The organism is Micromonospora sp. CA-246542, from assembly GCF_050942905.1.
In the GTDB taxonomy this organism is placed as follows: domain Bacteria; phylum Actinomycetota; class Actinomycetes; order Mycobacteriales; family Micromonosporaceae; genus Micromonospora.
On record NZ_CP192040.1, the window covers coordinates 396,130 to 508,464 of the forward strand.

General features: G+C 70.1%; 110 protein-coding genes, 1 tRNA gene and 6 pseudogenes (2 of these 117 cut by a window edge). 59 read left to right on the top strand and 58 right to left on the bottom strand.

All coding sequences use genetic code 11. From position 1 onward, the window contains the following. A protein-coding gene (mycP, locus tag ACQP0N_RS01920) for a type VII secretion-associated serine protease mycosin (RefSeq protein ID WP_355049294.1) crosses the window boundary here: on the bottom strand, positions 1-44 show its start. It extends 1,174 nt beyond the left edge of the window; the window shows 44 of its 1,218 coding nt (coding positions 1-44); the start codon lies at positions 42-44; its stop codon lies off the left edge, out of view. A 152-nt stretch (positions 45-196) separates the two neighbouring features. Between mycP and ACQP0N_RS01925 the strand changes: the two genes are divergently transcribed. After that, entirely contained in the window at positions 197-3,142 is a 2,946-nt protein-coding gene (locus ACQP0N_RS01925; RefSeq protein WP_433117051.1) for an SseB family protein, read from the top strand. Then, entirely contained in the window at positions 3,139-3,504 is a 366-nt protein-coding gene (locus tag ACQP0N_RS01930; protein ID WP_030486287.1) for a hypothetical protein, read from the top strand. Before ACQP0N_RS01925 ends, ACQP0N_RS01930 begins: the two co-directional genes overlap by 4 nt. Positions 3,505-3,508: 4 nt before the next feature. On the opposite strand, the gene ACQP0N_RS01935 is transcribed toward ACQP0N_RS01930, so the two are convergent. From ACQP0N_RS01935 to acs, 5 genes are all read right to left on the bottom strand, one after another. Then, complete coding sequence (locus ACQP0N_RS01935; RefSeq protein WP_433117053.1) at positions 3,509-4,441, bottom strand: alpha/beta fold hydrolase; 933 nt, start codon at positions 4,439-4,441, stop codon at positions 3,509-3,511. Between the two features lie 67 nt (positions 4,442-4,508). Next, positions 4,509-4,907, bottom strand: coding sequence for a hypothetical protein (locus ACQP0N_RS01940; RefSeq protein ID WP_433117055.1), 399 nt, complete (start codon positions 4,905-4,907; stop codon positions 4,509-4,511). Positions 4,908-5,111: 204 nt separating this feature from the next. Beyond that, positions 5,112-7,547 (bottom strand): immune inhibitor A domain-containing protein, encoded by a 2,436-nt coding sequence (locus ACQP0N_RS01945; RefSeq protein WP_433121368.1) that lies wholly within the window; start codon positions 7,545-7,547, stop codon positions 5,112-5,114. A gap of 333 nt (positions 7,548-7,880) precedes the next feature. After that, positions 7,881-10,673: an immune inhibitor A domain-containing protein gene (locus ACQP0N_RS01950; RefSeq protein ID WP_433117057.1), complete on the bottom strand. Its 2,793-nt coding sequence runs from the start codon at positions 10,671-10,673 to the stop codon at positions 7,881-7,883. 243 nt (positions 10,674-10,916) lie between these two features. Further along, positions 10,917-12,881 carry an acetate--CoA ligase gene (gene acs / locus ACQP0N_RS01955; RefSeq protein WP_433117059.1) on the bottom strand — a complete coding sequence of 655 codons (1,965 nt, stop codon included), beginning with the start codon at positions 12,879-12,881 and terminating at the stop codon, positions 10,917-10,919. 321 nt (positions 12,882-13,202) lie between these two features. On the opposite strand from acs, the gene ACQP0N_RS01960 reads away from it, so the two are divergent. Further along, positions 13,203-13,949, top strand: coding sequence for an oxidoreductase (locus ACQP0N_RS01960; protein WP_433117061.1), 747 nt, complete (start codon positions 13,203-13,205; stop codon positions 13,947-13,949). Between the two features lie 8 nt (positions 13,950-13,957). Here ACQP0N_RS01960 and ACQP0N_RS01965 read toward each other — a convergent pair whose 3' ends face one another. The 4 genes from ACQP0N_RS01965 to ACQP0N_RS01980 form a co-directional block, all read right to left on the bottom strand. Next, positions 13,958-14,590: a TetR/AcrR family transcriptional regulator gene (locus ACQP0N_RS01965; RefSeq protein ID WP_433117063.1), complete on the bottom strand. Its 633-nt coding sequence runs from the start codon at positions 14,588-14,590 to the stop codon at positions 13,958-13,960. Beyond that, a complete protein-coding gene (locus ACQP0N_RS01970; RefSeq protein ID WP_433117065.1) occupies positions 14,485-15,849 on the bottom strand; it encodes a methyltransferase in 1,365 nt (454 codons plus the stop codon). Before ACQP0N_RS01970 ends, ACQP0N_RS01965 begins: the two co-directional genes overlap by 106 nt. Next, positions 15,846-16,742 carry a hypothetical protein gene (locus tag ACQP0N_RS01975; RefSeq protein ID WP_433117067.1) on the bottom strand — a complete coding sequence of 299 codons (897 nt, stop codon included), beginning with the start codon at positions 16,740-16,742 and terminating at the stop codon, positions 15,846-15,848. Before ACQP0N_RS01975 ends, ACQP0N_RS01970 begins: the two co-directional genes overlap by 4 nt. A gap of 219 nt (positions 16,743-16,961) precedes the next feature. After that, positions 16,962-17,765 (bottom strand): HAD family hydrolase, encoded by an 804-nt coding sequence (locus ACQP0N_RS01980; protein ID WP_433117069.1) that lies wholly within the window; start codon positions 17,763-17,765, stop codon positions 16,962-16,964. A gap of 888 nt (positions 17,766-18,653) precedes the next feature. On the opposite strand from ACQP0N_RS01980, the gene ACQP0N_RS01985 reads away from it, so the two are divergent. Together ACQP0N_RS01985 and ACQP0N_RS01990 are read left to right on the top strand one after the other, a co-directional pair. Next, the gene (locus ACQP0N_RS01985) at positions 18,654-18,794 is read left to right on the top strand and encodes a hypothetical protein (protein WP_357123619.1); all 141 of its coding nucleotides are present in this window, start codon (positions 18,654-18,656) and stop codon (positions 18,792-18,794) included. Then, positions 18,791-19,636, top strand: coding sequence for a hypothetical protein (locus tag ACQP0N_RS01990; protein WP_433117071.1), 846 nt, complete (start codon positions 18,791-18,793; stop codon positions 19,634-19,636). Before ACQP0N_RS01985 ends, ACQP0N_RS01990 begins: the two co-directional genes overlap by 4 nt. 181 nt (positions 19,637-19,817) lie before the next feature. Here the strand turns inward: ACQP0N_RS01990 and ACQP0N_RS01995 are convergent, their stop codons facing one another. Further along, complete coding sequence (locus tag ACQP0N_RS01995; protein ID WP_433117073.1) at positions 19,818-20,183, bottom strand: hypothetical protein; 366 nt, start codon at positions 20,181-20,183, stop codon at positions 19,818-19,820. 186 nt (positions 20,184-20,369) lie between these two features. On the opposite strand from ACQP0N_RS01995, the gene ACQP0N_RS02000 reads away from it, so the two are divergent. The 6 genes and pseudogenes from ACQP0N_RS02000 to ACQP0N_RS02025 all read left to right on the top strand — a co-directional run bounded on the left by ACQP0N_RS02000 (position 20,370) and on the right by ACQP0N_RS02025 (position 25,212). Next, complete coding sequence (locus ACQP0N_RS02000) at positions 20,370-20,921, top strand: RNA polymerase sigma factor (protein WP_433117075.1); 552 nt, start codon at positions 20,370-20,372, stop codon at positions 20,919-20,921. Next, entirely contained in the window at positions 20,921-21,922 is a 1,002-nt protein-coding gene (locus ACQP0N_RS02005) for a CU044_5270 family protein (protein WP_433117077.1), read from the top strand. Before ACQP0N_RS02000 ends, ACQP0N_RS02005 begins: the two co-directional genes overlap by 1 nt. A gap of 222 nt (positions 21,923-22,144) precedes the next feature. Further along, positions 22,145-23,107, top strand: a pseudogene (gene ssd / locus ACQP0N_RS02010) (septum site-determining protein Ssd); the annotation flags it as partial. A gap of 10 nt (positions 23,108-23,117) precedes the next feature. Beyond that, on the top strand, positions 23,118-24,587 hold the full coding sequence (locus tag ACQP0N_RS02015) for a recombinase family protein (protein ID WP_433117079.1): 1,470 nt from the start codon (positions 23,118-23,120) through the stop codon (positions 24,585-24,587). Between the two features lie 56 nt (positions 24,588-24,643). After that, positions 24,644-24,895: a hypothetical protein gene (locus tag ACQP0N_RS02020; RefSeq protein WP_433117080.1), complete on the top strand. Its 252-nt coding sequence runs from the start codon at positions 24,644-24,646 to the stop codon at positions 24,893-24,895. Between the two features lie 95 nt (positions 24,896-24,990). Further along, positions 24,991-25,212 carry a hypothetical protein gene (locus ACQP0N_RS02025; protein ID WP_433117082.1) on the top strand — a complete coding sequence of 74 codons (222 nt, stop codon included), beginning with the start codon at positions 24,991-24,993 and terminating at the stop codon, positions 25,210-25,212. Between the two features lie 28 nt (positions 25,213-25,240). Here the strand turns inward: ACQP0N_RS02025 and ACQP0N_RS02030 are convergent, their stop codons facing one another. Next, positions 25,241-25,507, bottom strand: coding sequence for a hypothetical protein (locus ACQP0N_RS02030; protein WP_433117084.1), 267 nt, complete (start codon positions 25,505-25,507; stop codon positions 25,241-25,243). Between the two features lie 495 nt (positions 25,508-26,002). On the opposite strand from ACQP0N_RS02030, the gene ACQP0N_RS02035 reads away from it, so the two are divergent. Next, complete coding sequence (locus ACQP0N_RS02035; protein ID WP_433117085.1) at positions 26,003-26,221, top strand: winged helix-turn-helix domain-containing protein; 219 nt, start codon at positions 26,003-26,005, stop codon at positions 26,219-26,221. Between the two features lie 33 nt (positions 26,222-26,254). Here ACQP0N_RS02035 and ACQP0N_RS02040 read toward each other — a convergent pair whose 3' ends face one another. The 13 genes from ACQP0N_RS02040 to ACQP0N_RS02100 are packed head-to-tail and all read right to left on the bottom strand — an operon-like array spanning position 26,255 to position 35,726. After that, positions 26,255-26,707: a hypothetical protein gene (locus ACQP0N_RS02040; protein ID WP_433117087.1), complete on the bottom strand. Its 453-nt coding sequence runs from the start codon at positions 26,705-26,707 to the stop codon at positions 26,255-26,257. Between the two features lies 1 nt (position 26,708). Beyond that, positions 26,709-28,784 (bottom strand): hypothetical protein, encoded by a 2,076-nt coding sequence (locus ACQP0N_RS02045; RefSeq protein ID WP_433117089.1) that lies wholly within the window; start codon positions 28,782-28,784, stop codon positions 26,709-26,711. Further along, positions 28,784-30,079, bottom strand: a complete 1,296-nt coding sequence (locus ACQP0N_RS02050) for a hypothetical protein (RefSeq protein WP_433117091.1) — start codon at positions 30,077-30,079, stop codon at positions 28,784-28,786. Before ACQP0N_RS02050 ends, ACQP0N_RS02045 begins: the two co-directional genes overlap by 1 nt. Beyond that, positions 30,079-30,489 (bottom strand): HK97 gp10 family phage protein, encoded by a 411-nt coding sequence (locus ACQP0N_RS02055; protein ID WP_433117093.1) that lies wholly within the window; start codon positions 30,487-30,489, stop codon positions 30,079-30,081. Before ACQP0N_RS02055 ends, ACQP0N_RS02050 begins: the two co-directional genes overlap by 1 nt. Positions 30,490-30,504: 15 nt before the next feature. Then, positions 30,505-30,666 carry a hypothetical protein gene (locus ACQP0N_RS02060; protein ID WP_433117095.1) on the bottom strand — a complete coding sequence of 54 codons (162 nt, stop codon included), beginning with the start codon at positions 30,664-30,666 and terminating at the stop codon, positions 30,505-30,507. Next, a complete protein-coding gene (locus ACQP0N_RS02065) occupies positions 30,650-30,988 on the bottom strand; it encodes a hypothetical protein (RefSeq protein WP_433117097.1) in 339 nt (112 codons plus the stop codon). Before ACQP0N_RS02065 ends, ACQP0N_RS02060 begins: the two co-directional genes overlap by 17 nt. A 21-nt stretch (positions 30,989-31,009) precedes the next feature. Further along, on the bottom strand, positions 31,010-31,417 hold the full coding sequence (locus ACQP0N_RS02070; protein WP_433117099.1) for a hypothetical protein: 408 nt from the start codon (positions 31,415-31,417) through the stop codon (positions 31,010-31,012). Next, positions 31,414-31,833: a hypothetical protein gene (locus tag ACQP0N_RS02075; protein ID WP_433117101.1), complete on the bottom strand. Its 420-nt coding sequence runs from the start codon at positions 31,831-31,833 to the stop codon at positions 31,414-31,416. Before ACQP0N_RS02075 ends, ACQP0N_RS02070 begins: the two co-directional genes overlap by 4 nt. Continuing rightward, entirely contained in the window at positions 31,830-32,405 is a 576-nt protein-coding gene (locus tag ACQP0N_RS02080) for a head-tail connector protein (protein WP_433117102.1), read from the bottom strand. Before ACQP0N_RS02080 ends, ACQP0N_RS02075 begins: the two co-directional genes overlap by 4 nt. A 16-nt stretch (positions 32,406-32,421) precedes the next feature. Then, entirely contained in the window at positions 32,422-32,547 is a 126-nt protein-coding gene (locus tag ACQP0N_RS02085) for a hypothetical protein (protein ID WP_433117104.1), read from the bottom strand. Between the two features lie 2 nt (positions 32,548-32,549). Then, positions 32,550-33,848, bottom strand: coding sequence for a hypothetical protein (locus ACQP0N_RS02090; RefSeq protein ID WP_433117106.1), 1,299 nt, complete (start codon positions 33,846-33,848; stop codon positions 32,550-32,552). Further along, positions 33,848-34,519, bottom strand: coding sequence for a head maturation protease, ClpP-related (locus ACQP0N_RS02095; RefSeq protein WP_433117108.1), 672 nt, complete (start codon positions 34,517-34,519; stop codon positions 33,848-33,850). The genes ACQP0N_RS02090 and ACQP0N_RS02095 overlap by 1 nt, the downstream gene beginning before the upstream one ends. Further along, complete coding sequence (locus ACQP0N_RS02100; protein WP_433117110.1) at positions 34,503-35,726, bottom strand: phage portal protein; 1,224 nt, start codon at positions 35,724-35,726, stop codon at positions 34,503-34,505. The genes ACQP0N_RS02095 and ACQP0N_RS02100 overlap by 17 nt, the downstream gene beginning before the upstream one ends. A gap of 45 nt (positions 35,727-35,771) precedes the next feature. On the opposite strand from ACQP0N_RS02100, the gene ACQP0N_RS02105 reads away from it, so the two are divergent. After that, entirely contained in the window at positions 35,772-36,095 is a 324-nt protein-coding gene (locus tag ACQP0N_RS02105) for a terminase small subunit (RefSeq protein ID WP_433117112.1), read from the top strand. 97 nt (positions 36,096-36,192) lie between these two features. Then, positions 36,193-37,545, top strand: coding sequence for a terminase (locus tag ACQP0N_RS02110; RefSeq protein WP_433117114.1), 1,353 nt, complete (start codon positions 36,193-36,195; stop codon positions 37,543-37,545). Positions 37,546-37,606: 61 nt separating this feature from the next. Here the strand turns inward: ACQP0N_RS02110 and ACQP0N_RS02115 are convergent, their stop codons facing one another. The 5 genes from ACQP0N_RS02115 to ACQP0N_RS02135 all read right to left on the bottom strand — a co-directional run bounded on the left by ACQP0N_RS02115 (position 37,607) and on the right by ACQP0N_RS02135 (position 40,403). After that, positions 37,607-37,909, bottom strand: a complete 303-nt coding sequence (locus tag ACQP0N_RS02115) for an HNH endonuclease (RefSeq protein WP_433117116.1) — start codon at positions 37,907-37,909, stop codon at positions 37,607-37,609. Positions 37,910-38,144: 235 nt separating this feature from the next. Continuing rightward, complete coding sequence (locus tag ACQP0N_RS02120) at positions 38,145-39,380, bottom strand: AAA family ATPase (protein ID WP_433117117.1); 1,236 nt, start codon at positions 39,378-39,380, stop codon at positions 38,145-38,147. Continuing rightward, positions 39,380-39,796 (bottom strand): hypothetical protein, encoded by a 417-nt coding sequence (locus ACQP0N_RS02125; protein WP_433117119.1) that lies wholly within the window; start codon positions 39,794-39,796, stop codon positions 39,380-39,382. Before ACQP0N_RS02125 ends, ACQP0N_RS02120 begins: the two co-directional genes overlap by 1 nt. An 89-nt stretch (positions 39,797-39,885) precedes the next feature. After that, positions 39,886-40,146, bottom strand: coding sequence for a hypothetical protein (locus ACQP0N_RS02130; protein ID WP_433117121.1), 261 nt, complete (start codon positions 40,144-40,146; stop codon positions 39,886-39,888). Continuing rightward, positions 40,143-40,403 carry a hypothetical protein gene (locus tag ACQP0N_RS02135; RefSeq protein WP_433117123.1) on the bottom strand — a complete coding sequence of 87 codons (261 nt, stop codon included), beginning with the start codon at positions 40,401-40,403 and terminating at the stop codon, positions 40,143-40,145. Before ACQP0N_RS02135 ends, ACQP0N_RS02130 begins: the two co-directional genes overlap by 4 nt. Before the next feature lie 188 nt (positions 40,404-40,591). On the opposite strand from ACQP0N_RS02135, the pseudogene ACQP0N_RS02140 reads away from it, so the two are divergent. Both ACQP0N_RS02140 and ACQP0N_RS02145 read left to right on the top strand, forming a co-directional pair. Further along, positions 40,592-40,762: pseudogene (locus ACQP0N_RS02140) on the top strand (septum site-determining protein Ssd); the annotation flags it as partial. Beyond that, on the top strand, positions 40,759-41,970 hold the full coding sequence (locus ACQP0N_RS02145; RefSeq protein WP_433117125.1) for a TadA family conjugal transfer-associated ATPase: 1,212 nt from the start codon (positions 40,759-40,761) through the stop codon (positions 41,968-41,970). The pseudogene ACQP0N_RS02140 and the gene ACQP0N_RS02145, both read left to right, overlap by 4 nt. Here ACQP0N_RS02145 and ACQP0N_RS02150 read toward each other — a convergent pair. After that, positions 41,933-42,559: a hypothetical protein gene (locus tag ACQP0N_RS02150; protein ID WP_433117127.1), complete on the bottom strand. Its 627-nt coding sequence runs from the start codon at positions 42,557-42,559 to the stop codon at positions 41,933-41,935. The genes ACQP0N_RS02145 and ACQP0N_RS02150 overlap by 38 nt on opposite strands. 330 nt (positions 42,560-42,889) lie before the next feature. On the opposite strand from ACQP0N_RS02150, the pseudogene ACQP0N_RS02155 reads away from it, so the two are divergent. From ACQP0N_RS02155 to ACQP0N_RS02175, 5 genes and pseudogenes are all read left to right on the top strand, one after another. Then, positions 42,890-43,216: pseudogene (locus ACQP0N_RS02155) on the top strand (hypothetical protein); the annotation flags it as partial. Then, positions 43,216-43,854, top strand: coding sequence for a type II secretion system F family protein (locus ACQP0N_RS02160; RefSeq protein ID WP_433117129.1), 639 nt, complete (start codon positions 43,216-43,218; stop codon positions 43,852-43,854). The pseudogene ACQP0N_RS02155 and the gene ACQP0N_RS02160, both read left to right, overlap by 1 nt. Before the next feature lie 22 nt (positions 43,855-43,876). Next, the gene (locus ACQP0N_RS02165; protein WP_234584142.1) at positions 43,877-44,044 is read left to right on the top strand and encodes a DUF4244 domain-containing protein; all 168 of its coding nucleotides are present in this window, start codon (positions 43,877-43,879) and stop codon (positions 44,042-44,044) included. Between the two features lie 23 nt (positions 44,045-44,067). Then, positions 44,068-44,472, top strand: coding sequence for a TadE family type IV pilus minor pilin (locus ACQP0N_RS02170; protein WP_433117131.1), 405 nt, complete (start codon positions 44,068-44,070; stop codon positions 44,470-44,472). After that, positions 44,472-44,933 (top strand): Rv3654c family TadE-like protein, encoded by a 462-nt coding sequence (locus ACQP0N_RS02175; protein WP_357392631.1) that lies wholly within the window; start codon positions 44,472-44,474, stop codon positions 44,931-44,933. The genes ACQP0N_RS02170 and ACQP0N_RS02175 overlap by 1 nt, the downstream gene beginning before the upstream one ends. 225 nt (positions 44,934-45,158) lie before the next feature. Here the strand turns inward: ACQP0N_RS02175 and ACQP0N_RS02180 are convergent, their stop codons facing one another. The 3 genes from ACQP0N_RS02180 to ACQP0N_RS02190 all read right to left on the bottom strand — a co-directional run bounded on the left by ACQP0N_RS02180 (position 45,159) and on the right by ACQP0N_RS02190 (position 48,761). Beyond that, positions 45,159-45,737: a hypothetical protein gene (locus ACQP0N_RS02180; RefSeq protein ID WP_433117134.1), complete on the bottom strand. Its 579-nt coding sequence runs from the start codon at positions 45,735-45,737 to the stop codon at positions 45,159-45,161. A gap of 378 nt (positions 45,738-46,115) precedes the next feature. Continuing rightward, entirely contained in the window at positions 46,116-46,319 is a 204-nt protein-coding gene (locus ACQP0N_RS02185; protein ID WP_357123660.1) for a hypothetical protein, read from the bottom strand. A 99-nt stretch (positions 46,320-46,418) separates the two neighbouring features. Next, positions 46,419-48,761, bottom strand: coding sequence for a DEAD/DEAH box helicase (locus ACQP0N_RS02190; protein WP_433117136.1), 2,343 nt, complete (start codon positions 48,759-48,761; stop codon positions 46,419-46,421). A gap of 131 nt (positions 48,762-48,892) precedes the next feature. Here ACQP0N_RS02190 and ACQP0N_RS02195 point away from each other — a divergent pair, with 131 nt between their 5' ends. From ACQP0N_RS02195 to ACQP0N_RS02235, 9 genes are all read left to right on the top strand, one after another. Further along, entirely contained in the window at positions 48,893-49,249 is a 357-nt protein-coding gene (locus tag ACQP0N_RS02195; RefSeq protein ID WP_355049272.1) for an STAS domain-containing protein, read from the top strand. Continuing rightward, entirely contained in the window at positions 49,246-49,683 is a 438-nt protein-coding gene (locus tag ACQP0N_RS02200; RefSeq protein ID WP_433117139.1) for an ATP-binding protein, read from the top strand. Before ACQP0N_RS02195 ends, ACQP0N_RS02200 begins: the two co-directional genes overlap by 4 nt. Positions 49,684-50,005: 322 nt before the next feature. Next, positions 50,006-52,354, top strand: coding sequence for a sodium-translocating pyrophosphatase (locus tag ACQP0N_RS02205; protein ID WP_433117141.1), 2,349 nt, complete (start codon positions 50,006-50,008; stop codon positions 52,352-52,354). A gap of 101 nt (positions 52,355-52,455) precedes the next feature. After that, on the top strand, positions 52,456-52,995 hold the full coding sequence (locus ACQP0N_RS02210; protein ID WP_355049269.1) for a hypothetical protein: 540 nt from the start codon (positions 52,456-52,458) through the stop codon (positions 52,993-52,995). Then, the gene (locus ACQP0N_RS02215) at positions 52,986-53,825 is read left to right on the top strand and encodes a hypothetical protein (RefSeq protein WP_433117143.1); all 840 of its coding nucleotides are present in this window, start codon (positions 52,986-52,988) and stop codon (positions 53,823-53,825) included. The genes ACQP0N_RS02210 and ACQP0N_RS02215 overlap by 10 nt, the downstream gene beginning before the upstream one ends. A 460-nt stretch (positions 53,826-54,285) precedes the next feature. Beyond that, positions 54,286-57,138 (top strand): type I DNA topoisomerase, encoded by a 2,853-nt coding sequence (gene topA / locus ACQP0N_RS02220; protein ID WP_433117145.1) that lies wholly within the window; start codon positions 54,286-54,288, stop codon positions 57,136-57,138. A gap of 79 nt (positions 57,139-57,217) precedes the next feature. Then, the gene (locus ACQP0N_RS02225) at positions 57,218-58,432 is read left to right on the top strand and encodes a CapA family protein (RefSeq protein WP_433117148.1); all 1,215 of its coding nucleotides are present in this window, start codon (positions 57,218-57,220) and stop codon (positions 58,430-58,432) included. 99 nt (positions 58,433-58,531) lie between these two features. Next, entirely contained in the window at positions 58,532-59,161 is a 630-nt protein-coding gene (locus ACQP0N_RS02230; RefSeq protein ID WP_433117150.1) for a TetR/AcrR family transcriptional regulator, read from the top strand. 5 nt (positions 59,162-59,166) lie between these two features. Further along, complete coding sequence (locus ACQP0N_RS02235) at positions 59,167-59,466, top strand: antibiotic biosynthesis monooxygenase family protein (RefSeq protein WP_433117152.1); 300 nt, start codon at positions 59,167-59,169, stop codon at positions 59,464-59,466. Positions 59,467-59,538: 72 nt separating this feature from the next. On the opposite strand, the gene ACQP0N_RS02240 is transcribed toward ACQP0N_RS02235, so the two are convergent. Next, positions 59,539-60,855, bottom strand: a complete 1,317-nt coding sequence (locus tag ACQP0N_RS02240) for a D-arabinono-1,4-lactone oxidase (RefSeq protein ID WP_433117154.1) — start codon at positions 60,853-60,855, stop codon at positions 59,539-59,541. 226 nt (positions 60,856-61,081) lie between these two features. Here ACQP0N_RS02240 and ACQP0N_RS02245 point away from each other — a divergent pair, with 226 nt between their 5' ends. Beyond that, complete coding sequence (locus ACQP0N_RS02245) at positions 61,082-61,672, top strand: TetR family transcriptional regulator (RefSeq protein WP_433121370.1); 591 nt, start codon at positions 61,082-61,084, stop codon at positions 61,670-61,672. Between the two features lie 17 nt (positions 61,673-61,689). On the opposite strand, the gene ACQP0N_RS02250 is transcribed toward ACQP0N_RS02245, so the two are convergent. After that, positions 61,690-62,895, bottom strand: a complete 1,206-nt coding sequence (locus tag ACQP0N_RS02250) for an amino acid deaminase/aldolase (protein WP_433117155.1) — start codon at positions 62,893-62,895, stop codon at positions 61,690-61,692. A gap of 344 nt (positions 62,896-63,239) precedes the next feature. Between ACQP0N_RS02250 and tmk the strand changes: the two genes are divergently transcribed. The 6 genes and pseudogenes from tmk (at position 63,240) to ACQP0N_RS02280 (ending at position 69,183) form a co-directional block, all read left to right on the top strand. Continuing rightward, on the top strand, positions 63,240-65,303 hold the full coding sequence (gene tmk / locus ACQP0N_RS02255) for a dTMP kinase (protein ID WP_433121372.1): 2,064 nt from the start codon (positions 63,240-63,242) through the stop codon (positions 65,301-65,303). After that, positions 65,303-66,550 (top strand): annotated as a pseudogene (locus ACQP0N_RS02260) (DNA polymerase III subunit delta'). Before tmk ends, ACQP0N_RS02260 begins: the two are co-directional and overlap by 1 nt. 122 nt (positions 66,551-66,672) lie before the next feature. Further along, positions 66,673-67,002, top strand: a complete 330-nt coding sequence (locus ACQP0N_RS02265) for a YbaB/EbfC family nucleoid-associated protein (protein ID WP_355049259.1) — start codon at positions 66,673-66,675, stop codon at positions 67,000-67,002. Between the two features lies 1 nt (position 67,003). Further along, complete coding sequence (locus tag ACQP0N_RS02270) at positions 67,004-67,309, top strand: hypothetical protein (protein WP_355049258.1); 306 nt, start codon at positions 67,004-67,006, stop codon at positions 67,307-67,309. Continuing rightward, complete coding sequence (locus ACQP0N_RS02275; protein ID WP_425728967.1) at positions 67,309-67,989, top strand: hypothetical protein; 681 nt, start codon at positions 67,309-67,311, stop codon at positions 67,987-67,989. The genes ACQP0N_RS02270 and ACQP0N_RS02275 overlap by 1 nt, the downstream gene beginning before the upstream one ends. 354 nt (positions 67,990-68,343) lie before the next feature. Beyond that, entirely contained in the window at positions 68,344-69,183 is an 840-nt protein-coding gene (locus ACQP0N_RS02280) for a PSP1 domain-containing protein (RefSeq protein WP_355049256.1), read from the top strand. Positions 69,184-69,288: 105 nt separating this feature from the next. Here the strand turns inward: ACQP0N_RS02280 and ACQP0N_RS02285 are convergent, their stop codons facing one another. Beyond that, entirely contained in the window at positions 69,289-71,025 is a 1,737-nt protein-coding gene (locus tag ACQP0N_RS02285) for a metallophosphoesterase family protein (RefSeq protein ID WP_433117159.1), read from the bottom strand. Positions 71,026-71,169: 144 nt separating this feature from the next. Here ACQP0N_RS02285 and ACQP0N_RS02290 point away from each other — a divergent pair. Beyond that, a tRNA-Thr gene (locus ACQP0N_RS02290) sits at positions 71,170-71,246 on the top strand. Between the two features lie 69 nt (positions 71,247-71,315). On the opposite strand, the gene ACQP0N_RS02295 is transcribed toward ACQP0N_RS02290, so the two are convergent. After that, positions 71,316-71,534 carry a hypothetical protein gene (locus ACQP0N_RS02295; RefSeq protein WP_433117161.1) on the bottom strand — a complete coding sequence of 73 codons (219 nt, stop codon included), beginning with the start codon at positions 71,532-71,534 and terminating at the stop codon, positions 71,316-71,318. A gap of 196 nt (positions 71,535-71,730) precedes the next feature. Here ACQP0N_RS02295 and ACQP0N_RS02300 point away from each other — a divergent pair, with 196 nt between their 5' ends. The 12 genes from ACQP0N_RS02300 (at position 71,731) to ACQP0N_RS02355 (ending at position 83,264) form a co-directional block, all read left to right on the top strand. Next, a complete protein-coding gene (locus tag ACQP0N_RS02300) occupies positions 71,731-74,502 on the top strand; it encodes a BTAD domain-containing putative transcriptional regulator (protein WP_433117163.1) in 2,772 nt (923 codons plus the stop codon). Between the two features lie 116 nt (positions 74,503-74,618). Beyond that, complete coding sequence (locus ACQP0N_RS02305) at positions 74,619-74,993, top strand: hypothetical protein (RefSeq protein ID WP_433117165.1); 375 nt, start codon at positions 74,619-74,621, stop codon at positions 74,991-74,993. Positions 74,994-75,139: 146 nt separating this feature from the next. After that, entirely contained in the window at positions 75,140-75,622 is a 483-nt protein-coding gene (locus tag ACQP0N_RS02310; RefSeq protein WP_433117167.1) for an RICIN domain-containing protein, read from the top strand. 759 nt (positions 75,623-76,381) lie between these two features. Further along, entirely contained in the window at positions 76,382-76,717 is a 336-nt protein-coding gene (locus tag ACQP0N_RS02315; protein ID WP_396800428.1) for a hypothetical protein, read from the top strand. A gap of 17 nt (positions 76,718-76,734) precedes the next feature. Continuing rightward, positions 76,735-77,037 carry a pore-forming ESAT-6 family protein gene (locus ACQP0N_RS02320; RefSeq protein ID WP_355049252.1) on the top strand — a complete coding sequence of 101 codons (303 nt, stop codon included), beginning with the start codon at positions 76,735-76,737 and terminating at the stop codon, positions 77,035-77,037. Between the two features lie 38 nt (positions 77,038-77,075). After that, complete coding sequence (locus ACQP0N_RS02325) at positions 77,076-77,435, top strand: DUF6507 family protein (RefSeq protein WP_355049251.1); 360 nt, start codon at positions 77,076-77,078, stop codon at positions 77,433-77,435. Further along, positions 77,432-79,774, top strand: a complete 2,343-nt coding sequence (locus ACQP0N_RS02330; RefSeq protein WP_433117170.1) for a hypothetical protein — start codon at positions 77,432-77,434, stop codon at positions 79,772-79,774. The genes ACQP0N_RS02325 and ACQP0N_RS02330 overlap by 4 nt, the downstream gene beginning before the upstream one ends. A gap of 80 nt (positions 79,775-79,854) precedes the next feature. Then, the gene (locus ACQP0N_RS02335) at positions 79,855-80,463 is read left to right on the top strand and encodes a hypothetical protein (RefSeq protein ID WP_433117172.1); all 609 of its coding nucleotides are present in this window, start codon (positions 79,855-79,857) and stop codon (positions 80,461-80,463) included. Positions 80,464-80,636: 173 nt separating this feature from the next. Continuing rightward, positions 80,637-81,332: a hypothetical protein gene (locus tag ACQP0N_RS02340; protein WP_433117174.1), complete on the top strand. Its 696-nt coding sequence runs from the start codon at positions 80,637-80,639 to the stop codon at positions 81,330-81,332. A gap of 18 nt (positions 81,333-81,350) precedes the next feature. Further along, positions 81,351-81,647 carry a hypothetical protein gene (locus ACQP0N_RS02345; protein ID WP_433117176.1) on the top strand — a complete coding sequence of 99 codons (297 nt, stop codon included), beginning with the start codon at positions 81,351-81,353 and terminating at the stop codon, positions 81,645-81,647. Positions 81,648-81,787: 140 nt separating this feature from the next. Continuing rightward, positions 81,788-82,618 (top strand): helix-turn-helix domain-containing protein, encoded by an 831-nt coding sequence (locus ACQP0N_RS02350; RefSeq protein WP_433117178.1) that lies wholly within the window; start codon positions 81,788-81,790, stop codon positions 82,616-82,618. Between the two features lie 64 nt (positions 82,619-82,682). Further along, a complete protein-coding gene (locus tag ACQP0N_RS02355) occupies positions 82,683-83,264 on the top strand; it encodes a dihydrofolate reductase family protein (protein ID WP_433117180.1) in 582 nt (193 codons plus the stop codon). A 25-nt stretch (positions 83,265-83,289) separates the two neighbouring features. Here ACQP0N_RS02355 and ACQP0N_RS02360 read toward each other — a convergent pair whose 3' ends face one another. The 10 genes from ACQP0N_RS02360 to ACQP0N_RS02405 all read right to left on the bottom strand — a co-directional run bounded on the left by ACQP0N_RS02360 (position 83,290) and on the right by ACQP0N_RS02405 (position 93,420). Continuing rightward, positions 83,290-84,249 carry a DUF6177 family protein gene (locus ACQP0N_RS02360; protein ID WP_433117182.1) on the bottom strand — a complete coding sequence of 320 codons (960 nt, stop codon included), beginning with the start codon at positions 84,247-84,249 and terminating at the stop codon, positions 83,290-83,292. Next, complete coding sequence (locus tag ACQP0N_RS02365) at positions 84,246-84,605, bottom strand: hypothetical protein (protein ID WP_433117184.1); 360 nt, start codon at positions 84,603-84,605, stop codon at positions 84,246-84,248. Before ACQP0N_RS02365 ends, ACQP0N_RS02360 begins: the two co-directional genes overlap by 4 nt. Further along, on the bottom strand, positions 84,605-88,561 hold the full coding sequence (gene eccCa / locus ACQP0N_RS02370) for a type VII secretion protein EccCa (protein WP_433117186.1): 3,957 nt from the start codon (positions 88,559-88,561) through the stop codon (positions 84,605-84,607). The genes ACQP0N_RS02365 and eccCa overlap by 1 nt, the downstream gene beginning before the upstream one ends. Before the next feature lie 12 nt (positions 88,562-88,573). Further along, a complete protein-coding gene (locus ACQP0N_RS02375) occupies positions 88,574-88,915 on the bottom strand; it encodes a hypothetical protein (protein WP_433117188.1) in 342 nt (113 codons plus the stop codon). Further along, positions 88,915-89,511, bottom strand: a complete 597-nt coding sequence (locus ACQP0N_RS02380) for a hypothetical protein (RefSeq protein ID WP_433117190.1) — start codon at positions 89,509-89,511, stop codon at positions 88,915-88,917. The genes ACQP0N_RS02375 and ACQP0N_RS02380 overlap by 1 nt, the downstream gene beginning before the upstream one ends. A 13-nt stretch (positions 89,512-89,524) precedes the next feature. Beyond that, on the bottom strand, positions 89,525-90,853 hold the full coding sequence (gene eccD, locus ACQP0N_RS02385; protein WP_433117192.1) for a type VII secretion integral membrane protein EccD: 1,329 nt from the start codon (positions 90,851-90,853) through the stop codon (positions 89,525-89,527). Continuing rightward, entirely contained in the window at positions 90,850-91,104 is a 255-nt protein-coding gene (locus ACQP0N_RS02390; protein WP_355049238.1) for a hypothetical protein, read from the bottom strand. Before ACQP0N_RS02390 ends, eccD begins: the two co-directional genes overlap by 4 nt. A 95-nt stretch (positions 91,105-91,199) precedes the next feature. Then, positions 91,200-92,057: a patatin-like phospholipase family protein gene (locus tag ACQP0N_RS02395; protein WP_433117194.1), complete on the bottom strand. Its 858-nt coding sequence runs from the start codon at positions 92,055-92,057 to the stop codon at positions 91,200-91,202. A gap of 91 nt (positions 92,058-92,148) precedes the next feature. Next, complete coding sequence (locus ACQP0N_RS02400; RefSeq protein ID WP_433117196.1) at positions 92,149-92,793, bottom strand: class I SAM-dependent methyltransferase; 645 nt, start codon at positions 92,791-92,793, stop codon at positions 92,149-92,151. A 9-nt stretch (positions 92,794-92,802) separates the two neighbouring features. Then, the gene (locus tag ACQP0N_RS02405) at positions 92,803-93,420 is read right to left on the bottom strand and encodes a pyridoxamine 5'-phosphate oxidase family protein (protein WP_433117198.1); all 618 of its coding nucleotides are present in this window, start codon (positions 93,418-93,420) and stop codon (positions 92,803-92,805) included. 165 nt (positions 93,421-93,585) lie between these two features. Between ACQP0N_RS02405 and ACQP0N_RS02410 the strand changes: the two genes are divergently transcribed. The 3 genes and pseudogenes from ACQP0N_RS02410 to ACQP0N_RS02420 all read left to right on the top strand — a co-directional run bounded on the left by ACQP0N_RS02410 (position 93,586) and on the right by ACQP0N_RS02420 (position 95,745). Beyond that, positions 93,586-94,086 (top strand): DUF2231 domain-containing protein, encoded by a 501-nt coding sequence (locus ACQP0N_RS02410; protein ID WP_425731377.1) that lies wholly within the window; start codon positions 93,586-93,588, stop codon positions 94,084-94,086. Beyond that, positions 94,083-94,630 (top strand): annotated as a pseudogene (locus tag ACQP0N_RS02415) (Hsp20/alpha crystallin family protein). The gene ACQP0N_RS02410 and the pseudogene ACQP0N_RS02415 overlap by 4 nt, the downstream one beginning before the upstream one ends. An 8-nt stretch (positions 94,631-94,638) precedes the next feature. Continuing rightward, positions 94,639-95,745 carry a glycosyltransferase family 9 protein gene (locus ACQP0N_RS02420; RefSeq protein ID WP_433117200.1) on the top strand — a complete coding sequence of 369 codons (1,107 nt, stop codon included), beginning with the start codon at positions 94,639-94,641 and terminating at the stop codon, positions 95,743-95,745. On the opposite strand, the gene ACQP0N_RS02425 is transcribed toward ACQP0N_RS02420, so the two are convergent. Then, positions 95,735-96,610, bottom strand: coding sequence for a glycosyltransferase (locus ACQP0N_RS02425; protein ID WP_433117202.1), 876 nt, complete (start codon positions 96,608-96,610; stop codon positions 95,735-95,737). The genes ACQP0N_RS02420 and ACQP0N_RS02425 overlap by 11 nt on opposite strands. Continuing rightward, entirely contained in the window at positions 96,607-98,403 is a 1,797-nt protein-coding gene (rfaE2, locus tag ACQP0N_RS02430; protein WP_433117204.1) for a D-glycero-beta-D-manno-heptose 1-phosphate adenylyltransferase, read from the bottom strand. The genes ACQP0N_RS02425 and rfaE2 overlap by 4 nt, the downstream gene beginning before the upstream one ends. Positions 98,404-98,527: 124 nt before the next feature. Here rfaE2 and ACQP0N_RS02435 point away from each other — a divergent pair, with 124 nt between their 5' ends. Both ACQP0N_RS02435 and ACQP0N_RS02440 read left to right on the top strand, forming a co-directional pair. Continuing rightward, positions 98,528-99,070, top strand: coding sequence for a type 1 glutamine amidotransferase domain-containing protein (locus tag ACQP0N_RS02435; RefSeq protein ID WP_433117206.1), 543 nt, complete (start codon positions 98,528-98,530; stop codon positions 99,068-99,070). Between the two features lie 132 nt (positions 99,071-99,202). Continuing rightward, on the top strand, positions 99,203-100,879 hold the full coding sequence (locus tag ACQP0N_RS02440) for an MDR family MFS transporter (protein ID WP_355049228.1): 1,677 nt from the start codon (positions 99,203-99,205) through the stop codon (positions 100,877-100,879). A 157-nt stretch (positions 100,880-101,036) separates the two neighbouring features. On the opposite strand, the gene ACQP0N_RS02445 is transcribed toward ACQP0N_RS02440, so the two are convergent. Next, a complete protein-coding gene (locus ACQP0N_RS02445; protein WP_433117208.1) occupies positions 101,037-101,669 on the bottom strand; it encodes a TetR/AcrR family transcriptional regulator in 633 nt (210 codons plus the stop codon). 125 nt (positions 101,670-101,794) lie between these two features. Here ACQP0N_RS02445 and ACQP0N_RS02450 point away from each other — a divergent pair, with 125 nt between their 5' ends. Then, positions 101,795-102,829: an aldo/keto reductase gene (locus tag ACQP0N_RS02450; protein WP_433117209.1), complete on the top strand. Its 1,035-nt coding sequence runs from the start codon at positions 101,795-101,797 to the stop codon at positions 102,827-102,829. Between the two features lie 3 nt (positions 102,830-102,832). On the opposite strand, the gene ACQP0N_RS02455 is transcribed toward ACQP0N_RS02450, so the two are convergent. Next, entirely contained in the window at positions 102,833-103,324 is a 492-nt protein-coding gene (locus ACQP0N_RS02455; RefSeq protein WP_433117211.1) for an NUDIX domain-containing protein, read from the bottom strand. A 71-nt stretch (positions 103,325-103,395) separates the two neighbouring features. Between ACQP0N_RS02455 and ACQP0N_RS02460 the strand changes: the two genes are divergently transcribed. Then, the gene (locus ACQP0N_RS02460) at positions 103,396-105,030 is read left to right on the top strand and encodes a fatty acid--CoA ligase (RefSeq protein ID WP_433121374.1); all 1,635 of its coding nucleotides are present in this window, start codon (positions 103,396-103,398) and stop codon (positions 105,028-105,030) included. A 186-nt stretch (positions 105,031-105,216) separates the two neighbouring features. On the opposite strand, the gene ACQP0N_RS02465 is transcribed toward ACQP0N_RS02460, so the two are convergent. The 6 genes and pseudogenes from ACQP0N_RS02465 to ACQP0N_RS02490 all read right to left on the bottom strand — a co-directional run bounded on the left by ACQP0N_RS02465 (position 105,217) and on the right by ACQP0N_RS02490 (position 110,571). Beyond that, on the bottom strand, positions 105,217-106,227 hold the full coding sequence (locus ACQP0N_RS02465) for an NADPH:quinone reductase (protein ID WP_433117213.1): 1,011 nt from the start codon (positions 106,225-106,227) through the stop codon (positions 105,217-105,219). 73 nt (positions 106,228-106,300) lie between these two features. Next, positions 106,301-106,954 (bottom strand): HAD family hydrolase, encoded by a 654-nt coding sequence (locus ACQP0N_RS02470; RefSeq protein ID WP_433117215.1) that lies wholly within the window; start codon positions 106,952-106,954, stop codon positions 106,301-106,303. A 32-nt stretch (positions 106,955-106,986) separates the two neighbouring features. Next, a pseudogene (locus ACQP0N_RS02475) lies at positions 106,987-107,810 on the bottom strand (SCO6745 family protein). Positions 107,811-107,999: 189 nt separating this feature from the next. Beyond that, positions 108,000-108,722, bottom strand: a complete 723-nt coding sequence (locus ACQP0N_RS02480) for an FKBP-type peptidyl-prolyl cis-trans isomerase (RefSeq protein ID WP_433121376.1) — start codon at positions 108,720-108,722, stop codon at positions 108,000-108,002. Between the two features lie 101 nt (positions 108,723-108,823). Further along, positions 108,824-109,462, bottom strand: a complete 639-nt coding sequence (locus ACQP0N_RS02485) for a DUF4241 domain-containing protein (protein ID WP_433117217.1) — start codon at positions 109,460-109,462, stop codon at positions 108,824-108,826. Positions 109,463-109,533: 71 nt separating this feature from the next. After that, complete coding sequence (locus ACQP0N_RS02490; RefSeq protein ID WP_433117219.1) at positions 109,534-110,571, bottom strand: Ku protein; 1,038 nt, start codon at positions 110,569-110,571, stop codon at positions 109,534-109,536. Positions 110,572-110,656: 85 nt separating this feature from the next. Between ACQP0N_RS02490 and ligD (ACQP0N_RS02495) the strand changes: the two genes are divergently transcribed. Continuing rightward, complete coding sequence (ligD, locus tag ACQP0N_RS02495; RefSeq protein WP_433117221.1) at positions 110,657-111,598, top strand: non-homologous end-joining DNA ligase; 942 nt, start codon at positions 110,657-110,659, stop codon at positions 111,596-111,598. Next, a protein-coding gene (gene ligD / locus ACQP0N_RS02500; RefSeq protein WP_433117223.1) for a non-homologous end-joining DNA ligase crosses the window boundary here: on the top strand, positions 111,588-112,335 show its 5' portion. Its footprint extends 167 nt past the window's final position; 748 of the gene's 915 nt are visible here — the first part of the coding sequence; it begins with the start codon at positions 111,588-111,590; the stop codon falls past the right edge of the window. The genes ligD (ACQP0N_RS02495) and ligD (ACQP0N_RS02500) overlap by 11 nt, the downstream gene beginning before the upstream one ends.

Sequence of the window (112,335 nt, forward strand, 5' to 3'; positions counted from 1 at the left end):
ACCGCCAGACCGGCCAGGACCGGGCGCGCAATCGACCGGGACATCGACAGCCTCCGTATCGTGTCGGCTCCGGAACGGGATGTTATCGCCTCGCCGTCGCCGGGGCGGACCGCCGCCGGCCAGCCATTGTGATCTTGATGCCACCTTGTAGGTTGTACGCGATACCTGTGGCCTGTTCTCGGGAGGAGAGGTGGCCGTGACCGAATGGGAGCCGGCCACGGAGGCCGAGGTGGCGATGCGGGACGCGCTGCGCGCCAACGACCAGGAGCTCTACTTCCGCCTCCTGTCCCGCACCGATCTGCTGTTGCCCGTCTCCGCACCGGCATCCTCCGGTCAGGCCGCCGGCTGGGGCACCTGGACGACCGGGGGCCGGACGCACGTACTGGCCTTCACCTCTACCACCGCGCTGCGGGCCTGCCTCGGCGAGCACGCGGGCACCCACCGGCGCGTCCCGTTCGCCGACCTCGCGCTGGGCTGGCCAAACCACGAGTGGTGGCTCGCGGTCAACCCCGGGCTGCCCGTCGAGGGATACCTGCCTTCCTGGTTCGTGTCGCAGCTCTCCCGTGGTGACGTCCGGCTGCCGGGCCGCGCCATGGGCGCCCGGGCCCGGCTGGAGCGGGCCGAGACCCTGTCCCGGTTCCGGGCGGGTACGACCGGTCGGGAGGCCCCTCCCGCAGCCGGGTCCGTACCGCCCTCGCCGATGGTCCCCGAGGCGACGCCGCCCGGACGACCCGGACCGAGGAGCGCGACGCCTCCGGTGTCTCCGCCCGCCGCCTCGGGCCATCCCACCCGCTCGCCCGGCCCGGGTGACCTGCCGCGCCGCTCCGGGGTGGAGGACATGCCCGCCGCCGGGCCACCGCAGCCCACCGAACCGCCCCGCACGGTCCGGCCGGGTGCCGGTGTCGGGCCGGGGGCGAGCCGCACCGCCGCCTCGCGGTACGTGCCGTTGGCCGCCGACCGCACCCGCACCGCCCCGGTCGACCAGCCGACTCCACGTGCCGGCCGGCCGTCCGCGACCCGTCCGCCCAGCGAGGGTGACGGTCCGGCCGTCGGTGGTGGCGTCAACGAGGAAGGCCGGCGTTCCTTCTTCGAACCGACGTCCGGTCGTAAGTCTGGCCTGCCCTCGGGTGACGGTCGGACGGGCGACCGGGCCGCGCCGCCGTCGCGGTTCGGGCGCGGCAGTCAGCCCTTTCCGCGCCGCCGCCCCGCCGACGCGCCCGGCGGCGACAGCGCGACCCAGGCCTTCGCGATGCCCGCGCCGGACGCCGGCCGCGGACCGTGGCCGCCCGCGGCTGACCTGGGCACCTCCCGGGTGGTACGAGCGCCGCTGACCGATGACGAGACCACGCAGCCGCTGCCGCCGCGACGGCCCGACCCGTTGGCCGAGGAGCCCACCCGCGCGTTCCGGGTGCCCGGTCCGGTCAACGGCGGACCGCCACCGGCCCGCCTCTCGGAGCCGGCGCCCGCCCCGGACGAGACCCAGGCGATCCCGCGTGGCCGTCCCGCTGAACGGCGGCGCTTCGAACCGGTGGAGGATCTGCCGCCGACGGTCGCGGAACCGGTCTCCGGCCCGCCCGCCCCCCGGCGCGGCTTCACGCCCATCGTCATCGAGGGCACCATCATCGAGTCCCGGGATCTCCTCGATCCGCCCGAGGTCGGCCCCTTCTTCGAGACCGCCCGGCGACCCGGCCCGACGACCACCGCCCCGCCACCGTTCAGCCCGGCCGTGCCCGACCCGGCCGCGCCGGACCCGTCCGGATTCAGCCCGGCCGTGTCCGACCCGGCCGCGCCCGGCCCGTCCGTGCCGGATCCGGCCGTGTCCGGCCCGTCCGTGTCCGGCCCGTCCGTGCCCGGCCCGTCCGTGCCCGGCCCGTTCGTGCCGGATCCCACTGCCTGGGCCGCGTCTGGTGGTGGAGCGAGCCTGTTCGAGCCATCCAGCGTCACCCCGGCCACCGACGCCGGGCTGGGCGGTACCGGCCCGGCCACCGACGCCGACCTTGGCGATGCCCGTTCAGCCGGTGACGCTGGCTTCGGCGCCGGCGGCGATACCGGTCGGTCGTCCCGATCCCCGGTGGGTTACGAACCCGAACCGGCACGCCCCGATTCCGACGCGGAGGCGACGATCGCGGACGCCGTCGAGCCTCCGACGGTCGACGAGCAGGCGTCGCCGCAGTTCCAGCCGGCGAACACCGTCGAGGAGGACCTACTCGGCGCGGCCGGGGCCGGGAGCACGGACACGTTCCTGTCCACCCTGCTGCTGGCCCGCGTGCTGCTGCCGGCGGCGGCGGACTCGAAGCGGGGCAGCCGTCCCGGCGACCCGGGGTTCGTCTGGCGCACCGCCCGCCTCGACGGCGAGACGTACGTGGTGGTCTACACGTCCCCGGAGCGCCTCGCCGACCACGTCGAGGGCGCCGTCGACACGGTCCGGGTGAAGTTCGCCCAGCTGATCCGGCGCTGGCCCGACGAGGACTGGTCGTTCGCCGTGAACCCGGGCACCCCGGTCGGCGCGAAGTTGCCCGGTGACCAGATCGTCGCGCTGGCCAACTGGGCCGCCGAGGTGGGACTCGGCGACGACCTGGAGGTCGACCCGGTGGAACCGGCGGCCGAGGCGGAACCCGCCGCGCGTCCCCGGTACGCCCCGGCGGCGGTGGACCCGGCCCGCCCGACGGTGATGCAGAAGGCGATCGCGCCCAGCCAGCTCGCGTACTACCTGGAGCGGGGGTACGACCGGGTCTCCGGTTTCGTGCACCGGGCCGGCGAGCTGGCCCACCTGGCCACGCCGGCCGAGCTGCACGACGCGTTGGGCCTGAACTACCCCGGTTCGCCGTTCGTGCGGGACGCCGAGGAAATCTACGTGCTGCGTTGGCCGGCGCACCGGCCCAGCCTCTACCGAATTCCGTACGGCGGACAGAACGAGGCGGCGATGCGTGCCATGGAGGGCTGGGTCATCGAACGCCCGCCGTTCCGGGGCAACGGCTTCGCCCCGGGCGAGAGCAGTGACGTGGTGGCGGAGTTCAAGGTGGACAGCGCCCGCCTTCCGCACGGCGCGCAGCTCTGGCGGATCGGTGGCGACGGTACCGAACGGGTGGTCGCGGTCCTCGACACGGACGCGGTCACCTGGCGGCGGGTTCCGGAGGAGTGATGCGCGACGGTTACGTGGCCCGCTGGCAGGGCCGGGAGTACCAGGCCAGCCCGGACGGCGACGACATCCGCCTGTACCAGCCCGAGCCGGGCGAGGGCTTCGAGGAGGTCCGCGCCGGCCGCTACGTGCGGGTGCTGCCGGCGAGCGAGATCGAGGATCTGGCGTACGTGCGGACCACCTGCACCTGGCAGGGCCAGCCGTTCATCGTGCTCGGCGAGCACGACGCGTGGCTGCGCGTCGAGTACACGGGTGGTCGTTGGCCGGTGGCCGAGGCGATGCGGTTGGAGGTCTTCGACTTCGGCGTCTACCAGGGCTGGGCGCCGGCCGCCGAGGTCACCGATCTACGCGAACAGCGGGTCTGACCAGTTACGACTTGGCCCACCGCAGGATCTCGCCGAGCACCACCTCGGGGGCTTCCAGGTGCGGGAAGTGCCCAACCCCGTCCAGCAGACGCCACTCGTACGGGGCGACGACATACCGGCCGGACCCGAGGGCGGTCCGTGGCAGGGCGGCGATGTCGGCCGCGCCGTGCAGTTGCAGGGTCGGGGTGACCAGCGGCTTCTGCATGAGGCGCACGAATCGGTAGCCGTGCAGCCGCAGCACCGAACGGAAGGCCCAGCGATAGCCTTCCAGCGCGCAGAAAGCGGCCTGCGGGATGCGCATCGCCTCCCGACACCGTTCGGCGTACGCCTCGAAGTCCGCGCTGGCGGCCCAGCTCGGGCCGGCCCAGCGGCGCAGGATCTCCTCGACGCCCGCCGCGCCGTCCCTGGTGAGCACGTGTTCGTAGCGGGGGAGCTGGAACTTCAACGCCGGGGTGGAGGCGGCGAACTGGCCGCGCGGGTCGGCGAAGATCGCGGCGCGCAGTCGTAGCGGGTGGGGTGCGCCCAGGACCACCAGCCGACGGACCAGGGACGCGTGGAACGACGCCACCGTCCAGGCGACCATGCCGCCGACGCCGCTGCCGACGAGTGTGGCCGAGCGCTCACCGAGGGCCCGGATGAGGCCGGCGATGTCGGCCGCGAGGGTGTAGCCGTCGTACCCCCGGGGTGGTTTGTCGCTGGCGCCGTAGCCGCGCAGGTCCACGGCGACCGCGCGGAAGCCGGCGTCGGCGACCGCGGGGAGCATCTGGTGCCAGGCCCACCAGTGCTCGGGGAAGCCGTGCAGGAAGAGCACCATCGGGCCGGTGCCGGCCTCGACCACGTGAAAACGGCTGCCGTTGGCGCCGACGAAACGGTGCGTCCACGGGCCCTCGGTGAGGACGCAGGACTCGTCGACGGCTTCGCCGCGCTGGTCGGTCATGGTTGACAGCCTAGGACCCCGTCGGGAGACGGCCGTTTCGCCGGCCCGACTGTGACCCTGCGGGGGATCAGACGACCGGGCTGATGTCGACGATGGTGGCCGGGATGCCCGGCCCACAGTCGGCGGCCGGGTCGGCGGGGCCGATGGTCACCCGGACCGTCGTACCGACGGTGAAGGTGCCCTTGTCGATGCCGTGCAGCGCGTACTGCCGGCCGTCGTCGGTGACGAGGCCGTAGCAGGGGCCGTCGCCGCCCCGGTTGATCCGGCCGGCCAGGGCGTTGGCCCGCCGGGCGTCGGTCGGCTTGCGCGGTGGTCCGGTCGGCGGGCGCAGGGTGGGCAGCGGGACGCGTGAGCGCGCCGGGCGGCCGGCGGGAGCCGACGGCGTGGCCCCGCTTCCGGTCGGCGCGGCGGAGGCCGGTGGTGGGCTGGTCGCCGGGGTGCCGGACGGGGTCGGTTCGGCGGACACGGTGCCTCCTTCGTTCCGCGTTCCGGCGCAGCCGGCCAGCGCAAACAGGACGGTCAGGCCGGCGCCGGTCAGGGTGGTGCGGGTTCGCGGTCGCACGGGTGATCGGACGCGCGCCACCCGGTCGGGGTTCCCAGGAACGGGCGATGCCCGGGCAGGTGACCTGCCCGGGCATCGCCGTGGTACGGGTGGTGCCGGATTGAGGGATCAGTTGAAGCGGACGGTGGTGTTGATTCCGTCCTGCGACAGAACCTGGATCGTCCGGCCGGTGGCCGGGAGCTTGACGCCGTGGTTCGGCAGCTCCGGGAACCAGTACTGCTGGGTGTCGTCGAACAGCGGCTGCGCCGCCTGGCCACGGACGTAGTTGGCCTGGCTGTTGATGTGCAGCGTGAACGAGTCCGCCTTCTTCAGGCTGAACGGCGCGTCGTAGACCTGGACGCGGGCCCGCCAGGGGGCGCCGGTCAGGTTGTACAGCGGCCGCGGGTGCGCGTCGATGATCATGTTCCGACCCTCACCCGGGTGCGCGAACGTGTCGTTGTCCGACCACCGCAGGTTCCAGTACGAGATCAGCAGACCCTCCTGGTACGCGTAGTGGTCCACGTAGTCCGGGCGGGTGTTCTGGTAGCCGAAGTAGTACGGGCCGGTCTTGAGGTACTTGTCGTACGAGGTGTACGACCGGGTGCCGGCGATGTAGAAGTTGTCGAACGCCTTGGTGTAGGTGGCCCCGGCGATCTCGAACTTCCCGGTGAAGGTCCAGCCGTTGGCACCGTTCTCGGCACCGTCGGTGAACACGGTCTGGCCGTCGGCGGTCACGGTGATCGCGTCACCGTAGAAGCCGCCCCGGGAGACGCCGCCGTCGGTCTGGTAACGCAGCCGGAACTGCACGACCTTGCCCGCCACCGAGTTCATCGGGATGTTGACGTCGACCCACTTGCCGCCGCTGGAGCCGTCCAGGGCGAAACGCCCGGGGGAGATCTCCTTCAACGCCTTGCCGTTGACGGTGCCGGGCAGGGTCGCCCAGGTCTTGCCACCGTCGGCCGACGCCTCGAAGAACAGGTAGTCGAAGTTGGATTCGATGTTGTAGCGGCCCTTCATGGTCAGGGCGGCCGACGACTTCCCGGTGAAGTCCAGGGTCCGGGTCATCGTGCTGTTGATGTTGTCGTCGTTGCCCGTGAAGAACTGCTTGCTGCCCTCGAACGGCGCGCCGTTCGAGAAGGTGTAGTCACGGTCGGGGAGTACGACGACGGCGGCCTGCGCCTGGGGCGAGTTGTACTCCTGTGGGCCGAGAACCACATCGCGTTTCTCGCCCAGCCCGAGCGTGTCGTAGTCGAGCCAGCCGAGCTGGAACTTGTTCCACGCGCCGAGGTCGCCACCGCGCTCGCCGATGCCGCCGTCGTTCTTGCCACCGAGCCGGCTCTGGGCCATCAGGGTCCAGTGCTCGTTGTTGTTGTCGCCACCGTTGACCACGTTGTAGTCGTCCGGCAGACCGAGGTCGTGGCCGTACTCGTGGTAGAAGACGCTCCGGCCACCGTTCTCCGGCTGGATGGTGTAGTCACCGATCCAGACGCCGGTGTCACCGATCTCGGTGCCGCCGCCGGGGAAGGTCTCCGGGCCGGTGTTGCCCTGGTCCGACGCGAACGCGTACCAGCGGTGGCTCCAGATCGCGTCCTCACCCTGGATCGGGTCACCGTCGGCCTGGTCGCCGCCGGAGTGGACGATCTGGAAGTGGTCGATGTAGCCGTCCGGCTCGTTGAAGTCGGCGTCGTTGTCGTAGTCGTACCGGTCGTACTGGTCCATCGACTTGACGTCGGCGGCGATCTGCGCGTCGGTGCGGCCGGCGGCCTTCTGGTCGGTGACCCACTGGTTGGCCGCGTCCCGGACCAGGTCCCAGGTGTTGTCGCAGACGTTGCTGTCGCAGACCGCCGGGTCGTTGGCCGGGTTGGTGGTGTCGTCGTCGGCGATCGGGTCGTCCGAGCGGCCGTACCGGGCCTCGTTGTACGGAACCTTGACCCAGTCGGTGACCTCACCCTCGACGCTGTAGCGACCCGAGGACTGGGCCTCGTAGTACTGCTTCAGCGACTCGTCACCGGGGTTGGTGCCGAAGTAGAGCTGCCGGTAGTGGTCGGCGTTGTAGTCCGGCTGCCAGACGGTGGAGTTGTCCACGGCCCGGTTGGGCGCCGGGATCTGGTTGTGCAGCGGCCCGTCGAACTTGGTCGGCCCCGCGGTGTCGGGGTCGATGCTCTTGTCCGGGAAGTCCGGGTGCCGCTCGTTGCCGAACTCGGCAAGGATCACGAAGATCTTGTCGGTCCGCTCGCGCGAGAGTTCGACGTACTGGTCCTCGGTCTGAGCCGTGCCCGCCCCGGTGGTGCGGGCGGCGGCCCCGTCGGCCTGGGTCTTGCCGACCTTGACGACCGTGCTGCCGTTGACCTTCTGTGCCTTGGCCTCGCCGGTGAGGACCTTGCTGAGGCCCTCCTGGCGCAGCGCTCGCCGCTTGTCCTCCAGCGGGTTCGGCAGGTCGTGGTCGGCAAGGGCGGGTTCGGCGACCGACGGAGCGGCCGTCGGCAACTTCGGCTGCGGCGCGGCACTGGCGGACGGTCCGAACGCCAGCCCCGTCGCCGTCAGTGAAAGCCCGAGCAGACCCACTGCGACTTTGCGCACGTGGTACCTCCGGTGTGAGGGAACCGACCCAACGGGGGTACGGGCCGGTGATAGATCGATCCCACTAGTGGGACCATTGGTGAACATAGACACTGCTGCGACGGGTGGGAAGACGCACGCGTCGATTTGTTGCAAGATTTTGTTGGGAATGCTTTTCACCGTCACACCCCCGTGCCTCATCTGCGATCGAGTCAGGGCGGACCGGACGGCGACATCCGCAACGATGAATTTCGATCAATAAGATCAGATGAAACGACAGTGGGGCCGGTGGCGTTCCCGCCACCGGCCCCACCATCAGTTGCCGAACCCGTTAAACCGTCACTTCGTCGCCGGGGTGACGTAGATCGTGGCGGACGAGTTGTCCTTCGCCGCCTTACGGATCGTCAACGAGACGCCGTTCTGCACGCCCGCGTCGGCCGGGTTGCCCGTGCCGAGCACGATCGCGCCGCCGCCCAGCGTCACGCCGTAGTAGTCCGGCGCCGGGCTACCGTCCGGGTTGGTCACCCGGGTGGTGTACGGCGCGTTGCCACGCGACGGGATCACGACGGAGGCGTCGTTGTCCCGGGCGTACGCGGCACCGTCGCGGATCTCGATGCCCGGGTACCAGCCCTTGGCGTCGGTGAAGCCCTTCACCGGCGGCAGGGCCTTGAACTTCGTGCAGTACGCGCTGTACGGCTCGCCCGCCGCCTCCAGGCACTCCGTGAAGGGGTACGTCTTCTGGAGCGTGAAGGCCGCGTTCGACGACTGCGGACGGCTGGGCAGGTTGTCCGTCACCGACGGGTCCTTCTCGGCCGCCGTGCCGGTACGCCGGTACGGCTCGTTGTGCGAGTCGACGATGAGCAGCCCGCCCTTGGCGCCGTAGCTCGGCAGCGAGGTCATCTGACCGGTGACGTGGTTGACGTCGCCCAGCGCGCTGTCCCGGTACCACACCAGCATGCCCGGCGCGTTGTAGGAGATCCGGTCGACCTTCCACGCGTCGCGCGAGTAGATGGTGTCGTAGGCGTACTTCAGGCCCTTGTCGAAGCCGTCGAAGTTGCGCCACTCGGCCAGGTAGTACTGCGCGTGCACCTCGGTGCCGCCGGAGACCTTCCAGCCCGCGCCGGTGGTGTCGACGAAGGTGCCGCCACTGGTCGTCCAGCCGTTGGCGCCGCCCTCGACGTCGTCACTCCATACGGTGGCGCCGCCGCCGGTGACCGAGAAGTCGTCGACGAACCAGTTGCGCTCCTCGAACGCCTCATCGGTGGCCAGGCGCAGTCGCACCTGCACGGTCTGGCCCGCGTACGCCGACAGGTCGACGTAGTCGTGACGCCAGCCGTCGGTGCTGCCGGTCAGGCCGTACTTCTTGCCACCGAAGTCGTTCATCCGGCCGTTCGGGTCACCGTAGTTGTCCGGCGTCGTGACGACCGTGCCGTCCTCTGCGTACACCTTCTGCTCGGACCAGGTGGTGCCACCGTCGGTCGACAGCTCGAGGAAGCCGTAGTCCCAGTCCTCTTCGATGATGTAGTTGTTCCACATCCAGAACTTGGAGTCCGCGGCGTTGGGCACGTCCACCGAGCGGCTCAGCTTGACGTCGGCCCAGCTCTGGTCGTTGTTGCTGTGCCACATCTTGGTGCCGCTGTGCGGGGTGGCCAGCACGGTCACCTTGTCCGGCAGGTCGACCTTGATGCCGTCCTCGGCGTCGATCGGCGTACGCGAGGTCTGCCCGAGCTTGACCTCGCGCGGGTTGGAGCCCGGACGGATGGTCAGCGGGTCGGCCCAGCCGAGCACCCACTTGTCCCAGATGCCCATGTGGGTCGGCAGCGCCTGGAAGATCTCACCCGAGTGCGATCCGGAGGCCATCAGGTCCCAGAAGTCCACGTCGGAGTCGGCGTTGCCGGAGGTGTCGTAGAGGTCCGGCAGACCGAGGTCGTGGCCGAACTCGTGGGCGAAGACGCCGACGCCGGCGTCCTCCGGCTGCACGATGTAGTTCGACACCTTCAGGTTGGTGCCCGGGATGGTGTAGCCACCCGGCACCGAGGAGGAGTGCGCCCAGACGGCGTACACGCCCTGGTCGCCGCCGCCGCTCGACTTGCCCTTGCCGGCGTGCACCAGCACGAGGTGGTCGATCACGCCGTCCGGCTCGAAGAGGTTGCCGTCACCGTCGCGGTCGGCCTGGTCTTCCTTGTCGTAGTCGGCCCACGGGAAGGTCGGGTCCTTGGCGGCGAGCGCCTCGATCGCGTCACCGGCCAGCCGGCTCGCGCCGGCCGGGTTGTCCGGGTGGCCGTTCATCGACTGCTCCCGGCCGGGCACCCAGTTGCCGTTCTCGTCCTGGGTGCAGCGGTTGGCCGCGTACCAGCCCTCGGAGTGCGGCACGGTGATCCACGGGCTGGCCTGCCCGTCGACCGTGTACGCGTTCTTGGACATCTCCAGGTACATGTTGTGCATCGTGCGACCGGAGATGTCGATGCCCTTCTTGCCGTCCGGGCCCTTGAGGTCCGTGCGGACCCGGTCGGTGATGCCCTTCTTGCTGTACAGCATCTTGTTGTAGTGCGACGGCGAGAAGTCCGGCACCCACATCGAGTTGTTGTCCTCGTGCGCGAGCCGCGACGGGTCCGGGATCTTGTTGTGCTTCGGCCCGTTCTGCACCGTGCCGGGAACGCAGGTCCGGTCCTCGAACACCGTCTTCGGGACCATCACGTTGGTGAAGTCGTCGTTGGCCTTGTCGTTGAACTCGACCAGCAGCGTCAGCAGCTTCGCCGTCTGCGTGTTGGGCGCCTGCTTGATCTGGCGCGGGCTCTTGCCCGTCTTGATCGACTTGGCCTCGATCTGCGCGAGCTGGCGGGCCGTCACCGGGTTGCCCCGCGCGTGCTTCTGGTCGAACGCGCGGGCGTCGTCGACCTTGGGGGTGTAGACGCCGTTCTTGCCCTTGACCTCACGGCCGGAAGTGTCCGGCTGGACCTCGGGCTCGGCGTAGTTGATGTAGTACTCGTCAGCCCCGATCACCGCCCGGGGGGTGGTGGACGGCTGTGCCGCCGCACTGCCACTCACGGTCAGTGACGTGGCCGCGAGGGCGATGACGGGCAGCGCGACGAGTAGTCGTCGACGCGACCCCGGTTGGGAGTTTCTGTTCATGCCGCTCCGTTTCTCGGGCATGGGCGAGGGAAGCCGGCGGACTCCGTGCACGCAGCGTCGCGTCGAGGGCCAGCCGGCCTTCGTGAAACTAAATGAGAATCCGGCCGAACGGCGGGAACGTGATGCAGGCGTTATCCGTCGGACCGTCGGCCGGCGGCACGCCGGACGGTCGAAGTCCACAAAAGACGACGGTGGGTGACGGTCCGCGCGGACCATCACCCACCGATCGGGGTACGCCTGTCGTCAGTCCTCGTCGGACTTCGCGCCACTCATTCCGGAGGAGATCAGCTCCATCACCGAGGAGTCCTGCAGGGTGGTGACGTCGCCGAGCGAACGGTTCTCGGCCACGTCCCGCAGCAGCCGACGCATGATCTTGCCGGAGCGGGTCTTCGGCAGCTCCGGCACCAGCATGATCTGCCGCGGCTTGGCGATCGGCCCGAGCGTCTTCGCCACGTGGTTGCGCAGGTCGGAGATGAGCTGCTCACCCGCCTCGCCGGCGACGTCCGTGCTGCCGCGCGGGATGGCGAACGCCACGATCGCCTGGCCGGTGGTCGGGTCGGTCGCGCCCACCACCGCCGCCTCGGCCACCGACGGGTGCGACACCAGCGCCGACTCGACCTCGGTCGTCGAGATGTTGTGCCCGGACACCAGCATCACGTCGTCCACCCGACCGAGCAGCCAGATGTGCCCGTCGTCGTCCTTCTTCGCCCCGTCGCCGGCGAAGTACATGCCCTCGAACCGCGACCAGTACGTCTCAAGGAACCGGTTGTCGTCACCCCAGATGGTGCGCAGCATCGACGGCCACGGCTCACGCAGCACCAGGTAGCCGCCACCACCGTTCGGCACCGACTGACCCTGGTCGTCCACCACGTCGGCGACGATTCCCGGCAGCGGGGCCATCGCCGAGCCCGGCTTCGTCGCCGTCACCCCCGGCAGTGGGGAGATCATGATGGCGCCGGTCTCGGTCTGCCACCAGGTGTCCACGATGGGCAGCTCACCCCGGCCGACGTGCTGCCTGTACCACATCCACGCCTCGGGGTTGATCGGCTCGCCGACGCTGCCGAGGAGCCGCAGCGACGACAGGTCGAACCCGGCGGGGATGTCCTCGCCCCACTTCATCATCGTCCGGATCAGCGTCGGCGCCGTGTACAGGATGCTCACCTGGTACTTGTCGACGATCTCCCAGAAGCGGCCCTTGTGCGGGGTGTCCGGGGTGCCCTCGTACATGACCTGCGTGGCACCGTTCGAGAGCGGGCCGTACACGATGTAGGAGTGGCCGGTGACCCAGCCGATGTCGGCGGTGCACCAGTAGACGTCCGTCTCCGGCTTCAGGTCGAACACCGCGTGCGTCGTGTACGACGCCTGCGTCAGGTAGCCGCCGGTGGTGTGCAGGATGCCCTTCGGGCGGGCCGTGGTGCCGCTGGTGTAGAGGATGAACAGCGGGTGCTCGGCGTCGAACGGTTGCGCGGTGTGCTCGGCCGACGCGGTCTCGACCGTCTCGTGCCACCAGTGGTCCTTCTCCGTCCAGGCCACGTCCTCGCCGGTGCGGCGGACCACGAGCACGTGCTCCACCGACGGGCAGCTCGCCACCGCCTCGTCCACGGTCGGCTTCAACGCCGACGGCTTGCCTCGCCGGTAACCACCGTCGGCGGTGATCACCACCTTGGCGCTGGCGTCCTGGATGCGGTTGCTCAACGAGTCGGCCGAGAAGCCGCCGAACACCACGCTGTGCGCCGCGCCGATCCGGGCGCAGGCCAGCATGGCCACCGCCGCCTCCGGGATCATCGGCAGGTAGATCGCCACCCGGTCGCCGGCGGTCACGCCCAGGTCGGTGAGCGCGTTCGCCGCGCGGCAGGTCAGCTCGTGCAGGTCGGCGTACGTGAGAGTCCGCGTGTCGCCCGGCTCGCCCTCCCAGTGGATCGCGACCTTGTCACCGCGGCCCGCCTCGACGTGCCGGTCCAGACAGTTGTACGCCACGTTGAGCTGCCCACCGACGAACCACTTCGCGAACGGCGGGTTCGACCAGTCGAGCACCTCGTCCCACTTCTTCGACCAGGCCAGCCGGTCGGCCTGCTTCGCCCAGAAGGCGAGCCGGTCGGCCTGCGCCTCGGCGTACGCGTCGACGGTGACGTTGGCGTGCGCGGCGAGCTCGGCCGGCGGGGGGAACTGGCGCGTCTCGTTCAGCAGATTGGCCAATGCCTCGCTCATGCCGTGACTCCTCGTCCTCGGGGTGACCTGCGTCTCGATGGGCACGAGGGTAGTCGCGGGTCCCCCGGCCGGCGACCGCTGCCCACCCCGTCGCGCCGAGCGGCCCCCGCCACGCGCCCGACGGCCCGGCGCAGCGGGTGCGCGCGCCGGCGCGGGTCACTTGATCGACACGAGATCGCCGAAGTAGGGGTGTTCGGGCCGCCTTGATAGCCCCACTTCGGTGCAGTGGTGTCGATCTGGCCGGCCGGCGGCCGGGTGGCCCGGGTCGCGTTGCGGGCGGGTGTGGGCCGATCAGCCGGGTGGGATCGCTAGCGTGGCGGGGTGACCACCGACCCGCTCGCCCCGCTGCTCGCGCTCGCCGACATCGCGCCCGCCGTCGACCGGGCCCGCGAACGCTTCGACCAGGCGCTCGGGCACCGCGCGCTGCGCCGCAACGGCGGCCAGGTCGCGGCCGAGGTCGGCCTCCGCTCGGCGGTGGCCAGCGCCGCGCTCGAAGGGGCCGTCCACGAGCGCGAGGAGGTACGCGCCGGGACCGTCACCGAGCCGGTGCTCCAGGGAGCGCTACGGGTCGCCGGTGCCCTGCCCGGTCTGAGTGAACTCTGGCCGAAGGCGCCCCGGCAGGCCCTCGCCCGGCTGCACGTCCTCGCCGCCCGGGACATCGTGCCGGAGGCCGAGCTGGGTCGTCCGGTCGCCGATCCGGTGGTCGCCGCCCGCCTCGACGGGCTTGCCGGTCTGGTGGCCGGCGGCACGAAGGTCTCCCCGCTGGTGCTCGCCGCCGTCGTACACGGAGAACTGCTCAACCTGCGTCCGTTCGCCGGACCGTCCGGCGTGGTGGCGCGCGGCGCCGCCCGGCTGGTGCTGCTCGCCAGCGGCCTCGACCCGCGCGGGCTGCTCGCCGTGGACGTCGGTCACGCCGAACGCGAGCCCGAGTACGTCGGCGCGGCCGGCGCGTTCGCCACCGGCACCCCGGATGGGCTGCGGTCCTGGCTGCGCCACTACATGGCGGCCGTCGAGGTCGGCGCCGACCAGCTCACCACCATCGGTGACGACATTCTCGCCGCCGCGTGAGGGGCGGCTCAGTCCCGCCGCGTCGCCCGGTTGACCTTGGCCTGTAGCGCGCGGCGGGCGATCGGCCCGAGATCGTCGACGATCTCCATGAGGAGCGCGAGCTGATCGAGCGCGGCCATCGCCCGGTCCGCGCCGGCCGGGTCCACCCCGTCGTAGAGTTCCAGCCCGATGAACGCCGCCGAGACCGCACGGGCCAGGCCGGGCACGTCGGCGACCTCGGCGAACGGTGACCCGGCGAGCAGCCTGCGCAGGACCTGCTCGATCTCGTCCACCCAGAGTTGGAGCGCTCCAGCGGTGGGGGCGGCCATCCGCTGGTCCGCCTGTGCGCCCGCCAACATCTGGGCCAGGAAGTTGACGTTGCCGAGTTGGCGCTCCTCCTCGTGCAGCGCCCGCCCGACGGCGAGCAGTTCGCGCAGCGAACCGGTCGAGGCCAGGCGTGCCGACCAGTGCTCGACCCGCTCGGCCGTGCTGGCCCGGCAGGCCGCCGCGAGCAGGTCGTCCACCGTGCCGAAGTGGTAGAAGACCAGCGCCTGGTTCACGCCCGCGGCGGCGGCGATGGTGCGGGCCGAGACGCCGGCGATGCCGTGCTCCAGGATGGCGGCGATGGCGCCGTCGAGGAGACGCTGCTTGGTGTCGGACATGGCTCTCCTCTCGGACGGGCCGGATGCGGCGGTGCGATCATCGCATCGGTGAGCAGTTGAGCCAGCCAGGTGACCCCGGGCAGCCGTAACGTCCAGCCGACCAGAGCCCAGCCGAGATGGATGTGTTCGAGCGATCGGGCGACGGCGGCCACCCCCCGTTCCGTGTGGCCGTCGCCGCCCACGTACTCCGCCCGCCACAGCACGCGCTCGTGCTCCCGGGCCGCCCGGATCCGCAGGCCGACCGGATGCCGCCGGGCCACCATCCGCCAGGTGGCCGCGCAGGGTCCGCAGTCGTCGTCCAGCCAGAGCACGGCCGGCTCTTGCGAGGGGTACGGCCGCCAGCGCGGCCACCAGTCGCGTACCTGCCGCCGGTAGGACCGCCAGGAGTCGCCGTACCGCGTGCGCAGGTCGTGTTGCTCGTGTGGCCCGGCCACCGCCGCGCCGAAGGCCGTCGCCGACACCGCCCCCAGCGCCAGGGCGACGCTCCCGGTGACCGCCGCCGTGAACAGCAGCAGCGCCACGGCGACGAGCTGCATCGGGTTGGCCAGGTACGCGTACGGGCCGGTGGTGACCAGCCGACGCGGCGGATCCCACGGGTAGGGCGTACCGCCGCCCCGGACGGCGAACTCCGCGACGGCGGCCAGCGCCGGCACGGCCATCAGCAGGGCCAACTGCGCGACGACCAGGATTCCGGTGCGGTCCAGCGCGATCAGGCCGGCCCATGACCCGTCGCCGACCTCGAACGCCAGGGTGGGGACGAACCAGAGCAGCAGGGCCGCGAAGACTCCCACCTGCAGGAGGGTCCGTGCGCCCAGGTACCGGCGGTCGGCGCAGAGGCGACCGAGCAGTTGAGCGGGCAGCGCCACCGCGAGCAGTCCGACGACCTCCCCGACGAGCCAGTGCGGGCCGAGGCTGACCAACGGGTGCAGCGCCGGCATCGCCACCGCGTCGACCCAGAGGAGCAGACCCAGCGCGACCGGCAGCGGCAGCGCCCGCCGGAGCAGCACCGGCAACGGGCCCCAGAGGGCCGCCCAGCCGATCCAGAGGTCCACCGGCATTCCCCGGTACGCGCCGTCGACCGGAGCGAAGGCGTACCAGCCGGTGCGGCGGGCGACCTCGTGCAGCGCGGCGATGCCGATCCCGGCGGCCAGGAACGCGAGCAGCCCAGCGGCCCGTACGGACCGGTCCCGCTCCCGAGCGCCGACGGCCAGCACGGCGGCCAGCGGCACGGCGAGGCTCAGCCAGCGGGCGACGGTCATTCGAGCGCCAGCATGTCGAGAAGGTGCCCCACCCCGGCGCCGAGCAGCACCTGCTGGATTGGACCGAAGTACCAGGACGGGTCGAGGCCCCGCGTGTAGTCGACCCGGACCCGGATCTCGGTGTGCCCGGGGTCGACCGCCCGCCAGCTCAGCTCCGCGTGCCGCCAGGTGAACCAGCGCGCGGTGATGGAGCTGTCCTCGACGAAGTCGAAGCCCACCTGCCCCGGCGCGGCGCTCTGCACCTCGGCGAGCAGGTGGCCGCCCGGTCCGTGCGCGCTGCCGTGGTAACCGAACATCCACCGGTCGCCGACGTCGAGCCCGTCGCCGGTGACCTGGCCGGGCGTCGGTACGCCCAGGAGCCGCAGCGGCACCGACCGAACGTCGGTCGGGCGGGGACCGGCAGTGAGACGTTCGGCCACCTGGTCCACCGGGAGCCCGACGACCCGGGTCACCTCGACCGTCTGGTCCGGAGCCACCCGGGGAGCGATGCCGGTGCCCTCCAGGCCGGGCAGGAGCAGCAGGGGTACGGCCACGACGACGTACGGGCGGTTCGCCTCCCGCAGGGCGCGGATCAGCGCGGTCGTCCCGTGCGCCACCGCGTAGACCAGCGGGGCGGCCAGCACGACGCAGATCGCGCCCTCGTGCAGGGCCACCGACGCCAGGAGCAGGGCCATCGTGGTGGCCGTGAAGACCCTCCCTTGAGCCGACCGACGGGGTGTGAGCGCGAGGGCGGCGGCGAGGAGCACCGGGAGCGCCACGAAGAGCACCGCGCTGTCGGCTCGGCCCTGCCGCACCACCACGACGAAGACGACCGCTCCGAAGAGGGTGATCAACCCAGCCAGGATCCAGTGCGCCCTCGTTCTGCGTGGTGTCGGTGCGCTGTCGTCGTTCATGCGATTCTCCCCGTGTTGAGCGGTCGCTCAAACGGAGGGTACGTCTTTTTGAGCGACCGCTCAATACGGCGTGGGACCGGGGACGATGAACTGTGTCGGATAGACGACTGTCGACGATGCCGCTGGCACCCTGAGGTTGAGCGCCGAGAGAGCGGATGCCTACCGAGAGTGGTGTCGTCGGCGAGTGTCGAGGCCGTGCGTTGCCCCGACGGGGCTCGGTCAGGCCGTGGCGGCGGCGCGCGTGCGGCGGTGCCGGCCGTACCAGGCGATGCCGATCGCCACTCCCACACCGACCCCCAGCGCGGCCGCCGCGACCGGGACGGCCGGCCGCTCCCGCCAACGGCGGCCCAGCGGAATCGGGTGCCGGAACTCCAGCACCGGCCAGGCGTTCTCCGAGGCCAGCTTGCGGAGCTGCCGGTCCGGGTTGACCACGCTCGGGTGCCCCACGCACTCCAGCAGGGGACGATCGCTGTACGAGTCGGAGTAGGCGTACGAGTCGGCCAGGTCGTAATCCCGGACGGCGGCCAACTCGGTGACCGCCTCGACCTTGCTCGGACCGGCCGCGTAGAACTCGACCTCACCGCTGTAACGGCCGTCCCGCACCGTCATCCGGGTGGCGATCACGTCGGTCACCCCGAGCAGCTCGCCGATCGGGCGGACCATCTCCTCGCCGGACGCCGACACCAGCACCACGTCCCGCCCGGCCGCCTGGTGTTCCTCGATCAGGGCGGCGGCTTCGGCGTACACATAGGGGTTGATCAGCTCGTGGAGTGTCTCCGCGACGATCTGGCGGACCTGTTCCACCTGCCAGCCCTTGCAGAGCGCGGCCAGGTAGTCCCGTGTTCGGGCCATGGTCTGCTCGTCGGTGCCGCCCAGCCGGAACATCAGCTGCGCGTACGCCGACTTGACCACGTCACGCCGAGTGATCAGCCCGTCCCGGTAGAACGGCCGACCGAACGCCAGGGCGCTCGACTTGGCGATGACGGTCTTGTCCAGATCGAAGAAAGCGGCACTTCGGCCCACGGCGCGAAAGTCTAGCCGGATGGTCTATCGTCGGCGGGTGCCCGGGGTCAGGCCACCCCTCGGACCTGCGGACGGGCACCCCCACCACCGCTCAGCGTGACCGTGCTCACATTCGGCGAGGAGCTTTTCGCGCTGAGTGGAGTGAACAACACTCGACGTGACGGGCCCGCTCAGGCAGACTTGTCCGCACGACGTGCTTTCACATACCCGCAACAGACAGGCCCTCGGCGGTTGCACCCCCCGTGACCGCTGAGTGGTTCGGCTCGACCCCCCCGGAGCCGAACCGTTGACGACCCCCGTCTCCCCCCGACGGGGGTCGTCCCTTTGCGGGGAGCGCTCCCGGCCTGGTGACGCCTTGGCCGAAGTTGCTCCGCCGTCGGCTCAGGGCGGATCGACGAAGGGCTGGTCAGTTGCAGCGCCGTCGGCCTCGCACCCAGTTGGGCCCTGCGCAGGCCCGACAGCTCATCGTCGAGCCCATCGGCGTAGGCCCCGGGGAAACGACCTCCTCGCCGTGGCCACACAACGCGCCCGCCAGTACGCCATGCTCGCCGCCGAAGCCACCTTCCCGGCGGCCATCGCCCAGCCGCCGAGGCCATTGCTCAGGAGAACTTGGTGTTCCACTAATCGCATTGAATGAAGCGGCGGGAGAGATCCACGCGGTGGGTAGATGGCCAATCTGAGCAGGCGTGGTCGCAACGTGTGAAGGCGGACGGAACATCGGTGTGGCGGAACCGAAGTCGACCGAACCGGATCGAGTAGGCCGTGGACGCCGGTGGCCAGGCTCGGGTTGGGGGATGCGGTCCGCGGGACCTGACGTGGGCGAGGTTGAGGCCAGCGAGAAGGCAGCAGGAGTGCCAACGCCTGAGGACACCACTGGTAGGTGCGGGCATGGCAGCCATGCTCGACGGCACACCGGACGGTACTGGATGGAAGGCGATAACGCCGCGGTCCCGCGTTCGGGACGAAAAGAGCTCTGTCAACGAGAGATCCCCGGAGCTTGACATCGATAGGAGGATCGGGATGGCATGAGAAGTGCCGTGCCTGTGAAGGTTTCGATCGCTGAAGGGCTGACTTACACCATGAGTACTGTCAGGCGCAGCTTCCGCAAACGCCATCAATGGCACGCGTGGTCGGGTGAGTTCGCGGATCTTGAGCGTCTAGGGAGAATTGTCGAAGATTTGTACTCAACTTGGCTGAAAGAGCGTGAATACGAGGAGGGGCAGACGGGAGAGGTTGCTGAAGCGACCGGGGTCATTAATCTTGCCGGAGTTCCAGGTGGTGCTTCTGTCGGCGATGGCAACGAGACATATCCTTTTGTGGGATTAATTGTTGAAGACGAGGACGAGGTTTCGGGACCGATTTTTGAGGTTCTCCCCGAGGTTGATCGAAGAAGCGTCGTAGGCCTGAAGTTTGTGGCCACCCTTCGGCCGTCGGAGCGTTTGAGCGTTACTTTTGCTCGAAATGCTAATGAAGCAGTTATTGTTGAGGTTTCCTCGCGGAGGACGGGGTGGGCCAAGCAGGCCTATGCCCGGCTGGCGGACGAGATAGAGAAGGGTGTGCCGCGTTGGGCATCGTTGCGTTCGGAGAACTCCAGGCCCCGTCTCGCAATATTGGCGGCGACGGCTACCGCCGTCTTTGTTGGCCTGGTGTTGCCGACGTCGAGCGGATTGGAAATCCGGACCTCGGTCGGAGCCTTTGCATTTAGTCTAACGTGGCCGATTTTTTATATAGAACGCCTGCACAAGTGGATATTCCCCGGCTTTGAATTGGTGGGAGAGGGAAGTCAGTCATCTGGTTCCCGCCGTTTAGTAACTTTATTCCTGCTGGGTGCATCGATACCGATCGGAGTTCTAGTAAATGTTGTCTCCTAGCGCGATTTGGAGTCTGCGGAAGTTTGCGGGCGTGGACTAGGCGCTTCGACGGCTCCGGTGCCTGTCTGACGACGGTGACCGGGCCAACGGCAAGGCGCGTAGTGCCAGTGCGGCAGCGAAGCCACGGCAGCTGCTCGATGCGTGTCAGCTACCCACGGCGCCGCCGGTACTGCAACGGCAGTCACCTCGCTTTCCGGTGAACGGTGCGCCGCAACAGAGAGCGAACGGAATCGTCGGGATGCAGGTCGTGGCATGTGCCCGCGCCCGGCCGCATGGGCCCTGCCATCGCCAAGAGGCCGGACACGACGATGGCCGCCTGGTCGGCCACTTCGAGGCCGAGGTCGGCAACATCGTTCTGATTGGCCGTTTCTTCGGCAGGCATGCGGTAGACCAGGTCCGAATGCGTCAGATCGTAGATCGTCGTTGCATTGATGAACGCCGGGCCGAGGAACAAAGAAGCCGACCGCGACGGTCGGTGCGCGTAGAGGCCAACCCGACGCTGACGTAACGACAGGGCCCAGCAGCCACGGGTGCCCTCGACGATCATTGGCCGGACCATACGCAAACCCACGGGTCAGCCGGGGACGCCTGTCACCGGGGTCGACAGCAACGCTGACAGCATCCGGCACGGATCGGGTGACCTGTCGAGGTCACGGATGCGGACCGCGCGGTAATCGTCGAGCCTCCCGCGACACAAGACAGGGTGAGAGTCGCCGAGGCAGTGGGGGTTCGGGTGGGTCCACCGGGACAGCGCGACGAGGTCTGGTTCACCAGCCTCTACGCCGCCGAGTACACGCACATCGTCCGGTACGGCCTGCGCCGCCTCGGCGACGCCGATGCGTCGGCGGAACTCGCCCAGGAGGTGTTCGTCGTCGCGTGGCGGCGTCGTCGGGAGGTGCCGGACCGCAGTCTGCCCTGGCTGTACGGGGTGGCCCGGCGCCTGTTGGCCAACCAGTGGCGCTCCCGGCGGGCTGCACCGGATCTTCTGCCGATCGTGGATGCCGACCTGACGCGGGTGGCCGATCCGTCCGGTGCGGACACGACCGTGGGGGTCGCCGACATCCGGGCGGCCCTGGCGACCCTCAACGACCTCGACCAGGAGATCCTGCGGCTCGTCGGCTGGGAGGAGTTGACGGTGTCCGAGGCCGCGCAGGTCCTCGGCTGCACCCGTACGACCGCGGCGGTGCGCCTGCACCGCGCTCGCCGCCGGCTGGCCGTGGCGATGTCGAGCCGGCCGGTCCGTCCCCGCCGCCCACTGTTGGCGAGCACGCGAGAGGAGCTGTGATGTTTTCGGTGGCACGCACCCGTACTCTCATCGGCCCGGCCGATCCGGCTCGGAGCGCGACCGTCGCGCCGCCCTCGGTCGCGGCCCACGAGTTGATCGATCGTGCCGGCGTCGCCGAGGCGGCGGCGCATCGGCGCGTACGCCAGACTCGCCGGCTCGTCCTGACGGCCGGGACGCTCGCGGTGGCGGCCGGCGCGGCGGCCGCGCTGCGGCCGTTCGGCGAGAGCACCCCGGACGTCCCGGGTGGGCCCGGCGACGCGGCCGGCCTGGTGCTCGTGCCGGTCGCCTACCAGTTCGACGCCGACCCACCGGCTGCCGGCCCGCGGCTGCGCGCGCTGGCGAACAAGATCAAGGACGCGGGGTACGACAACCGCGGCGGGCGCTACATGTACCACCACACGAAGGTGTGGGGTGACCCGGTGATGAGTTCGCCCGACGACCGTTACCACGTCGCCTTCGTTGGCGAGACGAAGGTGTGGCAGGCCGAGGACGGGACCGGCAGTCAGGCCAACACCCAACTGGAGCCGCAGTACCCCGACGAGAAGTCCCAGGCGTACTGGCGGCGCAAACTCCCCCAGGGCCCGGCCGACCCTTCTCAATCGTCGCTGATTCCGCTGCCGCCGATGGAGCTGACGCCACCGCCGGCCGATCCGGTGCGACTGCGGGAAGTGCTCAAGATTGAGTACGGCCCGGGGTCGGCGAGCAAGGCGGTCGGCACGCTCTACGCGCGGTACGTCATACCGCGCGCCACCCGGGCGGAGATCCTGCGGGTCCTCGCCGACCTGCCCGGCCTGCGCTGGCGGGGGCAGGTGACCGATCGCGCCGGTCGGGCCGGTGTCGCGGTCACCCACGACGACCGGGAACACGACGCCCAGTCCCTCCTGATCTTCGATGCGATCACGGGCGGCCTGCTCGCCCACGAGATGCTGACGCTCACGCCGGTACGGATCAGCGCGTACCAGATGATCATCGACACTGCCTGGACCGACCGCGTCGGCTGACCAGCGATTTCTGGGGCCGCTCTCTCGGGAGCGGCCCCGGGCTGTTTTTGCGGCAGCGCTGCTAGCTGCGCGAACGCCGGTGCGCGTAGCAGATCAACGGTCTCGGCGGGCGTTGTCCACAGGCCCCTGAATTGTCCACAGGCGGCCGGGTCGGGGGCGTCGTTCGGGGTTCACCGCGAGCAGGGTCGGCGGTGCATCCGATCCCGACCGCTGGAGGCCGCGATGGCACCCCGTACCTCCGTCCCGCCGATCCGACGGCTCCCACTGGTCGTCACTGGGGACAGCGACCTGCTCGACGACCTGCTCCGGCTCGCCGCCGCCGGCGGGACCGAGGTGGAACTCGCCGCCGACCCGGCCGCGGCACGCACCCGCTGGGCCTCCGCGCCGCTGGTGCTGCTCGGTGTCGACCAGTCGCGGGCGTGCCTGCGGGCCCGGTTACCGAAGCGGCCCCGGTTGGTGCTCGTCGGCCGGACCGGTCAGATCGACCCCGGCTGGCAGATCGCCGAGCTGATCGGCGCCGAACACGTCGCCGCGCTGCCCGCCGCCGAGCCGTGGCTCGTGGACCGCCTGGCCGAGCACGGCCCGGAGCAGCCGGGCGGCCCAGGTGCGCGGGTCGTCGCGTTGTTCGGTGGCCGAGGTGGCGCCGGGGCGAGCGTGCTCGCCGGTGGGCTCGCCGTGACCGCCGCGCGGGCCCGACTGCGCACTCTGCTCATCGACGCTGATCCGCTCGGCGGTGGCCTCGATCTCGTCCTCGGCTGGGAACAGTTGGAAGGGCTGCGCTGGCCGTCGCTCACCAGCGCGGACGGGCGGGTGGACGCACCCGCGCTGGTCCAGGCCCTGCCCAGTCGAGGCGACCTGGTGGTGCTCTCCTGGGACCGCGGCGAGATGCTGGCGCTGCCCGCCGCGGCCATGGCGGCGACCGTCGACGCCGCCCACCGGGGCCGGGACTTCGTGGTGATCGACCTGCCCCGGCAGTTCGACGACGCCGCCGTGGTCGCGTTGCAGGCGGCCGACCAGGCGTTCGTCGTCGTACCGGCGGAGTTGCGTGCCACCGCGGCCGCCGCCCGGGTGGTGGCGGTGGCGGCACCACACTGCGACGCGCTCTCGGTGGTGGTGCGCGGGCCCGCCCCGGGCCGCCTTCGCGCCACCGAGGTGACCCGTTGCACAACAAGGGGTATCCCGTTACGGTCCCGGCATGGCACCCCGACGGGCAGCAAAGTACCGGCGCATCAGCGACGACCGCGAGGGCGATGAGCTGGGCATTGGTCGACAGGACGAAGACCTGGACGAGTTCGCCGAGCGTGAGAATCTGGTGTACGTCGCGAGCTACGTCGACAACGACAAGTCAGCGAGCACGCGATCGAAGAAGCGCCGCGACGACTATGAGCGCATGTTGGCCGATGCCAAGGCTGGCAAGTTCGAGGTCATCGCGGCGTACACCACCGGTCGCCTTACGCGTCGACCCCGTGAGCACGAGGACCTGATTGACCTCGCCGTGGACTACGGGATCGAGTTCAAGTACATCCGGTCGCCGTCGTTCGACCTCAAGACCTCTGCGGGCCGACGCATCGCGCGCACCCTGGCAGCTCAGGACGCCGGTGAGGCCGAGGACATCTCCGAACGGGTAGAGCGGGACGTCAAGCGCCGGGCGGAGGCCGGGGAGTTCCACGGTGGCAACCTGCCGTTCGGCGTTGACGCTGACCAGGACATCGTCAAAGGCAAGGTCAAGTACGTCAACTTCCGGCACCACACCACCGATGCGCCACGTGCGAAGGATGCCGTTCGGCGGGTGCTGGCTGGCGAGACGCTGTACGGGATCGCCAGGGACCTGGGGATACAGCGGCGGACGTTGAAGCGCGCCCTGACCAATCCTGCCATCGCTGGCCTGCGCGAGTACAACGGCGAGCAATATCCGACGCCTTGGAAGCCGATCGTTGAGGCTGACGACTGGCGGCGTGTGGTCGAGATCCTGGGTGATCCCGAGCGCGGGAAGAAGGAGTTCAACCAGCGCAAATACATGCTGTCGGGCCTGGTCGTCTGCGAGTGCGACGTAGTGATGTCGTCCAAGGGCAAGGGCGAGTCGTTCGAGTGCAACCCCGGTCGAGGCGGGTGTGGTAGGACCCGGATCGTCATGGGACCGCTTGAGAACTACATCGCTGACCAGGTGTTCTATGTGCTGGACACCCCCGAGGTACGCCAAGCCATCGCAGACCAGGAGAGCGGCGACGACCCCACGGCCGAGCTGCGTAAGAAGATCTTCGATGACGAGCAAAAGCTAAAGGATCTTGAGGACGAGTACGACGATGGGAACCTCCCCCGGCAGCGTTACCAGCGGAGGCGCGCACGGCTGACGGACCGGATCGAAACCAACACTCAGGCGCGTGATGCCGCCCTTCTGGCCCGCAAGCGCATCAACCTGCCAACAGGGACCGAGCTACAGGCGATCTGGGCTGACCGCGACGACGTGTGGAAGCGGACCATCCTCGCCTCGGTCATCGAGCGCATCGAGGTTGGCCCTCAGCCCATCAACCCCAAGACAGGCCGGGCGTTCACCAGTGCACCCCCGAGGAAGAGGGGCGAAGACGAGGCAGCTTGGAAGAAGCGCTTCGAGCTTCACCGCGCGAAGGTGTTCAGTCAGCGCCTCACCGTGACGTGGCTGGTGTGATCTGGCTCACAAACGTTTCGTACCGGGGGGTCTGATGGTGTCTAGGGTCGGGAGTCATGGAGTTCTCACCGCAAGTCATGGACCAATACACCCAGAACTTTTTGGCCTTTATGAACGCCGCAGACGACTTCGCGATCGTGTCCTATACGGACATGTTCGGTAACACCTACCGGCGTTTAGTCGACTCCAACGGCCACGGAGCTGGCTGGGCAGCCGATGTCCCCGATAACCGCATAGCGAAGTTCGCAATGGAGGTTCAGGGTCTTAAGTTCGCGGAGCCGGTCGTCCCAACTGGCGAAGATCAGTAGGGTCAAATTTCAGACCAGGTGGGAAGGGTATTAGGACTGGTCAGGGGCCCTCTTACGTTGGCTGGGCAACGGTCCACACAACAGCGGAGGACACCATGACCGAACCGACGAAGCCCACCGTCACCACCGCGAAGGCCACCGAGGCTGCCGCCAAGAAGGCCCCGGCGAAGAAGGCCGCTCCGGCTAAGGGCCCGGTCCCGTCCGAGAACACCGGACGCCTGGATCACTCGAACTGCACCCACCCGCGTACGCCGAAGGGTCGGGCCGCGTGCCGCGCGGAGCGGAAGAAGGCCGCTGAGGCCGCCACCACCAAATGACCCATGCGGGGATACCCGCCAATACGGCTTAGGCCCGTACGCGCGAACTGGACCGCCTCGGTTGCACACCCGCCGGGGCGGTTCGCCGTTGGATGACCACCCCGGCCCTCATCACGTACACCTCGCGCTTGGCCGTAGCGTCGCCCCGTGCGTCGAGCACGTACCCGGTGATCCAGATCCAATCGTGGTAGGGGTCGGGCTCGCCAACGGACACCACGCGCAGCATCAGCGCCCGGTCCCCGGTGAACTGCGGCGAGCAGGCCGCCCCGATGAGGACGACGTCTCCCGGCCTCACGACAGCCACCCGAGGAATCGGCGGTACACGGCGTCGGCGGGAGCCCAGGTCATGTCCTGCGTAGCCGCCACCAGGTGCGACCCCATGTAAATCCGGAGGGCTACCGGCGAGGCGGCGTATTCGTCCAACAACTCCAGGCGGCGTGTGGAACAGGGCCAGGGCCGGTCGCACGCCTCGCACAACCAGAGCGGGAGCACCGGCCCGTGCACGGCCATCAGCTCTCACCCGGCCAGTGACCCCGGTTGATGGGGATTTTGTGTCTGGCTCGACAGGGCAGCTCGTTCCCGCACTTGCAGACGTTCCGCCACTTGATCCACGACCACACCGGCTTGTGCCTGCGTGCGAACGTCCGGGCGGCTGCCGCTAGGTATTCGTCGAAGCTCGGCAACGGTGCACCTCCAACCTACGTTACTGGGTACACTGGGTACGCCGACGATACCCCGTATCGCCTGCCGAATCCCCCCGCGTGTTCTCTGGACACAGGGAGGACGACGCATGGCTGAGCCGCTGTATCAACAGATCGCCGACGACATCTCGCGGCAGATTGAGTCAGGTGTGTTGAAGCCGGGCGACAAGCTGCCCAGCACCCGGCAGCTATGCGACCTGTACGAGGTGAGTGAGACAGTGATCCGGTTCGTGATGATCCAGCTCAAGGCGCGAGGACTGGTCTACGGCCAGCCGGGCCGAGGGGTCTACGTCACGAAGGCGGACTGACCAAAGCCCCCCTTACGGGAGGCGATGGACTGGTTACGCGGGCAGAGCTAGGGCCGCAAGCGTCGAGATACCGGAGTTGACCCGCCACACCCCGGACGAGCTGGATGACGCCGCCCGCATCTTGAAGGTGTGGTTGCCAACGGTGGCAAGGCTGACGATGCAGAACGTTGAGACGGTGGCACGCCCGCCGACCGCGACGGTGCCGCCTGGGTAGAAGGTGGCGTTCTGGGACTGGTCGACGCCATCCACCGAGATCAGCGCATAGGGCGTAGCTCCGCTGGCGGTTGTGCACTGGAAGTCAACAGCGATCAGAGCCAGCGCGACCATATTGGGCAGCGTGGTGGTGATGGTGACCAGCGCGCCAGGCATGTCCGTCATCGTGGTTGTCAGGGGGGTGTTCGCGTTGACGGCTTGCTGACCACTCAGCGCGGTCCGCGCGGCTATCGTGGCGATGTCCGACCAGTAAGCCCTGTCCCCAGCAGCCATCTCACAAACCCCATCTCTTAGCGTCAGCCAAATGCACCTCAGTGCCGGCCGTCTGTGCCTTGCTGATTCCGTTGACTGCTCGGACGACTGTCGCGGTCTGCGTCCATGGGCCGGACCCGGACACGGCTCCCATGCTCGTCACCCTGATGCGCTCCCCGCCTACCAGCCATTCGTACGGCGCGGCAGTGGTCGACCAGGCGTCGGCGCGGTCAGTGAACGTGACCACCATCGACGTAGCTGAGGCGGTATATCCGGCGTTCAACGTGCTGGTCCGGGAGTCGTACCGGAAAGCCGAGTCATCCCACACACCGATCCGGTACGGGTCGTACGGCTCACACGAGTAGGTGATGATGTCCGTGCCGGGCGTCGTCTGCCGGACCATGCCGACCACCAACAGGTGGATCGTCTCGGCCTCCAGGCCGGTGATGGTGATGTAGCTGCCCTCACGAACGGCGAGCGCCCCAGTCACCAGGGCCGGACTCGCGGTCAGATTCACCGAGACACTGCGGTAGAGCGGCAGGTCGAGCGTGCCCTTGGCCAGGTGCCAGGTAGCGATGGGCTCTAGGTTCTTCTCGTCGGCGACGTTGACGTCTACCGTGGCCGGGTTGAGTCCCACACCAGCCGGTGGAGGCTGAACGCTCATCGGCCCGGAGTCCCTGGTGACGGTTACCTCACCGCCGGAGGCGTTCTTGACGGTCACCCGGTTGTGGGTGTTGAGGTCGCCGATCTCCTTCTCATAGTCGTAGATGTCGCCCGGGTAGGTCAGGGCCAGCGCCGGTGTCTGGTTGTAGAGGCCACGGCGCACCGTCATAGTCAGCCCGATGTCAAAGCGCTCATCATCGATGCGGCAGTCGTCGGTGTCGCGGATCTCCTTGAGGATGTCCAGTAGGGTGCCGGGCTTCTGCGGCCCCATCGGCAGGCTGTTGGTGGACCCTCCGATCATGGCCCGGGTAAGCCCCTGCTCCGCCGTCACCCGCAGGAATCGCGTACCGGCCGCCTCGCCGTTGTAGCCGTTGAACACCTGCAAAGCCGTAGCGCTGTTCAGGACGTCAGAGACGCCGGTTACGCCGAAGATGTGCGAGAACCACCCGCCGTCAACGACAGGGTTTCCGTTCTGTGTCCATGACCGCAGCGCTCCCACCGTGCCCGAGAAGGTGGTTGTCCAGCCGGTGGTGGTGGTCTGGCCTTGGGCATACCAGGCGTGCTCCACGGTGACGGTGCCGCCAGAGGCGCTGACCTTGACTCTCATCGTGGTCCATCGGTTCGGCGGCCCCGCATCGCCGGGGAGCACACTGCCCGACAGCAGCAAAGCACCGGCAGCGTTGGTGACGGTGATCCGGTAGCCCGTCGCGTCAGCCTCAATCGTCCAGGTGTAGCCGTTAGAGGTCGTCCAGCTCAACAACTGCCCGACTGCCGCCGGTACGGCTGGCAGCTTGAAGGACCAGGCGATCTGCCAACCAGCAGTAGCGGACGCGTCGGCGAACCGGCCGGTCATCTGAGTGGCGGCACCGACGCGCACCGACTGAGCGGCGCCTTGTGCTGACTCGCTATCGCCGATCGTTAGGCCGCTAGAGATGGTGCCCAGCGCCCCGCCCGGGTAGGAGTTGGAGAGCGCCAGGGCGTCTCGGTCATCCTCCAACGACCAGTGACCGATGGACGTCGCGCGGCTGGAGATCGTGCGGTACATCGGCGAGCGGATCGGGTCCGACCACGTACCGATGCGCCTCAGCAAGCCCTCAGCGACCAGCCGGGTCGTAGAACGCCCGCGCTTTGCCCCCGGCGTGTGGTCGATGGTGCGCTCCGGCGTCCACGTCGATGCCTCGGCCCACAGGTAGGTCGTGTTGTTGGGCCTGATGCGTACGCGGGTGTTGCGACCGGCGATGCCGTACAGCAGCGAGGTAGGGCGCGACGGGTCGTAGTTCAACGTGTCGTTGTCGATCTCGCACTCAATGCGCGAGGGGCGCGGCCACGTGCCGAATGGGTCCAGGCCGCGCGTCACCTTCACGCTGGTAGCCATCAGCGGTACGTCCGTCCACACGCCGGACAGGTACGCCTGCAAGCCCACGTTGTGCACCATCACCGCACCACCCGTACGCCGAGGGCAGTGACGCTGCCGCCCCGACGTTGTACCGCCCGAGCGATCGGCCCCAACAGGGCGTCACCCAGCTCGCCGAGGTCAACGCGAATCCACTCCTCGCCGCTGCCGGAGCGCGTTGTCGATACCCGTTCGCCACCCTGGAGGATCGCTAGCTGTTCCTGACCGACCGGACCGGGGACGACACCACCACCGTGGAAACGAGGGATGTGTGGAGCGCTGATGCTGTTCCCGCCGATCCCCGGAACCCAGCCGGGCACGGTCCAGCTCATCCGGCCTACGGTGTTGTTCCAGGCGTCCGCGACGAAGCTGAAGGCGGCACGGAAGGGGGCGGTGATGAAGCCAGCCACCTTGCCGAACGCCGTACCGATCCACCCCGGAATCTTCTTCAACCACTCCCAGGTGTCGCTAGCCGCGTTTTTAATCCACTTCCATGACGCCGACCACGCCCGTTGAAACCAATCCGTCTTGGCGGCTATCAGGACGATCACGGCGATCAACGCGACGATGCCCAGAACGATCCAGGTCGTAGGCGAGGCCAACTGCGCGATGTTCCAGGCCCACTGGGCAGCGGTCACCAGGCCGACCACACCAACCATGCCGGTCAGCAGCGGGGTCAGCATGTTGATCTGATCCGCCCACTGCTGGAGGTCCGGGGGATGGGCTTCCTTGGACGCCTCGTTCAGGTCCAGCGTCGCCTGGGTGCCGTCGATGGTCGCCTGGTTCGCGTCGGCCTGGGCCTGGGTCACGTCGAGGTTGGCCTGCTTGAGATCCTGTTGCGCTTGCTTGAGGTCTACGGCCGCTTGCTTGGCCTCGGCACTGTTCTTGCCGTGATCCCGGACTGCGGTGTTGTAGTCCTTCTGCGCGGTGGCAGCGTCGATGACGGCCTGTTCTGCATCGATCTGTGCCTGGCCGATGTCGAGGGTGGCTTGCTTCCCGTCGATCATGGCCTGGTTAGCGTCTTCCTGAGCCTGCGCCATGTCGTTCGTCGCCTGGGCCAGGGCAGCCGCCTTGCGTGCACCGGCCTGCTGGAAATCAGCGAGGGCTTGAACGGTCCCCGCAGCGTCCCCGATGGCGGTGGACGCCCCATCCACGGCCGATCCCAGCTTCCCAATGCGGGTGGTGTAGTCGTCGGTTTCCTTGGACCACTTCGCCATGTCCTGGCTGGCATTGGACGCTGAGTCACCCACGCCGAGGACAGAGCGCTCAGCATCCTTACTCGCCTTGGCGAGCTTGGACGCATCGCCAGCAAACTCCAGGTTGACGGTGTTAGCCATCAGTCCACATCCAGCCCCGCGCTACGCGCAACGTCGGTGAGTGCTTCTTGCAGAGCCGTTTCGATCTGGGGCCGGATCTCCCGAAGCGTGGGGTACAGGTACCGGCCTTCCTTGTAGAAGGGGCGGTCCACACTGCGCTTACGTCCGGTCTTGCCGCCGAAGTCCAGCCAGGGGTAGTACGGTGCCTTCCGGCCACCCACCGCCACCCGTGCTGACGTTCGTGTGGATCGGGCCTTGAGGGACGCTGCCGCGTTGCCAGTGCGCTTCGGGATTCTCGGCTGGGTCTTGGTCACCAACAGGCCGGCGACATCGTTGAGGGCGAGGCGTAAACCTTTGGGTGCTTCTTTGTCCAGCTTGCGAAGTCCGCGGTTGAATTCCGACAGGCCCTCGATACCGACCTTCATATCCATTGGTTCACCTCCCCCTCAACGATTTGCTAGTTGTCGTTGCTGTGCTTTGCGGCCGAAGTAAATCGACCATTGCATGTATTCGCGAGAAGACATGCGCTGGATCTCCGCCACGGTCTTCTTCAACTGTTCCGCCAGGAAGAAGTCGAAGTGGAACTCCGCGTCAGTCTCGAACCTCATCCACGTCGCTTTTCCCGGCACCCTCGTTGAGGCCGGACAGCTCGCGGACCTTGTCGGTGATGGCCTTCAGGGTGGGACCCTTAGCGGCCCGCTGGAACGCTTCGACCTGAGCCTCGGTCATCTTGGGCTGAACCAGGGCCATCGCGAGATTGCGCCGCTCGATCAGCTCGTTGTCCTCGGTGCCCTTCCCGGCGAGAACCAGTTCGTATCGAGTCAGACCACGAACGCGGACCTTCTTGCCGTTCGGCAGGATCACGTCCTCGGCGCTGTCCTCGACCTCGTTGATGGCCAGGTCTGCGGGGCTTGCGTATTCGGTGCTCATTGGAGTGGTGCCTCTCGGGAGTTAAGCCGCCTGGGGAGCCGAGTTGACGACATCGCTGAACTGGAGGTCCACAGACCACGTGATCATGTCTGCGACCGGGTGGGTCTGGGTGTACTTGGTGACGACCACGTCGACCATGTCCTGTGGCTTGCCGGAACCGGTGCCCTCGGGCTGGTGCGTGAGCTTCACGACCGTTCCCACCATCGGCTTGATGGCGGCTCGCGGACCGTTGACGGCCGTGCTGTCGTAGAAGCCGGAAATGGTCGCCGTGCCATTGAGAAGACCGCCGACGAACAGGTGAGCGTCCTTGCCGTAGACGGTCACGTCGTGGGTGTCGGAAGTGATTTCGAGCTGGCTGTTGTTGCTGTACTGCGTCAGATCGATCGCAGCGAGCTTGACAACGGTCTTACGCCCGTGAACGGTGGTCATGAAGTGCCTCCCTGGCACGCGAGGTTAAGAGTGAAACCGGCCGCGATGTAGTCGATGCCAGCGATCGTGAGGATGTCGAATTCCGCTGATGCAACGTGCAGGTCATCCCAGGGACGGTCCTCGTCGGAATCATCTTCCAAGGCGAGCTTTACCGATTTGGCTCCGGTGTCCGCCGCGTACGCGGCCAACGCGTCACGGGCCGACCGATCAGTGACCTTCCCGACCACCAGCCAAACGGAGAGGCCCGAAATACGGTCCATGCCCCGTCCATACGTGGCGTCGTATTCGATCGTCTCTGGGTACGACACAACGGCCGCCGGAGGAATGATGGTTTTCGGAGGCTGCGCGTGGACCTGCAAACCACCAAGGTCTTTGATTCTCCGGGCGATCCCGTCCATCACGTCATCGAGCTTCATGCTGCCCACCACTCCCGGCGATACTTAGAGCCCAGCGAGGTCTTCAGGTCCGGGTCGAGCGCGGCCAACAGCCGAGTCTCCCCACCCTCAGACGGCGACCCGGCCACACCGAATGGGCTGTCACGCCGGGCAGCGAACCGAGCAGTTTGGATGAGCGTTGCGTTCTTCACCGCCGCTGGTACCGCCGACCAGCCCCACAGGGCGGTGATAGTCAGCACCGGGGAATACGCGACCACCCGCGTATACGGCTTGCCCCTCTGCGGGGCGTTGTGTGGTCGGAGTACGGCAGACAGATCCACGACCACGCCAGCAGAATCAACAGCGACCAGGCCAGTGATATCCATGAGGTCATCGATCTCGAACAGGTAGCTCCGCTCGGTCCGGTCCCACACACCCCCGAACGTGCGTGCTTGCGGGGTGTCTACCTGGCCGAACTGGCGGTGACAGAACGTGTCCACCGCGCGGGAGGCAGTCGTGACCCAGGTAGCGACCAGCGCGTCGTCTGCGTCGTCCTCGATCCGTAGATATGCCTTGGCTTCGGCAACCGTTACGTAGTCCGGTTCCCAGGTCATGACTGCCTCCCTTCGGTTACTTCTTGGTCTTCGCGGCGAGCTGTGCTTCCAGCTCGGCGACCCGCTTACGGAGCCGGGCCACTTCGCGCTTGTACGCGGGCAGCTTGGCCGCCGCCTGGCGCTGTTCCGAGATCTTCGCCATGACTACGCGGCGGTGTTCTGGTCGAAGATCACCTGGCGGACGCCGTTGATGTCCAGGTTCGCCAGCGCGATGTCTCCGTAGATGCCGATGGTCACGTGCGAGAGCTGCGGGATGTTGGCGGTCTGGACGGTCGCGCCGAAGTTCCAGTCCAGCCGCTCCGGGGCGGACGCCCAGCCGCGCACCTTCGAGGGGTCGAACAGCCAGGAATTGACGCTGCCGTTGCCGCCAGCCGCACCCAGAGCCCAGGCCGGGACCGCCCGAGTGCCACCGACGTTCAGCGTCGCCCAGAGGCTTTCCGCCGTGCCGTTGGCGTTCATCGGCGCGATCTGCGGGTAGAGCGGACGACCGCTGTCGTCGGTCACACGAGCGAGCAGCCGGTACAGCGCCTGGTGGACCGCGAACGCACGGAAGCGGTTGCCGCCCCGGACGAACTGGAGATCGGTGATGGCCGCTTCGAGCGACTGCGCCGACGCCTGGTCGTTGTCGTTCGTCGGGGTCGCGGGGGAGCCAGTGACGGTGATGTCCGCAGCAGCCGTGAGGGTGTTCAGGAACGTGGCGACAGCCGCCTCACGATCCTCGAAGTACTCCCGGAGCATCTGGTCCCAGAGGATGCCGGACAGCTCCGGGCGACCACCGCGACGAGCCGCCTGCCGGGTCACCTCGACCTTGCCCCACACCTGCGTGGGAACGATGGTCTGGGAGGTGACAGTCATGGCACCCGGAGCGGGCTCCGTGCCCTCGGTGGCCGGACCGACCAGGCCCGACGAGCTGTTGAACTTCGGCACGTCGAACGAGGTTCCGTCCGTGGGGCCGGAGGCGATCATGTCCCACAGCGGGGTGCTGTAGTCCATCTGCGGCTGCCACAGCTCCGGGGCGTACCGGTTCGGGTTGAGGCTGGCGGTGTCCGCCCGGTCCACGTCGTTCGTCGGGTTGAACGCGGCACCAATCAGCGCGTTGACCCGCTTGAGCGCGTCGCCGTCCTGGCCGCTCGTGTTGATGAGCGAGAAGACGTCGGACGAGAAGTCGTGGCCGTTGGTGCCCCGGTTGAAGACCGACCGGCCATCGACCCGCGCCACGTTGTACGGCAGGGGCTCGCGGACCTGGGTCTGCACCGCCGGACGGGCCGGACGGACCGAGTTGTAGGCCGCGTTCCGCGCCCGGATCTCGTCGTCCTTGCGCCTGTCGGCCAGCTCGGCTTCCAGCGCCTCGTAGTTGCTGATTTCCTCGGCGGTCAGCGACCGGCCTTCTGCGCCGTCCATGAGAGCGGTCATCGCCGCGAGGATTTCCTCGATGGTACGCACTAGTTCACCCCTCCCAGGGCAACGCGGGCACGAGCCCGAATCAGTTGCGAAGCACGGTTTTCCGGCTCGCTCTTGGTCTTCTTGTCGGTCACCCTGTCCGCAAGGCCGGCGTCGACCGCCTGTTGTGCGGAGTACCAGGTAGTTGCCGTCATGGCCTTACGCCAGGTCGAGGAGGCGCCGCCTGCGCGATCGGCGTAGTAACCAGCGATGTCGTTGGAGACCTCGTCGAACAGGTCCGCGTACTCCCGCATCTCGGCAGGGCCGCCCATGACCACACCTTGTGCGTCGTGGATCATCATTCGGCCGCCCTTGGCGATCTCCACCGTGTCTCCGGCCATCGCCAGGAACGACGCAGCAGACGCGGCCAATCCGTCGATGTGGGTCGTGACGCGTGCGGGGTGGCTCTTGACCGCCTCAAACATCGCCACAGCGTCGTAAACAAACCCGCCGGGGGAATTGATGTGCATGTCGATCGCGGGGCTCTTGATGGCGTGTACGGCCTTCACGAAGTCCGCGCTGTCGTTATCCCACCCGCCGATCACGTCGTAGACGTACAGCTTCGGAACCTCGCCATCCTCCATGCGGAAGCACGGAGTCTCGCGGGGCTTGATGTCATCCGACGCGTTGCGCCACGCGGCCCGGAGCGCGCACAGGTTATTCGGCTGGCGCATCGTCGGCCTCCGTTGGTGTGGTCACGGCGTCCAGGACATCGCCTCCCGCAATGGGCGGAAGATTGCGGATCTTGCGAGCTTCGTTCACCGTCAGGAACGGCTTGCCGGTCTGCTTGAGGAGAAGCTCGATTTCCTTGTCCGGCGACGGCCGCTCCAGGCCGGAGAAGTCCACTTCGAGCCACCGCGGCTTTGCCAGCAACCGGGAGCCTCGGCCTTCCAGCCGAGACGCCCACGGGGCGAGCACGGTCCGGCCCAACGCGCGGTTCTGTTCCTCGACGCCGGTACCCCAGGACGTCTGCTTCTCCGTCTGCATCAACAGGTGCGGAGGCACGCCGGTCCAGCGGGAGATTTCCTCGATCTGGAACTGGCGTTGCTGCAAGAACTGGGCATCGACAGCGCTCATCGTCCAGGGCGTGAACTTCAGCCGCCGGTTAACGATGGCGATCTTGCCTGCGTTGTCTGGCCCGGTGGTCGCGCTGTCAAGCGTCCGCTTGATCTCCCGGACCTCTTCGGTCTCAAGGTCATCTTCGGGTGACGCCAGGCCAGAGATCATCGCACCGGTGGTGAACATCTTCCCGGCGGCCTGATCGGCACTGATGGACGCACCCAGGCTGAACCGGGCCGCCTGCAACAGGCCCATGCCGGTCTTGCCCCCGTCAAGGGACAGCGCCGGGATGTACCAGAAGTCGTCAGCATCCAGCCGGACCGATTCCCCGCCCTGGAGCTGGACACGGAACCACACACCCCCGCGTGGGTTCTCGTCGTCCGTGGGGTCTTCCTCGGTGAACGACGCAGGGTGCACGAGGGGAAGGCGCACCAGTCCGCCAGCCTCGTTCTTGATCTTCAGTGCGCCAGCCTTGCCGTGGATGACGAGGTAGGCGAACAGGGTCTCTTCCCACTCGAACTGGGTCTGACCGTCCGGCCCGTCAGGCTCATCGAAGATCGATGGCACCCGCTCCGTCTCGTCGCCCTTCTCGCGCAGCGTGCGCAGGGGGAGTGACGCCAGCGTTCCGGAGATTAGGGACACCGCCCGGAAGATCGCGGACAGCCCCATTGCCGAGTTTTGAGTGACCGCAACTCCCGCGAGATCGACCACACCAAAGGGGTTGAAGAAAGCCGCAAAGGCGGGATCTGCAACGGAAATGACGGCGTTAGTCGGGGCGCTCTTAATGCGCCTCTGTGGGTGTCGATGCCGTTTCCGCGTCACGGTTGGAATGGTACACCACATACCCCCGGGGGGTATCATGTGCGAATGGAGACCGGGCCGATGGAGTCGGCGTTTAAGGCTGCGTCAAGTATCGAACCTGCCGCCGATAGGGATAAGGCAGCGGTCGAATTGGGGCGAACTTTCGCCGAGCAGATGGACCTTGAGCAGGACGCCGCGACTCTCATCAAACTTGGTGACTCATACCTCCGCGTCTTGGAAGCACTGCAAATGACCCCGCGCGCCCGTGCGCTTGCCCAGAAGGGAATGAAGGGCAATGACCCTGTTAAGCCCCAGTCCCGGCTGGACGAACTCCGCGAGCGGCGTTCTCGGAAGAGTGGAGCCAAGACTGTGGACGCCGCCTCTTCGTGAGCTGACACCGGAGACGTCATACGGGTATGACGTCATCGACTTTGCTGAAGCCATTGGAATGCCTCTCGATCCGTGGCAGCAATGGCTTGCTATCCACATGGGCGAGCTGTGGCCGGACGGTAAGCCCCGCTTCCTGATCGTCTTGATTCTGGTAGCCAGGCAGAACGGCAAGACTCACTTCATGCGCGTGCTCACGTTGTACTGGATGTTTGTCGAAGCCGTTCCGCTTGTCTTTGGCACACATGCTGACCGGGGTAAGGCGAAAGATTCGTGGAAAGAAGTTATCGAGATGGCGGAGCGCATTCCCCTTCTCGCTGACGAACTGCCGACGCGACACATTGTCAAGCAGAACGGCGAAGAAGAGTTCTTCAACGTCCACGGTAGTAAGTACAAGTTCCACGCGGCGAACAGCAAATGTGCCCTCGGCTACACGGTCCACCGGGCCATCATTGATGAGTTGCGAGAGCACAAGAATAGCGACGCCTGGGAAGCCATCATTCCTACCACCGATGCTGCCGCCACGACCGAGTGGGGTGCCCAAGCTGTCGCCATCACCAATGAGGGTGATGAGAGCGCAGAAGTGCTGCACGGACAGACCGAGGCGGCCGAGGACTTCATCAATACCGGGAACGGAGATCCCCGTCTCGGCATGTTCTCGTGGAGTTCCCCGCCCGGTTCAGACCCCACTGACCTCGAAGCACTCGCGTATGCCAATCCCAGCCTTGGTCATCGACTGTCGGTGGATGCCCTGCACGGTAAGGCCATCGTGGCAAAGCGTTCAGGGGGAGAGCGCTTGACCAAGTTCCGCATCCAGAGAATGTGCCAACGAGTCGCGGTCCTCAACCCCGGTATCGACCCAGAGTGCTGGAAGCTCGCAGGGACCACACAACCCATCAACCTGGCGGACCACCGGGACCGGCTGGCTTTGTGCCTTGACGTGGCTCTGGACGGGTCTCACGCAACCCTCGTGGCTGCGGCAACGGTCGACGGCATCACTCACGTCGAGGTGGTTGACGTGTACTACGGCTTCCAGTGGTCGAAGCGGTTGGAACGAGAACTGCCCGGCTGGGTGGCGAAGCTGAAGCCCCGGCAGTTCGGCTGGTACGAGAAGGGTCCTGCGGCAGCTATCTGGGCGACGCTCTCGGCCAAGAACGGCAACCGCCAGTGGCCTCCGCGCAGGTGCGAGGTGATCGGGCTGGACGCCCTCAGGCCGGCGGTCTGCATGGGCTTGAACCAGGCCGTCATCAACGGAGAAGTCCAGCACCCGGATGATGCGTTGCTCAACAGCCATGTCAGCGCAACCCAGAAGTCCCCAGTGTCCATGGATGGTACGTGGTGGTTCATGCGGCGTGGCGCGTCTCCTATCGACGCCTCATACGCCTTAGCGGGTGCCGTCCACATGGCCCGGACGATGCCCGGTCCGCGTCCGCCCGTCGTCGCGCTGGTGTAGCTCGTCATCCACAAAAAAACAGGGCGGCGGGTGTTCCAGGTGCCAGGGTCGCCGAACAATTTCACCATCGACTGATCCTCTTCGGCTCCGGCTCGTCACGCACCACGATTCTCTTTCGAGCCAGGTTGCATGCCCTGCACGACGCACGAAGGTTACCCACGTCATCAGTGCCCCCCATCTGTCGAGGGATGATGTGGTCGACGTGTGCTTCATCCTTCACTGCCATCCGTGCGTAGACCGTGCACCCGGGCAGTTGAACCATGCACCGTTCACCATCCCTCTCCAGCACATACGCTCGCAGCTTCCTCCATCGTGTGGTACTCCCATTGCCCTTGAGCTCAGGCATTGCGTTACCCCCCTTCATGGTGGGTGTTACCGATGTTGGTTCGTCGGGTGGGTCATGTTGGTGTCGTTACCGCCATATACGCGGTAACACCATCAACACCGTGTTATTAATAACGCTTGATAACGTTAATAACGCTTACCGGTAGGCGTTTTCGCGTCGTCAACGCATCCATTGGCTTGGATGGCATCGTTACTGATCATGGCGTTTTGCCTGGTCAGGGGTTGATAACACCCGACACGCGGGGTGTTACTGATCATGGTTTCCTGCGCCTGCGCCCAGCCGCCACGTTGCGGATCGTTGCGCCTTCACCCGCCTCGACCAATGGCCCGTAAAGCAGCTCTTTGCCCTTGCCTGGCTTGGTCTTGATGAAGCCCAGGAGGACTGCTTCCTTGACCAGGGTGCTGACCACGTTCTGGTTCTTCATCCCCGCAGGCAGCGCGCCGACGGCTTCCCTCAGCAGCGCCTTGGTGTTGAACTGCCACGGGTTCTTGTAGACGATTGCCCGGATTGTCTCGACGCCTTCGGCACCGGTCACCTCGCCGCGACTACCCGCCATCCCCGCCATCGATCGATGGGTTTCTTCGTCCCACATGAGCGAGGTCTGATCCAACTTGACGCCTCGGCCGTTGATCCGCAGGAAGCGGATCTCACCCTCCATGGTGTAGATCCACCGCGCTCCGGCGTGCTCATCGATCGCAGACGCGCCCCGTGCCCGTTCCTTGCCCTCCTCCATCTCTGACCGGGGTGTGTGGGCCAGGATGAATGACACCTTGACCCTTGCCTGGCGCTTAATCTCATCGATGGCCGCGAAGAGTCGGCGGGTCTGGTCGTTGTCCTTGTCGATGTTCACGCCTGCCCACACCGCCAGGACGGCCAGGCTGTCGATCATCCACACCTTGACCTTGTATTGCTTCAGCCAGCGGATGGTCCATGCCTTGCCCGGTTCGCTGAGGATGTTCACCGGCTGACCGACGCCATCCCAGACAGCCATGCGGCCCTCGCCGTCGATGCCAAGGGGGTTCATGAACTCGCGCCGCAGTTCGTCCAGTTCGACCTCCAGCGACCAGAAGCCGACGCGTGACCGGACGACCGGGAACCGGTCCAGGAACGGCTCCCCGTCGACCAGGCACCGCGCGAGATCCATTGCCAGAGCGGTCTTGCCGGTCTTGAACTGGGCGATCAGTACGGCGTTCTGCTTCGCGCCCAGCAGACCCTTTTGACCTTCCTCGGCTGGACCCACCAGGTACTCCACGGGGGGTAGGTCCTTCTGGTTGATCTCGGCCAGCGTGCCGTAGGTGTCGGGGTCTGGTTCGCGGAAGTCTGCCGCTGCCAGTTCCTCCGCCACCTCGCGGCGAGCCTGAGCCTGCGCCCGGAGCTTCAACTTCTCCTTACGGATGATCTCCCTCAGTTCGTCCTGCTCGGACTCTTCCATCTCTTCCGGCGTCAGGTCCCGAAAGGGTCCGTCGTCGTCAACGAGGTGCAGACTCATCAGGCGGCCTTCTTCTTTACGCGTTCCCGGGCTCGGGCTCTGCCCATTGCCTGGCGTTCTGAGGTAATGGTCCGGCAGATCCGGATCATGTCGTACATCAACAGCCCCACGTCGGCGGAGCAGGTAACACCGAACAGCGATTCGAGGTAGCGCCTGTATGCGTTGAACTCACTCATGTAGGCGGTGAAGTGGTACGGCATCATCCACACGATGCGCCGATGCGATGCGTTGATCGACAATGCGTCTACATCGCCCCTCAGATCGTCTGGAAGCCACATCCGCCCCGGTCGGGGTGTGGCACCACCCATCAACGGTGACAACCGCTTCAGGATGACTGCCAAGTCGTCGCCGGTCGGGCAGTCTCGGTAACTGCTCATCGGCATGGGCAATGGCTCTGGAGGAAATTGGTTCTTCATTTGATGACCCCTTAGAATGGTGCACGTCATTCCCTTCAAAAATGACGTACACGGATGAGGCTCCCGGTTCCGCTGGCCGGGGGCTTCGTCTATTTCCGGAACCGTGCAGCGATCATCTGGACCACACCGGGGCCGGACAGTCGGTCGCTGAGACCCTGCTTGCGGCGGTCGCGGACGACCTTCTGACGGGCCTCTTCCGTACCGGTCTCGGGGTCGTACCACTCTTCGACAGGCCACGACAGCGAGGCGTTGAAGCTGAAGTCCACCTTGCGCTTGGTCGCCATCGACCGGAGGGTCTGACGGAAGCCGTCGTCCTCGCGGGCCTGCACGAACGCGGTCACGATGCTCATCGGGTGACCTTCTTTCCCACGTTGTAGTTAGGGTTGTAGCGCTTGGCCAGGGCTGCCGGGGTGAACAGTTCCTCGACCGGCTTGTTGAGGTAGGCGGATAGCCTCTCCCGCATTTCGTCGCTGGGGTGGACTCCGCCCCTGAGTGCCTGCTTGAAGTGGATACGGGGGATGCCGAGTTCATCGGCGGTACGGAGGATCGCGCCGTAACCGCGAGAGCTAAGGATTCGGTGGACAGGCTGAGGGCCGAATTTGGACACAGTGGCTCCAGGGGGAGTAGTTCCGAGAGTCGCGGGGTGGGGGCCTCTGACCGTCCCACCGCGCACCGAGGCCGCAGGCCGTACCGGTGATCACCGCGTGTTGGGACAACCATAACCCATGGATTCAGAACGAAATTCAGGAGTTTCTAAGCCTCGATTAACCGGTGCCCGCTTTCGTGCCACGCGTCGTGGCACGTGCCCTCGGGCTTCCCCTCGCCGGCACGCTGCGCCCCGAGCCCGGCCTCTGCCGGGGCCTCGAACGCGGCGAGGCGCCGGCGGCGGCGGGCAAGGGTCCGCTCGCCACGCTGTGCCAGCGGATCGTCGCGGACCTCACCGGCGCCACGACCGGTGTGGCATGAGCGGCCAGCCCGAGGACACCTCCTTCGCGGCCCGGGTGCGGCAGCGGATCGTCGCCGCCACCGACCCGGTCACCCCGGCGGCGATCGTGTCCGCCGTACGCGCCGAACCCACCGCCGCCGTGCTGGGCGACACCGCCGTCCTGCGGATCGCCGACCGGGTGCACGACGACCTCGTCGGCGCCGGACCACTCGCCCCGCTGCTGGCCGATCCAGAGGTGACCGACGTCCTGGTCAACGGCGTCCGCGTCTGGGTCGACCGGGGCGCGGGGCTGCACCAGGTGGCAATCCCGGTGGGCTCGGTCGACGACGTTCGCCGGTTGGCGCAGCGGCTCATCGCCAGCGCGGGTCGGCGGCTCGACGACGGCTCCCCGTACGCGGACGCCCGCCTGCCCGACGGCACCCGCCTGCACGCCGTACTGCCTCCGGTGGCGACCGAGGGCCCCTACCTGTCTCTGCGGACGTTCCGGCATCGCCCGTACACGCTCGACGAACTGGTGAGCCAGGGGACGGTGCCGCGACCGGTGGCACCGCTGCTCGCCGCCGTCGTCGCGGCCCGGTTGGCGTACCTGGTCACCGGCGGCACGGGCTCGGGCAAGACGACCCTGCTCAACACCCTGCTCGGGTTGGTGCCGGCCACCGAACGGATCGTCCTGGTCGAGGACGCGGCAGAGCTTCAGCCGGGGCATCCGCACGTGGTCGGGCTCCAGGCCCGTACCGCCAACGTCGAGGGGACGGGCGTGGTCAGCCTCGGAGACCTGGTCCGGCAGGCGCTGCGGATGCGCCCGGACCGCCTGGTCGTCGGGGAATGCCGGGGCGCAGAGGTGGTCGACCTGCTGGCCGCGTTGAACACGGGTCACGACGGCGGTGCCGGCACGCTGCACGCCAACACCCCGTCCGACGTGCCGGCCCGGCTGGAGGCGCTCGGCATGCTCGGCGGACTGCCCCGCGCCGCGCTGCACGCCCAGGTGGTCGCCGCGCTTCAGGTGCTGCTCCAGGTACGTCGCGGCGATCAGGGCCGCGTCCTCGAATCGATCTGTCTGTTGCTCCCCGAAGGGCCGGAACGCCTTGCCACCGTGGTACCCGCCTGGGTACGTGGACGAGGCCTGGGGCTGGCCGCCCGCACGTTCGGCGCGCTGCTGCGGGATCGGGGCGTCGCGGTCCCGCCGATCCTCACCGAGCCGTGGCCAGGATCGGCAGGTCCGGCATGAACGCCACGATGGCGCTGGTCGCGACGCTGCTGCTGTCCACCGCGATCGTGGTGATCTGGCGGGCGAAGAGCATCAGAGACCGCCGGCGTCGGGTGCTGGCCCCGACCCGTGCCACCGGTGTCGACCCGGACGACGCCCTGGTCGAGTGGATCAGGGACCTCGCTCGCGGGCAGGACCGGCCGACCGACGAACTCGGCGGCACGGCCGCCTCGGCTGACCCAGGTGTGCTCGTGCAGCCGGGGACCGGCAGCGGACGCATGGCCGTCGCCTGGTCCACCCGGGACCTCGACGACAGCCCCGGCCGTTCGAGGGTGACCGGTGGACCCGAGGGACCCACCCGACCAGCCGGCCCGGCACGTCCGCCAGCCCGCCGGGACTCGCGCCGCCCGGCTGCCACTGCCAGGCCCGAGGCCGGAGCCCCGGCGGCCGTCGCTTCCCGCACCACGAGGCCGGCGGGCTGTTCGCCGACCAGGCGGTTCATCGGGCCGGCGGGCTGTTGGCGGGGCCGGCAGGCCGCGAGCCGGACAGGCCGGTCGCGGACCAGCCGGACCATGATGCCGGCGGGCTGTTCGTGGGGCCGGCGGGCCACGAGCCGGACAGGCCGGTCTCGACCCTTCTGGTACGCGCGCGACGGTCACCGCGTCGGGTGCTGCTCCTGGCCGGTCTGATGGGAGCAGGTGTCGGAGCCGTGTCCGGCGGGCCGGTGGCCGCCGTGGCGATGGCCGGCTACGGCACGATCGCTCTCCGCGCCCTGCTGCGCTGGAGAACGAATCGGCAGGTCGAGCTGATTCGACGGCGCAGCCTGGACCTACTGTGTGGCCTGGCGGCCGACCTTCGGGCGGGTTCGCCCATGCCGTCGACCCTCGAGATCACCTCCGTCGCGGGAGCGTCGATGGCGGGCGTCGATCGGCTTCGTGACCTGACCTCGGCCGCCGTGCGGCTGGCGGATCGGACCGGCGCGCCGCTGGCGGAGCTGATCGAGCGGATCGAGGCGGACGCCCGTGCGACCGACCGTGGGCTGGCCGCCGCAGCGGCACAGGCGGCCGGCGCACGCGCCACCGCCTGGTTGCTGGCTGCGCTGCCGATCGGTGGGATCGGGCTCGGTTATGGGATCGGGGTCGACCCCCTGGCGGTGCTCCTGCACGACACGGTCGGTGGGGTGTGCGCGGTCCTCGCCGTCGCCCTGCAGATCGTCGGCCTCTTCTGGGCTGAGCGCCTGGGCGCTGGACCGGGGCGGACCACCTGATGTCTCCGGTGTTGTCCACTCGCGGGACTGCGGGCATACGGCGCCGTCCGGACGCGATCCGGCTCGCGGCAGGCATGGCCGGGCTTGCCGTGGCAGTGGTTGTCGAGGGCTGGTTCGGATGGCTGGGCGCCGTTCCGGTCGCCGTCCTGCTGGATGTGTCGCTGCGGCGGATCGAGCCTCCCGCCGTACGCAACCAGCGGCTTCGGGAGGCCGCCGACCTGCCGCTCGCCGCCGACCTCCTGGCGGCGGCGATGCGGGCCGGTGCGCCGGTGGACCGCTCGGTCCTGGCCGTCGCCGAGGCGTTGGACGGCCCGCTGGCCACCCGACTGGCCCGGGTGGGCCGCACGTTGCTCCTCGGCGGCGGCCCAGCGGAGGCCTGGTCGGCGTTGGACGGTGTGCCAGGGGCGGATCGGATGGCCGCGGCGGCGTTCCGCTCGGCCAACAGCGGCGCGGCGCTGGCCGGTGCGCTGACCCGTCTCGCCGACGACCTGCGGGCCGACCGGGCCACCGCTGCCGAGGCGTCGGCCCGTCGGGCCGGCGTCCTCATCGTGCTGCCACTGGGGCTCTGTTTCCTGCCCGCGTTCATTCTCGCCGGCCTGGTGCCGGTGATCGTCGCCGTTCTCGGCGACGTGCTCTGACCCATCGAGGAAGGGAAGATCCATGCGCAAACTCATCGCCCGACTGCGGGGCGACGACGGAATGAACACCGCCGAGTACGCCGTCGGCACGCTCGCCGCGGTGGCCTTCGCCGGGATCCTGTTGAAGGTGCTGACCTCCGGCAACGTCCAGTCCGCGCTGACCGCGGTCATCGACCGGGCACTCAAGTGATCGGGCGCCGGCAGGTCGACCGTATGCGGGACACGGACGCTCCCGGGCGCGCGTCCGACGGCGGCCGGAGGGCCCACATCGTCGGCGGCGAGCGGGGATCCTTCACCGCCGAACTGGCGGCCGGTCTGCCGGCGCTTCTCCTGCTCCTGCTCGCCGGCCTGACGGCGGTGAACGCCGTCAGCACACAGGCGAGTTGCCTGCACGCCGCCCGGGAAGCCGCGCTCGCCGCCGCCCGGGGCGCCGGCAACGCGGACGGTGCACGGACCGCGCCGCCGGGGGCTGAGGTGTCGGTGTCGATCGACGGCGACCGGGTGCAGGCGACCGTCCGGGCACCCGTCCGTGCGCTGGGCGGCCGACTACCACGGATCACCGTGGTGGCCACCGCCGTCGCAGCGGTGGAACCCGGCGCCCAAGAGATGAGCCGGTGATGCCCCGGCCGACGGTACGGTCGCGCGGTAACGGCGGTAGCCATGGCATCGGCCCGGGCCACGGTCGATTCCGTGGCCGCAGCCCTGACATCGAGCGAGACCTTGACGGCCGAGCAGACGCGGAGCGGGGTGGCGCGACCATTCTGCTGCTCGCGCTGGGGCTGGTGTTCGTGCTGGTCGGGACATTCGGCGCCGCCGTCGCCGCGACCGGCGTGGCAGCCCAGCGGGCCGCGGTGGCCGCTGATCTCGGCGCGCTGGCCGGGGCCACCCGAGCGCTCGACGGTGATGCGGTGGCGTGCGCGTCCGCCGCGGACATCGCCCAGCGCAACGCCGGCCGGATGGTCGACTGCGTCGTCGACGGCCTGGACGTGCTGGTGACCGTCGAGGTGGCGTTCACGCCGGTCCCGGGCCTGACACGGGTCGCCACATCGACGGCCCGCGCCGGGCCGGTGCGCGGCTGAACGGCAGACCCGGCCGGATCGCAGTGGGTAGAGCCTGGTCGGGTTGGACTGGCAGCAGTAGCCGGCGGCGGGGCGGAGCTGTAGGGCCCTGCCCCGCCGGCCGAGCTTGAGGGGGTAGCTGCGCCGATCTTGCACTTTGTGTCGACGAGATATGGCTTTCGTGGCCTATGTCGGCGCACAAAGTGCAAGATCGCGGGCGGGGTGGCGAAACGCCAGCAGGATGCGTCAGCGGGACTGGAGCGCGTCCAGGGCGACGGCCATGGCGATGACGAGGCGGCGGTCGATCTGCGGGTTCTGCACCTCGACGACGTACTTGTCGCGCAGGCCCCACTTCTTGACCACCGAGAAGACGGGCTGGCCGCCGGCGAGGAAGTCGAAGTGGTACGGCAGCCAGGAGAGCGAGTCGACGAACCGGCGGAGCAGCGCCACCGGCAGGCTGCGCTCCTGACCCGTCACCTGCGGCAGGCCGGCCTGCTCGACGTGCCACGTGGAGCGGAGCAGGGACTGGGCGAGGTCCTTACGGAACAGGCCGATCGGGTTGCCCGCGGCGTCGGTGACGTCGTACGTCGCGCCGAGGTCGAGGCGCTGGCGGGCCTTGAAACCGAGCAGGGGCTGCTGCTTGGAGTCGTCGGTGTAGATCGTCACCTGCTCCTTGAAAGCGAGCCGCTTCTGCTGCGCGAAGGCCAGCAGCTCGCCCTCGCTGCCGTCCGGCGCGACCGCCCGGACCTCGTACTGGTTGACCATCATCCGGAGCCGCTGGCGGATGTGGAACTGCTGCAGGGTCTGCAAGTTGTCGAGCTGCATCTGGTCTCCTCAGGGGGTGTCGCGCCGGAGTCTCGCACAGCCGGGCAACCGCCGTCGGCCGTGCCCGACCGGCTCGCCCCGCCGGCCGTCCCGACCAGCCCTGGCCAACCCGGTCGGGCTACTCCGACCCGGCTCGCCCCGCCGGCCGTCCCGACCAACCCTGGCCAACCCGGTCGGGCTACTCCGATCCGGCTCGCCCCGACAGCCTGCCCCGACCCGGCTCGCTCCGACCCGGCTCGCTCCGACCCGGCTCGCCCCGACAGCCTGCCCCGACCCGGCTTCCCCCGACCAACTCGCCCCGACCAACTCGCCCCGACCAATCCACCCTTGCCGGTCCAGCCTGACCGGTCCGCCCGGCCGGACCGGTCACGCGCGGATTCAGCGACCGTCCACCGTCGACCGCAACGACCAGGTGTTGAGCACCTGGTGGATGCCGCGCAGTCGCTCGTTGATCTGCTCCAGCCGTTCGGCCTGAGCCAGCGCGGCCAGCGCGGCCCCGAGCGCGATCTGCTGGTCGAGGGTGAGGTGTTCCTGGTCGATGGTGTAGAGCAGGTCGACGGTCTCAGCGATCGTGTCGGCCACAACTTCTCCTCGGGCGCGGGGGCGAAATACAACACAAGCATCGATGGAAGCGCTCCCACACCATTGTGCCCAGTGCCACCGGGATTCATGCAAGGTGGCTCAGGAGGGCAGATTGCCCAGCACCACGTCGAGGACCCGGATCGCGTCCGGCTTCGAGAGAGGGTTGTTGCCGTTGCCGCACTTCGGCGACTGCACGCAGGACGGGCAGCCGGTCTCGCAGCCGCACTCCGCGATCGCGTCGCGGGTGGCCCGCAGCCACGCCGACGCCGTCCCGTAGGCGCGCTCCGCGAAGCCCGCGCCACCCGGGTGACCGTCGTAGACGAAGACCGTCGGCGCCTCGGTGTCCGGGTGCAGGGCGGTGGAGAGGCCGCCGATGTCCCACCTGTCGCACGTCGCCATCAGCGGAAGCAGGCCGATCGCGGCGTGCTCGGCGGCGTGCAGCGCGCCCGGCACGTCGGCCGGCTGCACCCCGGCGGACGTCAGCGACCGCTCGGACAGCGTGAACCACACCGCCACCGTCCGCAGCTCCCGGGCGGGCAGGTGCAGTGGCCGGGTGTCGATCACCTCGCCGGTGGCGATCCTGCGCCGCTGGTACGACACCACCTGGCTGGTGACGTCCACCTCGCCGAGGAACATGCCGACCGGCCCGGCGTCGACGTAGGAGCGCACGGATACGACCGAGAGGTCGGTGACGTCCCGGGCGTGGGTGGACCAGTCCGGCTCCTCGACGTGCACCAGCGCGCAGCCGTCGGCGAGGTCCAGCTCGTCGACCACGTACGAGACGCCCTGGTGCAGGTAGACCGCGCCGGGGTGGAGCAGGAAGTGGGACGAGCCGCCGTCGACGGTGCCGAGCAGCCGGCCGGTGGCCGACTCCACCACGCAGACCGGTGCGCCTCCCTCGCCGCGCAGGTCCACCTCGGGACGCTCGCGGTGTCGCCAGTACCAGCCGGTGGGCCGCTGTCGCAGCGCCCCGGTCGCCACCAGCTCGTCCACCGCCTCCTTCGCCCCGTCGCCGAAGAGCGCCAGGTCGGCCGGGGTGAGCGGCGCCTCGGCGGCGGCGCAGGCCAGCTGCGGGGCCAGCACGTACGGGTTGGCCGGGTCGAGCACCGTCGCCTCCACCGGCGCACCGAAGATCGCCTCCGGGTGGTGCACCAGGTAGGTGTCCAGCGGGTCGTCCCGGGCCACCAACACGGCTAGGGCCTCCTGGCCGGAACGCCCGGCGCGGCCCGCCTGCTGCCACAGCGACGCCCGGGTGCCCGGGTAGCCGCAGATCAACACCGCGTCCAGCCCCACCAGGTCCACGCCCAGCTCCAGCGCGTTGGTGGAGGCCAGGCCGAGCAGGTCACCGTGCAGCAGCGCGCGTTCCAGCTCGCGGCGCTCCTCGCGCAGGTAGCCGCCCCGGTAGGCGGCCACCCGGTCGCCGAGCCCGGGTACGGCGTCGTCGAGCGCCCGTCGCGCGTTTGCCGCCACCACCTCGGCGCCCTTGCGGGAACGGACGAACGCGAGGGTGCGTACCCCCTCGGCGACCGTGTCGGCGAGCAGGTCCGCGGTCTCGCGCAGAGCAGAGCGGCGGACCTGGCGAAGGTCGTCGTGGTCGCCCGTCGCCTGCGGGGGGATCGGGGAAGAGGAGCCCGAGTCGGGTGGCAGCAGTGGCGGTTCCCAGAGCGCGAAGGTCACCCCGCCGCGCGGCGAGGTGTCCTCGGTGACCGCGGTCACCGGCAGGCCGGTGAGTCGCGCGGCGGCGGTCGCCGGGTCGCCCGAGGTGGCCGAGGCGAGGACGAACACCGGGCTGGCCCCGAAGCGCGCGCACTGCCGGCGCAACCGGCGCAGCACGTGCGCCACGTGCGAGCCGAACACACCCCGGTAGGTGTGGCACTCGTCGATCACGACGTACGCCAGTCGGCGCAGGAACCCGGACCACTGCGCGTGGCCGGGCAGGATGCCGTGGTGCAGCATGTCCGGATTGGTCAGCACGAAGCGGGAGTGTCGGCGGATCCACTCCCGTTCCGCGCGCGGCGTGTCCCCGTCGTAGGTGGCGGGGCGTACCCCCTCCAGTTCCAGGCCGACGACGGCCCGCAGCTGGTCGGCGGCGAGGGCCTTGGTCGGCGCCAGGTAGAGCACGGTGGCCCGGGGGTCGGCGAGCAGCGTGGCCAGCGCCGGGAGCTGGTACGCCAGGGACTTGCCGGACGCGGTTCCGGTGGCGACGATCACGTGGCCGCCCTCGTACGCCAGGGTGGCCGCCTCGGCCTGGTGCTGCCAGGGCGCGACCACGCCGCGGCGGTCGAACGCCGCCCGAAGCTCCGGCGGCGCCCACGCCGGCCACGGCGCCGGCACCCCGACGCGGGCGGGCACCCGCTCGACGTGGGTGACCGGGTCGCCCGCGCCCCGTGCGCGCAGCCGGCGCAGCAGGTCGACCGGCGGGGAGGAAGTCACGTCCTGCACTCTCGCACTGGTGTTCGGAGATGAAAAGCCGGGCCCCGGGGTAAGGGATAGCCGCCGCCGGTGACCGCAGGGTGTCCCGGCGGTAGTGGTTAGATGCCCAGGAGAGTTTACGGCTCTGGCGAGGAGGACCGATGGAGCTGTCGCTGGCGACGCGCACCGTGGGCGAGCACACGGTGCTCGAGGTCGGCGGTGAGGTGGACGTCTACACCGCGCCCCGGCTCCGCGAACGTCTCCTCGAGCTGATCGACGGCGGCGCCCGGCACGTGATCGTGGACCTCGGGCGGGTGGACTTCCTCGACTCGACCGGGCTGGGCGTGCTGGTGGGCGCGCACAAGCGGCTGCGCACGGCCGGCGGCTCGTTCGCCCTGGTCTGTGACAAGGAGCCGCTGCTCAAGATCTTCCGGATCACGGCGCTGGACCAGGTGTTCCCGCTGCACGCCACGGTCGAGGCGGCGGCCGGCGCGGGCCCGAGCGGCGCCAACGCGTGATGGCGACGGTCCGGCTCTCCTTCTCTCCGGCCCCGGTGCACGTGCGTACCGCCCGACTGGTCGGCGTGGCCGTCGCCCGACGGGCCGGTGTCCGCGAGGACCTGCTGGACGAGGTGCGCCTGGCCATCGGTGAGGCGTGCACCCGGGCGGTCGCGCTGCACCGTCAGTACGGCCTGCCCGATCCGGTGCTGGTGGAGATGTCCGACGGCGGCACGTACGCGGTGCGGGTCGTGGACCGGGCGCCGATCGAGGCCAGCATCGGGCTGGCGGCGCTGCCGCCGGACGAGTTGGCCGACGAGTCGCTGACCGACGAGGCGTTGACCACGGGTGTCGGGTTCGCTCTGCTCGCGGGCTTCGTGGAGGACCTGCAGGTGCGCCCGGTCGACGAGGGCATCGGCACCGAGGTGCGAATGGTGTGGCCCGTCGGGCGCTGACTTCGGAACGACTGCGCACAAGGCCGTGTCCCCGCTGGGGATGCGGCCTTGTCGTCATGGATCGGGCCCTATATCAGATTTCGTTTCATAACACAGCGACAAAGATCATCGAGACACGGTGCCACCTCGGTGTGACCTCGAACACTGTGGAGGGCTACAGTACCCGGGTTGTCAGCAAGTGATCCAACCCGCAGCCAGCGGGTATGGGTGGTCATCGCTGGTCCGCTGGGGTGGGTTGGCGCGCGCTTGCGAGTCCGCATCCAGGCGTCGACCGGTGCGTCTCCACCCGTCGACGCGAGTGTTCGGTAACAGGAGGACGCAGATGTCCGAGACCTTGGCCGTCGATGACGGCGGGCTTTCCCTTACCGGAGGCAATGTCACGTACGTCGTCATCGCCGCGGTCATCGCGCTGGTGGCGCTCGTCTTCGCCGCCGCGTTGACGAAGACCGTGCTGGCAGCCGGCAAGGGCACCACCAACATGCAGGAGATCTCGGGGGCGGTCCAGGAGGGCGCCTCGGCCTACCTGCTCCGCCAGTTCCGCACCTTGGCGATCTTCGTCGTCGTCGCCGTGGTGCTGCTCTTCCTCCTGCCGGTGCACGACACCGACGGCAGCGTGATGGCCGTGAAGCTCGGCCGGTCGCTCTTCTTCGTGGTGGGCGCCGTGTTCAGCGCGTCCATCGGTGGCGCCGGCATGTGGCTGGCGACCCGCGCGAACCTGCGCGTGGCCGCCGCCGCCCGGGAGCGCCAGGGCGGCCGCGAGGCCGCCATGAAGATCGCCTTCCGGACCGGCGGCGTGGTCGGCTTCCTCACCGTCGGCCTCGGCCTCTTCGGCGCCGCGCTGGTCGTCCTGGTCTACCGGGGTGACGCGCCCACGGTGCTGGAGGGCTTCGGCTTCGGCGCCGCCCTGCTGGCGATGTTCATGCGGGTCGGCGGCGGCATCTTCACCAAGGCCGCCGACGTCGGCGCCGACCTGGTCGGCAAGGTCGAGCAGGGCATCCCCGAGGACGACCCGCGCAACGCCGCCACCATCGCCGACAACGTGGGCGACAACGTCGGTGACTGCGCCGGCATGGCCGCCGACCTGTTCGAGTCGTACGCGGTGACGCTGGTGGCCGCGCTGATCCTCGGGCGGGCCGCCTTCGGCGAGGACGGTCTGGTCTTCCCGCTGATCATCTCCACTATCGGCGTGCTGGTCGCCATCGTCGGCGTCTTCATCACCCGGCTGCGCGCCTCCGACCGCAACGGTCTCACCGCGATCAACCGGGCCTTCTACATCTCCGCCGTGATCTCCGCGGTGCTGGTGGCGATCGCCGCGTACGCGTACCTGCCGGCGACCTTCGCCGACCTGGAGGGTGGCCTCACCGACGTCGACCGCAACCCGCGACTGGTGGCCATCGGCGCGGTGGTGATCGGCATCGTGCTCGCCGCCGCGATCCAGGCGCTGACCGGCTACTTCACCGAGACCAACAAGCGGCCCGTACAGGACATCGGCAAGAGCTCGCAGACCGGTGCGGCCACCGTCATCCTCGCCGGCATCAGCGTCGGCCTGGAGTCGGCGGTCTACTCGGCGCTGCTGATCGGCGCCGGCGTCTTCGGGGCGTTCCTGCTCGGCGGCAGCTCGATCACGCTGTCGCTGTTCGCGGTGGCGCTGGCCGGCACCGGCCTGCTCACCACCGTCGGCGTCATCGTCGCCATGGACACCTTCGGGCCGATCTCCGACAACGCCCAGGGTGTGGCGGAGATGTCCGGCGACATCGACGAGCACGGCGCGCGCATCCTCACCGAGCTGGACGCGGTCGGCAACACCACCAAGGCCATCACCAAGGGCATCGCGATCGCCACCGCGGTGCTGGCGGCGACCGCGCTGTTCGGCTCGTACACGGACACCCTGCGGACCGCGTACGCGGACGCCGGCGTGGGCGACGTCGGGACCGAGATCCTCAACTCGCTGAACGTGGCCAACCCGCGCAACCTGGTCGGACTGATCATCGGTGCGGCGGTCGTCTTCCTCTTCTCCGGGCTGGCGATCAACGCGGTGTCCCGCTCGGCCGGCGCGGTCGTCATGGAGGTTCGCCGGCAGTTCCGTGAGCTGCCCGGCATCATGGACCGCACCCAGCGCCCGGAGTACGGCAAGGTCGTCGACATCTGCACCCGGGACGCGCAGCGCGAGCTGATGACCCCCGGCCTGCTCGCCATCCTGGCGCCGATCGCGGTCGGCTTCGGCCTCGGCCCGGGGGCGCTCGCCTCCTACCTGGCCGGCGCGATCGGAGCCGGCACGCTGATGGCGGTGTTCCTGTCCAACTCCGGTGGGGCCTGGGACAACGCCAAGAAGCTGGTCGAGGACGGCGCGTACGGCGGCAAGGGCTCCGAGTCGCACGCTGCCACGGTCATCGGCGACACCGTCGGCGACCCGTTCAAGGACACCGCCGGCCCGGCCATCAACCCGCTGATCAAGGTGATGAACCTGGTCTCGCTGCTGATCGCCCCCGCCGTGGTGGCCTGGAGCGTCGGTGACGAACGCAATGTCGGCCTGCGGGTCGGTATCGCGCTGGTCGCGACGCTGATCATCGTGGCGTCGGTGGTCTTCAGCAAGCGCAAGGGCATCGCCATGGACGACTCCGACACCGGCGCGGGCAGCGCCGACCACCGTCCGGAGACCGTCAACGCCTGACACCGGCGGCACCGGGGTCCCCGCTCGACGCACCCGTCGGGCGGGGACCCCGGCCATCCGGCCCGGTGCCACACCTGGCCGAAGGTCGTACGCTGCAACGCATGCGTACGTGCCGGGCGTCTGCCGTCGGAAAGCTCACGGTGGTCCTGGCCACGCTCGTCGTCGTCCTCACCGGCTGCGGTGGGCCCAGCCCACGGGCCTGGGCGGCCTCGGTCTGCGGCGCGCTCACCCCGTGGCGCTCCGAGATCAGCAAATTGACCAGCAGCACCGATCAGCAGATGACGGCGCAGACCACTCCGGCGCAGGCCAAGGAGAACCTGGTGCGGCTCTTCGGCGGCGCGGAACAGGCCAGCGAGACCGCGCGCCGCAAGGTCGAGCAGGCCGGCATCCCGGAGACCGACAACGGCGAGGCCATCTCCGCCGGCTTCCGTGGGTCGCTGGAGAAGATGCGGGACGCCTACGGCCGCGCCCGGGACACCATCGAGGGGTTGGGCACCGGTGAGCCCGCCGCCTTCTACGACGGCGTCCGGGCCGCCGTGGACACTTTGAACAAGGAGTACGACGCCAGCGCGCTGGACACCAGCAAGCTCAACTCCGAGGAGCTGAAACAGGCCTTCGACGAGGTGCCCGAGTGTCGCTGAACGGGCTCGGTGACACGCCGGCCGCGCAGTCGCTGCCGGCGCTGTTCCCCGTACCCGAGCCCGACCCGTCGCGCGCCGACCCGTCGGGCACCGACCCGTCGCGCGCCGACCCGTCGGGCACCGACCCGTCGCGCGCCGATCCGTCGGGCACCGACCCGGCGCGGCCCGGCCCGCGGCGGCCTGGTTCGGGCCGGCGACGCGGCGGCCCGGACCGGTCGGAGTCGAGCGTCCCCGCGCCACCTCGGGCCGACGACGCCGGGCGGCAACTGGTCTTCTTCGGCGCGGATGCCGCCGAACCGGCGGTCGCCGATCTGGCCGGGCTGCTCGCCGGACCCGGCGAGGTCGTCCGGATGGGTGGCACCGCCCGTCTCGCGGTACGGGTGGACGCCGCCTGGCGGGTGCACGTGCTCGTCGCCGAACTGGCGCTGCGCGGGCTGGCCGCGAGCTGGGAGCCGACCGAGGACCAGCGACACACCGTGCGGACGTCGTACACCCGGCTGTTGAAGCCGCTCGCGGTCGCCTGGCTGGACGGCCCGGCGAAGCGTCCGCCGGCGGCCTTCCACCTGACCGGCCGGCGGCTGCGGCTGTGGCTCGCCGCCGCCGGGACGCCGGAGCCGCCCGGCGGCTTCCTGCTGCGCCTCGGCGCGGGTGACCAGCGGGCCTGGGACGCGATCGGCGCGGCTCTCACCGCCGCCGGCCTGGCCGGCACGCTGCTCGGCCCCGACGAGGGTGGCCCGGCCTACCGGATCACCGGCCGCCGCCGCCTGGCCCGCCTCGCCGAGCTGGTCGGCGCACCACCCCCCGCGACCCCACCCAACGCCTGGCCCTGACCCCCCGCCCCCCGCCCGCCGCCCACCGCTCACCGGCGTCGATCATGGAGTTGTGGTGGTGGACGAACTTCGCCTTCGGGGCCTAAACGCCCACCACAACCCCATGATCGACGCGAGCGGGAGGGGTGCGGGAGGGGTGCGGGAGGGGTGCGGGAGGGAAGTGGGGTGAGGTGTCTGGTGTTGGACAGCTGGGCTTGGATGGGCTGGTTGGGGGTCCCGCATCGTCACAGGGACCCGCTCCGAGGCCTACCCACGGTGTACGGTGGCGCCGTCCGGCAGTGTCGAGCACGGCGGGCGGGAGTCGACCGCCGCGCCGCAGCGGATTGCCGCCCGCGAAACCCGAAACGCGGACGGCGCGTTACGTTGGACATCCGGACCGCCGGTGCCACGGCGGGGTCGAGAGCGGTCGCTGTCGTAAGGCGCCGGCCGGCCACGAGCAGGAGTGAGGTCGGGGAGAGACGTGCCGAGCAACGCTGGAACCACCCGTCTGGTCATCGTCGAGTCACCGGCGAAGGCCAAGACGATCTCGGGCTACCTCGGCCCGGGGTACGTCGTGGAGGCCAGCTTCGGTCACGTCCGCGACCTGCCGCGCAACGCCGCCGACGTGCCGGCCAAGTACAAGGGCGAGTCCTGGGCCCGCCTCGGGGTGGACGTGGACAACGGCTTCCACGCCCTCTACGTCGTCTCGGCCGACCGCAGGCAGCAGATCAGCAAGCTGGTGAAGCTGGCCAAGGAGGTCGACGAGATCTTCCTGGCGACGGATGAGGACCGCGAGGGCGAGGCCATCGCCTGGCACCTGGTCGAGACCCTCAAGCCCAAGGTCCCGGTCAAGCGGATGGTCTTCCACGAGATCACCAAGCCGGCGATCCAGGCCGCCGTGGCCAACCCCCGGGAGATCGACCGCGACCTGGTCGACGCCCAGGAGGCCCGGCGCATCCTCGACCGTCTCTACGGCTACGAGGTCTCCCCGGTGCTGTGGAAGAAGGTCATGCCGAAGCTCTCGGCGGGCCGGGTGCAGTCCGTGGCGACCCGGATCGTGGTGGAGCGGGAGCGGCAGCGGATGGCGTTCCGCACCGCCGAGTACTGGGACATCCTGGCCACCCTCGCCGTGGCGAACGCCGGTGAGGGGCCGCGCACCTTCAACGCCACCCTGATCGCTCTCAACGGCGACCGGATCGCCACCGGTAAGGACTTCGAGCCCACCACGGGCAAGGTCCGGGCCGGCGCGGGCGTCGTCCACCTCGACGAGGGCGGTGCCCGGGGTCTGGCCGCCCGGCTCGACGGGCGGCCGTTCACGGTCACCCGGGTCGAGGAGAAGCCGTACCGTCGCCGCCCGTACGCGCCGTTCATCACCTCGACGCTCCAGCAGGAGGCGGCCCGCAAGCTGCGCCTGTCCTCGCAGCAGACGATGCGCACCGCGCAGCGCCTCTACGAGAACGGCTACATCACCTATATGCGTACCGACTCGGTGAACCTCTCGGAGACCGCCATTTCGGCGGCCCGCCGGCAGATCGTCGAGCTGTACGGCGAGCGCAGCGTTCCGCCGGAGCCCCGCCGCTACACCGGCAAGGTCAAGAACGCCCAGGAGGCGCACGAGGCGATCCGCCCCGCGGGGGACAACTTCCGCACCCCGGGCGAGGTGGCCAAGGAGTTGTCCGCCGAGGAGTTCAAGCTCTACGAGCTGATCTGGCGGCGCACGATCGCCTCGCAGATGACCGACGCCGTCGGTTCCAGCGTGTCGGTGCGCATCCGCGCGGTCTCCACCTCCCAGGAGGAGGCCGACTTCGGCGCGACCGGTAAGACCATCACCGACCCGGGCTTCCTGCGCGCGTACGTCGAGTCCAGCGACGACGAGAACGCCGAGGCCGAGGACGCCGAGCGCCGGCTGCCGACCCTGGTCAAGGACCAGCCGCTGACCGCCGACGAGCTGGCCGCGCAGGGCCACCACACCCAGCCGCCGTCGCGCTACACCGAGGCGTCGCTGGTCAAGGCCCTGGAGGAGTTGGGCATCGGCCGCCCGTCCACCTACGCGTCGATCATGCAGACGATCCAGGACCGGGGGTACGTCACCAAGCGCGGTCAGGCGATGATCCCCACGTTCCTGGCCTTCGCGGTGATCGGCCTGATGGAGCGGCACTACCCCCGCCTCATCGACTACGACTTCACCGCCAGCATGGAGAACGAGCTGGACGAGATCGCCGGCGGTGACCACGCCGCGGTCGACTTCCTCACCGCGTTCTACTTCGGCAGCGCCAACGGCGCCGGCGACCAGGACATCGCCCGCTCGGGTGGGCTCAAGAAGCTCGTCACCGAGAACCTGAGCGAGATCGACGCGCGCAGCGTCAACTCGATCCCGCTCTTCACCGACGAGGACGGCCGCGAGGTCGTCGTCCGCGTCGGCCGGTACGGGCCGTACCTCCAGCGGGCGGTCCCCGGCGAGACGCCGGTCGCTCCGGCCGAGGGCGAGGAGGCCGGCCCCCAGGGTGACCGGGCGCCGATCCCCGAGGGCATGGCCCCGGACGAGCTGACCCCCGAGAAGGTGCACGAGCTGTTCCTGGGCGGTAGCGGCGAGCGCAAGCTCGGCGACGACCCGGCCACCGGCGAGCCGATCGTGCTCAAGTCCGGCCGGTTCGGCCCGTACGTGTCCAGCGGCGAGCGCAAGTCCTCGCTGTTGCGCTCGCAGACGCCGGACTCGCTCTCCCTCGACGAGGCGCTGCGGCTGCTGAGCCTGCCCCGGTTGGTGGGCGTCGCGCCCGACGGTGTCGAGGTCTTCGCCAACAACGGTCGCTACGGCCCGTACGTGAAGCAGGGCGAGGAGTTCCGCTCGCTCGAATCCGAAGAGCAGATGTTCACGGTCACCCTGGACGAGGCGCTGGCCCTGCTGGCCGCTCCGAAGACCCGGGGCCGCCGGGCCGCCGCGCCGCCGCTGCGCGAGATGGGCGTCGACCCGCTGACCGAGAAGCCGCTGGTGATCAAGGACGGGCGGTTCGGCCCGTACGTCACCGACGGCGAGGTCAACGCGTCCCTGCGGCGCGGGCAGACCCCGGAGGCGCTGAGCATCGAGGAGGCGTCCGAGATGCTGGCCGACAAGCGGGCCAAGGGCCCGGCCCCGCGCAAGAAGGCGGCGGCGAAGAAGGCTCCGGCGAAGAAGGCCCCGGCGAAGAAGACGACGGCCACCAAGAAGACGGCCGCCGCCAGCAAGTCCACCGCCGCGAAGAAGACCACCACCGCCAAGGCGACGGCGGCCAGGAAGGCGACCCCGGCGAAGAAGGCGGCCCCGAAGAAGGCAACCGCCAGCCCTGCCGAGGAGTGACAGCGAGCACTACACCCCAAATGGGTTAAATGTCCAGTTTGGTGTCGGGGCCCTGGCGCGGACTGCCTAACGTGAGGGAATGTTCGCACTTCCTGTCCCGCGCCGCCGCGTGCTCGTCGGTGCTGCTGCCGGTGCGTTGCTGCTCGCCGTGTCCGCGGTCGGCATCCGGGCGATGGACGCGGGCAATCCCTCGCCAGCCGGCGCCACCGTGTCGCGCGCTTCCCCGCAGGCCGTCGCCCCCGGGCCGACCCGCGATCCCGCCAACCCGCGGACCGTGCGGCTCGTCGCCGCGGGTGACGTTCTGATCCATCCCGCCGTGACCGAGCAGGCGCGCCGGGACGGTGCCCGTGCCGGCGGCCTGGACTTCGCCCCGATGTTCGCCGGGGTCGCCCCGGTGGTTCGCGACGCCGATCTGGCGCTGTGCCACCTCGAGACGCCACTGGCCGATCCCGCCGGCCCGTTCGCCGGCTATCCGTCGTTCAACGCGCCCCCGCAGGTGCTCGACGCGCTGCGCACCACCGGGTTCGACGGCTGCTCAACCGCCTCCAACCACACCCTCGACCAGGGTGCCGACGGGGTGACCCGGACACTCCGCGCACTCGACGCCGCCGGGCTGGGGCACACCGGCAGTGCCCGCAGCGCCGCCGAAGCGGCCCGGCCCCGGATCTACCAGGTTGGCGACGTCCGCGTCGCCCACCTGGCGTACAGCCTGAACTTCAACGGGTTGAGCCGCCCCTCGGGCAAGCCGTGGCTGGCCAACCTGATCAAGCCGGCCGAGATCCTCGCCGCCGCCCACAAGGCCCGGGTCGCCGGTGCCGACATCGTCGTGCTCAGCCTGCACTGGGGTACGGAGTACCAACACCTGCCGGACGCCGACCAGCGGGCGTGGGCCAAGCAGTTGATCTCCTCGCCCGACGTGGACCTCATCCTGGGCCATCACGCCCACGCGGTGCAGCCGTTCCAGCGCTTCGGCGACAAGTGGGTGGTCTTCGGCATGGGCAACGAAATCGCCCGGCACGAGACGCCGATCGACGACAATCGCGAGGGTGTGATGGCCCGGGCCACCTTCACCGAGACCGCCCCGGGGCGCTGGACGGTGACCCGGATGGAGGCACTGCCCACCTGGACCGACCTGGCGCCGGCCCTCCGGCTGGTCGACCTGACCGCAGCGCTTGCCGACCCGGGCACCCCACCAGGTCTGCGGGGCGACTACCGGGAGGCGTACCAGCGGGTGCTCGGCTACGTCCGGGCCCTGGCTGCCGGCCCGGACCAGGTGGTGGCGTCGGGCGGCTGAGCGCCGCCGCCGAGGACGCGGCTCGGGACCAGGGTGCGCTGCACCACACCCGATGTCGCGCGCCTACCCGCTGAGTCGGTACCGCCGTACCGTATTGCTATGCCGGTTGGTCGGACGAGGCGTGCGGGCGGGGAGAAGCGGGCTGCCGTTCTCGACGCGGTGATGGACGTGCTCGCATCGCGCGGATACGAGAACACACGCTTCGCGGACGTCTCGGCGGCCGGCGGCGTCGCGATCAGCACCCTCCAGACCTACTTCGGGTCGCGGGAGGACATGGTCATCGAGGCCATGCAGGTGTTCACCGACCGGGAGGTCGCCGCCCTGGACGCGGTTTCGGTCGCCGAGGCCGACCCGTGGCGACGGCTGGTCGCCCTGACGGACCGGAGCCTGCACAACTCGGAGAGCGCCCGACGGATCCTGGTCGAGTTCTGGCGATCCGCGATGCGCGACGACGAACTCCGCGACCACAGCGCCGAGGTGCTGAGGCGTTACCGGGCGCCCTTCCTGGCCGCGGTGCGCGAGGGCGCCGAGCGGGGGGCGTTCACGCTGACCCACGACGCCGACGCGGTGACGGACTTCCTGCTCGCGGCTCTGGCCGGTCTGATCGTCTCGCGCGTCCAGCACCATGCCACGCCGTCACCCGCGACCTTCCGCGACGTCCTGTTCACCCAGCTCAGGCTGATGCTGGGCGTCCAGGACCCGGATCCCCGTACCACCCGAACGGATTGAGGACGATGACCACCGTCGAGATCACCCGCTTCCGCGTGGCCGCGGAGCGCGCCGATGCCCTGCTGGCCGCACGACCCGCGATGCTGGCCGACTTCCAGGCCGACCGTGCCGGCTTCCTCGGCGCACGGCTGATCCGACTCGATGCCGGGGAGTGGCTGGACATCGTCTTCTGGGCCTCGCCCGAAGACTTCGCCGAGTCCCGACGTCGGGGCGGGAACCGGCCCGGCATCCAGGCGTTCTTCTCCCTGATCGACGAGGTGATCAGCTCCGAGCAGGGCACCACGACCGATCCGGTGGGTGCGTGAGGCGCCACGAGTTGGTCGAGCGTGGCGCGCGGGGCCGGGTCGTCCTGGACGTCTGACGGTCGGACGCCGCCCTCAGACGCCGAGGATGTGGGTCAGGTGCGGGCTGGCGAAGACGCGGTGCGGGTCCAGGCGGTCGCGGACGGCCTGGAAGTCGGCGAAACGGGGGTACGCCTCGGCGAGGGACGCCGCGTCGCGGTAGTGCAGCTTGCCCCAGTGCGGGCGGCCGCCCAGTGCGGCGGCGACCTTCTCGAACGCCTGGAAGTACGGCTCGTACGGCATGCCGACGTACTGGTGTACGGCGATGTACGCGCTGTCCCGGCCGTAGCCGTGGGACAGCCAGATGTCGTCGGCGGCGGTGAAGCGCACCTCGACCGGAAAGAGGATCTTGAACGGGAGCCCGTCCACGATCCGGCGCAGCGCGCCGAGCGCCTCGGGTAGCGCCGCGCGGGGGAGGCCGTACTCCATCTCCACGAAGCGGACCCGGCGCGGGGTGCAGAACACCCGGTCGGAGCGTCCGGTGTACCTCCGTTCGGTGAGCGCGCGGGCGGAGACGGCGCTGATGCCGGGTGCCAGGGCGGGCACGGCCCGGCCGAGGCGGCAGGCCCCGGCGAAGACCCGGTTGGACAGAAAGTCGTCGTCCAGCCAGCCGCGCCAGCGGGACAGCGGCCGGTCGTTGGCGGGTACCCGGTCATTGGCCTTGACCTGGACCCGGGACGTGTAGGGGAACCAGTAGAACTCGACGTGGTCGTGCCGGCCGATCAGCGCGGGCAGGTCGCCGAGCACGTCGTCGAGGGCGCCGGGGCGTTCGTGGGCGTGCAGGACGAAGGCGTCCACGCAGCGCAAGGTCACCTCGACCAGGACGCCGAGCGCGCCGAGCGAGACCCGGGCGGCGGCGAAGACGTCCGGGTGCTCGTCTACGGAGCAGCGCAGCACCTCGCCCGTGCCGGTGACCAGGGTGAGGGCCTCGACGAAGGTGGAGAGGCAGCCGTATCCGGCGCCGGTGCCGTGGGTGCCGGTGGAGATTGCGCCGGCGATGGTCTGCGCGTCGATGTCCCCCAGGTTGGGCAGCGCGAGGCCGTGCCGGGCGAGCAGTCCGTTGAGCGCGTGCAGGGGCATTCCCGCCGGTACGGTCACGAGTCGGCGCGCGACGTCCACGCTGACACCGGTCTCCAGCTCGGACAACTCCATCCGCCGGTCGTCGGCGAGGGCGACGGCGGTGAACGAGTGGCCGCTGCCCGCGACGCGGATCCGGCCTCCGGCGGCGGCGGCGTCCCGGACGGCTTCCGCCACGTCGTCCGGCGAGCCGGGGCGCAGGATGGCGGTGGCGCTGCCACGCTGGTTGCCGGCCCAGTTGGACCATCCGGCGGTGAGCGGTGCGGTGCCGACCATGCGCGCTCCTCATTCATGAATATGAACTGACTTCATATCAGGAACGTTGTCCCTGGTAAATACCGCAATTGCGGTCCGCTCGTTGTACCGGTAGTCACGGACTCGTGACCAAGAGATATGTTCATCCGTCGAAGGGGGGTGGCGCCGAGTGTCCACACCAGCCGCCACGACCGGGCCGCTGCGCCGCGTACCGGTGCAGGGTCGAAGTGTCGCGCGGGTACAGCGCATGTTGGACGCCTGCGCCGAACTCGTCGACGAGGTGGGGTACGAGGGGCTGACCACGACCCTGCTCGCGGAGCGCGCCGAAGTGGCGATCGGGTCGGTCTACCAGTTCTTCCCGGACAAGCGGGCGATCGTGCAGGCGTTGACCCTGCGCACGATGGAGTCCTACCTCCAGCGGCTCGACGAGCGTTTCGCCTCCGACGAGATGACCCACTGGTGGGACGGCGTCGACGCGGGAATCGACGAGTACATCACGATGCACCGCACCGTCCCCGGCTTCCGTACCCTGCACTTCGGCGACGTGGTCGACCTGCACCTGCTCGACGAGCAGCGTGACAACAACGGCGTCATCGCCGACCAGTTGGCGCGGGTGCTCACCGAGCGCTTCGGTTTGACCGACGTGCCGAAGCTGCGCTTCGTCCTGGAGATCGCCGTGGAGGCCGCCGACGCGTTGATCAAGCTCGCGTTCCGACGGAAGTCCGACGGCGACGAGCGGGTCCTGATCGAGGCGAAGGCGCTGATCCGGGAGTACCTGCACCGCCAGGTCGACGGATGCGAGAGCGAGCAGCGCGCCGAGGCCGCCCGGTCCGCCTGACCTGGCGGTGCGGCCACCTAGAGGAACGCGTGGCCCTCGCCCCGGTAGGTGGGCACGGTCGCCACGACCGCGTCCCCCTCGACGAGGTGCAGCTCGTTGACCCGTTCGCAGAGCTCACCCGCCTTGGCGTGCCGGAACCACACCCGGTCGCCGACCTGCAGGGTGGCCGCCGCCGCGCCGGAGAGAGGGGTCTGCACCTCGCCGGCGCCCTCGGTGCCGACGAGCTTCAGGCCGGCCGGCAGCCACGGTCGGGGCAGCCGGCTGTCGGCGGCCTGGCCCGAGGCGATCCAACCGCCGCCGAGCACGGTCGCCAACTCCGGCGTCGGTCGGCGGACCACCGCGCAGGCGAAGAACGCCGCCGGGGTGGGCCGCCAGGCGCGGTACGCGTCGAACAGCGTCGGCCCGTACAGGCCCGATCCCGCGGTGACCTCGGTGACCGCGGGATCGGCGCTGGTCGCGGCCACGCTGCCGGTGCCGCCGCCGTTGACGAACTCCAGGTCGGCGTGCTCCCGTACCGCCGCCACCGCGGCGCCACGACGGGCCAGCAACTCGCGGTAGGAGCCGCGCTGGGCCAGCCTGATCGCGCCCGCCAGCAGCGTCCGCCCCGGCGGCGCGTCGCCCAGGCCGGCGATCTGCGCCTCGTACGACATGAGCCCGACCAGCCGGAAGCCGGCGCGGCCGGCGACGGTGGCGGCGAGCGCGCCGGCCGCCCGGGCGCTGTGCACCGGTGAGCGGCGGACGCCGACGTGCACGCCACGCAGCGGTCGCCAGGAGGCGTCCAGGTCGAGGCAGAGCCGCAGCTCGGCGCGTTGCGCCGGGGCGCGGACCGCGTCGACGAAGTCGAGCTGGCCGGTGCCGTCGATCATCAGAGTGATCGCGGCGGCGAGTGTCGGGTCGGCGGCCAGCTCGGTGAGGGCCGCCCGGTCGGCGGTCGGGTACGCCACCAGCACGTCGTCGCTCAGACCGGCCCGGACCAGCCAGATCGCCTCGGGGAGGGTGAACGCCATGACACCCTGCCAACCGGGCCGGGTGAGCGCCCGGGCGATCAGGTCCCGGCTGCGCACCGACTTGCTGGCCAGCCGGATCGGCTTGCCGGCGGCGCGGTCGGCCAGGGCCGCCGCGTTGGCGTCGTAGGCGGTGAGATCCACCACGGCGTACGGGGGGTCGAGATGGGCGGTCGCCCGGTCCAGGCGCTCGCGCAGTTTGTCGCTTTCGATGGCCACGTGTGCACGCTAACTGTCCGACGATGAATGCGAAATACCCTCGCATACGTCCCGGGCTGCGGTCGACGCCGTCGGCGGCCTAGGCTCAGCGAGCAGGAGAATGTCGCCGGTGGGGCGGCCCCCACCGGGTCTAGAGTGTTCCACCGGGGGTGCCCAGCGATGGGCCGGCACGTGGAGGTACGGCCATCGAAAGCCAGAACAGCGGCGAGTCGCCCGGCGTGTCGCGCGCGGGTGACCAGTCGGGCAGCGCCGCCAACCAGTCCAGCGGTGGTCAGGTCGACGCGTCCGGCTACGCCGCGATCCGGTCGGTACTGCGAATCAGGCCGTTCCGCCGGCTCTGGATCGTGCTCGGCGCGGCCTCCTTCGGTGACTGGCTCGGTTTGCTTGCCACCGCCCTCTTCGCCGCCTCGCAGGTGCAGGGCAGCACCGCCCAGGGTGCCGCGTTCGGCGGGGTCACCGCGATCCGGCTGCTGCCCGCGCTGGTGCTCGGCCCGGTGGCCGGCGTCTTCGCCGACCGGTTCGACCGGCGCTGGACGATGGTCATCTGCGACCTGCTGCGCTTCGTGCTCTTCGCGTCCATCCCGCTCTACGCGCTCAGCGGCGCCGCCGGCGGCCTGGTGGTCGGCTGGGCGCTGATCGCCACCTTCCTGATCGAGTCGCTCACCCTGCTCTGGATCCCGGCCAAGGAGGCCGCGGTCCCCAACCTGATCCCCCGGGCCCGCCTGGAGGCGGCCAACCAGCTCACGTTGATCACCACGTACGGCCTCACCCCGGTGGCCGCCGCCATCGGCCTCGCAGTGCTCGACCGTGGGGTCAGAGGCGCGGTGGGCGGCGACCTACCCTCCTGGGCCGAACCGGCTCAACTCGCACTCTGGTTCAACGCCTTCTCCCGGCTCGCCACCGCGTTGGTGGTGGCCTTCGGGATCAAGGAGATCAGCGAGGCGCAGCGCGGCGAGGCCGAACGCTCCGAGCAGAGCATGTTCCGGCAGTTCTCCGAGGGCTGGAAGTTCATCGGCCAGACGCCGCTCGTCCGCGGCCTGGTGCTGGGCATCTTCGGCGCGTTCGCCGGCGGCGGCATCGTGGTCGGCACGGCAAAGTTCTTCGCCAACTCACTGGGCGCCGGCGATGCCGCGTTCTCGCTGCTCTTCGGCGCGATCTTCGTCGGTCTGGCGCTCGGCATCGGGCTCGGCCCGATGGTCGTCAAGGAGATGTCCCGGCGTCGCTGGTTCGGCATGAGCATCGTGCTGGCCAGCGCCGCCGTGATGACCCTCGCCTTCGCCATCCACCTGTCCATGGCGATCGTCGGCGCGGTGCTGGTCGGCGCCGGCGCGGGCATGGCCTTCCTGGCCGGCACCACGCTGCTGGGCGGTGAGGTGGCCGACGAGGTGCGTGGCCGGGTGTTCGCGGTGGTGCAGATCGGCACCCGACTGGTGCTGATCCTGGCCATCGGGCTGAGCAGCGTCCTGGTCGGTGTCGGTGGCTCGCGCAAGCTGGAGATCGCCGACCTCGGCATCTCCGTCTCCTCCACCCGACTGCTGCTGCTCGCGGCCGGCGCCGCCGGCATCTTCGCCGGCATCAGCGCCTTCGGCCAGATGGACGACAAGAAGGGCGTCCCGGTCCTCGCCGACCTCTGGGGCTCGATCCGGGGCCGTCCGCTGACGCCGGCGGAGCCGTTCGTCTCCGCCGGGCTGTTCGTGGTGTTCGAGGGCGGCGAGGGCGCCGGCAAGTCCACCCAACTCGCCGCGCTCGCCGAGCGGCTGCGCACCGACGGGCGCGACGTGCTGGTGACCCGCGAACCGGGGGCCACCGGCGTCGGCCGGCGGATCCGGTCGCTGGTGCTGGACACCTCCGGCGACGAGGCGCCGTCCCCACGTGCCGAGGCGCTGCTCTACGCCGCCGACCGGGCGCACCACGTGGCCTCCGTCGTCCGGCCCGCGCTCATCCGCGGTGACGTGGTGATCAGCGACCGGTACGTCGACTCGTCGCTCGCGTACCAGGGCGCCGGGCGCACGCTCCCGGTCGACGAGGTCTCCTGGCTCTCCTCCTGGGCCACCGGCGGCCTCAAGCCCGACCTGGTGGTGCTGCTCGACGTCGAGCCGCGCACCGGCCTGTCCCGGGTCGCCTCGCGCAGCGGGCAGGCCGACCGGCTCGAAGCCGAGTCGATCGCCTTCCACGAGCGCGTCCGCTACGCCTTCCTCGACCTCGCCGCCGCCGACCCGAAGCGCTACCTGGTGCTCGACGCGTCCCGGCCGGTCGGCGAGCTCACTCAGCTGGTGGTGCGGCGCGTCGAGGAGATGCTCGGCAAGCCCGGCGGCATCGTGCACCCCCGACCCGCGCAGGGCCCGGACACCTCGGTGCAGCCTGAGTTATCCGACTCGGAGCTGGTGACGATGGAGCACAAGACCTGATGCCGGACGTCTTCGCCGACCTGGTCGGTCAGGACGAGGCGGTGACTGAACTGCGCCGCGCCGCCGCCGCGGCGGCGGCCGTGCTGCGTGCCGCCGCGACCGACCGGACGCCCGCGCTCGTCGCGGCGGGCGAGGCCGACGCCGGTGCCGGCACCCCGACCCGGGCACCGGGATGACCCACGCCTGGATCTTCACCGGGCCACCCGGGTCCGGTCGCTCGGTCGCCGCGCGCGCCTTCGCCGCGGCCCTGCAGTGTGCGTACGGCACCGGTTGCGGCGAGTGTCCCGGCTGCCACACCACGATGGGCGGGACCAACGCCGACGTCCGGCTGGTGGTACCGGAGGGGCTCTCCATCGGCGTCGGCGAGATGCGCGCGCTGGTGCTCCGCGCGGCCAGCACCCCGTCCGGCGGGCGCTGGCAGGTGGTGGTCATCGAGGACGCCGACCGGCTCACCGAGGCAGCCGGTAACGCTCTGCTCAAGGCCATCGAGGAGCCACCACCGCGGACGGTCTTCCTACTCTGCGCCCCGTCCACCCACCCGGACGACATCTCGGTGACCATCCGGTCGCGCTGTCGGGTCGTACCCCTGCGGCAGCCGCCGGCCACCGCGGTGGCCGAGGTGCTGGTCCGTCGGGACGGCATCGCGCCCGACGTGGCGCGGTGGGCGGCGGCGGCCGCGCAGGGCACGTGGGTCGGGCCCGCCGGTTGGCCCGTGACCCGGAGGCCCGCAAGCGGCGTGAGGCGGTGCTCGCCGTGCCGCGCCGGCTGACCGGCGTGGGCGCTGCGTTCGACTCTGCGTCCGCGCTGATCGAGGCTGCCGAGGCGGAGGCCGAGGCGTCGGTCGCCGAGGCCGACGTGGCCGAACGGGCGGCGCTGGAGACGGCGCTCGGCGCGGGCGGCACCGGCCGGGGGCGGCCGGCGCGATCCGGGGTGCCGCCGGTCAGCTCAAGGAGCTGGAGAAGCGGCAGAAGTCGCGGGCCACCCGCGCCCAGCGCGACGCGCTGGACCGGGCGCTCGTCGACCTGGCCGGCTTCTACCGTGACGCGCTCACCATGGCGCTGCGGGCACCGGTCGACCCGGTGCACACCGACACCGCCGCGCTCGCCGGCGCCGGGGCCCAGAAGTGGGACGCCGAGGGGTCGCTGCGCAGGCTGGAGGTCGTGCTCGCCTGCCGTGCGGCGATCGAGGCGAACGTCAAGCCGCGGATCGCCGTCGAGGCGATGATGCTCGCCCTCTGGAAGGGCTGACCAGCAGCTCCCGCCGGTTGTCCACAGCCATCGACACGTGCGATTGCTGTGCGGTACGGTCCGGTGTGCCGTGGTGACGGTGGCGGCACGCTCAGTGATGATCCATCCGGGAGGAGTCGCCGATGCCGCGGGGGGAGATCGACGAGGCCTGGATCGAGGAGGCGGTGCGGCGCTACCGCCGTATCGAGTCGTTGCAGGCCGAGTTCGACCAGGCCGTGTCGACGGTCGAGGTGACCGTCCGTTCGCCGGACGGGCTGGTCGAGGTGGTGGTCACCGCCGCCGGGCGCATCACCGACGTCCGGTTCCTGGGGCCACTGCACGCCCGCAGCCCGCGCGACGTGGCCGGCTCGGTTCAGGCCGCGGTCACCGCCGCGGCGGACGCGGCCGAGTGGGCCCGGGAGAAACTGCACAACGAGACGTTCGCCGCCTACCGACCGCTCGCGGGGGCCTGACATGGACACGCTGCGCGCGCTCTCCGCCCGGCTCGACGAGGCCAGCGCCACGCTCACCACCCTGTCCCACACCGTCACCGCCAGTGATCCGGCCCAGGCCGCGTTCGGCGCGGACGCCCCGGGTCGTCCCGGCGAGATCGGTCGTGCCCTGCACCGGCAGTGGGCCGCCGCCACCGACGACCGGGCCCGCGAGGCCCGAGCCGCCGCCGGCCGCCTCGCCGCCGCCGCCTCGGCCGTCCGCGAGGCCGCCGACCGGTACGCCGAGGTCGACCGCGCCGCCCGCCGCCGGATCACCGGAGAGCCGTGATGGACCCACTGGACCGGCTCGCCGAACCCGGCCTCGACCTGCTGCGCCGGGTGGACGCGTTGCTCGCGGCCGGTGTTCCCGAAGGGCACCGGGTGTGGCCCCTGCTCCGCCGGATGCAGGTACTGCCGGGCGACGCCGTCCGGGGCTTCCTCGACCTGCACCCGGCGCCGCTCGTCAGCGCCGGGCACGCCGTGCGCCGGCTCGTCCGGGGGTACGACGACGTCGGCGCCGCGCTCACCGACCCCGTGCTCTGGTCCGGGCCGGCCGCCTCGGCGTACGGGCAGGAGCGTGCCGCGCTGCTGCGCCACCTGGACGAGGGGCCGGAGAGCCTGGTCGGGCGGATGGAATCCACCGCCGGGTACGCGGACGCGCTCGCCGACTGGGTGGAGGGCAGCCGTCTCGCCCTCGCCCGCACGCTGGCCGACCTGCTGCGCTCGGCCGAGGCGGTGGCCGTGGTCGCCGCCACCGCCGCCGGCCCACCGAACCGTTTGACGCCGGTCGGGCCGGGCGTCGCCGACGCCGCCGAGATCGCCGCGCGGGTGCTGGCGGTGCTCTGCGTCGCGTACGACGGCGCCGAGACACTTCTGCGCCAGTGGGCCCCGAGCCTGGCCGAGTCCACCTGGCGGTCGCCGACCCAGGAGCGCGCCCGGTACGACCAGCACACCCGGGTCGGCTGGTAGCCGTATCCGGCGCCCGCTTTCCGGCCTGGTGTTGCTCTGTGGTCGGCTCGTGGCGTTGCTCAGGCCCTGATGTGTCGGTTCGCGGGTAGGCAGGCCACGGCGCCGCTCGCGGGCGCCAGAGCAGAGCCGGCGCACACGGCGACGCCGTGGTCTTCCCCCTGCACCCCCCGCAGGTCTGTCTCCACTCAACGCTGTCCGGCAGCGTTTGTCCCCTTCCCGGGCACGGATTCAACCGTCCGGGCGAGGATCATCGGCACGACGGGTGGCCCGGCAATCGGTCGAGTCGACGGTCATGAATGGAGATGGGGTAGCGCCCGCCGCGTTCTCCGCGGTGATCCGTCGTAGGGTGGGGGGATGGGCATGCTCTGCGCGGTCAGCTTCAACCGGTACGGGCGGCTCTACTACCTGGACCCGGGTGAGTTGCGTCCCCAGGTGGGCGACCGGGTGCTCGTGCCGACCGACGACGGACCCGAGGTCGCCGAGTGCGTCTGGGCCGCCCAGTGGGTGAGCGAGGAGACCGACGGCTTCCCCCGGCTGGTGGGGTTGGCCGGCGACGACGACCTGCGCCGTGACGAGGCGCTGCGCCGTCGTAAGGCTGAGGCGAAGGTGGCGGCCAAACGGCTGATCCGCGCGCACGGCCTGCCGATGAAGGTGGTGGCCGTCGACCATGTGCTCGGCTCCGCCGACGGCGGTGGCGAGCGCAGCACGGTCTACTTCACCGCTCCGCACCGGGTGGACTTCCGGTCACTGGTCCGCGACCTCGGCGCCACCCTGCACTGCCGGGTCGAGCTGCGCCAGCTCTCGGCGCGCGACTCGGCCCGGGTCCAGGGCGGCATCGGCTCGTGTGGTCGTGACCTGTGCTGCGCGACGTTCCTCACCGACTTCGAGCCGGTGACGATCCGGATGGCCAAGGACCAGGACCTGCCGCTCAACCCGCTGCGGATCTCGGGAGCCTGCGGTCGACTGATGTGTTGCCTCAAGTACGAACACCCGCTGTACCAGCGCTTCCAGGAGACCGCGCCCGCCGTCGGCAGTCGGGTGACGACGCCCGAGGGCAGTGGTCGAGTGGTCGGCCACAGCGTGCCCCGCGACGCGGTGACCGTACGCCTCGACGCGGACGGCTCCCGCTGCTCCTGCTCCCGCGCCTCCGTGTGTGGGCCGAGACAGGCGCACGAGGAGCACTACACCCCCTAACCCCACCCCCACCCACCCCCATCCACCAGCCCGCGTTGATCAAGAGGTTTGCGTCAAAATTCGGGCTCGGGATGACGCAAACCTCTTGATCAACTAGTGGTCCGGTCAGGACAGGACTACCGGGGGTTCGGTTAGGTGGGGGATTAGGGGGGGTTTGGGGAGTAGCCAGCTTGCGGTGGGGGTCTGGTCGGGGTTGACCTGCCAGTCTCGGGACACCCGGTCGACGCCGATGGCGTACACGGTGAGCGTGCCGTCCGGGTCGATGCGCAGCCGCAGGAACGACTTGGAGTCCTCGATGCCCTGGCCGGCGAACAGTTCGTTGACGTTCACCCCGAAGGCGCCCGCCACCAGCAGATACGCCGCCACCAGTTGACTCGCCACCAGCCCGATGACCGGGCCGTACACCACCACGGCGGCGACCGCTGGCAGCGGCCACGGCCAGTCGTAGAACGGCAGCGCCAACCAGACCCAGGTGCCGCCGGCGGCCAGCGCCACATGGGCCACACCGTGGCCGACGCCGAGGAGCCAGTGCCGGGCGTGCCGCTTGCCGCTGGCGCTGGGCGGCTTGGCGAAGAGGATCGCCGCGATCACCGTCACCAGCACCATCAGCACCAGTGGGACGCTGAACAGCCGTTGGTCGCTGCTGTCGCCCCAGTTGGCCGTCGCGCCCGCCATGGCAAGCATCAGCAGGGTGTGCAGGGTGCCGAGCAGAGTCGCGAAGCCCGGGTTGCGGAACGGCAGACGCCCGAAGATGCCCCAGCCGTACCGGCGCGAGCGGGCGGCGTCCGGGTAGCGGGCCACCAGGTCGTACGGCTGGGTGCGGCTGGCCCGCCGGGCCAGCGTGTCGCGTGGTGGCACCTCGAGGCGCTCCGGCAGCTTGTGCGTGGGGTACAGATACGCCCCACCACCGCCGCAGGTGATCAACTGCCGGTCGTGCCCGGCGTAGCGGGCGTAGTGGTGCAGGTCGCCGGAGAGCAGCAGCCGCACCCGTGCCCCGGTCGGGTCGATGATCGTCCGGACGAAGTAGTCGATCGAGTCGTACGCCGTCGGGTCGTCGGCGGCCTTGACCCACGTCGGCGACGGCGTCGCGATGATCACCTTTGACTCCGGGGTGAGCCGCCGGGCCACCTCGTCGAAGTAGGCCAACTGCGGATCGTCGAGGTACGAGCCGGACTGGTCGTCCACGCCGAGCAGCCACCAACCGGCCGGCAACTCCACGGCGAAGTACGACCGCGACTGCCCGGTACGCCAGCCGGCGAAGTTACGGTCCCGGGAGCGGACGAACAGCCGCAGGAAAGCGGTCAGGCCGTCGTACCAATCGTGGTTCCCCGGCACCGCGAACAGGGTGGGGCGGTCGGGCGGCGTCGCCGGCAGCGCCGCCTGGTAGGGACCCTTGCAGCGGTTCTCGTACTCCGCGTAGGCCGCCGACGGGTAGACCTGGTCGCCGCCCATCACCAGGGTCTGCGCCCGGGGCAGCCGGTGCCCGTCCACGGTCAGCTCCGGCTGCGCCAGCAGGTACGCGACGGAGTAGGTGGCGTGGAAACCGTCGCCGAGGTCGGCCACGTAGTCGAGCCAGAGCCCGCCGTCCGCCCCGGCCTGGCGGAAGATGTCGTCGCCGAAGGCATTCTGCAACTCGCGCTTGTCGAGGTACGCGCCGAAAAGGATCGCCAGCAACGTCCGGATGCCGGTGCTGATCAACAGGAACGGCGCCAGCCACGGCACCGGCTTGCGGGGGGTGAAGCCCAGTTCCAGCGGGTCGGTGGAGCGTGGGCGGCGAGGAGCCGGCTCTCCGTCGGGCTGCGGGTCCGCCGGTGCCTGGTGATCGTCGCGTTCGTCAGTCACCCGCCGCAGCGTAGTACCGGTCCGCGTGCAGTGCTGTCCGGTAATTGGCCGGATGGCGGTGCTTGTCCGTTTGGTGGCGGCGGGAGCGTCGGGGGTATCCCGCTCGGCCCAGGGGTACGGGGTGCCGTACACTTGCTGATCGTTGCCGCCTTAGCTCAGTCGGCTAGAGCGACGCACTCGTAATGCGTAGGTCGACGGTTCGATTCCGTCAGGCGGCTCCACGAAGGGCGAAGGCCCCGTGACCAGGCGATAAGCCAAGTTCACGGGGCCTTTCTCATACCCGACGAAGATCAGCCTTGAGGCCGCTGGGTTGCACCACTCGGTTGCAGTAGCGCCGCCAGGTTGCCGTCCATCAACGCGCTCGCGTCGATCGGCTTACCCCACGGCGTGGTGAAGACGAAGTCGTTGGGCGTCCACTTGCGGCCGATCAGTTCGAACTGCTGTTGCTGGCGTACCCGCTGGCGGCGCAGCAGCTCGACGAGGATCGCCGGGAGCACCGTGTCGCGCACCACGGGCTTCGCGATCGCCGTCCTGGGCTGCTGCTGTGCCAGAGACCCTACGCCGAGCACCGCGCCACGACCGACTGCTCTGCCGCCCCGGGGTCCAGGCCCTATGACCTTGACATCATCGAATATCGAAGTACTTATGGATGCCCGATGCGGTGGTGCTCGGGTACTCGTTCAGGCGGAAGAGCGGGGAAGTTCTGTGCGCTTCGAGGTTCTTGGGCCCCTGCGAGTGACCGCCGGCGATAGTACGGAGGTTTCCGTCGGCGGACGTCAGCACCAGCTCCTCCTGGCTGCCCTTGTCGCGTCGAGGGGCCGCAGCGTCGGCGACGATGTGCTGGCCGAAGCTGTGTGGGGTCGCCGGACCGAGGCATCCAGCCAGGTCGGGCTGCGGGTGCTGGTGCACGGACTGCGGCGGGCGTTGGGGGCGACGGCGATCAGGCGTACCAACCGCCGCTACAAGTTGATCGGCGAGGTGGACGCTGACGAGTTCGAGTCGCTCGCCCAGCAGGCCGATGCCCACGCCTACGCCGGGGCCGAGGCGGAGGCCCGCGATGTCTTTCGGGCCGCGCTCGCGCTGTGGCGAGGGCCCGCGTTCGCCGACACGGCGGTTGGCGACGTCGTGCGCGCCGAGGCCGACCGGCTCGACGACCTTCGATTGACCGTTCACGAGCGGTTCCTGGAAGTCGACCTCGACCTGGGCGCGGTCCCCGACGTCGCCGGCGAGCTGGCCGCCCTCGCCACCGCGCACCCGCTACGCGAACGGCTGCAGGCGTCACTGATGCGGTCACTGGCCCGTGCCGGTCGCCGCGCCGAGGCGCTGGCGGTCTACGAACGCACCCGGAGGCTGCTGGCCGACGAGCTCGGCGTCGATCCAGGCGACCTGCTCCGCAAGGTCTACACCGATCTGATCCGCGGAGGCGCTTCACCGACCGCGGTGATCGAGAGGCCCTCGCAACTCCCACCGGCCCCGAGCCATTTCCACGCTCGCGCGGCAGAGCTGGCCACACTCGACGCGGTCTGCGACGACACCCTTCACGGGCACCGACCCACTGCGGTTGCGGTCGTCAGTGGCGCCGGTGGCATGGGCAAGACCGCCCTGGTCGCCCACTGGTCGCACCTGCGCGCGGCCCGGTTCAGCGATGGCCGGCTGTATCTGGACTTCGACGCGCATCCGGAGCCCGACACCGCCCTCGGCCGGGCGCTGCTCGATCTTGGCGTGCCGCCGGAGGACGTGCCCGGCACGGCCGCCGACCGGTCGGCCCGACTCCGCTCGATCATGGCGACCCGCAGTCTCCTGATCGTGCTCGACAACGTCGTCAGCGCCACGCAGGCCCGCCCGTTCCTGCCCGGCTCCTATACCAGTGCGCTCGTGGTCGGTAGCCGCGAGCGTCTCGACGGGCTGGTCGCCCGCGATGGCGCCGCCCTTGTCTCGATCGGCCCGCTCCGACCGGAGGACTCGCTTGCCCTCCTACGCGCGGTCGGCGGACTGCCACCGGCGCACTCAGACTCCGACGATCTGCGAGACCTCGCCCAGCTGTGCGGCGGTCTCCCGCTCGCCCTGCGGATCGTCGGCGCCCACCTGCGGCTCGGTGCGTCCACAGCCGGTCTGCTCGCCGAACTGCGCGACGAGACGACGCGCCTGGAACGCCTGCGCACGGCCGACGGGGACGCCGCCGTCTACCCGATGATGGCCGTCTCGTACCGCCGGCTCGACGAATCCGCGCGACGCCTGCTGCGCTGGCTGGGCCGCGTGACCGGCGGACCGATCCCGGTGGCAGCCCTGGCCGCCCTTGCCGGCGTCGACGTCACGACGGCCAGCGGCGCCGTCGAGACGCTGGCCCGAGCCAACCTGGTCGGAGCGACCGACGACGGCCGAGTCACCGTTCATCAGTTGATCCGCATGTTCGCCAGCGGACAGGGCCGACGTGAGGACGACGCCGCGACCCACAGGGCCGGCGATCGGCGCCTGCTGACCTGGTACGCCCACGCCGTCGTCCGCGCCGACCGGCGGATCCGTCCGACCGCGCGACGGTCCGACGACCCGGACGCCGCACTCGACGGCCCGCGTCCCTCGGACGGTGTGCCTCGGATCGAGGGTCTCCCGACCCTGCCCGACGTTGCCTCCGCCGTCGAGTTCCTCGACGGCGAGGCCGACACCCTCACCGCCCTCCTTGGCCGGACCGGCGCGGACCACCCCGACCTCGCCTGGCGGATCAGCGCCGACCTACGCGGCTGGCTGCAGCGCCGTGCTTCCCGCAGCACCTGGCTCGCGATCGCCGAGCAGGGCGCCGCCGCAGCCGCGGCCGTGGGGGCGATCGCCGGCGAGGCAAGCCTGCGGGTCAGTGTCGGCGTCGCCCATAGTCTCCTTCTCGACCGGGTGTCCGCGCAGGCCGCCTACGAAAGCGCGATCGACCTGTACGCGAGGGCGGACGACATCGCCGGGACGGTGGACACCTACGCCAGCCTCGGCGCGTTACTCACCGATAGCGGCGCGCTCGACGAGGCTCTGGAACCACTCGAACTCGCCCAGACGATGGCCTCCCGCCTGGACGACCCGGACCTCACGTTCAAGGTCGAGCTGAACCTGGGGTTCCTGCATCGACGTGCCGGCCGTCTGCACCTCGCCCTGCAAGCGTACGAAACTGCGCTGGCCGAGGCCGAGCGCTCCGCCGACCGCGACTGGCTTGCCGTCATCGCGCACATCAACCTCGGTCGGCTCCGCTTCGTCCGCGGCGAGCACGACCGGGCCGCTGAGCACTACCTGCTCGCCGTCGACCTGGCCCGCACCACGGGTGACCGGATGCGCGAGGGGATGGCGCTGCACGGCGTCTCCGATGTGCTGGCTGCGACCGGCGACCGCGCCGGCGCGGTCGCCGCCATGCGGGAGGCGATCAGCCTGCTCGAACCGCTCGGCAACCCACGCCTGCCCGAGATGCGAGCCATCCTCGTCGAGCTGGAGCGCGCGATCTAACGAGAATCCAACATCGGTCCCACACGATCGCCTCTGTCAGGTGCGGCCGCCGTAGCGGTGGCGGCACGAAGAGGCGGCCGTAGCACCGGTGCCGCGAAACGCGAAAGGACCGAACCATGTCAATGCCGAAGAAGGCCGCCGCCGTCGGCGCGGCCCTGGGGATGGCCGCCACGATGGCCGTCTCCGCCCCGGCCGCCGCCGCGTCCAACTACATCTATAACGTCAGCAACCTCGGCTTGGGCGTCATCCACGTCCAGGACGGCAACTACACGCACGGCAACTACGACGTAGTGCTGCCGCGAGGGCAGAAGACGACCATCTACTGGGCGAACGCCGCCGGTTACTACATCGGGTCCGGCTACTGCGCGTACGTATGGGAGCTCACCGGCGGCAGCTGGCTCCTGATCAACGACAACGTGCTACCGGGCCAGCACTACATCTCCACCACCCGGACGATCAAGGTCGACGTCGAACGCAGCTGCGGTTCCTGATGGCCATTGCCGGGCCGCCTCGCCGGCCCACGATGACGTCAAGCCGTCGCCATTTCCCCATTTGTCGATCGACAACAGAGCGACAAGATTTCGCCCTACAAGCGGGTCCGACCATGACAACCAGTGATGTTTTTCAGGGAGGTCTCATGAAGCGATCCGTGCGGGTTCTCGGCTCATTGATCCTCGCCGTCGTCGCGGTGGTCACCGTCGCGGCGACACCGGCCGCCGCTGCGCCATCGGCCAAGTCCGCCGCAGCCCAAGGCGTGGTGTACTACGTCACCAACCTTCACTATCCGGTGCTGGACTACTGCCTCGACGCAAGCACGAGCAACGGTGTCCGGCTGCGCACCTGCGACGGCACGACGTTCCAGCAGTGGTATCTGACCAGCAACAATGAGTTGAGGCTCAACCGTTACAGCGGCACGATGTGCCTCGACGCAAGCACGTCCAACGGTGTCCGGCTACGCACCTGCGACGGCAGCACCTTCCAACAGTGGGGCGGCAGCGGATACGAGATGCGCCTCATCAACCGCTACTCCGGAACGACGTGCTTGGACGGCAGCGTGTCCAATGGTGTCCGGCTGCGCACGTGCGACGGCACGACGTTCCAGCAGTGGGGGTTCGTCTAACCGCAAGTGCCCGCGGAGGGCCCGGACGGCGCGCCGCCCGCCGCAGGCGGCGCGCCGGCTCCATGTGCTGGTCGATCGGAAGAACCGCCACCTCCTGGTCGGCCGAACTCCGGTCGGGCTCGACATGGCTCGATCCCTCCGTTGCGCGTCGCAGGCGCAGCCGCTGGGCGACGCCGTGCCGGCCCGCACGGCTGGCATCACTCATGGGCCGATCATGTTTGCTCGATGTTGGGTTTCCGTTGGATCCTCCCGCTCCAGATTGCTAAGAATGTCGCCGCCGAAAGGCGGGTGGCATGCCGCGCCCGGTGGACGACGCGACGACGTTTGGGCGGTCGGCCGCGACGATCCTGGACGACCATGGAATTCGCCCATGGCGGCCGGCAGGCCGTGTCCGGGCTGGGCTTGAGGGGAAGTGGCGGTACATGTCAGGCGAGGTATTCCCTAGCGATCTATCCAGCCACTTCTGGACAATGCTCGGCCCGGCTCGCTTGCGCTACTCACCACAGTGGCAGGTCGCGCCGAGCCAGATGAACCGGGACGAATTGGCGGGCCCTGGCGGTCAGGCCGGACGGTGCGTCATCCAGGTATCGCCTCGCGCGGATGGCCTACGACGCCGGCCGGCGCAAGGGATGCCCCAGCAGGTTGCCACGGCGCATTTCCCAGCAAACGCCATCCCACCGAAAATCCACTGAGGATGAAGTGGCGTGGATCTCGTAGCATTGATGGCGGACGTTCGGTCGAGGAGCGGGGAGTGGTTGCATGAAGTTCGACATGGGGGCGCAGACGCTCGGCAGTCTGACCAAGCAGACGCAGGGTTCCTCCGATGATCTCGGTTCTCTGATCAAGCAGTTGATCGCCGCGGCCGAGCCGTTGCAGGGGAACTTCAACGGGGCCGGACGGGTGGCATTCGACTCGTTCAAGGCGAACGCCGATTCGATCACCGCCGAACTGAACTCCTCCCTGGGTGCGATTCTGGGCGGCCAGAGTGGAATGGACTCCTCGTTCGGCCAGGGTGACACCGAGATGTCCGACAATGCGAGGTCGTCCGAGGGCACCGCGAACTTCGACGCCGCCAGGTTCTCCAGCAGCCGCTGAAACGGGGAGTGACAGTCATGACAGACCGACGTAGTTTCGACACCGGCACGTCGCAGCAGGTGCAGGGTGACCTCGCCGGCATCATCGGGCGGCTCGAGTCACTGATCTCGCAGCGCAGCTCCGACGTCGCGGCCGCGATGGCCGACTTCCAGGCCGATGGGGTGTCCGAGGAGTACCGGACAGTCGAGGACCGGTGGAACCGGGCAGCGGGCGAGGTCCGCACGATCATCGACCTGGTCAAGACCACCATGACGAAGAACGACGAGACGGCGAACACGACGCTGTCCCGGGCCCGCTCTGCGGTGCAGTCGATCGGTTGAGTCGTTATCCGACGAGTTGTTGACGAGGGAGCACGAGCGTGAGCGCGTGGGATATCTCCCCCGGTGGAGTGCGCGACGTCCTGACTCGTACACATGCCGCGGCCATGCCCTTCGAGGGGCAGATGACGAGCTTGAACTCGGCGTTGGAGGGATCCGCCACCGAGTCCAGTTCGGAGATCGTGGGCCAGGCGCTTCAGGGCTTCGTGGAGTCGATTCGGACGGATCTCGAGTTCGTGTTCACTCGCACGGGGGCGTGCATGCAGGCAGCGGCGCAGGCGACGAACGCCTACGTCGAAGGTGACCTGGAAATGGCGGCGAACGCGCAGCGCAGCGCGGCGGCGGCACCCGACCCGTCGGCCACGATGCCGGGGCCGGGCGGTGGGGCGGTGCCCCGATGATCAATCCGGGGGAGATTCCGCAGATCCCCGGCAACATGGATGCGCTGGCCACCCACGCGCAGACGGTTCGGACCGCTGGCGTCGACTTCGCCAACACCGGCCAGGCGGTCGACAGCACCTGGCAAGGGCTGGCGGCGGTGTACACGGCGCCAGAGGCTGTGCAGCTCTTCGCCGCCACCGGCCCGGTGCGTACGGTGTCGGCCTCGGTGGGCGAGGACATCCAGGCGGTCGGGGCCGCGCTGGCCACGTACGCCACCGAGGTCAAGGAGATCAAGGCTCAACTCGCCGCGCTGAAGGGCCAGGCGGAGGAGTTCGTCGGCTCGATCAAAGACGACGAGGACTGGCGCGAGGACCAGGGCAAGGTCGACAAGCACAACGGCCTGATCACCGCCGTGAACACGCAGGTGGCCGCGTTCTTCGAGGCGCAGCGCAAGTGCGCCAACACCATCAACGCGCTGTACGGCGGCCGTCAGTATCGGGCCGACAACGCCGACGGCCAGGCCGACGACGGCGAGTACGGCTTCACCGCCGACACGCTGAACGCCGCCGCCGGTGAGGACGGCGCTCTGCCGTGGGGCAGCAACGAGGAGCACGACCGCGGCTTCTTCGGCGACGTGGGGGCGTACTTCGTCGGCATCGGCATCAGTTTCGTCACCATGCTTCAAGACCTGGGCGGGCTGATCGGCCGGGATCCCACCACGGGCGAGTGGAGCTGGGGCACGGCCGGCCAGTCGTGGCTCGGGCTGGGCAAGTTCGTGTGGGCGGTCTCGATCTACGTCAACCCGGTGACGATCGTGATCGACCAGACGGTCGGCATGCCGTTCTTCGAACAGCGCGAGGCGGGAAATCTCCTGCTCAACGCGGGTAAGAGCATCATCGCGTACGACACCTGGGGCGAGGACAAGTCGAAGGCTGCCGGAATGGCCACCTTCAACATCGTCTCGGCGGTCATCGGCACCAAGGGTGCCGGCTCCGGGCTGCGTGGCGCGGGCGCGGCGGTCAACACCATTCGCGGCAGCGCCACCGCCGCGCGGATCGGCGCCGCGCTGGTCCGTACCGGTAACTGGCTCGACAAGCTGCCCACCGTCGGCGAGGTGGCCATCAACTTCGCCAAGAAGTTCGACATCAAGATCCCGCAGCTCGGGTTGGTTCCGGCGATCGCCGGCGACGTGCCGATCGGGCGTGGCTTCGACGTCGAGATGCCCAACGTCCGCGGTGGCGACGCGATGCACATGGACGGCGGCAACGGGCCGGGCGGCCACGTGCCTGGCGGGAACACGCCGGGCGGTCATGTCCCGGGTGACCTGACGCCCGGTGGGCATATCCCGGACGGCAACGCCCCCGGTGGGCACATCCCTGACGGCAATACGCCGGGCGGGAACCTTCCGGAGGGCAATACCCCTGGCGGGAACCTCCCAGAGGGCAATACCCCTGGTGGCAACCTTCCGGACGGCAATGCCCCCGACGGGAACCCGCCGGCCGGGGGAATCCCCGATCGCGGGCGGGATCTCACACCGGATGAGCAGCAGCGGTTCCTCGACCAGGCCGAGCGGCTCAATCCGGCAGCGAGAGCCCAGGCGTTGGATTTGCTCGCCCGTACCGACCTGCCGGACGGCGTGGCCAGCCGCGCGGTCCGGGACTTCGTCGACCTACAGGATTCCGGGCGATTGGCAGGCAGTGCGGATCGGCAGGCCCAGGTTCTGCGCGACATGATGGAACAGTTGGGTGGCAACCGTTCCGCCGCAGTGGGAGCGGCCGCTGAGTTGCGTGCCGCGAACGACGTTCTCAACAGTCCCGACCTGATGCCTGGCTCGAAGATCGGTATCAGCGTCAAGAATGAGCCTCTCGATCTCGGTAACGGTACGGTGGTCCATACCGGTGACGTTCCCGAGTCGGACCTGGTGTACCAGACCAGGGACGGCAAGGTGCATTTGGACGAGGTCAAGGCGACCGCGCAGACTGTAGCCAATAAGCTCAGTGAGAAGCCCGAGCAGTTGGACCGGATGCTTGAATGGCGGGCGGCGGATCCCGCAGGGCGAGCAGTGAGCTACCGAGTCGGGACCGACGAGGGGTTGAAGGGCTTGTTCAGCATGACCAACCCTGAGCCGAAGCAGTATGCGCTCGACCGGATCGCCGATGCTGACGTGCCGGTTCAGATTGGCGGGCGTACGTTGACCCCGGACCAGCTGCGCCAACTGCGTGAGGCGGCGCTGGAGGCGTCAGTGCATCCAGCGCACCCCATGAAGAGGGGCCAGTCGGCGGCCTGGTTCGACGAGCACATGCCGAACCTCGCTGCGGCACGCGACTTCCTTGAACCCTTTGGAGTTAGGTTCCTGTGAGCGATCTTTTGGTAGAGCCCGAACTGTTGGCGAGCTTGCCGCCCTCGTGGCAGGCGGCGGAGTCAGGTCGACGTCACCCCGTGATCAGGGACCTGCCGCCCGATCCTGAGCAGCGGGCGCTGGCGCTCTCGGCGCTGGAAGCGTGTCTGGCTTTCCAGGTGAACTCGGCCGCTCGTTACGGTGAGGAGCCGACCTGGGGGCTGCCTGAGGCGTTCTTGAACGACGACTGGTTCCTGTTGCAGGTGAGGATCAAGCGGCGGCTGCCGACCCTTGCTGACGTGACGCGTACGAACGTGCGTGACTGGCTGCAGGAGGGCGACGTGGCGGAGATTCTCGAAGCCACGTGGACCGAGCCCTCGGGTGAGCTCATCGAGGCGGTCGGGCAGATGTGGGCGACTTTCATCGTCAATGGTCTGACCGTGGATCTGCTCCGTTGGTTCGGGTGGGTCGCACGGGATCATTTGGATGTCGTAGAGCGGGCCAAGGCGCTCGACCTCCTCAAGGCGGCCACGCGGCGCCTGCCGTGGCGTCACACGATCCACACCATTCCGGCGATTCTGAATCTCGGCGGGTCGGCTGAGCGTGGCTATTTCGACCAGTTGGCGAATGATCCGGACCTGCACGAGAAGACGCGTGCGGAGGCGGCAAGCAAGCGGTGGCTCATCGACAGCGAGCGCGCGCGAGCATAGTGTGTCACTGCTTCTGATACCCCAGACAGCGATTCCAGCCGATGAAGTCGCGACCTACGGCCAGTTCATCCCGAAACTACTCAGCTGTCATCCGTCTGCCGAGGATGGAACCCCCCAGCGAAAGCTTCGTCGCGGATGGTTGAGCTAGACAGGTTCCCTATGGAGTTGGTTTAGTGACCGGTCCCTGGGTTGCCCCCGAAATGCTGGCCGCCGTGCCAGTCCCGTGGCGGCTGGCGGATCCCGTTGAGCGGGGCAAGGCGACCCGTGAGCTGTCGCTCGACCCGCACGGGCGGGTCGATGCCCTGACGGCGTTGCAGACCTGCCTCGCGTACCTGGTGGACGTCCGGGACCGTTACGGCGACGAGGCCGATTGGGGACTTCCCAAGGCGTTCTTCGACGACTACTGGTTCATTCTGTACACCCGACTGAAGCAGTCGATGCCGACTCTCGCCGACGTCACGCCCGAGAACGTGCGCGCCTGGGCTGACGCGTACCTGGACTCCGAGGACGTCTTCGGCGTCACGTGGACGACGCCACCGGACGAGGTCATCGACAGCATCGGTCGATCATGGGCCTTCTTCATCCTCCAGGGAGCGACAGAAAGCCTGATCCGCTGGTTCCGCGGCGTGGGGCCTGACCAGCTGGACGATTCGGAACGAGCCCGGGTGGTCAACCTCCTCAAGGAAGCCACACCTCGTCTGCAGTGGCGTCTGACGATCGTCACCATTCCGGCAATTCTTGATCTCGATGGCTCGGAGGAAAAGGGCTACTTCGATCGTCTGGCGAACGATCCGGGCCTCCACGAGAAGACCCGCGCCGAGGCGGAGAGTGTGAGCGCGTTCATCGACCGCCAACACGAGCCGATCTAGTTGCTTCGGGGGAGAGGCGTGAGTGTTTCGAGCTATCTGGTGTGTCCGTCGCGCCAGTTGATGATCGGGCTTGGTAAGCGTCTGCGAGAGCAGAGTGGAACAATCATCGGATTCTCCATCGGCAACCACCTGACCTCCGAAGACCCGCAGCTCACGCAGGCGCTCTGGAGGTTCCTCGCCGACACCGCCGGTTCCGAACTGGTCGTCAAGTTCAGCGACGACGAGGACTTCGAGGAGATCGCGGGCTATCGCGAGGTCGGCGGGGATGAGTACGGCGACATCACGATCGAGGACTACGTACGCGGAGGAGCCTAGAGTCGGCACCGCCCCGCGGAGCAGACCGGATTGGCGGGCAAGGCACCCATGCCCAGGAGATTCTCCAGTCCATCGACTGAACCGACGTGTGGGACGCGATATGTCGGCGGGGCGTCGGCGATACTGTCGAGGTGGAGTACGTGTCCAGGGTGCCGCGACCGCCGCTGGACGCACTGATCGACGACCTCTATTACCTGGAGGGCTCGTCGCCGTACGCCCGGCTGATGTTGCCGCCGATGCCGGCGGCACTCCTCATCGTCAACCTCGGGGCACCGTTTCGTATTCGTGCCGGCTCCGACATCGAGACGGCCGAGTACGCCGACGGCTGTGTCGTCACCACTCCCACCCGCGTCGTGGAGTTCGCGTACCCACTTCGGACCCGGTCCGTCGGCGTGCACGTCAAGCCGTGGGGACTGGCGCCGTTCCTGCCGATGCCCGCGGTCGAGCTGTGTGACCGGCCGGTGACGTTGGAACAGGTGTGGGGCCGGCCCGCCATTGCCGAGCTGCGCGACCGGCTGGCTACGGCGGACGGACCGCACCAGATGCTGACGCTGCTCGAGGAGGAGCTCATGCGAAGGCTGCGCGAGACCAGCGGCCTGGGGTTGGTGCGCCATACGAGCAGCGTCATCGCCGCGACCAGAGGGGCAGTGGCCATCGACGACCTGCGGGTCTCGGCCGGCGTCAGCAGCACGCACCTGGTTCAGCGGTTCAAGGATCACGTCGGCGTTACCCCGAAGCGGCTGGCCCGCACCTACCGCTTCGCCGCCACCGTGCTCACGATCGACCCCGCCGGACCGGTTGACTGGGCCGAGCTCGCCAGCGGCGCCGGCTACTTCGACCAGGCCCATTTCGGCCACGAGTTCCGGGCGTTCACCGGGCTCACACCGACCCGGTATCTCGAGGTCCGGCGGCGCTTCCTGCGGGAGCATCCCGGCCACGTGCTGGACGGTTGGCCGCTGCCGGTCGATTGATTTTCTACAAGAGTGGCAGCTCACGACCCGCTACCTTGAGGCATCTCGGAGCAGAGGAGAGCACGTGGGCAAGGTGGTCATGTACGGCTCGGTGTCGGTGGACGGCTTCGTCGCGGACGACAGCGACCAGCCCGGACCGCTCTTCGACTGGCTGTCGAACGGTGACGTCCCGCTGGACGAGAGCGGCATGGTGAAGGTCTCGCAGACGTCCTACGACTACACCCGGCCGTACTGGGACCAGATCGGGGTGACGGTCGTGGGCCGCCACGTCTTCGACCTGACGGACGGCTGGGACGGGAAGCCGCCGAGCGGGATCGACCATGTGATCGTCGTGACGCACCGGCCGCCGCCCGAGAGCTGGGACCCCGCGACGCCGTTCCACTTCGTCGGCGGCGTCGAGGCGGCCGTGGCCCGGGCGCAGGAGCTTGCGGGTGATCGCGTGGTCGAGGTCGCCGCTGGCGACGTCGCTGGCCAGGTGCTTGCCGCGGGCCTGATCGACGAGGTACGCATGGACGTCGTACCCGTGGTGCTCGGCTCCGGGAAGCGTTACTTCGGGTCGGTCGACGCGCAGCACCTGCTGGAGGATCCGGACGTGGCGATTCAGGGCAACCGGGTGCTCCACCTGCGCTACCGGGTGCGCCGCTGACCGGTGTTGTCAGGCGATCGGCGAGTCAGTCGCCAGACCCGCCGTTCAGGCCGTAGCGACGCAGCACCGCGCCGAGCGTCTCGTACGGGGCACCCGGACCACCGTCCAGTCGGTACCACCACGCGCGTCGGGCGCCCCGCCCGAGCGGGCGACCCACCACCACCTCCGGCTCGGACTCGACCGGGTTCTCGTGGTGGCCGACGAGGATGCCCCACGGCAGCGCCGGCATGCTCGGTCGGCTCGACCGCAGCCCGCCGGACCGGCCCGGATGCACGGTCACGATCATGCTGCGGGCGGTACCCGCCAGCTTCTCGGCGAGACCTTCGAGCGTCGCCGCGTCGACGACCGACAGGGGCGGGCCGGCCAACCGGAGTTGTTCGCGGACGCCGACGTCGACCCGCTCGACCGTCAGGACCCCGAGCGTCGCCGACTCGTCGACGCCGCCCACGACGGTCAGGCTGGTGGGTGCCGGCGCGCGTGTTCGACAGATTGCGGTGAGTTCGTGGCGTGACCACGGTTCGGTGACCGGTTCCGCGACGCCCCAACCGGTCGGCTCGGCACCGGTGAGGGCGCGGACGGCGGCCTCGGTGCTGGCGCCCAGCCGCAGGGCCTCGGTGGCGGGGTGCAGGGTGACGATCTGGATCTCCAGGCCGCCCGTCCACGGTGTGTTCGTGGGCAGTGTTCCGGTGGTCTGCGCGGCGTCGGATCTGGCGAAGCGGTGACCGTCCCAGCGCAGCGGCAACCCGGTGAGGCCGTCCCGGTACTCCTCGCCCGCCCGCACCACCCACTGGCCCTGCGCCTGGGCCAACATCGTCTCGAACGGGTACGTGATGGCGCCGTCCACCGGCGTGACGACCTGGAGCAGCAGACCGTCGCGTACCGCGTCGACGGCCGCCTGCGCGAGCCACGGTGCCAGGCCCACCACCGCCCGGTCCTGGTGCAGGACGACGGCCCGGTCGGTGATCGTGTCGGTCGCGCCGTTCATCGGCCCTCCCATGTCAGCCCTCCGGTGATCTCGACCAGCGCGGCGGTGAAGCGGCGGGCGACGTCCGCGGCCTCCGGGTCCGCGCCCGGCGCCCGGCCCTCCACCCACCACGCCGGCTCGGGTACGTCGTCGGCGGGGGCGAGGCCCAGGAGCCGCCGCGCCTCCCCGGGTACGCGCACGAGGCGCGCGGCCTCGACGCTCAGCAGGAGCCGCCCGTCGACGGGGTCGAACAGTTGCACCAGCCCGACCGCCTCCACGGTGTCCATCTTCAGCTCGGAGCCGGCCGCGAGCAGGGCCCCGAGCATCGCGGCCGCATCGGGCTCGGCGCGGCACAGCGCCACCGTGTCGAACGTCATCAGTGCTCCTTCGTCTCACCGGTGAACGCGGTCTGCACCATGCGGGGACCGTCGCCGGGGCGGATCAGTTGCGCGCGGCCGGTCGGCAGGACCATGGGCCGCACACCCGAGAACAGCTGGCCCTCCGTCCGGTCGCCCGACATGAGCAGGCTGAGGCAGCCGGCCTCCCGTACGGCCAGCGGGAACGGCTCGAACAGGCCGCGTGAGGCACCGGCCACCCGGCGGGCCATCACGACGTGCAGCCCGGTGTCGCGGCCGGCCGCCACGTGCGGCACCAGCGCGCCGAGCGGCTGTGTGGCCGACGCGGCCAGGATGTCGTAGTCGTCGATGAGCAGCACGATCCGGGTACGCGCCGCCTCCGGCGACTGCCGCTTCGCCAGCTCGTCGGAGACCGCCCTGGAGAGTTGCTGGGCGAGCGCCGGGTTCGGGGCGTACCCGCCGCAGTAGGGGTCGGGCACCACGTCGGCGAGGGCACGGCGCGGGTCGAACACGGCGAAGACGAGTTCCTCGGAGTCGTACTGCCCCATCAGCTCCTCGGCGACCAGCCGCAGCAGGTTCGTCTTGCCCGTCCGGGGGTCCCCGAGCACGAGGAGGTGCTGGTCGCGGCCGAAGAGGTCGAGGGCGGCGGTGGAGAAGTCGTGCTCGTAGCGGCCGAAGGGAACCACCCCGTGACCGGAGGGAGCGCCGGCCAGGTCGGCCACGGGGAGCACGGCGGGCAGGACCCGCACCGGCGGCGGCAGCGCGCCCGTCCAGGCCGCCCGTACCGATCGGGCGGCCGCGACCAGACCGGCGACCGCCGGGTCGGCGACCCCGTCCAGTCGGGGAAGCGCCACCTGGGCGAACAACTTCTCGCTGGTCAGTGCCCGACCAGGCTGGTCCGGCGGTACGGCTCGGGCCTGCCGGCCGTCGATGCTGGATTCGGCGGGCTCGGTGAGCCGCAGCTCGACGCGGTTGGCGAAGGCGACCTGCTGGGCGGCGCGGACCTCGTTCCAGCGCCGGGCCGTGCCGACCACGTGGATGCCGTAGCGACCGCCCCGGGCGAGCAGGCCGTGCACCTTGGCTTCGAGACCTTCGAACTCCGCGCTGAGCTGCCCGTACCCGTCGATCAGCAACACCACGTCGACGCAGCCGACCTCGGCGCGCACGGCTTCGTCGGCGTTCCGCAGGTCCTCGACCGTGTCGAACTGGTGCCGGGTGAAGATGCGCTGCCGGCGGGTGAGCATCGCGTGCACCTCGTCGACGACACGGCGGACCCGCTCGCGGTCCTCACGGCCGGCGACGCCGCCGACGTGGGGCAGCTCGGCGAGCCCCGACAGGCCGTTTCCCAGCAGGTCGATGCCGTAGATCCCGACGTCCGTGGGACGGTGGGTGGTGGCCAGGCCGAGGGCGAGGGTCCGCAGCGCCGTCGTCTTGCCGCTGCCGGGTCCGCCCAGGATGAGCAGGTTGCCGCCGCTCCCCGCGAGGTTCAGCACCCAGGGGCCCTGCCACTGGCGGGCCGGGTCGTCGAGTCGGCCCAGCGGAACCGGCAACCCACCGCCGGGCAGCGGGCTCAGCCCCAGGCGTACGCCATCCGGTGTGGTGTTCACCCCGTCGGCCATCTCGTCGAGGGTGAGCAGGGACGGCAGGGGCGGCAGCCAGATCGCCGGGACGCGCTGCCCGCTCGCGGCCATCTGCCGTACCACAGTGGACAGCAGGGTCGGTCCGGTGGTGCGCCGGGTGGCCGTCGGCTCGTCCGGCACGCCCTCGTCGACGTCGGTGTGGGCGGTTCCGAACATCGGCATCGGTTTCGCCAGCGGTCCGACGATCGGGGCGAGTTCGGCGTCCGCGCCGTCGTCGAGTGGGCCGGACACGTAGGCGGCCTTGAACCGCTGGTAGATCGACACGTCGACCTTCAGGTACCCGTTCCCGGGCAGCGGCGGCAGGTGGAACGCGTCGACCGTGTCGAGGACGGTGCGCGACTCGATCTCGGTGAGCGTACGCAGGCCGATCCGGTAGGCGAGATAGTTCTCCAGACCGCGCATCTTGCCCTGCTCGACGCGCTGGCTGGACAGCAGCAGGTGCACGCCGATGGACCGCCCGATCCGACCGATGCGCAGGAACAGGTCGATGAACTCCGCCTTGGCGGCGAGCAGTTCACCGAACTCGTCGATGAGCACGAGGAGGTGGGGCAGTGGGGGCAGGTCTCTGCGCTCACCCTGGGCGCGGAGCATCTGGTACTCGGTGATGTCGGTGACCTTGCCGGCATCGGCGAGCACCTGTTGGCGGCGCTGCACCTCGCCGTCGAGGCTCGTGTACATCCGCTCCACCAGTGCCGCGTCGGCCGCCAGGTTGGTGATCAGCCCGGCCAGGTGCGGTAGGTCGCCGAACGGCGCGAAGGTGGCCCCGCCCTTGTAGTCCACGAGGACCATCGCCATCCGCTCCGGCGGATGACTCGCCGCCAGGGCGAGCACGAGGGTACGGAGCAGTTCGCTCTTGCCCGAGCCGGTCGCCCCGACGCACAGCCCGTGCGGCCCCATGCCGAGCTGGGCGGGCTCCTTCAGGTCGAGCAGCACCGGACGCCCGGCGGGATCGACCCCGATCGGGACGCGGAGGAAGTCCCGTTCGCCGCGCGGTCGCCAGAGGCTGGTCAGGTCGAGGTCGGTGAGGTCGGACAGGCCCAACAGCTCCTGGAAGTCCGCCGGTGGGGTGCCGGTGCCGTCGTCGTAGGAGTCGGCGGACAGTCGCAGCGGTGCGATGCTGCGGGCGAGTCCCTCCACGAGCGGGCCCGGCGCCGCGTCGAGGGTGCCTCGTACGGTCATGGCGGGGGACGCGGTGAGGTCCTCCAGGGTGACCGAGTCGCCGTCGATGGTGATCCGGCGGGAGACGTCGCCGGGCTCGTGCAGCCGGTCGGCGAGCAGGTGGACCACGGTGACGCCGAGGCTGGCCAGTCCGACCGTCGGGTCGGGGCTGGCCAGCACGCGAGCCAGCTCACCGTGTGCGTCGTCGATGACCAGCAGGCGCGGCCGGGCCTTCGCCTCGGCTCGCCCGCCACCGTGGCGGAATGCTTTGAGCGCGCTGGTGGCCCGCTCCTCCAGGTCGTCGCGGAGCAGTTCCACGAGCGTCTGCGCCGTGGTGACCAGCAGCGGGGTCGGGCCGGCCGGGCCGATCGAGGTCCGGTCGAGCAGGTGGGGCAGCCATCGGGCCCACCGCCAGTCCCGGGCCCGCTCCGGGGTGGTGATGATCGCGAGCGTCACGTCGTCCGGTGCGTGGAAGGTGGCGACCTGCACGAGGATCGCCCTGGCGACGGCCACCGCCTCCGCGTGGTTCGGCGCTATCACGCTGACGTCCCCGGCGCAGTCGAGGTTCGCCCGCAGGGGCAGCCCTGGTGTCAGCGCGAAGCGGCGGATCAGGGAACGCGCCTCGTGACGCATGAACGGATCGAGCGGGTTGGTGGGCGTGCTCTGCTCGCGCAGCTCGATGGGTCGCACCGGCAGCGCGCCCACACCCAGTCGTACGTGCAGGAAGTCGATGTCGGCGCGTCGGCGCTCCCACAGCCGGGCGGGGCTGCGGATCACGTCGAGCAGCCGGTTCACCGGCGGGTCGAGGAGGCTGGCCTCCGCACGCATCCGCTGCTCGGTCTCGCGCAGCTGGTCCCGCAGTTCCTCCAGATAGTCCTGGTAGCGCTCGCGCTGCGCGCGGCGCTGTCGGCCGGCCTTGCCCAGTTGGGTGAGGTACATCGCTCCGGCGGCGCCCAGCGCCGCCACCATCACCACCGCGCCGAGGGCCGCGAATCCGGAGCCGCGCAGGAACATCATCATGCTCATGGCCACGCCCGCGCCGGCCATCGGCAACAGCGCCTGAAGCCCCATCGCGGAGCGGCCGTCGGGCAGTTGCGGTGGCGGGTCCAGCACGAGCGGATCCATCGTGGACATCGGGCGGGCCATCCGGGCCGGGCGGTGCACCATGCGCGTCGACATGCGGTCCTCCGGTCAGATCTGCCGGGCGCGGGTCAGGGCCAACGCGGCGGCGCGGGTCACCTCCACGAGCGTCGCCTCGCCGATCCGCGACGGCGTGATGAGCGCGCCGGCGGCCAGGTGGCGGTCGTAGGGCAGCGCCACCACCGGTACGCCGGTCTGCCCGATCAACTCCCGTGCCGCGCGCTGGTCCAGCGTCGACCGGCCGTGCGGGCTGCCCGCGCTCAGCACGACGACGACCCGGTCCAGCCACGCCCCGTACCCGTCGTCGACGATCCGACGGAGGGCCTGGTAGGTGCCCCGTACCCCGTCGGGTGTGGCCGCCGCGACGAGCACCACGGCGTGCGCGTCGGCCATCACCCCCGCCGGGGTACGGGCCTCCAGGCCGGGTGGGCAGTCGGTGACGGTGACGGCGAAGAGGCGCGACAGCGCGCGGGTGACCGCGGTGCACAGGTTCGCGTTCGTGGTGCCCCCGGCAGCACCCAGAGGCCCGTCCCGGTGCGGGGTAGGAGTGGTGCCAGCTCGCGTAGGTCGCCGCCTCGTGCCGCGAGTAGGCCGGGTGCCAGCTGGTGCAGCGACGGCTCACTCGGCACGCCGAGCCGCCAGGTCAGCGAGCCCTCGTACGGGTCGGCGTCCGCGGCGAGGACCGGATCGGCACGACGGGCCGCGAACACCGACGCCAGCAGCGCGGCGACCGTGGACTTCCCGGCGCCACCCTGCACGGAGGCCACCGCGATGCGCCGGCCGGTGTGTACGGGCGACTGCACCTCGGCCGCCAGGTCGGCGAGTTCCCGGTTCTGTCGGCCGCTGGCGAACATCTGGCTGGCGCTGCGCCAGGTACGCCGTAGCGCGGAGTCGCCGGAGGGGGGACGGCGTGCGATCGGCGGGTTGGTCGGCTCCGCCACCGGGGGATCGGCCGGCGGTGCGGTTCGCGGCACCGGTGGAGCGCTCATGCCACCCCCTCCCTTAGAACGTGTCGAGTAGTCGTGAGTAGAGCCCGAACACCCCTACGGCGACGGGCACCAGCGCCATCACGGTCAGGGCCTCGACGCGGTCGGCGAGCTGCCGGCCCCGCGCCAGGACGTGTGGCGGCGGCCGGTACGAAAGGATCGCCAGGGACACCGCGCAGACCCCGAGGGCCGCCACGGCGGCGGCCCACCACGTGTCGGGTCGCTGGCGTATCCAGCTCAGCAGCAGGCCACCCACGACGGTCAGCGTGCCGGTCACCAGCGCCACCACTTCGGCCGCCAGCGGAAAGGCGCGCATCCGCAGCAGCAGGGCGGCGGCCACGAGGACTGCCAGCGTCAGTGGCCACGGACCCGGCGTGGCCGCGAGGACGAGCCCGGCGAGTGCCGCCGAAGTCGCCGCCGCGATCGCCGCGACGGCCAGTCCCCGATGCGCGGAGTCGACGGCGGCCTGTACGGATACACGGCTCACCGGCTCGTCGTTGCTGCGTCGGTCGTCGAGACGGGTGAGGCCCGACGCGATCAGCGCGAACCGGGGCAGCAGCCCCAGCACGCCCACCGACGCGATCGCCATCACCGCCGCGGTCCGCTCGTCGGACACGCCGAACAGCAGCGGGGTGCCCCAGCCCGCGACCAGGAGGAGTGTTGTCCCGCCGCCGAGGAGGCCGGCGCGGCCGTTGCCCGTCGCCGCACCCACGGCCAGGACGGCGCAGCCGATCACCACGGCCCACAGCGCCAGCTGTCCGGCGCCGGTGTCGGTCCAACCGGGCACGGTGGTCGTCACGATCGCGGCGCCGCTCAGCAGCACCGCCACCCCGACGGCCCGTCTGCCCGCCAGTCCGAGGAGGAGGCCGGCCAGGGCGACCGCGCCACCGACGACGCTGACCAGGGCGGGACCGAGTCGTGGGCCGGAGAACAGGGCGGCCGTGGTGGCGGCCACCAGACAGGCGGTGGTGGCGGTCCACGTCCGAGGGACGTCACCCCAGCGGCCGCGTCGACGCGTGAGATCGTCGCCCACCTCGTCGGAGACGTCGTGGACGATCGCCGCGGGTGGTGCCTCCGAGATGGGATCGACCCGGAGCAGGGCACCGTCGGGTACGGCGGCCTGCCGCAGACTGCCGGCGGGATCGAGCACCGTACCGTCGAGGGTGCTGATCTGGTAGCCCCGCGAATCGTCCGTCGGTGGGTGGCCCACGAGGGCGACGACCTCGGGCAGCAGCAGGCCGAGCGGTTCGTCGGCGGGCAATACGAGGTCGATGCGGCGGTGTGGCCCAGCCAGGGTCACCCGACTGAGGTGACCGGCGGACGCGAGGGCCTGCGGACCGGTCATCGCTGGCCTGTCGGCTGAACCGCTGCCGGGTTGCGTGCCCGCTGTTGCTCGGCGACGACGTTCTGCAGGAAGGACCAGCCCACACACACGGCGCAGGCCACCGCCGCGAGCACGAGACCGGCCCGCAGCCAACGGAAGCCGTCACCCGTGGCGCGGACGCGGCGCTGCCTGCCCCACAGCAGCAGCTCCCGCATGCGGGCACGGCGAACCGCGACCGACTCGATGAGCTGGGTGTCGAATTCCCGCGCCACGGCTCGATTCTATCCACGGCCGCTAATTCGATTGGGGACGGCGATCACGCGCTGCCGATGGGCCCACTACGCCAACGCGTCGACGTTGATCAGCCCTAGGAAGGGCTGGTGGCTCCGAGTGCGGCGGCCACCCGGGCCGCCTCGCGCCGGCCCTGCTCCCGCCCGGCGGCCACGAGCGCGGGTACGACGGATCGGTCCGTCACGCTCGTACCCTGCGCGTTCTTGGAGGCCGTGTCGCGCAGCAGCAGTTCGACCGGGCGGCTCTCGTCCAGGGCGGCTCGCTGCTTCTCGATCCGGGCCCACGGCCCGATGGCGGCGGTGCTGGGCGCGAGGGCGATCACCGGGCCGTTCCCGGGTGCGAGGTCCAGGTTGAGGCTGGACCGCATGCCGCCGTCCATGTACCGGCGACCGTCGATGGCGACCGGAGCGGCGGACTGCGGCATGGCGCAGCTCGCGGCGACCGCGTCCACGAGGGGTACGCCGTCGTGCCGCGTGAAGAGGCGCAGGACGCCGGACTCGACGTCGACGGCGGTGACGCGCAGGTCGGCGTCCTTCCAGTCGTGGTCGGGGAGGCGGGCCTCCGCGATCCGGCGCTGCCGCGACGGGTCGTCGATGGGTGCCGCGAGCGCGAGCCTGCCGAGGCGGCGGGCGGCCTGTTCGGGGCTGCGGGCGAACAGCTGTGCCCGGGCCAGCCGCAGCAGAGTGAGCAGGCCCAGCGCGGGGCCGGTCTCGTGGGGTACGCCCTGACGCTGGCGCTCGTACAGCTCGGGCAGGGGTGTTCCGCTGGCGATCTGGGCGCCCACCACGGCGCCGGCGCTCGTGCCGAGAAGCACCGCCTCCGGGGCCACGGTGATTCCCTCGTCGGCGAGGCCGGCGAGGATGCCCACCTCCCAGGCGATGCCGGCGACTCCACCGCCACCGAGCACCCAGACCGGCCGCGTGTCGTCCGTCATCGCTTGCCCACCCTCCCGCTGAGTTACTGCTAACGCCGTTCGCAGTTTGACGCTAGCAGGCGTCGCGGAGGGCTGACAACGGCTGTGTGGCTCAGGGCATTCGTCGGCCGAAGATGATCCCGCCGAGCTTGCTCTCCGGCGAGGTGACCGTCATCTCCGCCTCGACCGCGAAGCCGTTGTCGCGGAGCCAGGACGTCATCCGGGCCGGCCGGCGACGGTGCACGTGGACCCGCATCGGGTGACCGCCGTACCCCTCGGTCTTGAGCGTCGTCTCGTCACCCACGTGGAAGCCGACCAGCAGCGGCCCGCCCGGACGTACCACCCGGTGGAAGTGCGCGAGGACCTGACCGAGCCGCTCGTCCGGGACGTGGATGAGCGAGTACCAGGCGATCAGGCCGGCCACCGAGCCGTCGGCCAGGTCGAGGTCGGTCATCGAGCCCACCTCGAACCGCAGGTCGGGATTGTCGCGGCGGGCCACCGCCAGCATGCCGGGGGACAGGTCGATGCCGAACACGTCGAGACCCAGCTCGTGCAGGTGGGCGGTGATGCGACCGGTGCCGCAGCCCACGTCCGCGACCGGACCGCCGCCCGTGGCGCGGACGAGTTCGGCGAACAGCGCCAGCGCGGCCCGCTCGTAGGGCGCGCTCGCCAGAAAGTCGCGGACGAGGTCGGCGTAGCTCACCGCCACGGTGTCGTACGAGGTGCGCGTATCGGTCAGCCAGTCGTCCGCGTCCATCCGGGAAGGTTAGACGTAGATCTTCTTGGCGTACTCCGGGCCGTAGTGCGTCTCCAGTTCCTCCAGACTCTCGACGGGCGCCTCGACCTCCTTGATCAGGCGGGCGCGGGACGGCAGGACGTCCGGCTGCCAGGTCTCCGGCTGCCACAGCGCGGACCGCAGGAACGCCTTCGCGCAGTGGTAGAAGATCTGCTCGATCTCCACGACCACGGCCAGGACCGGTCGGTGCCCCTTGACGACCATCTCGTCGAACCAGGGGGCGTCGCGCACCAGGCGGGCCCGCCCGTTGATGCGCAGCGTGTCGGTGCGGCCCGGGATCAGGAAGAGCAGCCCGACGTGCGGGTTGTCCAGGATGTTCTGGTAGCCGTCCGCCCGCTTGTTGCCCGGACGTTCCGGCAGCGCGATGGTCGTGTCGTCGAGCACCAGCGCGAAGCCGGCCGGGTCACCCTTCGGGGAGACGTCGCAGGTGCCGTCCGCGCCGGCCGTCGCCACCAGGCAGAACGGCGCGGCGGCGAGCCAGTCGCGGTCGCGCTCGTGCAGGCGGGGGCGGTCCTTGTTGGCGGCCCGGGGGTGCGGCGTCCCGAGCAGCTCGCGTAGTTCCTCGTGTGTGGTGATCTCCACCGTCACGTGATCCTCCCTGAGCCGTTGACCAGGGTGGCGGGCGCGCCACCGTCGCCAGCCTATGCCCGCGTGGCCATCGAGGTTTGCCCCCGACCGCCGGGGGTACGGCCTGACCCGACACGCCCGCCGCACGTACCGTCCGCAGGAGCGCCGACCAGTGGAGGCCGGGACATGGAGAGCCGACTCAAGGTGCTGGGTCACCCGGTCCACCCGATGCTTGTCATGTTCCCGGTGGCGTTGCTGGTCACCGCGGTGCTGTTCGACATCATCGACACGGTCGGCGGCCCCGACTTCCTCGGCGAGGTCGCGTACTGGAACATCACCGTCGGTCTGATCGGTGGTCTGCTGGCCGCGGCGGCCGGCTCGTTCGACCTGCTGGCGATCCCGACCGGCACCCGCGCGAAGCGGGTCGGCCTGCTGCACGCGGGCGCGAACGTCGCGGTGATCCTGCTCTTCGCCGCCGTCTGGGCGGTCCGGCTCAACGCGGATTCGCGGGCCGCCGGCGGCGCGCTGATCGCCATCGAGGTGGTCGCGGTGGCGATCCTCGGCATCAGCGCCTGGCTCGGTGGCGAGCTCGTCGACCGGCTCGGTGTGGGCGTCGACCGCGACGCCGACCTGGACGCGCCCAGCTCACTGCGACCCACCACCCAGCGGATCGGAGACGTGCGATGAGCGAACAGCAGTCCGGGGGGTTCGGCCGGGGGTGGCGCAGCCGGCAGCAGGGCTGGGACCCGATGGGCGAGTTGCAGTCGCTGCGCGCCGAGCTGAGCCGGCTGGTCGGCGGCCGGTCCGGGGCGTCCGACGTCGAGCTGACCGAGACCGCGGACGGCTGGCAGGTCGTCGTGCGGTTGCCCGGCGTCGCGCCGGAGGAGGTCGCCGTCGAGCTGGACGACCGCGAGTTGTGTGTGCGGGGCCGCTCCGAGGCGGAGGTCAACGCCGACCAGGGCATCCCGGGTGGCTTCGAGACGCGGGGTTTCGAGTACCGCGTCGACCTGCCCTCGCGGGTCGACCCGGAGGGCATCGACGCGGTGATGGACCACGGGCTGCTGCGGGTCCACCTGCCCCGGGCGGCGCGGCCCGCGCCGCGCACCATCACCGTCGGCCGCACCGGGCCGCGCTCCGGCGGCCTGTCCGGGGTACGCCGGTTCCGGCCGACCCCGCCGCGGACCGGGAGCTGCACCACCCGGACACCGCCGGCGAGATCGACCGGCCGTAGCGGGCCGCGTGGTCACCCCGTCCCTGCTCGGCCCGACGGCCGGGCGAGTCGACGACGTGCGGCGGATCGCGGTGCTGCGCGCCAACGCCCTCGGCGACTTCATCTTCGTCCTCCCGGCGCTGGAGGCGCTGCGTGCCGCGTACCCCTCGGCGGAGATCGTGTTGCTCGGAGCGCCGTGGCACGCGAAGCTCTGGCGCGACCGGCCCGGCCCGGTGGACCGGGTGCTGGTGGTGCCGCCGGGGCCGGGCATCCGCGAGCCGGTGGCCGACGAGTCGACCTCGACGGTGGACGACTTCGTGGCGGCGGCCCGGGACGAGAGCTTCGACCTGGCGGTGCAGCTCCACGGTGGCGGCGCGAACTCCAACCCGTTGATCAGTCGGCTCGGCGCCCGGGTGACCGTCGGGCTGCGCGCCGAGGACGCGCCGCCGCTGGACCGGTGGCTCCGCTACGTGTACTACCAGCACGAGGTGATCCGCTACCTGGAGACGGTGGCGCTGGTGGGCGCTCCGGCCACCACGATCGTGCCGACGCTGGCGGTCACCGACGCCGACCGGGCGGAGGCGGAGCGGGTGCTCGGTCCGCCGGAGCGACCCCGGGTGGCGTTGCATCCCGGTGCCAGCGACACGCGACGGCGCTGGCCGGCCGAGCGGTTCGCCGAGGTGGCGGACGCGCTGCACGACGACGGCTACGAGGTGCTGGTGACCGGTACGCCAGCGGAGCGGGACGTCGTGGACCGCGTGGTCGCGGCGGCCGTGGCCCCGGTCCGGCCGCAGGTGGGCACGCTCAGCCTCGGCGGGCTGGCCGGCTGCTACGCCGGTTGCGCGCTGGTCGTCTCGAACGACACCGGTCCGCTGCACCTGGCCGCCGCGGTGGGTACGTCCACGGTGGGCATCTTCTGGGTCGGCAACCTGATCAACACGGCGAACCCGCTGCGCGGCCGGCACCGACCGATCGCTTCCTGGATGGTGCACTGCCCGGTCTGCGGGGTGGACTGCACGCCCGGCATCTATCCGCACCGGCCGGGCGACGGCGAGTGCCCGCACCGCGACTCGTTCGTCACCGACGTGCCGGTGGCCGAGGTGCGCGAGGCGGCCCGCGAACTGCTCAACCCGTAGCGGCGCCCTCGTCGGCGAGGACGACCTCCCACGCCTCCACGTCCCGTTCGGTGACCGTGGTGGGGGTCTCCAGGTGGTAGGCGCCGCTGGGCAGGATGCCCGCCCCGCCGTGCCGGGCCAGCACCGCGAGCTGGGCGGCCACGTCCTCGCCCTGGTGTCTCTCCTGCACCCGACGCCAGAAGTCGAACCCGCCCGAGTCGAGAAGCTTGGCCCGGTCGTAGAGCACACAGCCGCCGATCCAGGACACCTTGTACGCCCGCCACGCGCCCGGCGGCAGTCCCACCCCGGCGGTGACGTGCAGCAGGTTGGCGGCCGAGTGGATCCGGGCGCGGTCCCATTCGACGCTGCCCGGTCGGATCCGCTCCGGCGCGGGCGGTCCCGCCCACTCCTCATAGTGCCCGTGCGTGTCCGGACGGACGTCGTCGACGTACGACAGACCGTGCACCCCGTTGCCCACGAACCCGCAGCCCAGCTCCTCGATCGCGGTGACCAGCCGGCGCAGCGCCCCCGGCTCCAGCCAGACGTCGTCGTCGAGGTTGAGCACGTACCGGGCCGCCGACGCGTCGAGCAGGTACGCGCGGTGCTCGGCCAGGCCCCGACGCGGCAGCCGGCGGGTCAGCAGCACCGGGTGGCCGGCATGCCGCAGCGCCCGGACCATGGTGGCGGCGGCCGGGTGGGCGTACGCCGGGTCCCCGTCGGACTGGTCGCTGACCACCACGCCGAAGCCGGGCACCCCCTCCTGCGCGGCGAGCCCGGCCAGGGTGACGGCCAGTTCGGTGGGCCGGTTACGGGTCGGGATCAGCACGTCGACGAGCCGGTCGACGCGGAACTCCGCCGGCGTGCCGAGGGCGAGGGGCCGGTTCACGACGACTGGGTACGGGTGCTCAACGACGGATCGGAGGCGTACGACGACGGGTCCTGACCGTGCGACCGGATCCGTTCGATGATCGCCGAGGTGGACCGGTCCGCCACGTACCCGAGGGTTCGCACCTGACCGCCGAGCCGCCGCACCAGCGGCGCTTCCGGCACCAGCTCGGGCGGGTAGTCCCCGCCCTTGACGTAGACGTCCGGCCGGACCGCCTCGATCAGCGCGGCGGGCGAGTCCTCCTCGAAGACCACCACGTGGTCCACGCAGGACAGCGCGGCCAGCAGGGTGCCACGGTCCTCGACCGGGTTGACCGGCCGGTCCGGACCCTTGAGCCGGCGTACGCTGCCGTCCGAGTTGACCGCCACGATGAGCAGGTCGCCCAGGGCGCGGGCCTGTTCCAGGTAGCGCACGTGCCCGGGGTGCAGCACGTCGAAGCAGCCGTTGGTGAACACCACCGACCGTCCCGCCTCGCGGTGTTCGGCGACGATCGCGTCCAACTCGTCGGTGCCGACCACCGCTGGGTGCCCGCTTGCCTCCGGCGGCATGTCGAGCGCGGCGAGCAGGTCGTCGCGCAGGCACACGCAGGTGCCGGTGTCCGAGACCGTGATGGTGGCCGCGAGCTGGGCGAGTTGCGCGGCGGTGGGTAGCGGCGCGGCGGCGGCCAGGGCCAGGGTCATCGCCGCCAGGTAGGCGTCTCCCGCTCCCACGGCGTGGCTCGCCGGGACCGGGGTGCTGTGGCTGCGCCGCCGCTCGCCGTCCGCGCCGCCGACCACCGCGCCGTCGGTGTCCAGGGTCACCGCGACCACGTCCGCCCCCGTGTGGGCGTGCAACTCCGCCAGGCGCGACTCGGCCAGCACGGCCCGGTCGACACCCGCTCCGGCCTCGGTGTTCACGGTGACGCCCGTGCCGGTGACGCTGAGACCGTCGCCGGTGAGGGCCACCCGACTCTCGCCCGGCGTGGGTTCGCCGACCGGACCGGGACGGTCGTCGACACGGGCCCCGCCCGGGGCGGCCCCCACGCTCAACTCGGACGGTCCGTCGGCCGGGTCGATGTCGGGGTGTTCCAGGTGCAGGTCGGTGCCGGTCGTCGTACGGGTCGCGCCACCGGCCCGGGCCAGCAACCGGGTCGCCTCGGCGAAGCTCGGGGTGACTACGGTCGGCGCGAGCCCTCGCCAGTCGGCGAGGTCGTGGGCGTCCAGCGCGACCGTGGCGTACCGCTCGCGGTTCTCGACCAGCCACGCGCGGACCGGCGCGGGCAGTGCCCCCAGGCCGTAGTCGCAGACCACCAGGGTCGGCGCCTCGCCGCCGGCGGCGGCGCGCAGCTCCTCGGTCGCGCAGTCGAGCGCCGCGAGCAGCCGGGTCACGCCCTCCGGGTCGAGCGCGTCGTCGGGGTCACCCGAATCCTCCCGGAGCAGGATCTGGTTGCCGGCCAGCATCCGCCGCTTCACGGGGGTGGGTCGGCCGGGTTGGTTGACGGTACGGTCCCAGACGCCGGCCCGGTCCAGACAGTCGTGCAGTTCGTCCCCGGCGACGTCCGCGCCGACCGGCGCCACCAGCACGGCCCGACCGCCGAGGGTGGCGACGTTGACGGCGGTGTTCGCGGCCCCACCGGCGGCGGAGATCCGCCGACGCAGGGTCAGGACCGGGGCGGGCGCCTCCCGGCAGAGCCGGTCGGACTCGGCGAACCGCCACTCGTCCAGCATGGCGTCACCGACGATCAGGACCGGACGCCCGAGCCAGCTCTCCACGACGGTGGCGAGCCTGCGCTTTTCCGCTGCTGCTCCTGCCATGCCTCCCCGGGTCCCCAGCGGCCCCCGGGCCAAACCTGGGCCGATGTGACGCCCCTCGTGGGGTGTTTCGGGCGGTAGGGCGCGGGAAGGGAACTGAGGAACCCCGGAGAGGAGATGTACCGAGATGGCAGCGACATTGCAGGGTAAGAGGATCGCCTTCCTGGCCGCCGACGGTGTCGAGGAGGTCGAGTACGTCCAGCCGCGCGAGGCGGTCGAGAACGCCGGCGCGACCGTGGAGCTGGTCTCGCTCAAGCCCGGTTCCATCCAGTCCTTCAACCACCTCGACCAGTCCAAGACGTACGACGTCGACGTCACCGCGGACAAGGCGGACGCCGCCGGGTACGACGCGCTCGTGCTGCCCGGAGGGGTGGCGAACCCGGACTTCCTGCGGTCGGATCCGGACGCGGTGCGGTTCGTGAAGGCGTTCTTCGAGGCCGGTAAGCCGGTCGGGGTGATCTGCCACGGCCCGTGGACGCTGATCGAGGCGGACGTGGTGCGCGGCCGGAAGATCACCTCGTGGCCCAGCCTGCGCACCGACCTGACCAACGCCGGCGCAACCTGGGTGGACGAGGAGTGCGTAACCGACGGCAACCTGGTGAGCAGCAGAAACCCCGACGACCTCCCCGCCTTCTGCACCCAGATCATCAAATCCTTCGCCGCCTCCTGACCCGACCTTTTCCCCGGTGATCAAGAGGTTTGCGTCATCCCGACCGGCGTGTCGTGACGCAAACCTCTTGATCACCGCGACACAGGTCGGCGGTTGCGCGCATGTTCTGGGGTGGGCGGGAAAGAGGGGCGTATGACTGCCGACGCCTCCGCTGCCCCGGTGTTGAACCGCCAGCAGATCCGGCTTCTCATGCTGGGTCTGATGACCGGCATGCTGCTGGCCGCCCTCGACCAGACCATTGTCGGTACGGCCCTGCCGACGATCGTCGGTGAGCTGGGCGGGATCAACCACTACTCGTGGGTGGTCACCGCGTACCTGCTCGCCTCGACCGCGTCGACGCCCCTGTACGGCAAGATGGCCGACCTGTACGGGCGTCGCCCGGTCTTCCTCTTCTCGATCGGCACGTTCCTGCTCGGGTCGCTGCTGGCCGGGTTGTCGCAGAACATGACCCAGCTGATCATCACGCGCGGCATCCAGGGGCTCGGCGCCGGTGGTCTGCTGACGCTGGCGTTCACGATCATCTCGGACGTGGTCTCACCTCGGGAGAGGGGCCGTTACCAGGGACTCTTCGGCGCGGTGTTCGGCATCGCGTCGGTGGCGGGACCGTTGGTCGGTGGGTACTTCGCCGAGACCGACTGGCGGTGGATCTTCTACATCAACGTGCCGCTGGCGATCCTGGCCATCGTGGTTTGCTACCACGTGATGCGGCTGATCCCGTTCGAGCGACGGGACCACGCGATCGACTGGCTCGGGGCCGGCCTGCTGGTGGCCGGGGTGAGCAGCCTGCTGCTCGCGCTGAGCTGGGGCGGCAACGAGTACCCGTGGGGTTCCGGGCTGATCATCGGCCTCTTCGTCGCCGGTGCGGTGCTGGCCGCGCTCTTCGTGCTCCAGGAGGCGCGGGTCGCCGAGCCGATCCTGCCCCTGCGGCTGTTCCGCAGCGCCACGTTCGCGCTGGCCAACTCGGCCGGCTTCGTGCTCGGTCTGGTGATGTTCGGGTCGATCATCTTCATCCCGCTGTACCTCCAGATCGTCAAGGGCGCCTCGCCGACCCGCAGCGGTCTGCTGATGCTGCCGATGATGGCGGGCATCATCGTCACCTCGATCGTCACCGGTCGGGCGATGAGCCGGATCGGCCGCTACAAGTGGTTCCCGGTGGCCGGGGCGGCGACCCTGCTGGTCGGCATGCTGCTGTTCACCCGTTTGCAGGTGGGTACGTCGCTCTGGGTGGCGTTCGGGTTCATGGTGGTGATCGGCGTCGGCCTCGGTCTGTGCATGCAGTCGCTCGTCCTCGCGGTGCAGAACGCGGTCTCCGTCCGCGACCTGGGCGCCGGTACCTCGTCGGCGACGTTCTTCCGGTCGCTGGGTGGTTCGTTCGGGGTGGCGATCCTCGGCACGGTGCTGTCGTCGCGGCTCAACTCGCAGCTTGCCGACCGGCTGCCCGGTGCGATCGCCCAGCTCCCACCGGAGCAGCGGGCCGCGGTGGCGGCGAGTGGCGGCACGAACATCTCGATCAACGACCCCGCGACGATCATGGCGCTGCCCGGTGCCGTACGGGCCGCCATCCAGGCGTCGTTCGTGGAGTCGCTGCACCTGGTCTTCCTGACCGCCGGGCTCGTCGCCATCGTGGCGGTGCTGGTGACCCTGGCGATGCCCAACAGTGAGTTGCGGGGTGCCGGCCCGGAGGGTGCCAAGGGCGGGGCCGACCCGCTCGGCGGCGAGGCGCCCGCACCGGGCGGTAAGCCGCTGACCCGCGAGTCCAAGGAAGAGGCCGCCGCCGACATGGAGGCCAAGTCCCAGACGATGATCTGACCACGCGGTCGCCCGGACCGCTCCGCGGCGGCCGGCAACTTCCGAATGAGCGTGATGCCTGTGAGTCATCTTGATGACTCACAGGCATCACGCTCATTGGCAGGCCCGTGCCCCGACGCATTCGTGTCGGAGCTACTTCTGGAACATCACCGAAGGGTCAGGCGGGGCGGCGGTAGGTGCCGTACCACCAGGTCGCCGCCAGTTCCCGCGCGGCCGCCGCGTCCGTCTCGGGGTCCGCGGTGGTCGTGCTGACGTGGTCGGCGAGGAAGCGGTCGCCGCCGATCACGATCAGCCGGCTGGCCGCGGACACGTCCAGGTCGGCGGGGGTACGTCCGGCCTGCTGCTCGGCCCGCAGGGCGTTCGCGGTGCGCGCGACGAACTGCTCCAGTCCGCCCGACCAGTACTCCCGCACCACCTCGTCGTAGGCGGCCACCTCGCTGACCGCCGCCAGCACCGGGGCATATGTCCGGTAGATTCGGATTACGTCGGTGAAGACCTCGGTCAGGCTCTTCAACGGATCATCGCTACCGGCCGGATCCCACTGGCCGGTCCGGTCGAAGGAAGTGTCCCGCATCGTGCCGGCGAGGCGCATGAGCAGCTCGGTCTTGTCCCGGAAGTGGATGTAGAAGGTCGACCGGGCCACCCCCGCCTCGGCGGCGATCCGCTGCACACCGAGGTCGGTGAAGCGGACCCCCTCCCTCAGGAGCCGCTCGGTGGCTGCCAGTACCCGTGCCTCGACGGCGGCCCGCCCATCGGGGTTGCGCGGGCGGCGGCGGGTGATCGACGGCATGCCGAAATCCTAGGTGGCCGAGGGTCGGCCCGGCGACGTACGCTCGCTGCCGGACACACTGTCCGACATAGTGACCACGGAGCGCCCTACCTCGGCCTCCGCACCCACCACGAGGAGCAACACAGGTGAAGTACCGACTGCTGGGCACCACCGGGGTGTACGTCTCGGAGATCTCGCTCGGCGCGATGACCTTCGGTGGAAGCGGGCACCCGCTGTGGGGGACCCTCGGCGCGCTGGCGCTGCCCGAGGCGCAGCGAATGGTCGACACGGCTCTGGACGCGGGCGTCAACTTCGTCGACACGGCCGACGGCTACAGCGACGGTGAGAGCGAGGAACTGCTCGGCCAGGCGCTCGGCAAGCGGCGCCGGGACGTCGTGCTGGCCACCAAGGTGCACTCGCGTACCGGGCCCGGTCCGAACGACGTCGGCACCTCCCGGCTGCACATCATGCAGAACCTGGAGGACAGCCTGCGTCGGCTGGGTACCGATCACATCGACCTGTACCAGATCCACAACTTCGACCAGGTCACTCCGATGGAGGAGATGCTGCGGGCGCTCGACGACGCGGTCCGGCGGGGCAAGGTCCGCTACATCGGCTGCGCCAACTTCGCCGCCTGGCAGATCTCGAAGGCGTTGGGCATCTCCGCGCGGGAGAAGCTGGCCGGCTTCGTCTCGGTGCAGGAGTACTACTCGCTGCTGGGTCGGGACGTGGAGCGGGACGTGGTGCCGATGGCGCTCGACGCGAATGTCGGTCTGACCGTGTGGAGCCCGCTCGCCGGTGGTTTCCTCTCCGGCAAGGTGGGCCGGGATGGTGCCGTCACCGACAGCGGCGCGCGCAGCGCCCAGCCCGGCTACACCAGTTTCACGCCGTTCGACCCCGAGCACGGCTTCGCGGTCGTCGACGTGCTCAAGGCCGTCGCCCAGCGGCACGACGTCAGCCCGGCCCGGGTGGCCATCGCCTGGCTGCTGTCCCGGCCGGCCGTCACCAGCGTGATCGTCGGTGCCCGCAAGCACGAGCAGTTGGTGGACAACATCGCCGCCACCGACCTCACGCTGAGCGAGCAGGATCTCGCCGAGCTGGACGAGGCCACCAAGCTGCCGGTCGCGTACCCGAACTGGATCCAGGAGGGGTTCTTCGCCGGGATGCGCCACCCGCAGTAGGACCTACTTGAGGATCAGCCGGTTCGTCTGCTCGAAGACGTCCAGGTCGGCCAGGGTCTCCAGGACCGAGGTGGAGAGTGGGGTCGGGAAGCGGTCGCGCGGGAAGAAGCCCGCGTCCGTGGTCTCGTCGGTGACCCGGGTCAGTTGCCCGTCCCACTCCTCCACCTTGAACGCCGTGGTGAAGACCTGGTAGGTGTGCCCGTACATGTTGGTGCTGGTCCGATCCGGGCCGGTGTAGAGCGCGAACGCGCAGACCCGTAGCGCCCGCAGCCCGGTCTCCTCGCGGACCTCGCGTACCGCGCAGTCGGCGATGGATTCGCCCAGCTCCATGGCCCCGGCGGGCATCGCCCACTGGCCGTTGTCGGAGCGTTGGATCAGCAGGATGCGCCCCGCGTTGTCGCTGACGACGGCGCGGGCGCCGACGAACATCAGCGTCCGGTCCCCGGCGAGCGCGCGTAACTGCCCCACGTACGAGTCGGCCCAGGAGATGCTCACCTGCGACAATTTACGGGGGTTCCCAACGTGTGACCGCCGACACTAGCTTGTTACCCATGCGTAGCACGATGATGGACGCCCCCCTGCAGGTCTCCCGGATCCTCGACCACGGCGCAGGGGTGCACGGCAGGGCCGAGGTGGTCACCTGGACGGGCGCCGAACCCCGTCGGATGACGTACGCCGAGGTGGGCCGCACGGCGGCCCGGCTGGCCCACGCGCTGCGCGACGAGTGCGGGGTGACCGGCGACGAGCGCGTCGCCACCTTCATGTGGAACAACAACGAGCATCTGGTGGCCTACTTCGCGGTGCCCAGCATGGGCGCGGTGCTGCACACGCTCAACATCCGGCTCTTTCCCGACCAGGTCGTCTACATCGCCAACCACGCGCAGGACCGGGTGGTGCTTGTCGACACCACGCTCATCCCGCTGCTGGCCCGGGTGATCGGCGAGTTGGCCACGGTGCGGCACGTGGTGGTGGTCGGCGGTGGCGATCCGGCCCCACTGGTGGCGGCGGCCGGCGACCGGATCACGGTGCACCACTGGGACGCGTTGCTCGCCGACCGTCCGGACGTGTACGACTGGCCGGAGGTGGACGAGCACGACGCCGCGGCGCTCTGCTACACGTCCGGCACGACCGGCAACCCGAAGGGCGTCGCCTACTCGCACCGGTCCATCTACCTGCACTCGTTGCAGGTCTGCATGCCGGAGGGCTTCGGTCTCGGGCCGACCGACCGGGAGTTGGCCATCGTCCCGATGTTCCACGCCATGTCGTGGGGTCTGCCGTACGCGGCGTTCCTCTCCGGCGCGTCGCTGATCATGCCGGACCGGTTCCTCCAGGCCGCGCCGATCGCCGAGATGATCGCTGCCGAGCGGCCCACCCTGGCCGGCGCGGTGCCGACCATCTGGACCGACCTGCTGGCCTACCTGGACGACCACGACGTGGACAGCTCGTCGCTCACCGAGGTGATCGTCGGTGGCTCGGCCTGCCCTCCGGCGCTCATGCACGCGTTCGACGAGCGGCACGGGATCGACGTCATCCACGCCTGGGGCATGACCGAGATGTCGCCGCTGGGGTCGGTCTCGCGTCCGCCCGCCGGGGTGTCCTCGGACGAGGCGTGGCGCTACCGCTACACGCAGGGTCGCGTGCCGGCTGGCGTGCAGGCGCGGATCGTCGGCCCGTCGGGCGATCCGCTGCCCGCCGACGGTTCGGCCGTGGGCGAGCTGGAGGTCCGTGGGCCGTGGGTGACCGCACGGTACGTCGGTGACGACGCCCCTGATCCGGAGAAGTTCCGCGACGGGTGGCTGCGGACCGGCGACGTCGGCACGCTCTCCCCGGACGGGTACATCACGCTCACCGACCGCGCGAAGGACGTGATCAAGTCCGGCGGCGAGTGGATCTCGTCGGTCGAGCTGGAGAACGCGCTGATGGCCCATCCCGCCGTGCTGGAGGCGTGCGTGGTGGGTGTCCCGGACGAGCGGTGGGACGAGCGGCCACTGGCGACCGTGGTCGTCCGTGCGGGGGCCTCGGTGACCGCCGAGGAGCTGCGGGACTTCCTGGCCGGCTCGGTTGCCCGCTGGCAGTTGCCCGAGCGGTGGGCGTTCATCGACACGGTGCCGAAGACCAGCGTGGGCAAGTTCGACAAGAAAGTCGTCCGTTCGCGGTACGCCGAAGGCGACCTGACTGTCCGGGAGCTGACAGCACCGTAACGTTTGACCGGGCACCGTCGCCTATGGGCAGAGGAGTACTCCTGACATTCCTCCCCAGAGGGCGGCCCCGGCGTTCGCACCGCGCCGGGGCCGCCCGCTCCACGCGGGTGACCCCGCACCGTCATTGTTGCGAAAATTGTTCGCCTCTGTCCCGGTGACGGAGAAATCCGGTGCCCGACGACAGATTTAGGCGTCGCTGGTGGTGATCAGCACCTTGCCGACCGCCGAGTCCTCGACCGCCTGGTGCGCCGCGGCCGTGTCGGCGAGCGGGTAGCGGTGCAGCGGCAGACCGGCGTCCGCGCCCACCCGGACGCCGCCCTGGTTGGCGGCCGCCGCCACGTCGACGACACCCTGCGCCTTGGCCGCCTTCGGCTCCGTGTAGACAAGCACGAACTGCCACCGGGCGTTCACCACGTACAGCGGGCGGATCGGGAGCGTCACCTCGGTGCCTCCGTTGTCGGCGTACACGCAGACCGCGCCGCCGTTGCGGATCAGTTGCGCGTCCATCGCCGCGTTCTGGGCGGGCGCGACCTCCACGATCGTGTGGACCCCGTCGGGGGCGATCTTGCCGACCTCCTCGACCACGTCCTGCTCGCGATAGTTGATCACGTACGAGGCGCCGGCCGACGCCGCGAGCTGCGCCTTCTCGGCACTGCTCACCGTGGCGATCACCGTGGCGTCGGCCCAGCGGGCGAGCTGGATCGCCGCGTTGCCCACCGCGCCCGCCCCGCCCTGCACCAGCACGGTGTGGTCGGCCAGCGCGCCGGCGCGCAGCGCGTCCGGCATGAACTCGCCGGCCGTCAGACAGCGGTGCGCGGTGAGGAACGGAATGCCCAGGCTCGCCCCCAGCTCGAACGACGCGTCGCCGAGCGGCACCGCCTGCCGTACCGGCACCAGCGTGTACTCCGCGCTGGTGCCCCACGGCCGCTGCCAGGCCGCCTCCCAGATCCAGACCCGCTCGCCGATCAACTCACGGTCGACGCCCTCGCCGACCGCCTCGACGACACCCGCGCCGTCCTGCCCCGGGATCTGCCACCCGTCCGGCGCGAACGCCCGGCGCGACTTCCAGTCCGTCGGGTTGACCCCCGAGACCGCCATCCGGACCAGCACCTCGCCCGGCCCCGGCTCGGGCACCGGCCGATCCACCAGCTCCAGCACCGACGGGTCGCCGGTGCGCTCGTACACGATGGCCTTCATCCGTGGTCTCCTCGCTGGCCGGCGCGGCACGCGTCTGCCGTGCCGCCTGCTGCGGTACCCCGCACCGATCCCGTCATGCCAAACCGTCGATCAGCTGCGGGGTCAACTCGCCGATCGACCCCAACGTCACGGCCGCGAGCGCGGCGGCGTCCGGATCGAGGGGGTACGACCCGTGCGGCACCGCCACCACCCGCATCCCCGCCGCCGCGGCCGACCGCACGCCGTTGGACGAGTCCTCCACGGCCGCGCAGCGGGCCGGGTCGACGCCGAGGCGTTGCGCGACGCTCAGGTACACGTCCGGGGCCGGCTTGCCCCGCTCGGTCTCCTCGGTGGACAGGGTCGCGCCGAACGCGTCGGTCAGGCCGGTCGCCTCCAGTGCCGCCGCGATCAGCCGGGTCGGCGACGAGCTGGCCAACCCGAGCGGCCACCGCGCGGCCAACCGGCGTACCACGTCGTCCGCGCCGTCGATCAACGGCACGTGCTCCCGGTAGCGCTGCGCCATCTCCCGTACCACCTCGTCGGCCACCTGCGCGGCGGTGCGCCGCACACCCAGCTCACCGCTCAGGTAGTGGGCCCATTCGCCGGTGCTCATGCCCATCAGCCGACGCTGGGTGTCGGGCTGCCAGGCGCCACCGTGTGCCGCCACGTACGCCCGCCGGACCTCCTCCCACACCGGTTCGGAATCCACGATCACGCCGTCCAGGTCGAAGACCACCGCATCCACCACGGGCCCATCCTGCCCGACGGCGGGACCCACGGTCAGCCGGCCAGCGCGGGCAGCCCGATCGGGCTGTCCGGTGGGATCACCGTGTGGCAGGACCGGGCCAGGGGTTCCAGCAGCTCACGAAGGCGGTCGGTGTCGCCCGGGCCGAGCGCCTGCCACGGGTGCCCGGCAGCACGGTCGGTGGCGTCCTCGATCGCCTGGAATTCGGCGTGGCCGACATCGGTGGGGGTGCCGTCCCCGGCCAGCCAGCCGCGCCGCGTCAGCCGCTCGCGGGCGGCCCGCCACTGCTCCTCGGACCAGCCCCGGCCGAGCAGGCTCTGGGCCGACATGTCCACCGCGACGCGCCAGGCCAGCGCCTCCACCGGGTCCAGGCCGGCAGCCACCAGGGCGGCGATGTGTCCGTCGCCGCGCAGCTCCCGCAGCGTGGTGGCGGCCTGCCAGAGCCGGGCGAGCGGGTACTCCCCGATCGGCAGCGCCGCGTTGGCCGCTCCGAGCACCCGACCGGCGGTCTGCGCCGCCGCGGCGGCCCGTTCCAGCAGGTTGGCGGCCTCGGCCAGGTGCCCCTCGGGCAGCTCGTAGGTCAGCTCGGCGAGGGCCTGCACCGCGCCGGTCAGCCGGGCGCGCAGCGCCTCCTGGGGTTGGCCAGCCGCCACACCGCGGGCAGGGCCCGGCTCACCATCGGCGGTGCGAAGCTGAAGAAGGCGGCGACGACCGGAGGGGCCTCGGCGGCGCCCAGCGGCGCGGCCCGACCGGCGAAGTAGCCCCGCCAGTAGCCGCGCAGCCCGACCGCCTCGTACGCGGCGCGGGCCCGAGGGTGGAAGTAGGTGACCGCGTGCACCGGCTCGAAGTACGTCCACATCACCCGGGTGGTACGCCCGAGATCCTCCAGCGCCGTCACAGGTACCTCCACCGTCCCGCGTCCGCGTCGTCACCCCGGACTGCGGTCGCCCGGGGTGACGCCGAACCTACTGCCGGAGGGTGACGGGCAGGAAGCCCCATGTGAACAAAGCCATCGCGCCGGGGTGACAACCGGGGCGATCCGGACGGGTCACTGGGCGGCGAGCACGTCCACCACGAAGCGCAGCGGACCGGTCGGACGGCCGCCGGCCTTGGCCTCGTCGTTGCCGTACGCCAACTCGCCGGGGATGTCGAGCTGCACCCGGCTGCCCACGGTCACACCGACCAGACCCTGGTCCCAGCCGGGGATGACCTGGCCCACGCCGATCGGGAAGGTGGCCGGCTGGCCGGCGTTCCAGGACGAGTCGAACTCCTTGCCGTCCTTGTAGAAGACGCCCACGTAGTTGGTGGTGATGTTCTGCCCCTTCTTGACCGCCGGGCCGGTGCCCTTGATCATCGGGGTGACCGTGAGCTTCTTCAGCTCGCCCGTGCCCGCCTTCACCGTCGGCTTGCTGCCCAACGCCGGATCGGCGCCCTCGGGGAGCTGCGGCGCGGGCGGTGCGGGCGGCGCGGTGGGGGCGTCCGGCGCCGCGGCGGAGGCGGACGGGTTGGCGCCGGAGGCGTTGCTGGGCTTGTCGTCCCGGTTCTTGTCGATCCAGACGAAACCGCCGATGAGCAGCGCCACCACGGCGACACCGACGAGCCCGCCGGCCCATGCCTGGCGGCGGCGCTTCGCCTCGGCCGCCTTCTGCGCCGCCAACTGTGCGGCCAGCCGCCGCCCCGCCTTCGTCGCCGGGCTCTGGCCCTCCGACCGGTTCTCCTGCGTGCGCTCGCTCACGTCGTCGACTCCCTGCTGCGAAGGTGTGGCCGGCACCCGGTGCCGGGGGGAAAGCCGACGCACACGGTACCCGCCCGGCGGCCCGCTGTGCCCGCCCCGCACGTCTCGGATCGCCCAGAAACGCCGTCTGCGGGACGTTACTCCGGGACCACCATGAAGTCGGTCACGAACGAGGTGACCCTCCCGTCGGCGGTCCGCCCGATCCAGGTGCCGTAGCAGCCGTCCCCCCAGCCCGTGGCGACCGTGACGACGTTCGCGCCGGTTGCCTCGTCCAGCACGGCCGTGATCAGCCCCGGAACCGGCGACGAGGGCAGCTCGGCGGGAATGAAGACGTCCTCGATCCGCTCCTCGTCCCAGCTCTCCAGGGCGGCGAGCGCGGTCGGGTCGGCGAGCGTGCCGGCGCCGGCGTCCACGCCGTACCCGAAGTAGTCGTCGGCGCCGAGCGCGGCGACGTCCTGGTCGCCCACCACGGCCTGCTCCCAGCGGGTCGTCGGCTCGGCGCAGATCACCAGTTCCAGCGCGGCCACCCGCCGGTCCACCTCGGCGTCCTCCCGCAGCACCACGGCCACCCAGGCGCGGCCGGGATACCGTCCCGGCGCGACGGCCACCGTGTACGGCTCGGCCTCCGGTACGACAAGCGGATCGCACCCGACGATCCGGCCGGTCGGCAGTACGACGTCGCCCAGCGGATGGGCCTCGACGAGGTACGCGCCGTGTTCGTCGGTGAAGCGCGCCCCGGGCGTCAACAACCGGTCCAGGTCAGGGGTGTGCGGCATGGGGGCTCCTCCGGTGGCCGACGGCCGGCGGAGCGTACCCGGTGTGGCGGACACCGTCGGTGCCGCGTACCTCAGGCGCTCTTGCGGGGTGCGGTCTTGCGTGCGGCGGTCTTCTTCGCGGGCTCGGCCTTCTTCGCGGTGGTCTTCTTGGCGGCGGTCTTCTTGGCGGCGGTCTTCTTCGCCGGCTCGGCCGCCTTCTTCTCGGCGGTCTTCTTCGTCGCGGTCTTCTTCGCGGGCGCCTTGGCGGCCTTCTTCTCGGCCGCCTTCTGCGCCGACCGGGCCGACGAGATGGGCGTCGGCTCGCCGCCGCCACCCCGCGCGGGCTGCTCGCCGCGCGCCGCCCGGGCCCGGTCCACCGAGGCCTTCAGCGCGGCCATCAGGTCCACCGCCGCGGCCGGGGCCTCCTCGACCTCCTCCGGCTGGACGACCTCCCGACCCTCCACCTTGGCGTCGATGACCTCCTGCAACGCGGCCCGGTAGTCGTCGGTGAAGACGTCCGGCTCGAACTCGCCGGTCATCGAGTCGATCAGGGAACTGGCCATCGCCAGCTCCGGCGGACGCACCTTGAGGTCCTCGTCGAGGAAACCGAAGTCGGGGGTACGGATCTCGTCCGGCCAGAGCATGGTGTTGAGCAGCAGCACGCCTTCGCGGACCCGCAACGTGGCGAGTTGCTCACGTTGGCGCAGCGCCACCTTGACGATGGCCACCCGCTCCGAGTCGATCAGCGCGTCCCGCAGGAGCACGTACGGCTTGGTGGCGGTGCCCTCCGGCTCCAGGAAGTAGGCCTTGTTGTAGAGGATCGGGTCGACCTGCTCGGCGGGTACGAACTCCAGCACGTCGATCGCCCGGGAGCTGGTCAGCGGCAGGTCGGCGAAGTCCTCGTCGGTGAGGATCACCATCTCGCCGCCGCCGATGTCGTAGCCCTTGGCGATGTCGTCGTAGGTGACCTCCTCGCCGCAGACCGAGCAGGTGCGCTTGTAGCGGATGCGGCCGCCGTCCTCGCGGTGCACCTGGTGGAACCGGATGTCCTTCTCCTCGGTCGCCGAGTAGAGCTTCACCCCGATCGAGACGAGCCCGAACGACACGGCTCCCTTCCAGATGGCACGCATCCTGCGCTCCCTTCCCCGGTATCGACCATGCTCGCATCCGAAAGAACATGACGCGAGGTGTTCGGCCTGCTACTACAGTCGGGTCGTGCCTGGCGCGCCGCTCAAGCCGATGCTCGCGATGACCGGGCCGCTCCCGGCGGGTGACGGCTGGGCGTACGAGTTCAAGTGGGACGGGGTCCGGGCGCTCGCCAACATCTCCGGCGGCGGTCAGCACCTCTATGCCCGCTCCGGCGTGGAGATCACCGCCGCGTACCCCGAACTGGCCACCCTGCACGAGCAGGTCGACGACGCGCTGCTCGACGGCGAGGTGGTGCTGTTGGGCGAGGGCGGGCAGCCGTCGTTCACCGCGTTGGCCGAGCGGATGCACGTCCGGGACCGCGCCAAGGCCGCCCGGCTGGCGGCGGTCATGCCGGTGACGTACATGATCTTCGACCTGCTGCGCCTGAACGGCGACGACCTGACCGGCTGGTCGTACGAGCGTCGCCGGGAGGCCCTGGACGCGCTCGCGCTCGGCGGCGCGCGGTGGGCGGTGCCGCCGGTGTTCGCCGACGGCCCGGCCACGTACGAGGCCGCCGGGGAGCACGGTCTGGAGGGGGTGATGGCCAAGCGGGTGGCGGCCGTCTACCGCCCCGGGGTGCGCTCGCCGGACTGGGTGAAGGTCAAGCTGGAGGTGACCGGGGACTTCGTCGTCGGGGGCTGGCGGCCGGGCGCGCGTCGCATCGGCGGGCTGCTGGTCGGAGTGCCGGGCCCGGACGGTCGGCTGATCTACCGGGGTCGGGTCGGTGGCGGGATCGGCGCGGCCATCGAACGGCAACTCCTCGCCGAGCTGGAGCCGCTGCGGACCGGCGCGTCACCGTTCGCGGCGGGTGTGCCGCGCGAGGATGCCCGGGGTGCCATCTGGGTAGAACCCCGGGTGGTGGTGGAGGTGAAGTACGGCCAGCGCACCCCCGACGGCCGACTGCGCTTCCCCCGGGTGCTGCGGTTGCGCCCGGACAAGCCGCCGGAGGAGGTCGACGATGCCGGCTGAGAAGCTGCGGGTGGACGTCGAGGGTCGCGCGCTGGAGCTGTCCAACCTGGACAAGGTCCTCTATCCGGCCGTCGGCTTCACCAAGGGCGAGGTGATCGACTACTACACCCGGATCTCGCCGGTGCTGCTGCCGCACCTGGCCGACCGGCCGGTCACCCGCATCCGCTTCCCGAATGGGGTGGACGACAAGTCCTTCTTCGAGAAGAACAAACCGGCGGCGACCCCCGACTGGGTACGCGTCGAGACGTTGCCGGCGCCCGGCTCGACGAAGGGCCGGGAGACCATCGACTACGTCGTCGCCGACGACCTGCCGACCCTGGTCTGGTTGGCCAACCTCGCCGCGCTGGAACTGCACACGCCCCAGTGGAAGGTCGACGAGAACCCCGACATGATGGTGGTCGACCTGGACCCGGGACCGCCGGCCGGCCTCGCCGAGTGCTGCCCGGTGGCGGTGCTGATGCGCGACCGGCTCGCCGACGACGGCATCGACTCGTACCCGAAGACGTCCGGCAAGAAGGGCATGCAGCTCTGCTGCCCGATCGCCGGCACCCAGTCCGCCGACGACGTCTCCGCCTACGCGCGTCGGATCGCGCAGGAGTTGGAGAAGGCGCATCCGAAGCTGATCGTGTCGAAGATGGCGAAGAATCTTCGTCCGGGCAAGGTCTTCATCGACTGGAGCCAGAACAACGCGGCGAAGACCACCGTCGCGCCGTACTCGCTGCGAGCCCAGCGGACGC

Bases quoted from the DNA above. Each gene is read 5' to 3' on its own strand.
- ACQP0N_RS01935 (WP_433117053.1), bottom strand. From the start codon at position 4,441: ATGACCGACCAGCGCGGCGAAGCCGTCGACGAGTCCTGCGTCCTCACC.
- ACQP0N_RS01950 (WP_433117057.1), bottom strand. From the start codon at position 10,673: ATGAACAGAAACTCCCAACCGGGGTCGCGTCGACGACTACTCGTCGCG.
- acs (WP_433117059.1), bottom strand. From the start codon at position 12,881: ATGAGCGAGGCATTGGCCAATCTGCTGAACGAGACGCGCCAGTTCCCC.
- ACQP0N_RS01965 (WP_433117063.1), bottom strand. From the start codon at position 14,590: ATGTCCGACACCAAGCAGCGTCTCCTCGACGGCGCCATCGCCGCCATC.
- ACQP0N_RS01970 (WP_433117065.1), bottom strand. From the start codon at position 15,849: ATGACCGTCGCCCGCTGGCTGAGCCTCGCCGTGCCGCTGGCCGCCGTG.
- ACQP0N_RS01975 (WP_433117067.1), bottom strand. From the start codon at position 16,742: ATGAACGACGACAGCGCACCGACACCACGCAGAACGAGGGCGCACTGG.
- ACQP0N_RS01985 (WP_357123619.1), top strand. From the start codon at position 18,654: ATGGCAGCCATGCTCGACGGCACACCGGACGGTACTGGATGGAAGGCG.
- ACQP0N_RS01990 (WP_433117071.1), top strand. From the start codon at position 18,791: ATGAGAAGTGCCGTGCCTGTGAAGGTTTCGATCGCTGAAGGGCTGACT.
- ACQP0N_RS01995 (WP_433117073.1), bottom strand. From the start codon at position 20,183: ATGATCGTCGAGGGCACCCGTGGCTGCTGGGCCCTGTCGTTACGTCAG.
- ACQP0N_RS02005 (WP_433117077.1), top strand. From the start codon at position 20,921: ATGTTTTCGGTGGCACGCACCCGTACTCTCATCGGCCCGGCCGATCCG.
- ACQP0N_RS02015 (WP_433117079.1), top strand. From the start codon at position 23,118: ATGGCACCCCGACGGGCAGCAAAGTACCGGCGCATCAGCGACGACCGC.
- ACQP0N_RS02020 (WP_433117080.1), top strand. From the start codon at position 24,644: ATGGAGTTCTCACCGCAAGTCATGGACCAATACACCCAGAACTTTTTG.
- ACQP0N_RS02025 (WP_433117082.1), top strand. From the start codon at position 24,991: ATGACCGAACCGACGAAGCCCACCGTCACCACCGCGAAGGCCACCGAG.
- ACQP0N_RS02035 (WP_433117085.1), top strand. From the start codon at position 26,003: ATGGCTGAGCCGCTGTATCAACAGATCGCCGACGACATCTCGCGGCAG.
- ACQP0N_RS02040 (WP_433117087.1), bottom strand. From the start codon at position 26,707: ATGGCTGCTGGGGACAGGGCTTACTGGTCGGACATCGCCACGATAGCC.
- ACQP0N_RS02045 (WP_433117089.1), bottom strand. From the start codon at position 28,784: ATGGTGCACAACGTGGGCTTGCAGGCGTACCTGTCCGGCGTGTGGACG.
- ACQP0N_RS02050 (WP_433117091.1), bottom strand. From the start codon at position 30,079: ATGGCTAACACCGTCAACCTGGAGTTTGCTGGCGATGCGTCCAAGCTC.
- ACQP0N_RS02055 (WP_433117093.1), bottom strand. From the start codon at position 30,489: ATGGATATGAAGGTCGGTATCGAGGGCCTGTCGGAATTCAACCGCGGA.
- ACQP0N_RS02060 (WP_433117095.1), bottom strand. From the start codon at position 30,666: ATGAGGTTCGAGACTGACGCGGAGTTCCACTTCGACTTCTTCCTGGCG.
- ACQP0N_RS02065 (WP_433117097.1), bottom strand. From the start codon at position 30,988: ATGAGCACCGAATACGCAAGCCCCGCAGACCTGGCCATCAACGAGGTC.
- ACQP0N_RS02070 (WP_433117099.1), bottom strand. From the start codon at position 31,417: ATGACCACCGTTCACGGGCGTAAGACCGTTGTCAAGCTCGCTGCGATC.
- ACQP0N_RS02075 (WP_433117101.1), bottom strand. From the start codon at position 31,833: ATGAAGCTCGATGACGTGATGGACGGGATCGCCCGGAGAATCAAAGAC.
- ACQP0N_RS02080 (WP_433117102.1), bottom strand. From the start codon at position 32,405: ATGACCTGGGAACCGGACTACGTAACGGTTGCCGAAGCCAAGGCATAT.
- ACQP0N_RS02085 (WP_433117104.1), bottom strand. From the start codon at position 32,547: ATGGCGAAGATCTCGGAACAGCGCCAGGCGGCGGCCAAGCTGCCCGCG.
- ACQP0N_RS02095 (WP_433117108.1), bottom strand. From the start codon at position 34,519: ATGCGCCAGCCGAATAACCTGTGCGCGCTCCGGGCCGCGTGGCGCAAC.
- ACQP0N_RS02105 (WP_433117112.1), top strand. From the start codon at position 35,772: ATGGAGACCGGGCCGATGGAGTCGGCGTTTAAGGCTGCGTCAAGTATC.
- ACQP0N_RS02110 (WP_433117114.1), top strand. From the start codon at position 36,193: ATGGGCGAGCTGTGGCCGGACGGTAAGCCCCGCTTCCTGATCGTCTTG.
- ACQP0N_RS02115 (WP_433117116.1), bottom strand. From the start codon at position 37,909: ATGAAGGGGGGTAACGCAATGCCTGAGCTCAAGGGCAATGGGAGTACC.
- ACQP0N_RS02120 (WP_433117117.1), bottom strand. From the start codon at position 39,380: ATGAGTCTGCACCTCGTTGACGACGACGGACCCTTTCGGGACCTGACG.
- ACQP0N_RS02125 (WP_433117119.1), bottom strand. From the start codon at position 39,796: ATGAAGAACCAATTTCCTCCAGAGCCATTGCCCATGCCGATGAGCAGT.
- ACQP0N_RS02130 (WP_433117121.1), bottom strand. From the start codon at position 40,146: ATGAGCATCGTGACCGCGTTCGTGCAGGCCCGCGAGGACGACGGCTTC.
- ACQP0N_RS02145 (WP_433117125.1), top strand. From the start codon at position 40,759: ATGAGCGGCCAGCCCGAGGACACCTCCTTCGCGGCCCGGGTGCGGCAG.
- ACQP0N_RS02160 (WP_433117129.1), top strand. From the start codon at position 43,216: ATGTCTCCGGTGTTGTCCACTCGCGGGACTGCGGGCATACGGCGCCGT.
- ACQP0N_RS02165 (WP_234584142.1), top strand. From the start codon at position 43,877: ATGCGCAAACTCATCGCCCGACTGCGGGGCGACGACGGAATGAACACC.
- ACQP0N_RS02170 (WP_433117131.1), top strand. From the start codon at position 44,068: ATGCGGGACACGGACGCTCCCGGGCGCGCGTCCGACGGCGGCCGGAGG.
- ACQP0N_RS02175 (WP_357392631.1), top strand. From the start codon at position 44,472: ATGCCCCGGCCGACGGTACGGTCGCGCGGTAACGGCGGTAGCCATGGC.
- ACQP0N_RS02180 (WP_433117134.1), bottom strand. From the start codon at position 45,737: ATGCAGCTCGACAACTTGCAGACCCTGCAGCAGTTCCACATCCGCCAG.
- ACQP0N_RS02195 (WP_355049272.1), top strand. From the start codon at position 48,893: ATGGAGCTGTCGCTGGCGACGCGCACCGTGGGCGAGCACACGGTGCTC.
- ACQP0N_RS02205 (WP_433117141.1), top strand. From the start codon at position 50,006: ATGTCCGAGACCTTGGCCGTCGATGACGGCGGGCTTTCCCTTACCGGA.
- ACQP0N_RS02210 (WP_355049269.1), top strand. From the start codon at position 52,456: ATGCGTACGTGCCGGGCGTCTGCCGTCGGAAAGCTCACGGTGGTCCTG.
- ACQP0N_RS02225 (WP_433117148.1), top strand. From the start codon at position 57,218: ATGTTCGCACTTCCTGTCCCGCGCCGCCGCGTGCTCGTCGGTGCTGCT.
- ACQP0N_RS02230 (WP_433117150.1), top strand. From the start codon at position 58,532: ATGCCGGTTGGTCGGACGAGGCGTGCGGGCGGGGAGAAGCGGGCTGCC.
- ACQP0N_RS02235 (WP_433117152.1), top strand. From the start codon at position 59,167: ATGACCACCGTCGAGATCACCCGCTTCCGCGTGGCCGCGGAGCGCGCC.
- ACQP0N_RS02240 (WP_433117154.1), bottom strand. From the start codon at position 60,855: ATGGTCGGCACCGCACCGCTCACCGCCGGATGGTCCAACTGGGCCGGC.
- ACQP0N_RS02245 (WP_433121370.1), top strand. From the start codon at position 61,082: ATGTTGGACGCCTGCGCCGAACTCGTCGACGAGGTGGGGTACGAGGGG.
- ACQP0N_RS02265 (WP_355049259.1), top strand. From the start codon at position 66,673: ATGCCGCGGGGGGAGATCGACGAGGCCTGGATCGAGGAGGCGGTGCGG.
- ACQP0N_RS02270 (WP_355049258.1), top strand. From the start codon at position 67,004: ATGGACACGCTGCGCGCGCTCTCCGCCCGGCTCGACGAGGCCAGCGCC.
- ACQP0N_RS02275 (WP_425728967.1), top strand. From the start codon at position 67,309: ATGGACCCACTGGACCGGCTCGCCGAACCCGGCCTCGACCTGCTGCGC.
- ACQP0N_RS02280 (WP_355049256.1), top strand. From the start codon at position 68,344: ATGGGCATGCTCTGCGCGGTCAGCTTCAACCGGTACGGGCGGCTCTAC.
- ACQP0N_RS02305 (WP_433117165.1), top strand. From the start codon at position 74,619: ATGTCAATGCCGAAGAAGGCCGCCGCCGTCGGCGCGGCCCTGGGGATG.
- ACQP0N_RS02310 (WP_433117167.1), top strand. From the start codon at position 75,140: ATGAAGCGATCCGTGCGGGTTCTCGGCTCATTGATCCTCGCCGTCGTC.
- ACQP0N_RS02315 (WP_396800428.1), top strand. From the start codon at position 76,382: ATGAAGTTCGACATGGGGGCGCAGACGCTCGGCAGTCTGACCAAGCAG.
- ACQP0N_RS02320 (WP_355049252.1), top strand. From the start codon at position 76,735: ATGACAGACCGACGTAGTTTCGACACCGGCACGTCGCAGCAGGTGCAG.
- ACQP0N_RS02330 (WP_433117170.1), top strand. From the start codon at position 77,432: ATGATCAATCCGGGGGAGATTCCGCAGATCCCCGGCAACATGGATGCG.
- ACQP0N_RS02360 (WP_433117182.1), bottom strand. From the start codon at position 84,249: ATGAACGGCGCGACCGACACGATCACCGACCGGGCCGTCGTCCTGCAC.
- ACQP0N_RS02365 (WP_433117184.1), bottom strand. From the start codon at position 84,605: ATGACGTTCGACACGGTGGCGCTGTGCCGCGCCGAGCCCGATGCGGCC.
- eccCa (WP_433117186.1), bottom strand. From the start codon at position 88,561: ATGTCGACGCGCATGGTGCACCGCCCGGCCCGGATGGCCCGCCCGATG.
- ACQP0N_RS02375 (WP_433117188.1), bottom strand. From the start codon at position 88,915: ATGGCCGACGCGCACGCCGTGGTGCTCGTCGCGGCGGCCACACCCGAC.
- ACQP0N_RS02380 (WP_433117190.1), bottom strand. From the start codon at position 89,511: ATGAGCGCTCCACCGGTGCCGCGAACCGCACCGCCGGCCGATCCCCCG.
- eccD (WP_433117192.1), bottom strand. From the start codon at position 90,853: ATGACCGGTCCGCAGGCCCTCGCGTCCGCCGGTCACCTCAGTCGGGTG.
- ACQP0N_RS02395 (WP_433117194.1), bottom strand. From the start codon at position 92,057: ATGACGGACGACACGCGGCCGGTCTGGGTGCTCGGTGGCGGTGGAGTC.
- ACQP0N_RS02400 (WP_433117196.1), bottom strand. From the start codon at position 92,793: ATGGACGCGGACGACTGGCTGACCGATACGCGCACCTCGTACGACACC.
- ACQP0N_RS02410 (WP_425731377.1), top strand. From the start codon at position 93,586: ATGGAGAGCCGACTCAAGGTGCTGGGTCACCCGGTCCACCCGATGCTT.
- rfaE2 (WP_433117204.1), bottom strand. From the start codon at position 98,403: ATGGCAGGAGCAGCAGCGGAAAAGCGCAGGCTCGCCACCGTCGTGGAG.
- ACQP0N_RS02435 (WP_433117206.1), top strand. From the start codon at position 98,528: ATGGCAGCGACATTGCAGGGTAAGAGGATCGCCTTCCTGGCCGCCGAC.
- ACQP0N_RS02440 (WP_355049228.1), top strand. From the start codon at position 99,203: ATGACTGCCGACGCCTCCGCTGCCCCGGTGTTGAACCGCCAGCAGATC.
- ACQP0N_RS02445 (WP_433117208.1), bottom strand. From the start codon at position 101,669: ATGCCGTCGATCACCCGCCGCCGCCCGCGCAACCCCGATGGGCGGGCC.
- ACQP0N_RS02460 (WP_433121374.1), top strand. From the start codon at position 103,396: ATGGACGCCCCCCTGCAGGTCTCCCGGATCCTCGACCACGGCGCAGGG.
- ACQP0N_RS02465 (WP_433117213.1), bottom strand. From the start codon at position 106,227: ATGAAGGCCATCGTGTACGAGCGCACCGGCGACCCGTCGGTGCTGGAG.
- ACQP0N_RS02485 (WP_433117217.1), bottom strand. From the start codon at position 109,462: ATGCCGCACACCCCTGACCTGGACCGGTTGTTGACGCCCGGGGCGCGC.
- ACQP0N_RS02490 (WP_433117219.1), bottom strand. From the start codon at position 110,571: ATGCGTGCCATCTGGAAGGGAGCCGTGTCGTTCGGGCTCGTCTCGATC.